General features: G+C 64.8%; 102 protein-coding genes, 1 tRNA gene and 2 pseudogenes. 63 read left to right on the top strand and 42 right to left on the bottom strand.

The genetic code is table 11. The features are described from left to right. Positions 1–1,083 precede the first annotated feature (1,083 nt). From QX121_RS20170 to QX121_RS20185, 4 genes and pseudogenes are all read right to left on the bottom strand, one after another. Positions 1,084–2,448: a protein NO VEIN domain-containing protein gene (locus QX121_RS20170; RefSeq protein WP_315812858.1), complete on the bottom strand. Its 1,365-nt coding sequence runs from the start codon at positions 2,446–2,448 to the stop codon at positions 1,084–1,086. A gap of 102 nt (positions 2,449–2,550) precedes the next feature. Then, positions 2,551–5,241, bottom strand: coding sequence for a DNA methyltransferase (locus tag QX121_RS20175; RefSeq protein WP_315812859.1), 2,691 nt, complete (start codon positions 5,239–5,241; stop codon positions 2,551–2,553). A gap of 455 nt (positions 5,242–5,696) precedes the next feature. Further along, positions 5,697–6,203: pseudogene (locus QX121_RS20180) on the bottom strand (cytochrome P450); the annotation flags it as partial. 60 nt (positions 6,204–6,263) lie between these two features. Next, positions 6,264–6,473, bottom strand: coding sequence for a hypothetical protein (locus QX121_RS20185; RefSeq protein ID WP_315756027.1), 210 nt, complete (start codon positions 6,471–6,473; stop codon positions 6,264–6,266). Positions 6,474–6,693: 220 nt separating this feature from the next. Between QX121_RS20185 and QX121_RS20190 the strand changes: the two genes are divergently transcribed. The 4 genes from QX121_RS20190 (at position 6,694) to QX121_RS20205 (ending at position 10,002) form a co-directional block, all read left to right on the top strand. After that, positions 6,694–7,173, top strand: a complete 480-nt coding sequence (locus QX121_RS20190) for an HPF/RaiA family ribosome-associated protein (protein ID WP_315812860.1) — start codon at positions 6,694–6,696, stop codon at positions 7,171–7,173. A gap of 183 nt (positions 7,174–7,356) precedes the next feature. Next, entirely contained in the window at positions 7,357–7,704 is a 348-nt protein-coding gene (locus QX121_RS20195; protein WP_315812861.1) for a cupin domain-containing protein, read from the top strand. A gap of 304 nt (positions 7,705–8,008) precedes the next feature. Then, the gene (locus QX121_RS20200; protein ID WP_315795744.1) at positions 8,009–8,695 is read left to right on the top strand and encodes a Crp/Fnr family transcriptional regulator; all 687 of its coding nucleotides are present in this window, start codon (positions 8,009–8,011) and stop codon (positions 8,693–8,695) included. A gap of 167 nt (positions 8,696–8,862) precedes the next feature. Then, complete coding sequence (locus QX121_RS20205) at positions 8,863–10,002, top strand: sensor histidine kinase (protein WP_315812862.1); 1,140 nt, start codon at positions 8,863–8,865, stop codon at positions 10,000–10,002. A gap of 82 nt (positions 10,003–10,084) precedes the next feature. Here the strand turns inward: QX121_RS20205 and QX121_RS20210 are convergent, their stop codons facing one another. The 3 genes from QX121_RS20210 to QX121_RS20220 form a co-directional block, all read right to left on the bottom strand. Then, a complete protein-coding gene (locus QX121_RS20210; RefSeq protein WP_315812863.1) occupies positions 10,085–11,269 on the bottom strand; it encodes a cytochrome P450 in 1,185 nt (394 codons plus the stop codon). Between the two features lie 173 nt (positions 11,270–11,442). Then, positions 11,443–16,263 carry a DUF3320 domain-containing protein gene (locus tag QX121_RS20215; protein WP_315812864.1) on the bottom strand — a complete coding sequence of 1,607 codons (4,821 nt, stop codon included), beginning with the start codon at positions 16,261–16,263 and terminating at the stop codon, positions 11,443–11,445. A 96-nt stretch (positions 16,264–16,359) separates the two neighbouring features. After that, a complete protein-coding gene (locus QX121_RS20220; RefSeq protein ID WP_315736298.1) occupies positions 16,360–17,004 on the bottom strand; it encodes a glutathione binding-like protein in 645 nt (214 codons plus the stop codon). A 90-nt stretch (positions 17,005–17,094) separates the two neighbouring features. Here QX121_RS20220 and QX121_RS20225 point away from each other — a divergent pair, with 90 nt between their 5' ends. Beyond that, positions 17,095–17,766, top strand: coding sequence for a TetR/AcrR family transcriptional regulator (locus QX121_RS20225; RefSeq protein WP_315812865.1), 672 nt, complete (start codon positions 17,095–17,097; stop codon positions 17,764–17,766). A 4-nt stretch (positions 17,767–17,770) separates the two neighbouring features. Here QX121_RS20225 and QX121_RS20230 read toward each other — a convergent pair whose 3' ends face one another. After that, positions 17,771–18,736 carry a glyoxylate/hydroxypyruvate reductase A gene (locus QX121_RS20230; RefSeq protein WP_315812866.1) on the bottom strand — a complete coding sequence of 322 codons (966 nt, stop codon included), beginning with the start codon at positions 18,734–18,736 and terminating at the stop codon, positions 17,771–17,773. Positions 18,737–18,825: 89 nt separating this feature from the next. Between QX121_RS20230 and QX121_RS20235 the strand changes: the two genes are divergently transcribed. The 5 genes from QX121_RS20235 (at position 18,826) to QX121_RS20255 (ending at position 21,822) form a co-directional block, all read left to right on the top strand. Further along, positions 18,826–19,131 (top strand): hypothetical protein, encoded by a 306-nt coding sequence (locus QX121_RS20235; protein WP_315812867.1) that lies wholly within the window; start codon positions 18,826–18,828, stop codon positions 19,129–19,131. A 100-nt stretch (positions 19,132–19,231) separates the two neighbouring features. Further along, positions 19,232–19,600 carry a YciI family protein gene (locus tag QX121_RS20240; RefSeq protein ID WP_315717600.1) on the top strand — a complete coding sequence of 123 codons (369 nt, stop codon included), beginning with the start codon at positions 19,232–19,234 and terminating at the stop codon, positions 19,598–19,600. After that, the gene (locus QX121_RS20245; protein ID WP_315812868.1) at positions 19,597–20,868 is read left to right on the top strand and encodes an RNA polymerase sigma factor; all 1,272 of its coding nucleotides are present in this window, start codon (positions 19,597–19,599) and stop codon (positions 20,866–20,868) included. Before QX121_RS20240 ends, QX121_RS20245 begins: the two co-directional genes overlap by 4 nt. A 132-nt stretch (positions 20,869–21,000) precedes the next feature. Continuing rightward, positions 21,001–21,372 carry a DoxX family protein gene (locus QX121_RS20250; protein ID WP_315812926.1) on the top strand — a complete coding sequence of 124 codons (372 nt, stop codon included), beginning with the start codon at positions 21,001–21,003 and terminating at the stop codon, positions 21,370–21,372. A 30-nt stretch (positions 21,373–21,402) separates the two neighbouring features. After that, positions 21,403–21,822: a VOC family protein gene (locus QX121_RS20255; protein WP_315736303.1), complete on the top strand. Its 420-nt coding sequence runs from the start codon at positions 21,403–21,405 to the stop codon at positions 21,820–21,822. Positions 21,823–21,827: 5 nt separating this feature from the next. On the opposite strand, the gene QX121_RS20260 is transcribed toward QX121_RS20255, so the two are convergent. Both QX121_RS20260 and QX121_RS20265 read right to left on the bottom strand, forming a co-directional pair. Beyond that, positions 21,828–22,274: a hypothetical protein gene (locus QX121_RS20260; protein ID WP_315736304.1), complete on the bottom strand. Its 447-nt coding sequence runs from the start codon at positions 22,272–22,274 to the stop codon at positions 21,828–21,830. A gap of 4 nt (positions 22,275–22,278) precedes the next feature. Continuing rightward, the gene (locus QX121_RS20265) at positions 22,279–23,079 is read right to left on the bottom strand and encodes an SDR family oxidoreductase (protein ID WP_315756042.1); all 801 of its coding nucleotides are present in this window, start codon (positions 23,077–23,079) and stop codon (positions 22,279–22,281) included. Between the two features lie 909 nt (positions 23,080–23,988). Here QX121_RS20265 and QX121_RS20270 point away from each other — a divergent pair. Next, positions 23,989–25,197 carry a hypothetical protein gene (locus QX121_RS20270; protein ID WP_315736306.1) on the top strand — a complete coding sequence of 403 codons (1,209 nt, stop codon included), beginning with the start codon at positions 23,989–23,991 and terminating at the stop codon, positions 25,195–25,197. 46 nt (positions 25,198–25,243) lie between these two features. Here QX121_RS20270 and QX121_RS20275 read toward each other — a convergent pair whose 3' ends face one another. Beyond that, a complete protein-coding gene (locus QX121_RS20275) occupies positions 25,244–25,762 on the bottom strand; it encodes a helix-turn-helix domain-containing protein (RefSeq protein ID WP_315772322.1) in 519 nt (172 codons plus the stop codon). A gap of 107 nt (positions 25,763–25,869) precedes the next feature. Between QX121_RS20275 and QX121_RS20280 the strand changes: the two genes are divergently transcribed. The 17 genes from QX121_RS20280 (at position 25,870) to ftsH (ending at position 43,259) form a co-directional block, all read left to right on the top strand. After that, positions 25,870–26,421, top strand: coding sequence for a dihydrofolate reductase family protein (locus QX121_RS20280; RefSeq protein ID WP_315812869.1), 552 nt, complete (start codon positions 25,870–25,872; stop codon positions 26,419–26,421). A gap of 186 nt (positions 26,422–26,607) precedes the next feature. After that, on the top strand, positions 26,608–27,258 hold the full coding sequence (locus QX121_RS20285) for a glutathione S-transferase family protein (RefSeq protein WP_315812870.1): 651 nt from the start codon (positions 26,608–26,610) through the stop codon (positions 27,256–27,258). A gap of 112 nt (positions 27,259–27,370) precedes the next feature. Then, positions 27,371–27,784 carry a YciI family protein gene (locus QX121_RS20290; RefSeq protein WP_315812871.1) on the top strand — a complete coding sequence of 138 codons (414 nt, stop codon included), beginning with the start codon at positions 27,371–27,373 and terminating at the stop codon, positions 27,782–27,784. A gap of 33 nt (positions 27,785–27,817) precedes the next feature. Next, complete coding sequence (locus QX121_RS20295; protein ID WP_315812872.1) at positions 27,818–28,234, top strand: YciI family protein; 417 nt, start codon at positions 27,818–27,820, stop codon at positions 28,232–28,234. A gap of 33 nt (positions 28,235–28,267) precedes the next feature. Next, a complete protein-coding gene (locus QX121_RS20300) occupies positions 28,268–28,636 on the top strand; it encodes a hypothetical protein (protein WP_315812873.1) in 369 nt (122 codons plus the stop codon). Between the two features lie 259 nt (positions 28,637–28,895). After that, a complete protein-coding gene (locus tag QX121_RS20305; RefSeq protein WP_315772334.1) occupies positions 28,896–29,621 on the top strand; it encodes a TetR/AcrR family transcriptional regulator in 726 nt (241 codons plus the stop codon). Positions 29,622–29,750: 129 nt separating this feature from the next. Continuing rightward, positions 29,751–30,236 carry a DUF2852 domain-containing protein gene (locus QX121_RS20310; RefSeq protein WP_315736314.1) on the top strand — a complete coding sequence of 162 codons (486 nt, stop codon included), beginning with the start codon at positions 29,751–29,753 and terminating at the stop codon, positions 30,234–30,236. Positions 30,237–30,693: 457 nt separating this feature from the next. Next, a complete protein-coding gene (gene tolQ / locus QX121_RS20315) occupies positions 30,694–31,377 on the top strand; it encodes a protein TolQ (protein ID WP_315717584.1) in 684 nt (227 codons plus the stop codon). Between the two features lie 39 nt (positions 31,378–31,416). Next, positions 31,417–31,896, top strand: coding sequence for a biopolymer transporter ExbD (locus QX121_RS20320; RefSeq protein ID WP_315736315.1), 480 nt, complete (start codon positions 31,417–31,419; stop codon positions 31,894–31,896). Beyond that, the gene (locus QX121_RS20325) at positions 31,893–32,927 is read left to right on the top strand and encodes a protein TolA (RefSeq protein WP_315812874.1); all 1,035 of its coding nucleotides are present in this window, start codon (positions 31,893–31,895) and stop codon (positions 32,925–32,927) included. The genes QX121_RS20320 and QX121_RS20325 overlap by 4 nt, the downstream gene beginning before the upstream one ends. A 68-nt stretch (positions 32,928–32,995) precedes the next feature. Continuing rightward, the gene (gene tolB / locus QX121_RS20330) at positions 32,996–34,276 is read left to right on the top strand and encodes a Tol-Pal system beta propeller repeat protein TolB (RefSeq protein WP_315812927.1); all 1,281 of its coding nucleotides are present in this window, start codon (positions 32,996–32,998) and stop codon (positions 34,274–34,276) included. A 248-nt stretch (positions 34,277–34,524) separates the two neighbouring features. Then, the gene (locus tag QX121_RS20335) at positions 34,525–36,864 is read left to right on the top strand and encodes a putative bifunctional diguanylate cyclase/phosphodiesterase (RefSeq protein WP_315736317.1); all 2,340 of its coding nucleotides are present in this window, start codon (positions 34,525–34,527) and stop codon (positions 36,862–36,864) included. A 362-nt stretch (positions 36,865–37,226) separates the two neighbouring features. Further along, positions 37,227–37,949 (top strand): N-acyl amino acid synthase FeeM domain-containing protein, encoded by a 723-nt coding sequence (locus QX121_RS20340; RefSeq protein ID WP_315736318.1) that lies wholly within the window; start codon positions 37,227–37,229, stop codon positions 37,947–37,949. A 279-nt stretch (positions 37,950–38,228) separates the two neighbouring features. Beyond that, a complete protein-coding gene (gene pal, locus QX121_RS20345; protein WP_315736319.1) occupies positions 38,229–38,723 on the top strand; it encodes a peptidoglycan-associated lipoprotein Pal in 495 nt (164 codons plus the stop codon). Between the two features lie 201 nt (positions 38,724–38,924). Further along, positions 38,925–39,971 (top strand): tol-pal system protein YbgF, encoded by a 1,047-nt coding sequence (gene ybgF, locus QX121_RS20350; RefSeq protein WP_315812875.1) that lies wholly within the window; start codon positions 38,925–38,927, stop codon positions 39,969–39,971. Positions 39,972–40,033: 62 nt separating this feature from the next. Beyond that, positions 40,034–41,107, top strand: a complete 1,074-nt coding sequence (tilS, locus tag QX121_RS20355; RefSeq protein WP_315812876.1) for a tRNA lysidine(34) synthetase TilS — start codon at positions 40,034–40,036, stop codon at positions 41,105–41,107. 235 nt (positions 41,108–41,342) lie between these two features. Beyond that, positions 41,343–43,259, top strand: a complete 1,917-nt coding sequence (gene ftsH, locus QX121_RS20360) for an ATP-dependent zinc metalloprotease FtsH (protein ID WP_315777758.1) — start codon at positions 41,343–41,345, stop codon at positions 43,257–43,259. Between the two features lie 214 nt (positions 43,260–43,473). Here the strand turns inward: ftsH and QX121_RS20365 are convergent, their stop codons facing one another. After that, complete coding sequence (locus QX121_RS20365; protein ID WP_315812877.1) at positions 43,474–44,679, bottom strand: alpha/beta hydrolase family protein; 1,206 nt, start codon at positions 44,677–44,679, stop codon at positions 43,474–43,476. A 178-nt stretch (positions 44,680–44,857) separates the two neighbouring features. Between QX121_RS20365 and QX121_RS20370 the strand changes: the two genes are divergently transcribed. From QX121_RS20370 to QX121_RS20380, 3 genes are all read left to right on the top strand, one after another. Then, on the top strand, positions 44,858–46,084 hold the full coding sequence (locus QX121_RS20370) for a glycosyltransferase family 87 protein (protein ID WP_315812878.1): 1,227 nt from the start codon (positions 44,858–44,860) through the stop codon (positions 46,082–46,084). Positions 46,085–46,242: 158 nt separating this feature from the next. Further along, positions 46,243–46,917, top strand: a complete 675-nt coding sequence (locus tag QX121_RS20375) for a helix-turn-helix domain-containing protein (protein ID WP_315717573.1) — start codon at positions 46,243–46,245, stop codon at positions 46,915–46,917. A gap of 130 nt (positions 46,918–47,047) precedes the next feature. Further along, on the top strand, positions 47,048–48,661 hold the full coding sequence (locus tag QX121_RS20380) for a glycosyltransferase family 87 protein (protein ID WP_315812879.1): 1,614 nt from the start codon (positions 47,048–47,050) through the stop codon (positions 48,659–48,661). A 6-nt stretch (positions 48,662–48,667) separates the two neighbouring features. Here QX121_RS20380 and pyk read toward each other — a convergent pair whose 3' ends face one another. Then, the gene (gene pyk / locus QX121_RS20385; protein ID WP_315736327.1) at positions 48,668–50,104 is read right to left on the bottom strand and encodes a pyruvate kinase; all 1,437 of its coding nucleotides are present in this window, start codon (positions 50,102–50,104) and stop codon (positions 48,668–48,670) included. After that, positions 50,101–50,697, bottom strand: a complete 597-nt coding sequence (locus QX121_RS20390; RefSeq protein WP_315736328.1) for a DUF1036 domain-containing protein — start codon at positions 50,695–50,697, stop codon at positions 50,101–50,103. The genes pyk and QX121_RS20390 overlap by 4 nt, the downstream gene beginning before the upstream one ends. Before the next feature lie 200 nt (positions 50,698–50,897). Here QX121_RS20390 and QX121_RS20395 point away from each other — a divergent pair, with 200 nt between their 5' ends. Beyond that, on the top strand, positions 50,898–51,194 hold the full coding sequence (locus QX121_RS20395; protein ID WP_315736329.1) for a DUF1244 domain-containing protein: 297 nt from the start codon (positions 50,898–50,900) through the stop codon (positions 51,192–51,194). Between the two features lie 290 nt (positions 51,195–51,484). Then, positions 51,485–51,760, top strand: coding sequence for a DUF2312 domain-containing protein (locus QX121_RS20400; protein ID WP_008961835.1), 276 nt, complete (start codon positions 51,485–51,487; stop codon positions 51,758–51,760). 148 nt (positions 51,761–51,908) lie between these two features. On the opposite strand, the gene QX121_RS20405 is transcribed toward QX121_RS20400, so the two are convergent. The 3 genes from QX121_RS20405 to QX121_RS20415 all read right to left on the bottom strand — a co-directional run bounded on the left by QX121_RS20405 (position 51,909) and on the right by QX121_RS20415 (position 57,772). Next, entirely contained in the window at positions 51,909–53,564 is a 1,656-nt protein-coding gene (locus QX121_RS20405; protein ID WP_315812880.1) for a DUF882 domain-containing protein, read from the bottom strand. A gap of 270 nt (positions 53,565–53,834) precedes the next feature. Beyond that, positions 53,835–55,892, bottom strand: a complete 2,058-nt coding sequence (locus QX121_RS20410) for a murein L,D-transpeptidase (RefSeq protein ID WP_315812928.1) — start codon at positions 55,890–55,892, stop codon at positions 53,835–53,837. A 386-nt stretch (positions 55,893–56,278) separates the two neighbouring features. Further along, positions 56,279–57,772 carry a sigma-54 dependent transcriptional regulator gene (locus tag QX121_RS20415; protein WP_315736331.1) on the bottom strand — a complete coding sequence of 498 codons (1,494 nt, stop codon included), beginning with the start codon at positions 57,770–57,772 and terminating at the stop codon, positions 56,279–56,281. Positions 57,773–57,892: 120 nt separating this feature from the next. Here QX121_RS20415 and QX121_RS20420 point away from each other — a divergent pair, with 120 nt between their 5' ends. From QX121_RS20420 to QX121_RS20475, 12 genes are all read left to right on the top strand, one after another. After that, positions 57,893–59,872, top strand: coding sequence for a M3 family oligoendopeptidase (locus QX121_RS20420; protein ID WP_315812881.1), 1,980 nt, complete (start codon positions 57,893–57,895; stop codon positions 59,870–59,872). Between the two features lie 81 nt (positions 59,873–59,953). Continuing rightward, positions 59,954–60,178 (top strand): MazE family transcriptional regulator, encoded by a 225-nt coding sequence (locus tag QX121_RS20425; RefSeq protein ID WP_015664446.1) that lies wholly within the window; start codon positions 59,954–59,956, stop codon positions 60,176–60,178. After that, complete coding sequence (locus tag QX121_RS20430; protein ID WP_315736333.1) at positions 60,175–60,570, top strand: type II toxin-antitoxin system death-on-curing family toxin; 396 nt, start codon at positions 60,175–60,177, stop codon at positions 60,568–60,570. Before QX121_RS20425 ends, QX121_RS20430 begins: the two co-directional genes overlap by 4 nt. Before the next feature lie 105 nt (positions 60,571–60,675). Beyond that, on the top strand, positions 60,676–60,828 hold the full coding sequence (locus QX121_RS20435; RefSeq protein ID WP_315736334.1) for an aa3-type cytochrome c oxidase subunit IV: 153 nt from the start codon (positions 60,676–60,678) through the stop codon (positions 60,826–60,828). 140 nt (positions 60,829–60,968) lie between these two features. Next, entirely contained in the window at positions 60,969–62,096 is a 1,128-nt protein-coding gene (locus QX121_RS20440) for a Re/Si-specific NAD(P)(+) transhydrogenase subunit alpha (protein ID WP_315812882.1), read from the top strand. An 11-nt stretch (positions 62,097–62,107) separates the two neighbouring features. Then, entirely contained in the window at positions 62,108–62,425 is a 318-nt protein-coding gene (locus QX121_RS20445) for a proton-translocating transhydrogenase family protein (protein WP_284420324.1), read from the top strand. A gap of 45 nt (positions 62,426–62,470) precedes the next feature. Beyond that, positions 62,471–63,868 carry an NAD(P)(+) transhydrogenase (Re/Si-specific) subunit beta gene (locus QX121_RS20450; RefSeq protein ID WP_315812883.1) on the top strand — a complete coding sequence of 466 codons (1,398 nt, stop codon included), beginning with the start codon at positions 62,471–62,473 and terminating at the stop codon, positions 63,866–63,868. Positions 63,869–63,886: 18 nt separating this feature from the next. Continuing rightward, complete coding sequence (locus QX121_RS20455; RefSeq protein ID WP_315812884.1) at positions 63,887–64,687, top strand: alpha/beta hydrolase; 801 nt, start codon at positions 63,887–63,889, stop codon at positions 64,685–64,687. Positions 64,688–64,781: 94 nt separating this feature from the next. Further along, positions 64,782–66,119, top strand: coding sequence for a sodium:proton antiporter (locus QX121_RS20460; RefSeq protein WP_315812885.1), 1,338 nt, complete (start codon positions 64,782–64,784; stop codon positions 66,117–66,119). A 115-nt stretch (positions 66,120–66,234) separates the two neighbouring features. After that, complete coding sequence (locus QX121_RS20465; RefSeq protein ID WP_315756068.1) at positions 66,235–67,332, top strand: ionic transporter y4hA; 1,098 nt, start codon at positions 66,235–66,237, stop codon at positions 67,330–67,332. A 15-nt stretch (positions 67,333–67,347) separates the two neighbouring features. Beyond that, a complete protein-coding gene (locus QX121_RS20470; RefSeq protein WP_315717559.1) occupies positions 67,348–67,632 on the top strand; it encodes a cupin domain-containing protein in 285 nt (94 codons plus the stop codon). A gap of 238 nt (positions 67,633–67,870) precedes the next feature. Next, on the top strand, positions 67,871–68,779 hold the full coding sequence (locus QX121_RS20475; RefSeq protein ID WP_315812886.1) for a hypothetical protein: 909 nt from the start codon (positions 67,871–67,873) through the stop codon (positions 68,777–68,779). Positions 68,780–69,004: 225 nt separating this feature from the next. On the opposite strand, the gene rpsU is transcribed toward QX121_RS20475, so the two are convergent. From rpsU to purE, 3 genes are all read right to left on the bottom strand, one after another. Beyond that, positions 69,005–69,307, bottom strand: a complete 303-nt coding sequence (gene rpsU, locus QX121_RS20480; protein WP_011924350.1) for a 30S ribosomal protein S21 — start codon at positions 69,305–69,307, stop codon at positions 69,005–69,007. Positions 69,308–69,473: 166 nt separating this feature from the next. Then, on the bottom strand, positions 69,474–70,583 hold the full coding sequence (locus QX121_RS20485) for a 5-(carboxyamino)imidazole ribonucleotide synthase (RefSeq protein ID WP_315756070.1): 1,110 nt from the start codon (positions 70,581–70,583) through the stop codon (positions 69,474–69,476). After that, positions 70,580–71,068, bottom strand: coding sequence for a 5-(carboxyamino)imidazole ribonucleotide mutase (purE, locus tag QX121_RS20490; protein ID WP_315812887.1), 489 nt, complete (start codon positions 71,066–71,068; stop codon positions 70,580–70,582). The genes QX121_RS20485 and purE overlap by 4 nt, the downstream gene beginning before the upstream one ends. A gap of 87 nt (positions 71,069–71,155) precedes the next feature. On the opposite strand from purE, the gene QX121_RS20495 reads away from it, so the two are divergent. Further along, the gene (locus tag QX121_RS20495) at positions 71,156–71,887 is read left to right on the top strand and encodes a GGDEF domain-containing protein (RefSeq protein ID WP_315812888.1); all 732 of its coding nucleotides are present in this window, start codon (positions 71,156–71,158) and stop codon (positions 71,885–71,887) included. 78 nt (positions 71,888–71,965) lie between these two features. On the opposite strand, the gene QX121_RS20500 is transcribed toward QX121_RS20495, so the two are convergent. The 3 genes from QX121_RS20500 to QX121_RS20510 form a co-directional block, all read right to left on the bottom strand. After that, the gene (locus QX121_RS20500) at positions 71,966–72,217 is read right to left on the bottom strand and encodes a hypothetical protein (protein WP_315736344.1); all 252 of its coding nucleotides are present in this window, start codon (positions 72,215–72,217) and stop codon (positions 71,966–71,968) included. An 81-nt stretch (positions 72,218–72,298) separates the two neighbouring features. Continuing rightward, a complete protein-coding gene (locus QX121_RS20505) occupies positions 72,299–72,511 on the bottom strand; it encodes a hypothetical protein (RefSeq protein WP_315736345.1) in 213 nt (70 codons plus the stop codon). Positions 72,512–72,653: 142 nt separating this feature from the next. After that, entirely contained in the window at positions 72,654–72,860 is a 207-nt protein-coding gene (locus tag QX121_RS20510) for a YdcH family protein (protein ID WP_009028242.1), read from the bottom strand. A gap of 290 nt (positions 72,861–73,150) precedes the next feature. On the opposite strand from QX121_RS20510, the gene QX121_RS20515 reads away from it, so the two are divergent. Continuing rightward, the gene (locus QX121_RS20515) at positions 73,151–73,336 is read left to right on the top strand and encodes a YdcH family protein (protein WP_315736346.1); all 186 of its coding nucleotides are present in this window, start codon (positions 73,151–73,153) and stop codon (positions 73,334–73,336) included. Between the two features lie 201 nt (positions 73,337–73,537). Here QX121_RS20515 and QX121_RS20520 read toward each other — a convergent pair whose 3' ends face one another. Further along, the gene (locus QX121_RS20520) at positions 73,538–74,641 is read right to left on the bottom strand and encodes an NAD(P)/FAD-dependent oxidoreductase (protein ID WP_315812889.1); all 1,104 of its coding nucleotides are present in this window, start codon (positions 74,639–74,641) and stop codon (positions 73,538–73,540) included. Positions 74,642–74,853: 212 nt separating this feature from the next. Between QX121_RS20520 and QX121_RS20525 the strand changes: the two genes are divergently transcribed. The 5 genes from QX121_RS20525 to QX121_RS20545 all read left to right on the top strand — a co-directional run bounded on the left by QX121_RS20525 (position 74,854) and on the right by QX121_RS20545 (position 82,359). Then, entirely contained in the window at positions 74,854–77,559 is a 2,706-nt protein-coding gene (locus QX121_RS20525) for an EAL domain-containing protein (protein ID WP_315812890.1), read from the top strand. Between the two features lie 131 nt (positions 77,560–77,690). Continuing rightward, complete coding sequence (locus tag QX121_RS20530) at positions 77,691–79,241, top strand: glycerol-3-phosphate dehydrogenase (RefSeq protein WP_315812891.1); 1,551 nt, start codon at positions 77,691–77,693, stop codon at positions 79,239–79,241. Between the two features lie 50 nt (positions 79,242–79,291). Continuing rightward, complete coding sequence (locus QX121_RS20535) at positions 79,292–80,464, top strand: ABC transporter ATP-binding protein (RefSeq protein WP_315812892.1); 1,173 nt, start codon at positions 79,292–79,294, stop codon at positions 80,462–80,464. Continuing rightward, positions 80,461–81,375: an ABC transporter permease gene (locus QX121_RS20540; RefSeq protein ID WP_315812893.1), complete on the top strand. Its 915-nt coding sequence runs from the start codon at positions 80,461–80,463 to the stop codon at positions 81,373–81,375. Before QX121_RS20535 ends, QX121_RS20540 begins: the two co-directional genes overlap by 4 nt. Before the next feature lie 171 nt (positions 81,376–81,546). Further along, positions 81,547–82,359 carry an ABC transporter permease gene (locus QX121_RS20545; protein ID WP_315812894.1) on the top strand — a complete coding sequence of 271 codons (813 nt, stop codon included), beginning with the start codon at positions 81,547–81,549 and terminating at the stop codon, positions 82,357–82,359. A gap of 27 nt (positions 82,360–82,386) precedes the next feature. On the opposite strand, the gene QX121_RS20550 is transcribed toward QX121_RS20545, so the two are convergent. The 5 genes from QX121_RS20550 to QX121_RS20570 form a co-directional block, all read right to left on the bottom strand. Further along, positions 82,387–83,376, bottom strand: coding sequence for an alpha/beta hydrolase family protein (locus tag QX121_RS20550; protein ID WP_315812895.1), 990 nt, complete (start codon positions 83,374–83,376; stop codon positions 82,387–82,389). Between the two features lie 7 nt (positions 83,377–83,383). After that, a complete protein-coding gene (locus QX121_RS20555) occupies positions 83,384–84,235 on the bottom strand; it encodes a carbohydrate ABC transporter permease (protein ID WP_315812896.1) in 852 nt (283 codons plus the stop codon). Further along, on the bottom strand, positions 84,232–85,107 hold the full coding sequence (locus QX121_RS20560) for a sugar ABC transporter permease (RefSeq protein WP_315736354.1): 876 nt from the start codon (positions 85,105–85,107) through the stop codon (positions 84,232–84,234). The genes QX121_RS20555 and QX121_RS20560 overlap by 4 nt, the downstream gene beginning before the upstream one ends. A gap of 102 nt (positions 85,108–85,209) precedes the next feature. Beyond that, positions 85,210–86,592: an ABC transporter substrate-binding protein gene (locus QX121_RS20565; protein ID WP_315717541.1), complete on the bottom strand. Its 1,383-nt coding sequence runs from the start codon at positions 86,590–86,592 to the stop codon at positions 85,210–85,212. A gap of 142 nt (positions 86,593–86,734) precedes the next feature. Continuing rightward, entirely contained in the window at positions 86,735–88,684 is a 1,950-nt protein-coding gene (locus QX121_RS20570; RefSeq protein WP_315812929.1) for an AsmA family protein, read from the bottom strand. A 310-nt stretch (positions 88,685–88,994) separates the two neighbouring features. Here QX121_RS20570 and QX121_RS20575 point away from each other — a divergent pair, with 310 nt between their 5' ends. Continuing rightward, on the top strand, positions 88,995–89,723 hold the full coding sequence (locus QX121_RS20575; protein ID WP_315812897.1) for a CoA transferase subunit A: 729 nt from the start codon (positions 88,995–88,997) through the stop codon (positions 89,721–89,723). After that, the gene (locus QX121_RS20580; protein WP_315736356.1) at positions 89,723–90,373 is read left to right on the top strand and encodes a CoA transferase subunit B; all 651 of its coding nucleotides are present in this window, start codon (positions 89,723–89,725) and stop codon (positions 90,371–90,373) included. The genes QX121_RS20575 and QX121_RS20580 overlap by 1 nt, the downstream gene beginning before the upstream one ends. A gap of 8 nt (positions 90,374–90,381) precedes the next feature. On the opposite strand, the gene QX121_RS20585 is transcribed toward QX121_RS20580, so the two are convergent. The 4 genes from QX121_RS20585 to QX121_RS20600 form a co-directional block, all read right to left on the bottom strand. Next, positions 90,382–92,103, bottom strand: a complete 1,722-nt coding sequence (locus tag QX121_RS20585; RefSeq protein WP_315812898.1) for a hypothetical protein — start codon at positions 92,101–92,103, stop codon at positions 90,382–90,384. Between the two features lie 200 nt (positions 92,104–92,303). Next, positions 92,304–93,185 (bottom strand): formylglycine-generating enzyme family protein, encoded by an 882-nt coding sequence (locus QX121_RS20590; protein ID WP_315812899.1) that lies wholly within the window; start codon positions 93,183–93,185, stop codon positions 92,304–92,306. A gap of 52 nt (positions 93,186–93,237) precedes the next feature. Further along, the gene (gene nirK / locus QX121_RS20595; protein ID WP_315736359.1) at positions 93,238–94,332 is read right to left on the bottom strand and encodes a copper-containing nitrite reductase; all 1,095 of its coding nucleotides are present in this window, start codon (positions 94,330–94,332) and stop codon (positions 93,238–93,240) included. A gap of 352 nt (positions 94,333–94,684) precedes the next feature. Next, positions 94,685–94,894 (bottom strand): hypothetical protein, encoded by a 210-nt coding sequence (locus QX121_RS20600; protein ID WP_315812900.1) that lies wholly within the window; start codon positions 94,892–94,894, stop codon positions 94,685–94,687. Positions 94,895–95,108: 214 nt separating this feature from the next. On the opposite strand from QX121_RS20600, the gene hemN reads away from it, so the two are divergent. Beyond that, positions 95,109–96,461 carry an oxygen-independent coproporphyrinogen III oxidase gene (hemN, locus tag QX121_RS20605; protein ID WP_315736361.1) on the top strand — a complete coding sequence of 451 codons (1,353 nt, stop codon included), beginning with the start codon at positions 95,109–95,111 and terminating at the stop codon, positions 96,459–96,461. A 72-nt stretch (positions 96,462–96,533) separates the two neighbouring features. Continuing rightward, positions 96,534–96,737, top strand: a complete 204-nt coding sequence (locus tag QX121_RS20610; protein ID WP_409997646.1) for a DUF1858 domain-containing protein — start codon at positions 96,534–96,536, stop codon at positions 96,735–96,737. Here QX121_RS20610 and QX121_RS20615 read toward each other — a convergent pair whose 3' ends face one another. Continuing rightward, positions 96,738–97,457 carry a Crp/Fnr family transcriptional regulator gene (locus QX121_RS20615; protein WP_315756082.1) on the bottom strand — a complete coding sequence of 240 codons (720 nt, stop codon included), beginning with the start codon at positions 97,455–97,457 and terminating at the stop codon, positions 96,738–96,740. 170 nt (positions 97,458–97,627) lie between these two features. Between QX121_RS20615 and QX121_RS20620 the strand changes: the two genes are divergently transcribed. Then, positions 97,628–98,839 (top strand): NnrS family protein, encoded by a 1,212-nt coding sequence (locus tag QX121_RS20620; protein ID WP_315812901.1) that lies wholly within the window; start codon positions 97,628–97,630, stop codon positions 98,837–98,839. Here the strand turns inward: QX121_RS20620 and QX121_RS20625 are convergent. Next, positions 98,824–102,171, bottom strand: coding sequence for a PAS domain-containing sensor histidine kinase (locus tag QX121_RS20625; protein WP_315812902.1), 3,348 nt, complete (start codon positions 102,169–102,171; stop codon positions 98,824–98,826). The genes QX121_RS20620 and QX121_RS20625 overlap by 16 nt on opposite strands. Positions 102,172–102,395: 224 nt before the next feature. Between QX121_RS20625 and QX121_RS20630 the strand changes: the two are divergent. The 5 genes and pseudogenes from QX121_RS20630 to QX121_RS20650 all read left to right on the top strand — a co-directional run. Further along, positions 102,396–102,670: pseudogene (locus tag QX121_RS20630) on the top strand (phasin family protein); the annotation flags it as partial. Positions 102,671–102,875: 205 nt separating this feature from the next. Then, complete coding sequence (locus QX121_RS20635; protein WP_315777729.1) at positions 102,876–103,310, top strand: phasin; 435 nt, start codon at positions 102,876–102,878, stop codon at positions 103,308–103,310. Positions 103,311–103,570: 260 nt separating this feature from the next. Next, positions 103,571–103,647: transfer RNA gene (locus tag QX121_RS20640), tRNA-His, on the top strand. 295 nt (positions 103,648–103,942) lie between these two features. After that, positions 103,943–104,293, top strand: coding sequence for a hypothetical protein (locus tag QX121_RS20645; RefSeq protein WP_315736366.1), 351 nt, complete (start codon positions 103,943–103,945; stop codon positions 104,291–104,293). A gap of 274 nt (positions 104,294–104,567) precedes the next feature. After that, the gene (locus QX121_RS20650; protein ID WP_315736367.1) at positions 104,568–105,245 is read left to right on the top strand and encodes a ParA family protein; all 678 of its coding nucleotides are present in this window, start codon (positions 104,568–104,570) and stop codon (positions 105,243–105,245) included. A 110-nt stretch (positions 105,246–105,355) separates the two neighbouring features. Here QX121_RS20650 and QX121_RS20655 read toward each other — a convergent pair whose 3' ends face one another. From QX121_RS20655 to trxB, 4 genes are all read right to left on the bottom strand, one after another. Next, positions 105,356–105,526, bottom strand: coding sequence for a hypothetical protein (locus tag QX121_RS20655; protein WP_315777727.1), 171 nt, complete (start codon positions 105,524–105,526; stop codon positions 105,356–105,358). 169 nt (positions 105,527–105,695) lie between these two features. Continuing rightward, positions 105,696–106,619: a 4-hydroxy-tetrahydrodipicolinate synthase gene (dapA, locus tag QX121_RS20660; RefSeq protein WP_315812903.1), complete on the bottom strand. Its 924-nt coding sequence runs from the start codon at positions 106,617–106,619 to the stop codon at positions 105,696–105,698. A 445-nt stretch (positions 106,620–107,064) separates the two neighbouring features. After that, entirely contained in the window at positions 107,065–107,988 is a 924-nt protein-coding gene (locus tag QX121_RS20665) for a LysR family transcriptional regulator (protein ID WP_315717522.1), read from the bottom strand. Between the two features lie 7 nt (positions 107,989–107,995). Next, a complete protein-coding gene (gene trxB / locus QX121_RS20670) occupies positions 107,996–108,961 on the bottom strand; it encodes a thioredoxin-disulfide reductase (protein WP_315779266.1) in 966 nt (321 codons plus the stop codon). Positions 108,962–109,250: 289 nt separating this feature from the next. On the opposite strand from trxB, the gene QX121_RS20675 reads away from it, so the two are divergent. Continuing rightward, positions 109,251–109,730 carry an Lrp/AsnC family transcriptional regulator gene (locus QX121_RS20675; protein ID WP_015664493.1) on the top strand — a complete coding sequence of 160 codons (480 nt, stop codon included), beginning with the start codon at positions 109,251–109,253 and terminating at the stop codon, positions 109,728–109,730. Between the two features lie 82 nt (positions 109,731–109,812). On the opposite strand, the gene QX121_RS20680 is transcribed toward QX121_RS20675, so the two are convergent. The 3 genes from QX121_RS20680 to carB all read right to left on the bottom strand — a co-directional run bounded on the left by QX121_RS20680 (position 109,813) and on the right by carB (position 114,616). Next, positions 109,813–110,211 (bottom strand): DoxX family protein, encoded by a 399-nt coding sequence (locus QX121_RS20680; RefSeq protein ID WP_315777725.1) that lies wholly within the window; start codon positions 110,209–110,211, stop codon positions 109,813–109,815. Between the two features lie 256 nt (positions 110,212–110,467). Beyond that, on the bottom strand, positions 110,468–110,944 hold the full coding sequence (greA, locus tag QX121_RS20685; RefSeq protein ID WP_315736372.1) for a transcription elongation factor GreA: 477 nt from the start codon (positions 110,942–110,944) through the stop codon (positions 110,468–110,470). A gap of 207 nt (positions 110,945–111,151) precedes the next feature. Beyond that, positions 111,152–114,616: a carbamoyl-phosphate synthase large subunit gene (carB, locus tag QX121_RS20690; RefSeq protein WP_315779264.1), complete on the bottom strand. Its 3,465-nt coding sequence runs from the start codon at positions 114,614–114,616 to the stop codon at positions 111,152–111,154. Between the last annotated feature and the right edge of the window lie 228 nt (positions 114,617–114,844).

Here is a 114,844-nt window from a genome sequence, read left to right on the forward strand (position 1 = left end):
ATCAGGCTGGATAGAGGACTTCCACCTCCAAGCTGTCGTTCATACTCGGCACACCACCCATGGCCCGCCTGCAGAAAGAAAAGCAGGCGGCAGTCACCACAGGATTGGCCGAACAACCGGCCTTCCCTGCGCGATGGGTTGAACGGCTGCTCCGTGCTCTCCCAGGGGACCGGGCTTGCTTGCCCCCGTCATCGGGATGTCGCCGACCAAGACACCAGCGTCGGGGTGTCGGGACCACACGGCTTGACCGTCCGCCTCGGGCTCGTTCGTCCGCACGCGAAACGCGCACTGCGAGCCCAAAGCGGCCACCGCATCCCACGCTCCACGGTCCGTGACGATCGCGAAACGCCCCTCCAGTGAGCGCGGGACGGCGGGGAGGATCGATCTGATTTGCCCGACGACACAAGGCCGGAGTTGCCCGACGGAACGCGACAAACTGGCACGACGGGCAGTTTGGGGGGCGGATGCATATCGAGCGTACAGGAGACACGGGATGAACGGCGCTTAGCATCCCGTGTAGTACGTAAGTGCACCGTTAGATAAGTGCCCTGGACTGCCCCCCTCAAGTGAGCCACGGATAATTTCCGTGACAGGCATTCGAGGATGACCTGTGGCAATACGAGGAAGGATCCGTCAGTTTCCGACGGCTTACAAGTTGAAGGCAATCAAACGGGCCGAGCGGGGCGAAGGTGTTCTGCCGGTCGCTCGCGATCTCGGCATCGCGCGCAAGCTCTACATGACTGGATCCAGGCATGGAAGATGCGGAGACCGGAGGGATTGAACCATAAGCGCGGTCCAAGCCTGGCCCCACAAACTGAAGCCCGTGACGAAGTGTGACGACAAGTGCTCGGAGCTTGCGCGGGCGAACGCCCCGCATCCGCGAGCGGGACCAGCTGGACGGTCGCTAGCAGATGGATCCGGATTTTTTTCGGCAAGCCTCGCGCGGGCTGAAGCGGCCGGCAGTGCAAGGCAACCCCATAATCGCGTCATCGAAGTTACCCAAGCCATGACGTACACGCGCTACAACGCACATCCCGGAATGGCTGGGTTTCCGTTTTGCGTAGCTGCCTATGAGGTACGGGCCTAGGCACTCGGCAGTGATTTTGAAGCCTTAGGCTCCCAATCAGAACGAGGCGCTGTAAACTGCGATGTATTTCGTGCTGTGAACTTGACCGCCGCAATCGGGTTCTGAACGACGTAAATCAGGGGCGTATCTTTGTCGGCATTCTCCACGATAACAAGCAGGAAATTGTCCTTATGATGAGTTGCCGCCTCGTGTTCCAGCTGCGTAATTGTGACAGTTGAGGCAGCATCAAGGAAGCTCTTGACCTCGATCACAAGTGCGGAGCTGCCCTTCTTTGCCCAAAGATCAAAGCCATATCCCCGTCGTTGATTGTAGTAGACGACCTGCCAACCGTCTGCCGCTAGGATCTTTCCGACAAGAAGCTCCGCGTCTGTACCAGAGTTAGCCTGATTTGCGTGGGGCGGCGTGAGAAGTTCTGGTGGCGCTTCGACCTCAGGGATGCGAAGGAGGGTTTTGGACCGCGTCGCCTTCGCGGCTGCCTTTGCTGGCGTCGCGGACGAGGGGGGCTGCTGTGTCGTGGATGCTGCCCCCGCCTTCGCCTCAGCCGCTGGAGCAGTTGCAGGTGCGGCAGCGGCAGAAGCCGCAAGTGTTTCAGCTAACAACAGCTCGTTGCCGTCGCGGTATGCGCTCTGACCCAGAGAAAACAGCGAAAACGTGTGGCGAGCCATGTCCCGCCAGTTGTTGTACGGCTTTCGTGGATCATTGCCCTTCCCCGCGGGCACGCGGTCTTCGACCTCCTTTCTCAGCTCAGCCTTCTGATTTTCGTTGAGACCTCTAAATTCCCTAATGTTGGCGATTACCTGGTTCACTTCACCGGCCGCCCTTATACGGGAAACAAACAGATCAAATTCATCGAGGTCTACATATCCCTCACTCTGTTCCATTACAGACAATATTGCCTCATAGGGGTGAATATCGAACTCCGAATATTCCCCAGCGCGATCCGCTGAAAACCACGGCTCCCGGCAGAACCTAATCTGCTTCAACACCTGTTCAAAGACCGCAACAGAGTTGCTACTGGTCGCGAGCTGTATTCCAGCCGACGTCAACACGATTTCATTCCAACTTGACGGGACCGTCCTCTCAATAAGCTGCAGCGGCGTTTGCATCGCCAAAAAGTAGTGGCGATTGATAGTCTGCCTTGGATTCTCGTTCTCTATGTCGAGAAGTTCGCCCAAAGCGTCGTAGTGGGCGCTCGTGAGCGTAAGCGGGTCAGCAGCTCCCGCGTCATACAGATAAGAGGCTATTGACTGAAGCCGTGATGCGCTCAGATGAACCCGAGTGATAAGAAACCATCCACGATCACCCCGATCCCCTTCATCAAGCCGCTTAATCAAACCGGCCTTCAGAGTCGCGAAGGACATGTCCTTCCCCCAATGCAAAGGATACCCGAATCGGTTCCGCACAGGGTAAGGATGCACCAAGAAGTAGTGGTTGGCGAATCTAGCGTCCTTTTGGATGTCGGCTTAGGGGCGGCGCAAGAGAAGATACTGGTGATGCGTTACGGTACCCTTATCTCTTAGGCCGTGGCTTTCACAGTGTTCAACACTCTCCGTGAATAGATCGACGTGCTCAAGATAGGATGCCGCAACGTTCTCTAATGCGGCTGCCATGTCACACTTCCTGCTCTTACCGAGGTGAATGAGGAAAAAACCGCCCGGTTTCAAGCGTTCACAGCTCTGCTGAAATACCGCACGATAGACGTCGAAGGTTTGCTTTTGTCTCTCGTCCACAAACAACGTCGGCTTCTCTTTAAAGTCCGCCGCCTCCCATCCTGCAAACCAAAGACGCATCCAATTTGCTGTATGAAAGCGGGTGCTGTCAAAAAAAGGAGGAGACGTAATGATGGCATCCAGGTTAGCAACATCCGACGGCCATGGCTGTGTCGCGTCTTGAAAGTAAGCCCTACCCGAACGTGATCGCTCCTGTGCGATGCTTAGAAGGCTTTTCTCGACCTTGGTGCGCAGGCGCTCCATAACCGGCCGATACTCTCTTGGACCCGTCGGCGCGAAGGGAGTGATCGGATGCGAACGCCTACTAAGCGCGTAGGGACGGTTGCCGTGGAGAATGTGTAGCATTGCAGCGAAGACGAGCGCCGTTGAGCCGTCGTTGGGAGCGTGCTCTTTGAAGAACGAACGTGCTGCAACAATCTGAGCGAGTGTTTTAGGATGAAAGTATTCTGATAGGGGACCGTTGAAGCGAATCTTGTCCAATTGCTCGCGGTTAACGTCAGTTGCGTCGGCGTGGTCAAGGCTGACTGCTAGCTTCCTCAGAATGCTTGACACCTTAGAAGGAATGATCGGCTCGATCTTTGCCCTACAAATCGCAATGGCCGCCGGACTGATATCGAAGGCTAATCCGGTGTGCCCCTTGAGCTGAGCTTCAAACGGGATTGTGCCAACCCCCGCAAAAGGATCCAAAATCCTTGCTCCCGTACCGGTAGGTATAAGAGCCTCCACAAGCCGATGGGCAATCGAGGGCTTTAGCTTGCCTTGGTACGAGCAAAGCGAGTGTAGCGGATCGCCCCAATTCCTGGACGCCATAGCACCTTGTTGGTGCAAGAGGTTGCTCCTGAACTGCTTCCATCCCTTCAATGCTGGAGAATTAACAGTATTGGATCGGACTACCTTTCTATCGGTAGGCAAGTGTTCTTTCTTTTTGAATATTTGAAGCGTTTGCCCGAGTTTCCGACCGTCCCGCGATTGACGCTCTCGCAATACGATCCGATCAACTTGCACAAACCCGCAAGCGGTCATGAGTTCCGACAGTATCTGGTCTGTAGGCACCCAGACTGAGCCATAACACGAATCCCCCAAATCGATTGCAGCAATCCCGTTGGGACGAAGAACATCGTGAAAGTTCTTAAGGACGCCAAGCATTTCGCCAAAGTAGGAGCGAACCATTAGCGGTATTCTTGGATCGTAGACATTACCCGAGAACGCAGCTAAGACCTTCACAAGAGTAGCGGAAGGCGCAACATTGAAGCTGCCGTTCGCCTTTTTGCCGGTTACATCATTGATACCTGACGTGATAGCAGCGTCACGAAGGGCTCTTAGACCCTCTTTGCTCGCAAGTTGCCTTAGAAACCAAAGCTCGATCTTGGTATTGCGGAAGTAATTGGTGCCGTTCAGGTAGGGCGGGCTTGTGACAATTGCGTCGACGGGCTCCCTGATATGCATCGCCAAAGCGCGCGCGTCATTACAAACAAGGTCGGCCGCTCTTTCACAATGAGGAGCATCGTGCAAATCGCTCGCAACCAAGCGCAAGCTAGCGCAGACCTCGTGAAGCAAGCGGGGTGGATTCCGCTTTAGCTCGGTAGCTGTCTTGAACCTAAGGTCGCCGCGACGCACCAGCAGTGAGCCTTGCACTAGACTTCGGAGAACAGCGACGACGAAGAATTGGGCGAGCGCTGCATCTTCTATCGCAAGCTGATCCGCAATGGTCCTAAGACGAAGCACGTTGCTGAAGGACTTTGCGTCAAAGAATTCGCTATCACCAAAAGCACAGCGAAACGCAGTCCGAAGCTGATCATCTTCGAGAGAAGACCGAAGCCCACGCTCGATCGTTTCCGCGAGGCTCTCCAATTCTCGGGCGATGCGAGCGCGCTCGGCGTAAGGCAAACGGAGGGCCGCGAACTTAGAAGTGATGATGAATCTGCAAACCGGGTTCACTTCGGAGTAGTACGCAGCGATCCCTCTCAGAGCGGATGTAATTGCCGTAGTGCCTGACCCGCAAAATGGATCGAGGATTCGTTCCGCAGCAGGGGCGTACTTGTCAATGATGGCGTTGACGAAATCGGGCGAGTATCCTTCGAGATAAGGGTACCAATCGTGCAAAGGGCTGCCCTTGCCACCCTGGAACGTTGCTTGGAGAGGAGCTCGATAGTCCCTGTCGTCAAATTCTCTGACAAGTTTGACGCTGTTGAGGAGCTTTTCTCGAAGAAATGTAGCGGTTGACGTATTGGCTGCTTGCGCGTCAATCTCGAGCCTGGCAAAGCTATCGTAGCCAGTCAGGTTCCTTATTGAATAGCTGCTCAGGTTCGCCACACGGTTGAACGCGCCGTTGCACCCTTCAGGGAACGGGACCGTGAGGCCCGATCTTCCACTGGCGGATTTGGGATAATCTGGAAAATAAACCGTCTTGGTGAGTGGCGACATTTGATTGTATCTACCATTTTTAGAAAGCGGTACACCGTCCAGCTGATTCGGTACAGAGCGCACCGTACACTTCCTGCCGTTTTGATAAGCGTGTGATCTCGATACACCATGGGTCACGAGGTCTGCTAACGATAGGCCCTGAAATCAGATGTTTGGGTGGGGAGGGTGAGCCACAATCATGCCGGCGCCTACAACGAGCATGCATTGGCTAAGTCGTTGGAAATGGGATGGGTCCTTGAGGTTTCTGCCATGCCTAACAAGAATTTCGAATACGTCCCATTCGTCACCGAAATGATGACTGCTCGCTGTCCGAAGCTCTCGGAGCCCGAAACGGAAGGAAAGTTATAGTGCACTAACTTTTGTGCGTCGTGGGGCGAGGTCGCGATTCTCATCAACCCGCGACCAGACCAAGTGGACTGAGAAAACGCGCAGTCGAACGGGCCCTCACCCCGATCCTACTGCAACCTCACCGCCAAATTCAGCGGCCTCCGAAACCCAAACCCATGCCACCGCACGCTCGCCGCATCCACCAGCTCCATCCTGGGAAACCGCTCGAACAGCATCGGCAGCAGGATGGCGCCGACGGTGCGGCGGGAGAGGTGGGCGCCGGCGCAGTGGGAGAGGTGGGCGCCGGCGCAGTGGTGGGGGCCGTTGCCGAAGGCCTGGTGGGGGTTGGGGTCGCGCAGGGCGTTGTAGGTCTCGCCGTCGGCGAAGAGGTCCTCGTCCCGGTTCGCCGACGCCTGGATCGTCATCACGGTGTCGCCCTTCGGGATCAGGCAGCCGCGAATCTCCGTGTCTTCCATCACGAGACGTGAGCTCGCCTGGATCGGCGCCACCCAGCGCACCCCTTCCTCGAAGGCGGAGCGCCATTTGTCCTGTTCGCGCACGGCGGCAAGCTGCTCCGGGTTGGTGAGCAGGCCGTAGAGGATCGTCAGCAGCGCGTCGCGCGGCTCGTTGATGCCGCGACAACGGCCCCCGCACAGGAATGTGCGAGACGGGACGTTCGCCTTTCGAGACCGCCGCTACGGCGTCCAGTTCGCCGGGCCCAACAGGGTCGGAGGAATGAGCGCGCCGGTCATGGCGTGGATGAAGTGAAATCTCGTGCAGGCCGGGCAGCTCACGGTCTCGAAGGTCACGGTCTCGAACCGACAGTCGTCCTTCGGCTGGTGCAGGATGGCATCGACCTCGGACCCGGTCTGGGGGCAGCGAAATGTGATCGGACAATCCATCATCCCATCTCCGGTGCAAACTCGAAAGTTGGGTCGCCGCAGGTTGCGCCTGATTCTCCGGGGTTGACTGAGCAATATTGATCAGCCGCTCGCGTTCGCCTCTGGCAGTCTGGTCGCGGGAGACATTGGGAGACGCGCTTGAACAGCCGCTTCGCCCCGCCCGAAAGGCCCCGAGGCGGATCAGGCGGCGCTTCAGACCCGCTGTATCACGGGGCGTTCAGTCGTGGCCGCCGCCCGCGAACGACGTGTCATGGCGTCGCGTGCCGTGCGGCGACGTCGAAGCCTGGATGACGACCATGCCGGGGAGCCGATCATGATCGCGAATTCCATCCTGCGACGTTTGACGCTTCACCTGATGGAGACACGGATGTTGATCGATGTCAGGGCCGATGGAAACGTCGAGGGCGGTGAGCAGTTGTCGCAGGACGTGAAGGCGTTACTTCATGCGGTGCTCCATCGCTATGAGGATCAGGTCAGGCGGATCGACGTGCAGCTCAGCGACGCGGTGAGCCACAAGCCCAGTCACGACGACAAGAGCTGCAAGATCGAGGTGCACCGTGACGGCGGCGAGCCGATCGTCGCGGCGCATCAGGACAGCTTCATGGAGCAGGCCGTGCGTGGCGCGGTCCACAAGCTGGAGCGCGCGCTCGACCACGCCTTCGGCAAGGAGGCGGTGTCCGATCAGCTTCGGGATCATCGCTAGACCCGTGGCGGGACGGTTTGTCGGCAATGCCGCCGGTTGGGAGATCCGTGATGGATGTGCTTGCTGATGAGATCACCGACATCGGGCCGCAGCCGCAGGCGTTCGACATCGAGCGGGCGACCCGGGACAATGCCAATTATCGGTCGGTCGCCTGGAGCGGGCGCTAGTCTGCATGTGACGCTGATGTCGATTCCGGTCGGCGGCGACATCGGCCTGGAGGCGCATCCGGAAACCGATCAGTTCCTGCGGCTCGATGCCGGCCGCGGCCGGGTGCAGATGGGGCCCGCGAAGGACAGGCTGACATTCGACCAGACGGTGTCGAACGGCTGGTGCGTGCTCGTTCCGGCCGGGACCTGGCACAACATCACCAACATCGGCCCGACGCCGATGCAGGTCCATGCGATCTATGCGCCGGCCCATCACGCGCCCGGCAAGGTGCAGGCGACGGCGGCTGCGGCCGCAGCCGACCGTGACGACGCGCCCGCGGCCTGGTCCGTGCAACCCAAACAGGTGGTCGATCACCACGGATGAACGACCGCGAGGATGCGGTGAGGCCTCATTCGCTCGGCCGGCTCGCGCTGAGGACATGATCGAACGCACGGGGTCTGGTGCACGTCGGTCTCTTGTTCGAGGCGGCTCCGCCGTGAGCATCCTCCATCATGTGAGTGGCGACATCGCATGGAAGGTCTCGCATCGATTGCAGGATGGCGCTCGCGGCGCCCCGGCCTCGCCGAGAGCTCAATCGGAGGATGATAAGCAGATTGATCTAGCGCAAAGAGAGAGGAGGTTTCCACCGTAAAGTTCGGCATGTCCATCAACATGTCCATCGAGCGGGATGGGGGCCGTGCCGAGTTCGAACCTCGCCAGATTTGATCCGAAGGCCTTTCTCGACAAGGTTTGCCCGGGCCAGAAGGTCCTGAAGGTTCCCAAGGGGGGAAGCGTGTTCGCCCAGGGCGATCCGGCCGACGCCCTGTTCTTTCTCCAACAGGGAAAGATCAAGCTGACCGTCGTCAACGACGTCGGCAAGGAAGCAGTCATCGGCATCGTCGATGCCGGGCAGTTTCTTGGCGAAGGCTGTCTGACGCGGCAGGCGGTGCATACCGGCTCGGCATTCGCCCTGCAGGATTGCGTGGTCACCGCCATCGCCAAGAAGACGATGATCGCAGCGCTTCGCCTCTACCCTGAGCTTGCGGAGATGTTCATCGCGTTTCTGCTGGCCAGGATCGACCGGTTCGAAGCGGACCTGATCGACCAGCTCTTCCATAGCAGCGAAAAGCGGCTGGCGCGGCTGCTTCTGACGATGGCCAATTACGGCCGTGACGAAACGCCGCTGCCGGTCATTCCAAGAATCAGCCAGGAAACGCTGGCCGAAATGATCGGCACGACGCGGTCGCGCGTCAGTCATTTCATGAACAAGTTCAGAAGGGCGGGCCTGATCGAATATGATGGCGAGATCGTCGTCTATCCGGCGCTGCTGCAAGCCGTCCTGAACGACAACCTGCAGGCGGAGCAGCAGAACTAGCTGCGGGTGTGCAGCGCGCGGGTGGTCTGTCTTGCACAGACGGCTCTGTCCGCGTCGCCAGCTGCCCATAACTCGCCGCCGGGCTCTGCGTTTCGTTTCGCCGCTTGAAGGCGGGACGCGCGAAGCGTTCGTGGACGGGGTGAAGTGTTGCGTAGGGAGGGGACCACATGTTCAAGCAGCAGTTTTCCGACGCGTCTGACGCGTGCGCACTTGCCGAAGCCATTGTGGACACGGTCCGGGAGCCGCTGCTCGTCCTCGACCACGATCTCCGCGTGATTGCGGCCAGCCGTTCGTTCTATCTCACCTTCTCCGCGGCGCCCGAGGATGTGCTGGGACAACTCTTCTATGAGCTGGATGATGGCGCCTGGAATATTCCGGCGCTGAAGTCGTGGCTGAGCCGGATCTTCTCCAACACCGGCGCGCTGCATGATTTCGAGGTGGAGCACGTTTTTCCCGCCGTCGGACCCCGGGCGATACGGCTGAACGCCCGGCAGGTGTCCTACACGGTCGGATCCCATACGACCATCCTGCTCGGCCTCGAGGACGTCACCAGCGAGCGCGCGATGGCGCGCCGGAACGAGGAGCTGCTGCGTCAGAAGGACATGCTGCTCGAGGAGTTTCAGCACCGGGTCGGCAACAGCCTGGCGATCATCGCCAGCATCATCTCGTTGAAGGCACGCTCCGTCGGCTCCGAGGAGGCGCGACGCCACCTGGACGACGCCCGCGACCGGGTCATCTCGTTCGCGAACATCCAGCAGAGTCTCCACACCTCCGCGCGCAGCGGCGTGATCGCGCTCGGACCGCATTTCGCGAGGCTCTGCCAGGCGATCTCGCAATCGATGATCGCCGACCAGCAGCGGACCAGGATCGAAACCCGCGGCGACGGCCAGGCGACGACGAGCGAAGCTGAAAGTCTCGGGCTGATCGTCACCGAGCTCGTCATCAACTCCCTCAAGCATGCCTTTCCCGAGGACACCGCGAATGGGCTGATCACCGTGATCTACGAGTCCTCCGGAGCCGGCTGGACCCTGTCCGTCTCGGATAATGGAACGGGGAAATTGCAGGTGAACGGCCGGCCGAAGGGGGGCCTGGGCACCGGCATCATCATGGCCCTGGCGAAGCAGCTCGGTGCCGAGGTCTCGACCGTGGCCGGCCGGCCCGGCATGACCGTTTCGGTGCGTCACGCCGCCGTGGCGACACGCGACGACTTGACCGGAGCAAGCGTGCCGTCCGCTCCCGCGATCCGATCCAGGGCCGAATCCAGGGCAGGATCCACGGCCGGATCGCGGACCGTCAGCCGATCGTGACGTCGTCGCCGATCAGTCCAGCATCGCCCGAACTCGTCTCCTCGCGCGACGCCGCTCCATCCGCAGGCCCCGCGGGCCGGTCCTATTGCAGCCGAACCGGCAGATTGAGCGGGCCGCGGAAGCCGAAACCGTGCCAGCGCACGCTCGCGGGATCGGGCAGCGTCATGTCGGGGAAGCGCTCGAACAGCATCGGCAGCAGGATGGCGCCGACGGTGCGCCGCGAGAGGCGCGCGCCGGCGCAATGATGCGGGCCGTTGCCGAAGGCCTGGTGGGGATTGGGGTCGCGCAGCGCGTTGTAGGTCTCGCCATCGTCGAACAGGTCCTCGTCGCGGTTGGCGGAGGCCTGGATCGTCATCACGGTGTCGCCCTTCGGGATCAGGCAGCCGCGAATCTCGGTGTCTTCCATCACGAGACGTGAGCTCGCCTGGATCGGCGCCACCCAGCGCACGCCTTCCTCGAAGGCGGAGCGCCATTTGTCCTGAGCGCGCACGGCGGCAAGCTGCTCCGGGTTGGTCAGCAGGCCATAGAGGATCGTCAGCAGGGCGTCGCGCGGCTCGTTGATGCCGCCGCCGATTGCGATCTTGATGTTGGCGATGATCTGGCTGTCCGGGATCGGGGTCTTCGCGTTCACCATGAAGGAGAGCGCGGACGAATCCGGCTCGGCGCGCACGCGCTCCATGTTGGCGCGGATGCAGCGGTCCATCTCCGCGTTGGCGATATCAGACGCGTCGAACGGCCCCGGCGTCCAGCCGAAATTGCCGGCGCCGTCGATCAGGGCCTGCGACCAGCGCTGCATGTCGGCATCGCCCGCGTCGGGAATGCCCATCACTTCAGCGAGAATGCGCGCGGCCAAGGGGCCGGCGAGGGCGGGGAAGAGGTCGACGACCTCGCCGCGCGGCAGGCGGTCGAGATAATCAGTGGCGAATTTGGCGTAGAGCGGCTCCCAGACGGCTTCGATCGTCTTCGGCATCAAGGCGGGCATCATCGCCATGCGCTCGGCCCGGTGCTCGTCGTGATCCTTGCGCATCAAGGTATGCGCGAGGAAGGCGCGCTTCATCGGCGTGTTCGGATCGTTGGACGAGAACAGCGCCGCATTGTCCTTCACATATCTGGTATCAGCCGCTTTGGTGAGGAACGTGCGGCCCACGGATTTGACCCGCAACACGGGGGCTTCGCGTCTCAGGCGCTGGTAGATCGGATAGGGATCGCGCGTCAGCTCCGCGATCGTGATGGTCTCGTCCAGGGGAGCCAGGGTCGCGGTCGGCATGGGGCGCTCCTATTGGATGCGGGCCAGCGCGTGTCCGTCCAAGGATAGTGGCAGGGACGGACCCGTGCAATCCTGGTCCGATGCATTGGCCGGGAGGGGCGCGGCCGGATCGCCGATTTCGGCGGCTGGCAAGCGGCGTTCGGGCTGTGAGTTCCTAGCACCAATTCAGCCGGTCAGTCCTGCGCAGCCGGCGAGACCTCCTGTGGCTTGATCAGCAGCTCTCCCTCGCGGCGCAGGTTTCCTGCGGCGAGAAGATCCTTGAGGCTGCCTTGCAACGCCTCGCGCAACTGGGCGCTGGTCGAACCGAAACCGAACAGCCGGGCGACCGCCTGGATCAACTGGTCTTCCTCGGCGCCGTAGTTTTGCTCCACGACCTGCACGATGGCCGCCTTGATCTCCTCCGGCGGCAGCATCTCGGGCTTGCGCAAAGACTGCGACTGCACGTCCTCGCGGCTTCGAACGACGATCGCCTGGCCCGGCACGGCGTAGAACGGGCCTCCAGCGATCTGTCCCTTCGCGACTGCCGATTTCAGCGCCGTTCGCACGGCATCGCGGATGCGATTGCCGGCGCGGGCAAGGCCCCAGGCCGATCTGATCCGGACGATGATTTCCGATTCATGCACCGGCCCTTCGATGGCGACGATCTCGACGACATGCCGCGTCATGTCGGCGAGCGGCGTCTCGTGCGGCTCGATCTCCCGACGGACGCGCAGCTTTGCCTCTTCATAGGAGGCCACCGTTGGTGCCTGCGCGAGGATCTCCAGAGGGCGCTGCTCGGTCTGCTCCGGCGCCGGCACATCGGGGTTTGCCGGAGGCTCGGGTTCAGCTCGAGCAGTCCCTTGGTCGATGTCCCGCCAATGCGCCTTCGCAGCGTCGATCGCGCGGAGGACCTTCTCGGTTTCCTCCTTGGGTCGGAGAAACCAGTCCGTCGACCAGATGCGATGCAGCACCCAGCCATGCGCTTCCAGCACGTTCTGTCGCAGGCGGTCGCGGTCCCGCGCCGAACGAGACGCATGGTACTGGGCGCCGTCGCATTCGATCCCCAGCAGGAAGCGGCCGGGCTTGTCGGGGTCGACGATAGCGAGATCGACGAAGAATCCGGCGGTGCCGATCTGGGTCTTCACGTCGTGACCAAGCGCCCGGAGCCTGTCGGCGACCTGCTCCTCGAACACCGAGTCGGGATCGCGCCCGGTCTCCTGCGCGATGCCGAGCTGCCCCGTCTGCGCGAAGGTCAGGAACGTCTTCAGCGCCGCGATGCCGCGGCCCTTGGCGCGCGACAGGTCGATGTCGTCGCCGGTGATCGAGGAGAAGACCTCGCAACGGAGCTTGGCGCGCGAGATCAGCACGTTCAGCCGGCGCTCGCCTCCGTCGGAGTTGAGGGGACCGAAGCTCATCGAGACGAAGCCTTCCTTCGTTCTCCCATAGCCTATGGAGATGAAGATGACGTCGCGTTCGTCGCCCTGGATGTTCTCGAGGTTCTTCACGAAGAACGGCTCGCTGGCACCGCGGACGAAGAACGTCTCCGTTTCCGGGTTCTCTTTACGCAAGATTTCGAGCTGATCCTGAATCGCCTGGCGCTGCGCCACCGAGAAGGTCGCGACGCCAAGGCTTCGGTCCGGCGTCTCGCGCGCATGGCGCATGACGGCCTCGGCGACGAGCCGCGCTTCCCTGGGGTTGGTCCGGCTGCTTCCACGTTCGTAGTGTGCATCGGGGTTGTAGTTGAACTTCAACCCCATTCCCGCGACGGCGTCGTACGGGCTCGGCACGATGAACAACCGGTTGTCGTAGAACTGCTTGTTGGACACGGCGATCAGCGACTGATGCTTGCTGCGATAGTGCCAGTTCAGCATCCGATGCGAGAGGCCCTTGGCAAGGCAGAGGTCGAGAATGCTTTCCGCATCCTTGACCTGGAATGTCGGCTGATCCTCGTCGTCGTTGTCCTCGTCATCATTGCCTGTCAGCTTCGCGAAGAAGCGCGTCGGCGGCAGTTGCCGCTCGTCGCCGACCACCACCATCTGCCGGCAGCGCGCGACGGCGCCGAGCGCATCGACCGGCTCGATCTGCGAGGCCTCGTCGACGACCAGCAGATCGAAGGCGATCGCGCCGGGCTTCAGGAACTGCGCCACCGACAGCGGACTCATCAGGAAGATCGGCTTGATCTGCTGGACGACCGGGCCGGCGCGCTCCAGGAGTTGACGGATCGGCAGATGGTTGCGCTTCTTGGCAAGTTCGCCGTTCAGCACGCCGAGCGGCCCGATGCCGCCGGCGTTGCGCGGCAGCGCCGCGGCATGCTCGTGGGCGATCTGATCGCGGGCCAGTTGCATCCGCGCGACGTCGAGCTTGCGGAAGCCGTCGACCAGCCGATCGTGCGATTCGCCGTCGAAACGTTTCAGTTCAGGATGGTCAGCGAAGATCACGCTGCGCATGGCATCGTAATAGGATCGGTCGAAAGCGGCTTCGAGCGCTTCGCCCGGCAAGGAGCCGTCGAGCGTGCGATCGACCAGCGCGGCGAGACCTTGCGCGCGCGCAAGGCGGACCCGGCCCATGAACGCGATCCAGCGGGTGAGGCGCTCGGTCGCGTTCTGCCACTCCGACAAAGTCTGCGACAGCTCGTCCAGCCGGATCTGGTCGCCGGCGTCGAGTGGGATGCGGGCGGGCTCCAACTGGAGAGAGTCGATCAGCCTGCGGAGGCCGGACATCAGACTTGCGAGGCTGTGGTTGAGCTGTTCGATCGATCGCCGATCATCGGCCGACAGCGTAAGCTGCGTCAGCCGCTGGCGCGTTTCATCGCTTGCCAACGGTTTGGGGAATGCAGTCCACCAGGTCGCCAATTTGGAAAGCGCATCCCAATCCGACCGTTCCTTCTGCCACGCGGTCCCGAAGGCGGTGCTGCCGGCGGCTTCGACCTCCTCGAAGGACCGGCGAGCGGCTTGCGCCGCGATCAGGCCGTCGATCAGCAGAAGCCGCTGCTCGAGCGTTTTCGGCATCGGCACCTTCAGGTACGAGGCCAGCAGCGCCACCTGTTGGCGATAACGCGGGCTGAGCAGGCGCAGCCAGGAGCGGCCCCTCTCGGCGATGACCTTGCGGCAATCGGCGATCGGTGCATCCCAGGCGGCCTCGACGAAGGCGCTCTCGAAGGCCGTCCTCAATTTCGCGTAGCGCAGTCCCTTGTCGACGATGTCCGTGATGAGTCCGGCCTGGCTCCAGACGGCCTCGCGGAAGGCAGTCCGATCGCACTCCGGCATCGCGGCCGCGGCCTCCGCAAAGGCGAGTATCTCCGCGGCATCGGCCAAGGTGGCCGGCGGCGGGAGATCGAGCAGCGTGCCGAGGCGGGCCGCGCCTGAGGATGCGTTGCTGACAACGTTCGAAATGTCGCCCAGCGATCTCCGCAGCTCGGTCATTTCGGCTGGATCGAGCGCGTCGCGGTCGACGCCGCGCCAGGGATGCAGGTGCGGCGCGCCGTCGGCCGCGATTCGTTCGGCGAGCTCGGCGATCAGCTCACGCCGCCGCTCCAGATCCAGGGGAGACCAGGAGGGCGCGCCCTGCAACGGGTAGGGCGGCTGCGCGGAGATGTCCCCGCAGCGCACGAGGTGACCGAGCAGCCTGAATGGCGTCAGCTCGCTCGGCTGGTGCGGCTGGTGCATCATGTCCGCATGCCGGTTGAGGCCATCACGGCTGTCGCTCAGGCGCTGCACCAGCGTGGCTTCGCCGCGCGGGACCGGGACCTCAGCCGATTTGCAGCGTTTCAGCTCTTCGAGCAGAACGCGCTTGTTGGCCTTGTTGGAGTGCAGCTCCAGCGCGAGCGCGCCGAGACCGACATGCTTCAGCCGCCGGTGCACGACCTCGAGCGCCGCCATCTTCTCGGCCACGAACAGCACCGTTTTCCCCTCGGCGGCCGCCGACGCGATGATGTTGGTGATGGTCTGCGATTTGCCGGTCCCAGGCGGTCCCTTGACGACGAGGTCGCGTCCACGGACCACTTCCTCGATCACCACGGCCTGCGATGAATCCGCGTCGACGACATGGTTCATCGCCACCGGCTGGATGACGGAATCGATCTTGCCGTCGTCGGCCACGATCGGCTCCGCGCCCTCGAAGCCGTCCTGAAGCAGCGCTGAGATCAGGGGATGACGATCAAGGCTGCCATCTGCGGGCCAGTTGTCAGGGTCCAGATCGCGATACATCAGGAACTTGGAGAACGAGAAGAAGCCGAGGACGATCGCGTCCGCCCTGACCTCCCACCTCTGCTTGTTGGCGACCGTCTCCGCGACGCCGGCGAGATAGGTCGCGATGTCGACGTCGTCCTCGTCGCCAAAATCCTCGATCTTGAGTCCGAACTCGGCGTCGAGCTTGGCCTGGAGCGAGAGGTTCGGCGACGGCGGCTCAGCGCGCGAGACCAGGTGAAACCGATCGGCGGCGCTGCTGCGTTCGAGGCGAACGGGCAGCAGGACGAGCGGCGCGAAGCGCTCGACGTCGGATTTGTCGTCCTCGAACCATTTCAGCAGCCCGAAGGCGAGATAAAGGATATTGACGCCCTGTTCTTCCTCGAGCGTTCGTGCGTCGTACCAGATATCCAGCAGGCGCTTCTGCAGCGCCTCCGATGACAGCCGGGTCTTGAGCCGGGTGTCGGGCTGCCGCGTCTGCGACTCCGAATCATCACCTCCCTGGTCCCCCTTGGTGGTCGGCGTGTCGGATCGCGGCGCCGGCTCGCTCAAGGGCAGGGTGCCGTCCGTCTCCGCAGTCTCAGCCTTCGTCGGAAGGAACGTGAAGCGTTTGCCTTCGCCGAGAAGCTCGAAGAGCGCAGCAGAGCGCGCGCCGATGATGTCAATGGTGCGGATGGTCTTGGTCTTGAGCGGGATGTGCACGAGCCGGTTGCGCGTGCCCAGATCGAGCAGCGCGCGCCGGTCCGCCAGCAATCGGTCTCGTACGGATGTGGTTGCCACGTGCAATCCTCCTGCGATTCGAGGATTGCAACCCGAAGTCATCTCGGTCAAGCGTTCGGCACGATGGAGATGTGCTCATTGAGCAATGTTTAATCTCCTCGCAGAATTTCATCTCCCCATAAGAGGGAGATGAAACTCGTATGCGGCCTACGCCGCCGCCTTATGCCGCGCCAGTTCCGCCTTGTAGAGCTCGAACTCCTCGGCGATGGCACGGGCGATCGACGGCCGCACGCGCAGGCGCTCGTAGTACGCCTTCACGGCCGGCCATTTCGCGAGCTGGACCGGCGGCGTTGCCATGGTCCAGTTGATCACGGTGACGAGATACGCGTCGGCGACCGTGAAATGATCGAGCAGATAGTCGCGATCCCGCAGGTGGTTCTCGAGATGATCGAGCCGCGACAGGTTCTTCTTCAGGACATGGGCCTTCATCTCCTCGGGCGCGGTCTTGTCGAGGATCGGGATGAACAATCCCTTGTGCAGCTCGGTGCCGATGAAGCAGAGCCATTGATGCAGCCGGCTGCGGTCCATGCCGGGGCCGGTGCCGAGCTTCGCCTCGGGGAAGCGATCGGCGACATATTGCAGGATCGCGGCATTCTCGGTCAGCAGGTCGCCGTCATCGGTGCGGAGCGTCGGGACGAGCCCGAGCGGATTGACGGCGCGGAAATCGGAGCCGTCGTTGAGGACGATCTTCGTCTTCGGATCGACCTCGAGATAATTCGCCGCAGCGCCAGCTTCATACAGCGCGATGCGGGTGGCAAGCGAGCAGGCGAGTGGCGAGAAATACAGGTCCATGGACGTCTCCCTCGGGCTCCGGATCGGAGCGTTGATTGATTTTTATACTATCTCGCATAATATAAGGTCGGTCAAGGAATTTATTGCGAAATGGTACAAAAAAAGAAAGGTCCGCCGCAGGGCGACCTTCCCCTAAAAAAGGCAACCGCCCCGGTCGAGCCGAAGCGGCGCGGGAGGCCGCGGGCGTATGAGCCGGATGTCGCGCTCGGCAAGGCGCTCGACCTGTTCCGGTCGACCGGATTCGCCGCGACCTCGCTCGACGATCTCAGCGCCGCCACCGGCATGAACCGGCCGAGCCTCTATGGCGCGTTCGGCGACAAGCGCGAGCTCTACATCAAGAGCTATCAGCGCTACCGCGACAACGCCCGCGCCGTGATGGGCGAGATCTTCCGTCACGACTGGCCGGTGCGCGAGCAGCTGCAGAAGATCTTCGCCGCCGCACTCGACATCTATCTCTCGGGCGAGGAGGGGCCGCGCGGCTGCTTCACGGTGATGACGGCGGGCTCGGAAGCGGTCGCCGATCCCGACATCCGCGCCATGGTGCAGAACGCCCTGACCGAGCTCGACATGGCGTTTGCGCGCTGCTTCCGCCGCGCCAAGGAGAAGGGCGAGCTGCCTGCGGACGCCGACCCCGCCGTGCTGGCGCGGCTGGCGTCGGCGACGATCCACTCGATCGCGGTCCGCGCTCGCGCGCGGGCGTCGCGTCAGGAGCTGGAGGCGATCGTCGCCGGCGCAATCGATGTGATGGTCGGCAAAGGATAGCGTTTCAATATCCCCTGACGCGATCGACCAGGTTGCGCAGCGCCCCGCCGGCCTCGAAGGTCGCGATCTGCTCGGCGACGTAGCGGGAGATCGCGTCGGCGTCGGTGTCGGCTGCATTGTGCGGCGTCAGCACCACCTTCGGGTGGGTCCAGAACGGGCTGTCGGCCGGCAGCGGCTCCTGGCCGAACACGTCGAGCGAGACCGAACCGAGCGTGCCGTCGTCGAGACAGGCGAGGATGTCGGCCTCGTTCTGCAGCCCGCCGCGGCCGGCATTGATCATGACGGGGGCGCCGAGCGGCGATGAGCGCCTGAGCTTGGCGAACATCTTGCGGTCGAGAATGCCGCGCGTGTCCGGCGTCAGCGGCAGCAGCGACACCAGGATGTCGGTCCGCGCCAGGAACGCGTCGAGCTGCCCCGCGCCATGGAAGCATTCGATGCCGTCGGCCTGCTTGACGCTGCGGCTCCAGCCGGCGACCTGGAAGCCCAGTCGCTTGAGCACCTCGGCTGCGTCGATCCCGAGCGTGCCCAGTCCGAGAACGCCGACGCCGATCGCGGCCGCCGGCCACTGGTATTTCGGCGCCCAGCGCTTCACGCGCTGCGACTCGCGCAGGTACAGCTCTTGGCGATGATGCATCAGCACGTGCAGCACGACATATTCGGTCATTCGCGCGGTGAGATCGTCCACCGCGACGCGGACCAGGGGCACGCTGGGCAGCGTCTTGTCGGCCATCAGCGCGTCGACGCCGGCGCCGAGGTTGAAGATCACGCGCAGGTTCGGAAAGCCGGCGAGCTCGCCGGGGACCGGCTTCCAGACCGCGGCGTAATGCACCTCGGCTGGATCGAGCCCGGGATCGGGCAGCAGCACCACAGGGCGGTCGCCGCAGACATCGTCGAAACGCGCCTTCCAGCGCTGTGGCGACCAGTTGTCGGTGCCGCCATGGATCAGGAGCGCCAGCGCGCCTTTGGTCATCGGAGGGTCCTCGAGCTTATGTGACGTGTTCCACATACCAGATCGCGCGGGCGCGCCAATCTCCGCCCATCAACACGGAGACAATCGTCATGCGCAAATTGCTTTTCGCCACTGCTTTCGTCGTCGCGTCTGCCTCGGTCCAGGCCCAGACCATCGATGTCGGGTCGATCCTGTCGGCCAACGGCATCTCGATCGGCAAGGGCAGTCAGCCGCAGGCCGGCGGCCAGACGCAGGACGGCATGTCCCCGAACGCGGGCAGCCAAGGTGGACCGAGCGCCGCGGGGCAAGGCCAAGGCAAGTCGCAGCGCCAGGCCGGCCGAGCCAAGCAGCCGCGCGAGAGCGCGCAGGAGACCCGGGCGCGCAACATCGCGGCCAAGTACGGCATCTCCTGGTAGGCGGCTTGTTCCTGCAGGCGGAACCCCGCGAAAATACTTCGTGGGACTGTCGGCCGGAGGCATACTCCGCCGTCTTGAAGACGAAGGGAGATGCCTGCCGATGTTGTACGCGCTGCTCTGCTATCATGACGAGGATGTCGTCTGCGCCTGGAGCAAGGACCAGGATGCCGCGGTCATGGCCAAGCTTGCCGTCATCCAGGAGAAGCTCGCCAAGCAGGGGCGGCTCGGGCCGGTGGCGCGGCTGCTGCCGACCACGGCTGCGACGACGCTCCGGAAGGAGGATCCGCCGCTCGTCATCGACGGCCCCTATGCCGAGACCAAGGAGCAACTGCTCGGCTTCTATCTCGTCGACTGTGCCAATCTCGATGAGGCGCTGGAGGTCGCGCGCGAGCTCGGTGAGGCCAATCCCGGCGGCTCCTACGAGATCCGTCCCGTCGGCACGTTCAGGCCGGGTGGAGCGCTGGCATGACCGATACGGCCTGGATCGATGCGGCCCTGACATCAGCGCGACCCCAGGCCGTCGGCGCGCTGCTGCGCTATTTCCGCGATCTCGACACGGCGGAGGAGGCGTTCCAGAACGCCTGCCTGCGCGCCCTGAAGAGCTGGCCGCAGAACGGTCCGCCGCGCGATCCGGCGGCCTGGCTGATCATGGTCGGACGCAACGCGGCCATCGACGATGTCCGCCGGGGCCGCCGCGAGCAGCCGCTGCCGGATGACGAGGCGATCTCCGATCTCGACGACGCCGAGAGCGCGCTCGCCGAGCGGCTCGACGGCTCGCACTACCGCGACGACATCCTCCGCCTGTTGTTCATCTGCTGTCACAAGGACCTGCCGGCGACGCAGCAGATCGCGCTGGCGCTGCGGGTGGTGTCCGGCCTGACGGTGAAGCAGATCGCCCGCGCCTTCCTGGTCAGCGAGGCGGCGATGGAGCAGCGCATCACCCGCGCCAAGGCGCGCGTCGCGCAGGCGGACGTGCCGTTCGAGACGCCGGGCGCGATCGAGCGCGCCGAGCGCCTGACCGCGGTCGCGGCCATGATCTACCTGATCTTCAACGAGGGCTATTCGGCCAGCGGCGAGACCGCGGCGCTGCGCCAGCCGCTGTCCGAGGAGGCCATCCGGCTGGCGCGGCTGCTGCTGCGGCTGTTTCCGAGCGAGCCCGAAATCATGGGGCTGACGGCGCTGCTGCTGCTGCAACACGCGCGCAGCGCCGCCCGCTTCGATGCGGAGGGGACGCTGATCCTTCTCGACGAACAGGATCGCTCGCTGTGGAACCAGCCGATGATCGCGGAAGGCGTGGCCCTGATCGACAAGGCGATCCGCCACCGCCACAGCGGCCCGTACCAGATCCAGGCGGCGATCGCGGCGCTGCATTCGCGCGCCGCGCGCCCGGAGGACACCGACTGGACGCAGATAGACCTTCTCTATGGCGCGCTGGAAGTGGTGCAGCCCTCGCCGGTGGTGACGCTCAATCGCGCCGTCGCCGTCTCCAAGGTGCGCGGGGCCGAGGCGGCGCTCGATTTGATTGCGCCGCTCGAAGGGCGGCTTGCCAATTATTTCTATTTCTTCGGCGTGCGCGGCGCGCTGCTGATGCAGCTCGGGCGCAATGACGAGGCGCGGACCGCCTTCGACCGCGCCATCGCGCTGGCGCACAGCTCGGCGGAGGCCGCGCATATCCGCATGCAGCTCGATCGCCTGATGCGCGACAGCGCGACGGCTCAGGCTCGGGTCGGCCAGTGAAATACTGCCGAGATTCGGTCTAAAATTCTGCACCGGGCTGTCGGCGGCACGATCCTTCATTCGTCCTGGGAGCAGCATCACGGAGAGGAGCTGCAGATGACGACGATGGAAGAGCCGGTCTCGCGCGCCGAATTGTGGAGCGGCCGCATCCTGAGCGGTCTGGTGACGCTGTTCCTGCTGTTCGACGGCGCGGTCAAGCTCATCCCTCTGCCCGTCGTCACCCAGACGCTGGATCAGATGGGCTATGGAGCAGGCGACGCCATGGCGCGGGCGCTCGGCCTCATCACGCTTCTCTGCACCGTGCTCTATATCCTGCCGCCGACATCGTTCGTCGGCGCGATCCTGCTCACCGGCTATCTCGGCGGCGCCATCGCCTCGCATGTCCGCATCGGCAGTCCGCTGTTCAGCCACGTCCTGTTCGGCCTCTATCTCGGACTCCTGCTGTGGGGCGGCTTGTGGCTGCGCGACCGCCGCCTGCGCTCGCTTCTGCCGCTGCTGCGCTGACAAATGATCTTTCAACCAAGGAGGATGACGATGATCTGTCCCTATCTGACGTTCAATGGCGATTGCGCGCAGGCGCTCAAGCACTACGGCGAGGTGCTCGGCGCCAAGGTCGACATGATGATGCGTTATGGCGAGGCGCCGCCGGAGATGCCTTCTGCACCGGAGCACAAGGACAGGATCATGCATGTCCGCTTCTCGATCGGCGGCGGCGTCCTGATGGCCTCGGATTCGCCGCCCGAATATTATCAAGGCAAGCCGCACGGAATCTCGGTCTCGCTCCAGATCGCAGACCCGGCCGAGGCGGAGCGCAAGTTCCATGCCCTGCTCGAAGGCGGTGCCGTCACCATGCCGTTCGGCAAGACCTTCTGGTCGAAGGGCTTCGGCATGGGCGTCGATCGCTTCGGCATTCCGTGGATGATCAATTCCCCGGCGGATGGCTACGAGGCGTGACGCCGCTAGCGGCACGAGGCGTACATCGCCTTGAGCTCGCGCCCGCGCAACAACAGAAGCCGCGACGTCAGGCCGCCGCGGCGCTCGATCCAGCCGCGCACCGGCGTGGGATAGGTCTGCAGCACCAGCTTGGAAGCCTCGGGTTCCGCATAAGCGCGGCCGCGCCGGTCGACCGAGCGTGCGGCGTGGAAGCCGAGGGTGGCTCGCCGCGTCACGCAGATGCGGTCCTCGGGCACGACGCTGAGCACCAGCGTGCAGGCCGACAGGCAGGGACCGTCGATGATGACACGCTCGCCGGAGGCGCGAACCTTCTCGAACAGATCGATGAACGGCCCCACCTCGCCGCCGGGCGAGGAGATGATGCGGACGTCGGCGCGCGCCAGCATCGTCGCGATTCCCCACAGGACGACCGCCAGCAGCAAGGTCAGGATGATGCGCATCCGGCTCGGCATCGTTTCACGTGTTCCTGCGTTGGCCGCGCAAGGTCGGCAATCCGATTCCCGCGGCGTCGAAGCCGCCATCGACGGCCAGGATCTGTCCGGTGATATAGCTGGAGCGTTCGGAGCTGAGAAACAAGATGGCCTCGGCGAGCTCGTCCTCGAGGCCGTAACGGTTGAGCGGAATGGCGTCGTGATAGTCGGCGCGGATCTCCGGCGTATGCACGTCCTTGGCCATCGCGGTCTCCACCGGGCCCGGCGCCACCGCGTTGACGCGGATGCCGGCGGATGCGAGCTCGACCGCGAGCTGCTTGGTCAGATGCGCCAGCGCCGCCTTGCTGGTGCCGTAGGCGGAGCGCAGCGTGGAGGCGCGGACGGCGGAAATCGAGGTGATGTTGACGATGGTGCCGCCGCGCTCGCGCATCAGCGGGACCGCGGCCCGCGTGCACAGAAACGGCCCGGTCAGATTGACGTCGAGGATGCGCTGCCAGTCGGCTTCGCTGGTTTCCATGATCGGAGCGAAGCGTGCGACACCGGCATTGTTGACCAGCGCATCGAGACGGCCGAACCGGTCGGCGAGGCGCGCCAACGCATCGGCGACCATCTCGGCTTCCGCGACGTCGCAATGCAGGGCGAGCGTTCGATCGGGAGATTCGAGTGCGGCCGTGGCGTCGTCGAGCAGCTTCTTCTCGATGTCGAGCAGGGCCACACGCCAGCCCTCGTGCAGAAATCTCTTTGCTGTCGCCAGCCCGATGCCGCGCGCCGCCCCGGTGATCAGGGCGACCTTGTCGGTCTGCGTCGTCGTCGATGTTTCCGTCACGGCGGTCGACTCCTCGGGCCGGCAGCCCGGCTTTTCTCTTCGTTGAGTCCTAACATGCGCTGCGCGGATCAGCTGTGAAGGCCGTCACATCTGTCAGTGTACGTTCAATCCAGCTCCGCGCGATGCGCATAGCCAGCGAAGTTCGTGGGCGTTGTCAAACAGCCAGCGGTGGTAGCGGTCGCATCAGCTCGCGTCCTCGCGGTGGAGAAGCATCCGAATCATGCTCGCCTTGGCCTCCCGCTCGATCGGAGGGAGCAGGGAAGACCGGGAGCTTGGCGCCCCATTGGCCCCCGTGCGGGAAAAATGCACGGGGCCGGAACCCCAGGTTCGGCTGAGACATCCCGGCCCTCCCTGCGCGATGGTCTGACGGCCTATGACACGCTCCCCGGGGACCGGCTGTCTTGCCCCGGTTTCCGCCACAATGCGCTCACGCATCGGACACGGCATCAGCATCGGGATGCCGGGACCACACGATTTCGCCGTACGCGCCGCGTTGTTCGTCTGCGTGTCCTCATATGAGCATGATCTTGTCGGAAAGCTGTGGCGCAATGCGCGTCAACATCCTCCGGTTCCGAATCATGCTCCACGCTGCAACATCGACGCTTCCACCGCGTCCTGCTCCCCACGTTCGTGACGACCGCGAAACGTCCCTCTCGATCGGGAACAGGAGGAGCATTCTTACGGGAAGGACTGGACAAGGGTAAGGGTGATCGACTTGAAAGTCTTCACGAAAAAGCTCCGTGGCGCCGGCGGTCTCGCGGCCGCGCCGCAGTCTCCAAAGGCGCATTCCCCCGTGGAATTGGACAGTCCCGCCGTCGGCTGATTTGCCCGTCGTCGGGTCGCTCTCGGACGTGTCTGGGACGAATCTGAACCGGTAGCGTAGAGTTTAAGAGTCTCGGTAGAATCGACATGGGCGATCAATTCATCAGCCGGCGAATCACTCTCGTCAGAACCACGGAGCTGCACGCTTCGTCGCGCGGGCCGAATGATCTGAGGCGCGTGTGCGGCGCGTTGCTGTTGTCGTGCATTGTCCTCGGGCTCGCGGCGTCCGGCGCCGCCGGAGCGGATGGCAGCGTTGCCGCGAAACCGGCAGAGACCGAGCAGGCTGCGCACGATGTCGCGCCGCCGCAGCAGCCGCAGACGGCGGAGCCCGAGACGGTGGGGCGGCCGTCGGACGTGCCGACGCCGGCTCCGAAGGTGGCCGTGCCATCGACCGAGCCCGCGAAGCCGGTCGCGGCCGAGCGCAAGGCCGACCCGCGGAGCGACACCAAGACGACGAAGAATCTGTCGGTGCCTCAACGTGCGCTCCCGGCCGACGTTGCGCAGATGATCGGCCGCAAGATCTGGCTCAACGAGGCCGGGGGACGGCGCGACGCGATCACGTCGTGGAATGCGGGTGAAGAATTCGCCTCGCTGGGAATCGGGCATTTCATCTGGTACCCGTCCACCGCGAAGCCGCCTTATGAGGAGGGCTTTCCGGGGCTGATCGCGTTTCTGCGCAAGGGCAGGACGCCGTTGCCTGCATGGCTCGACAAGACGCCGATTCCGGCATGCCCGTGGACCAGCCGGGCCGACTTCAAGCGGAATTTCAACTCGCCGCAAATGCGGCAATTGCGGCAGTTCCTGCTCGACACGATTGCGGAGCAGACGCAGTTCCTGGTGGCGCGTGCGCAAGGCGCGATGGACAAGATCCTCGCCAACACGCCCGACAGCGCCGAACGCGAGCACATCGTCGCGCAATATTCGCGGGTCGTGCGCGCCTCCAACGATCTCTATCCGTTGATCGACTACATCAACTTCAAGGGCGAGGGCACCAATCCGTCCGAGACGGCGGTGGACAAGGAGACGGGCCAGCGCCAGGGCTGGGGTCTCAAGCAGGTACTGCTCAAGATGAACGGCACTACCACCGAGTCCAAGGCTGTGCTCGCCGAATATTCCGACGCGGTGCAGGTCGTGCTGCAGCAGCGGGTTCGCAATCTGCCCTCGAACCGCGTGTGGGAGGCGGGCTGGCTGCGTCGCGCGGAGACCTATCGCCGCCCGATCGCGCAGCTCGAGCAGGCCCCCGAACGCGCCCCGCGCAAATCATCGCGCTACAGGGCCGACAACACGCGGTTCTGATGCGGGAAGCGGCGCGCACGATCCGTGCGCGTTGCGAGGCGCGCGATCACCTGCCGCCTGCCTCGGCCTTCTTGGCAGCGACGACCTTCTGGTAAGCCGCCTGCAGCCGCTCGCCGACGCTCGGTCCAGCCTTCCTGCGCCGTTTCGCGCCGAGATGGGTCTCGCGCAGCTCGTCCATGAATTCGGCCCACATTTTCGGGCCGCCTTCCATCAACAGCTTGGCGCGGATGCCGAGCTCCTCCGAGACGGGGAGATATTTGTAACCCCAGCCCGCCATCTGCGCGAGGATCGGCAACAGCTCGATGCCCTGCTCGGTCAGGGAATAGATGCCCTTCTGCTTGTGGCTCGGATCGTCCTCACGGCTGATGATGCCGGCCGCGAGCAGCGTCTTCAGCCGGTCGGCGAGAATGTTCGAGGAGATGCCTTCCTCCGAGCCGCCGAGCAGCTCGCGATAGTGCCGGCGATTTCCGAACATCATGTCGCGGATGATCAAGAGGCTCCATTTGTCTCCCACCACTTCGAGCGACAGGTTGATCGGGCAGCCGGAGCGCTGAGGGTCGGACATCGAAGTCTCGTGAGCAGGGATCGCGTATAAACCGCTTGCAATATTGCACCGGTCTGGGCATTCTCCAACTGCTTGCAAAATGAAAGCAGTCAGGGGAGAGGCAGTCGATGGCGAGACTGGTGATGTGGAACATGATGACGCTGGACGGCATGGTTGCGGGCCCGAACGGCGACATCTCCTGGCATGAGGATGTGTGGGGTCCGGAGCTGGAGCAGATCTCCGAGACGCAACTGCACGAGGCGGGCGGATTGCTGTTCGGCCGGGTGACCTACGATCTGATGGCCGGCTATTGGCCGACCGAGAAGGGCGTGATCGCCGACTTCATGAACAGCATCCCCAAATATGTCGCCTCCCGCACGCTGTCTCGCCTGGCATGGTCAAACGCGCATCTGCTGGGTCCGCAGCTCGCGGCCGATGTCGACAAGCTCAAGCAGGAGAATGCCAAAGACCTGTTCCTGTTCGGCAGCGCGGACCTCGCGTCGACGCTCGTCGCGCACGATCTGATCGATGAGTTTCGTATCGCGATCAATCCGCGCGTGCTCGGCGCCGGACGGCCGCTGTTCAAGCCGGGTCAGGCCGTGAAGCTCCGCCTGATCGACAGCCGGGCGCTGTCCAACGGCGTTGTCATCGCGCGCTATGCCCCCATTCGGGACGTGTGAGTCCAGCTCTCGCGGGCGCGCTCCGTGTCCCGGGGGAGTGCAGGTCTATAAACCACACCGCCGGTGCGTCTAGCCCTCGCCTCAACCCTCTCTCCGTGAAGAACGGGGCGAGGGAGCGCACCATCCCTGCGGCCGCGCGTTCGGGACCAAACAACTTGTTCTCACTCAACTCATCAGGAGCGTAGGATGTCGCTGACCCTCTACTATCATCCGCTGTCGTCGTTCTGCTGGAAGGTGCTGATCGCGCTGTATGAGAACGACGTTTCGTTCACGCCGAAGCTGATCAATCTCGGTGACGCGGATGAGCGCGCGGCGTTCTTGAAGCTTTGGCCGGTCGGTAAATTTCCCGTGCTGCGCGACGAGCAGCGCACGATTCCGGAATCGAGCATCATCATCGAATATCTCGACCAGCACTATGCGGGCAGGACGCGCTTCATTCCCGATGATCCCGATCTCGCTTTGCGGACACGTCTGCGCGATCGCTTTCTCGACCTCTATCTGCACATGCCGACGCAGACCGTCGTGTTCGACCGGCTGCGGCCGGCCGATGCCCGCGATCCGCTCGGCGTCGCCGACGCTCTAAGCCGGCTGCGCACGTCCTACGCCATGCTCGAGGCCGAGCTGCCGCCGCGTGGCTGGGCGATGGGAGACCCGTTCACCCTGGCGGATTGCGCGGCCGTGCCGGCGCTGTTCTACGCCGACAGAGTGGAGCCGCTGGGTGATGGGCTCCCCCGGGTCAAAGCCTATCTCGACCGGCTCAAGGCGAGGCCATCCGTGGCGCGGGTGCTCGCAGAGGCCGAGCCTTATTTCCACATGTTCCCGCAGGAGCCGGGCTGAATCGGGAACCCGGCCAAAATAATTGCGGGAGCGTGTCGGCGGCACCAGGGCCGGATCGTCCTACTGATGAGGGCAGGGCAGTCCTGCCGGACAGCATCAGGGGAGAGGCGCCATGCGGTTCATGGTGATCGTGAAGGCGACCAGGGACACCGAAGCCGGAATCCTGCCGACGACCGAGGAGTTCGCGGCGATGGGCCGGTTCAACGAGGCATTGGTCAAGGCCGGCATGATGGAAGCCGGCGAGGGCCTGCATCCGACCGCGAAGGGGGCGCGCATCGACTTCTCGAACGGGACGTCGAGCGTCGCGCGCGGTCCGTTCGATCTCTCCCGCGATCTCGCGGCGGGCTTCTGGATGATCAAGGCCGGCTCGCTCGATGAGGTGATCGAGCATATGAAGCGGGCGCCGTTCCCGAGCGGCCAGATCGAGATCCGCCAGGTCTATGCCGCGGAGGATTTCGGCGAGACGTTCACGCCCGAATTGCGTGAGCGGGTCGAACGGCTGCGTGCGCAGGCCGCCAGGAGCTGAACCGACCCTGATCAGGAGAGGAGGAGAAACGCGATGCGATTCATGATGCTGATGATCCCGCTCGGCTATGAGAGCGCGCCGCCGGACGTGCAGCTCGATCCCGAGCGCGTCGAAGCGATGATGCGCTACAACGAGGCCCTGAAGGACGCCGGCGTGCTGATCACGCTGGAGGGCCTGCATCCGCCGTCGATGGGGGCGCGGGTCTCGTTCGCGGGCGGCACGCCTGTGGTGACCGACGGCCCGTTCGCGGAGGCCAAGGAGGTGCTCGGCGGCTATTGGATGATCGAGGTCGCCTCGCGCGACGAGGCGATCGCCTGGGCCAAGCAGTGCCCGGCCTCGGACAACGAGATCATCGAGATTCGCCAGGTCCAGGAGATGGCCGACTTTTCCGAGGAGGTGCAGCAGGCCGCGGCCGGCTTCGCCGAGCTGCCGCATGCCGGCCGTGTCTGATCGATCCGTTTCACAGCAGGAGAGGGAAGTGCAATGAGCGACAACAGCAACACCTATCTCGCCGTCTTTCTCGGCAGCAAGACCAGTCCGGCCTGGAAAGCCTGGGAGGCGCTGTCCGAAACGGAGCGCAATGCCAGGGGGCAGCAGGGCATGGCGGCCTGGCATGCCTGGGCGGACCAACACAAGGACGAGATCGTCGCGATGGGCGGGCCGCTCGGCAAGACCAAGCGGGTCGACAAGGGCGGCGTCAACGACATCGCCAACGAGATGGGCGCGTTCACCGTGGTCCGCGCCGCGTCGCACGAGGATGCCGCGAAGATGTTCGTCAACCATCCGCATTTTGCGATCTTCCCGGGCGAGCGGGTCGAGATCATGCCGGTGCTGCCGATTCCGGGCGGTTAGTTGAGCGGCCTGCAGGGCGGAACGTCGGCTGAGGTGTGAACATCGCGCTTGCTGCGGCGCCCGGCGTTTGTGCCGGGCGCGCTGATCTCGCGGTGACTTCGGTGCCATCCTGCTCCTTGCGCGACCCTCCAGGCGAGGGTGGCGCCTGTTCGCTGGGGGCTTAACGGGACGACGGGACGGCCCCCCGCGCACATCGGCGGCTGACCCCGCCCAAAAGTCGCTGGCTTCCTTTGACCCGGCTCATGTAAAAGCCTTTTACATGAGCTGGCGCAAGGAAGAGCGCCGCGCCGAGCGCGGCTATCATCACGGTAACCTCAAGGAGGCGCTGCTGCAGGCGGCGCTCGACCTGATCGCGCAGAAGGGGGCTGCCGGCTTCACCTTTGCCGATGCGGCCCGCATGGCCGGCGTCAGCCCGGCCGCGCCCTATCGCCACTTCCGCGACCGCGACGAACTGCTGTCGAGCATCGCCCAGCGCGGCTTCGAGCAGTTCGAGGCGCAGCTCTCGGCGGCGTGGGACGACGGCCGGCCCGACACCGTCACGGCGTTCGAGCGCGTCGGCAAGGCGTATCTCGCATTTGCCCGTTCGGAGCCTGCGTTCTATTCGGCGATGTTCGAATCCGGTGTGCCGGCCGACTCCACCGCGGGTCTGCTGGCGGCGGGCGAGCGCGCTTTCGGCGTCATCCGGGCTGCCGCCGAGCGGCTGGCCGCGCTGGCGCCGCCCGGCGTGCCGCGGCCGCCGGCGCTGATGATGGCGCTGCACATCTGGTCGATGGCGCATGGCATCGCCTCGCTGTTCGCGCGTGGCGACGCCGCCCGCCGCAAGCTGCCGATGTCGCCGGAAGAGCTGCTGGAGGCCGAGGTGCTGATCTATCTGCGCGGGCTCGGCTTCCCGACCGACCGCCGGCCTGCGCCGTCCTCCGCTGCCGAGCCGTCGCCGCTGCCGGACGATGACAAGCCGGCAGGGCCCTGGGGCCGCCCGAAATAAGGTTCAAAGAACGCCGAAAAATAATTCGAGCGACGCGTCAGGCGGTCGCCTTGACAAAATCCCGGGTTGAGCTAGCTATGTAAATGTTATTTACATTCACACGGCATGGCGCCGCGAATGGAGAGGGAGATGGCCTACACCGCAGATGTCAATCGTTGGCGCGGTTCGGAGGAGGAGCAGAGGTACCGGCCCCGCATGATGGAGTCGCCCTGGCATCCCGGCTGGATCGCCGTGACCGTGCTCGGCTTCATCATCTGGTGGCCGATCGGACTTGCCCTTCTCTTTTTCACACTCGGGAGCAGAAAGATGGCGTGCTGGAACGGCGGTGATCGCTGGTCGAACAAGATGGAGCGGATGCAGTGGAAGATGGACCGCATGCGCGACAAGATGGAGCGCCGCGGCTTCGGCTTCGGGTTCTCGCAGCCGGCTTCGAGCGGCAACCGCGCCTTCGATGAGTACCGCATGGAGACCCTGCGGCGGCTCGAGGAGGAGCAGCAGGAGTTCCGCGACTTCCTGACCCGGCTGCGCCACGCCAAGGACAAGGAGGAGTTCGACGCGTTCATGGCCCAGCACAAGCCGCGTCCGACCCCGCCGAACGACCAGCCGCAGAGCTGATCGCCTCGCACCTGACGGCGCAGGGCTTTCAGCCCCCGCCCTGACGGCATAAGACGCCCGCTTGCGGTTTCCCCCGCCGGCGGGCGTTTTGCGTTCTCCGATACCGCCCGCCTGCGGCGGCTGGCCGCTGCCCGCTGGCGGCCAAAATGGTCAAGCTGCTGATCACAAAGGCTCTATCTGGCTGGTCCGGCTGGACCTTTGACCTCGGCAATACTCCGCGGTAACCCCGCCTTAACCCCGGAGGGGGTTTGGTTAAGGGGCGCTTACGCGCGCCAAGAGCCCTTGTTTTGACACGTTGGCAGAGGAAGCAGGCCGCTTATGGCTTCGGCGGGCCTCTTAAAGCGATCAGTTCAGGGTTTTCTCGCGCAGGCGCTTTCCGCCGCGACGGCATCCGGCATGGAACGGCGGCTGCATGGTCCCGGGCGTCCCGGGATGATTGGTTGAGAGGATACTGCAGATGTCTGTCGATAGCGGCGGCCTGTCCCTGATCGATCTATTCGGCAATGCCGGCTGGGTGGTTCGGATCATCATGCTCGGCCTGATCTCCTGCTCGATCTGGGTCTGGGCGATCGCGATCGACAAGATGTTCCTGTTCTCGCGGACCCGCCGCTCGATGGATCGGTTCGAGCAGGCCTTCTGGTCCGGGGAATCGATCGAGGAATTGTATCGGGTGCTGTCGGCGAAGCCGACGCAGTCGATGGCGGCGTGTTTCGTGGCGGCGATGCGGGAATGGAAACGCTCGTTCGAGGGCCATGCGCGCTCCTTCGCCGGGCTGCAGATGCGCATCGAGAAGGTGATGAACGTGTCGATCGCGCGCGAGGTCGAGCGGCTGGAACGCCGTCTCCTGGTGCTCGCCACGGTCGGCTCCGCCGGCCCGTTCGTCGGCCTGTTCGGCACGGTCTGGGGCATCATGACCAGCTTCCAGGCGATCGCGGCTTCGAAGAACACCTCTCTGGCGGTGGTCGCGCCGGGCATCGCGGAGGCGCTGTTCGCTACCGCCATCGGCCTGATAGCGGCCATCCCGGCGACGATTTTCTACAACAAGTTCTCTTCGGAGGTGAACCGGCAGGCGCAGCGGTTGGAAGGCTTCGCAGATGAATTTTCAGCCATCTTGTCCCGTCAGATCGACGAGCGGGGATGAGGGCAGGTATAGTGGCATTCGGATCGTGAGTACCACAGCATGGGCATGAGCATGGGCAGCGCGTCCGGTGGCGGTGGTCGCCGCGGTCGGCGCAAGGCGGCCGTGATGGCGGAGATCAACGTCACGCCGATGGTCGACGTCATGCTGGTGCTGCTGATCATCTTCATGGTCGCGGCGCCGCTGCTCACCGTCAACATCCAGGTCGACCTGCCCCAGGCGCAAGGCGGCTCGGCCTCGACGGCCGACGCCAAGCCGCCGCTCGAGGTCACCGTCAAGAAGACCGGCGGCGGCTGCGCGTCGAAGGTGGACGTGTATCTCGGCGACTCGCCGATCGCGATCAACGAGCTTGGGCCGAAGATCAAGGCGATGAAGGAAGCGGGCGCCGGTGGCGCCGACAACGTCGTCAAGATCCGCGGCGACCGCGACGCCTGCTACTCCGACATGATGAAGGTGCTGGGCCTGGCGCGCGACGCCGGCTATCGCGCCAGCATCGTCGTGCTGCCGGATCAGGGCTCATGACGTCAGCAGACCTCATCCGGTTCGTTCGCACGCGCAAGGGGACGGTGCTGTCCGTCGCCCTGCACGTGCTCGTGCTGTGCTGGGGTCTGTTCAGCTTCTCCGCGCGCTCGATGGTGGTGCCGGCGGAGGACCTGGTGCCCGTCGACGTGATCTCGGAGGACAACTCGTCCAAGGCCAAGGCCGGCGCGCTGACGGGCAAGAAGGAATCCCAGAAGCTGCTGGCCGACAAGATCGGCGAGAAGAAGCCGACCGAGGACATCGTCGGCAAGGTTGACACCAAGCAGGTCACCGAGACCGACGCCGCGCCGACGCCGCAGCCCAAGCCGGAGAAGCCGGTCGAGAAGAAGCCCGACCCGCCGAAGCCGGTCGAGAAGCAGCCGGATACGCCCAAGCCCGTGGCCGAAAAGAAGCCGGAGCCGTCGAAGCCCGCGCCGGCCGAGAAGCCGAAGCCGGAAGAGAAGAAGCCCGATCCCTTCAATCCGGACCAGATCGCCAGCGTGCTCAACAAGGACAAGGCGAAGCAGCCGCCGAAGCCGCAGCAGGCCGCCGCCGCGCCTCCGGAGCCGCCGAAGCACAAGAGCGAGCGCAAATACGACTCTGAGAAGATCGCGAGCCTGATCAATCAGAAGGACCCGACGCGGCAGGCGGCGACGGGGGCGGAGCTCAATGCCAATGCGGCGCTCGGCGCAACGCAGGGAACGGCCGAAGCCAACGTTGCGAGCTGGCAGATCGCATTTCAACAAGCGGTCGGTCGCTGCTTCAATCTTCCCTATACCGGCGTCGATGAGGACAAGATCGAGGTCGATATCGACATCCAGCTGCGTCCGGATGGATCGCTGGCCGCCGTGCCGGCCGTCGTTGGGACGCGAGGACCGTCGCGGGTCAGCGTAGCCATGGCGGAGAATGCCAAGCGCGCGGTGGAGAATTGCCAGCCCTATTCGTTCCTGCCGAAGAACCGGTACAATGAGTGGAAGCTCGTACCGACGACATTCAATCTCAAAATGATGAATTCGATGCGAGGCCGAACTTGACGACACCTCCGAAGCGCACGACCGGATTTTTCACGCGGCGCCAGCTGTTGCTGACCGGAGGCGCCGCGATGGCAGCGCTGGGCGCTGGGCCCGCGCTCGCCCAGCAAAAACGCCTGGAGATCATCCCGAGCGGCGAGTTCAAGCCGATCCCGATCGCCGTTCCGCCCTTCGTGCCCGGCGGGGCAGGGGATGCCGATGTCGGCAATGGCGTTGCGCAGGTGATCACCAACAATCTGAAGCGCAGCGGGCTGTTCGTGCCGGTCGACCCGGCTGCGTTTCCCGAGCGCATCAGCAATTTCGAGGCGCCGCCGCAATTCGCGAGCTGGCGTCCGCTCGACCTGCGCGGGCTGGTGACGGGCCGCGCGACGCGGCAGCCGGACGGGCGCCTGAAGGCGGAGTTTCGGCTGTGGGACCCGAACTCGGGCCAGCAGCTCACCGGCCAGCAATATGTGACGGCGCCGGAATATTGGCGGCGCATCGCCCACATCATCTCGGACCAGATCTACACGCAGATGACCGGCGAGAAGGGCTATTTCGACAGCCGCGTCGTGTTCGTCGACGAGAGCGGCCCGTCGGACCGCCGCGTCAAGCGGCTCGCGCTGATGGACCAGGACGGCGCCAACGTCCGCTATCTCACCCGCGGCGCCGACCTCGTGCTGACGCCGCGGTTTTCGCCGTCGAGCCAGGAAATCACGTACATGGAGTTCGGGCAGGGCGACCCGAAGGTCTATCTGTTCAACATCGAGACCGGCCAGCGCGAGATCGTCGGCAACTTCCCCGGCATGTCGTTCTCGCCGCGCTTCTCGCCGGACGGCCAGCGCATCATCCTGAGCCTGCAGCAGGGCGGCAACTCCAACCTGTTCGTGATGGACCTGCGCTCGCGCACGACCACGCGGCTCACCGACACGCCGGCGATCGATACCTCGCCGTGCTACTCGCCGGACGGCAGCCAGATCTGCTTCGAGTCCGATCGCGGCGGCAAGCCGCAGATCTACGTGATGTCCTCCAGTGGCGGGGCAGCGCAGCGCATCTCGTTCGGCGAGGGCAGCTACTCGACGCCGGTGTGGTCGCCGCGCGGCGACTTCATCGCCTTCACCAAGCAGGGCGGCGGCCAGTTCGCGATCGGCATCATGAAGACGGACGGCTCGGGCGAGCGCATCCTCACCGCCGGCTTCCACAACGAAGGGCCGACCTTCTCGCCCAACGGCCGCGTGCTGATGTTCTTCCGTGACCCCGGCGGCACCGCCGGTCCGTCGCTGTACTCGATCGACGTCTCCGGCCGCTTCGAGCAGAAGGTGCCGACGCCGGGCTTCGCCTCGGATCCGGCCTGGTCGCCGCTGTTGTCGTGACGGTGAGCGAGGCTCTGGGCCCGCTCACGTCGTGGTGGACGCGATTTTTCGAGTCGCGCGAGGCGTGTTCTGTGGAAAGGTGGAACTATTAGTTGTAGTAGCCGGGTAGTGTTTGCCTAGTTCTCTGAATTTTCGAGCGAATTCGTGCATTTCGCGAGCGCGGAAACGCTCCGCTAACGATGTTCCCTCAGAAAGACTTCACCTGCGAGCGGTAATGTTTGTGCACCGAACAGGACGCGTGCGCACGAATGCAGCTTGCCACTCAGAATGGAGAAGACGATCGAAAGTTGTCGCCTGCGATCCAGGCGGCTCTCGTCGACTCCCTCTTCCAGGATCCCGGCCCGATGTTCGCCGGCGCACTCTGCGCCGCCGTCGCCGCCGTCATGACCGCGATCAAGAGCGGCGACGTCAATCTGTGGCCGTGTGCCGCGATGCTGATCATCGCAGGGGCGTTCCGTTCGCTCGACATGCGCTACTATCGGAGCCTCTGCGACAACGGTCGCCTCACGCAGGAGGCGGTCGAGCGCTGGGAGGTTCGCTACCAGATCGGCGCCATGATCTATGCGCTGGTGCTCGGCGTGTGGTGCGTAGTCGCCCTTGTCGACAACAGCGACCCGGTGGTGCACCTGATCGCGATCACGGTGACGCTCTGCTACATGTCGGCGGGCGCCGGCCGGACCTACGGGCGGCCTTGGATATTCCATGTCCAGATCCTGCTCGCCTGCGGACCGCTTGCAGTGGCTCTCGCGATCCACGGCAGCCCTTATTACCTGGGCATGGCGGCGTTCTGCGTCCTGTTCTTCGTGTCGCTGAAACATATCTCGACCAATCTGCAGAGGATCTTCGTCCAGGCCTTCGTGGCGCGCGAAAGCGAGGCTGCGCTGGCCAAGCAGTTCGATACGGCCCTGAACAACATGCCGCACGGCCTGTGCATGTTCCGCTCCGACGGGCGTCTGGCCGTGATGAACCACCGCTTCGGCCACATGATGAGCCTGCCGGATGACATCCTGCAGCGTGGCGGCAAGGCGGCCGACATCATCAACGCCTGCGTGATCGCAGGCTCGATCTCCGCTTCGAGCGGCCGGCTGATTCTGGCCGAGATCGAGCACACCAAGACCCATAACGTCATTACCAGCGATCCCGACGTCGCGCGCGACCGGTCGCTGTCCTGGACCTTCCAGCCGATGGCCGACGGCGGCGCCGTGGTCCTGCTCGAGGACATCACCGAGCGCCGGCATGCGGAGGCGCGCATCTCGCATCTGGCGCGCTATGACGAACTCACGACCTTGCCGAACCGCGTCAGCTTCCGCGACGAGATCGAACGGCTGCTCAGGATTCCGCAGCGGCACGGCGAATTGTCCGCGCTGCTGTTCGTCGATCTCGACCGCTTCAAGCAGGTCAACGACACGCTCGGCCACCCCTGCGGCGATCAACTGCTCTGCGCGGTCTCCGAGCGCCTGCGCGACATGCTGCGTCCGGAAGACTTCGTCGCGCGCTTCGGCGGCGACGAGTTCGTGGTGTTCCAGCGCAACATCCGCTCCAACGATGACGCGGCCATGCTGGCGCGCCGGATCGTCGACCAGCTCAGCGAGCGCTACAAGATCGACAATCATCTGGTCGAGATCGGCGCCAGCGTCGGCATCGCCATGACTGGGCCGGGGATCAGCGCCGACACGCTATTGAAGAACGCCGACATGGCGCTGTACCGCGCCAAGGCCGAGGGACGGGGCACCTTCTGCTTCTTCCGCGACGAACTCGCCCAGACGGTGGAAGCGCGCCGCATCCTCGAGCTCGATCTGCGCAAGGCGCTGGCGAACGAGGAGTTCGAGCTGTTCTATCAGCCGCTGGTCAATCTGAAGTCCGGCAAGATCTCGACCTGCGAGGCGCTGCTGCGCTGGAATCACCCGGTGCGCGGCACGGTCTCGCCGGTCGACATCATTCCCGTCGCCGAGGACATGGGCCTGATCGTCGATCTCGGCCGCTGGATCCTGCGCAAGGCCTGCCTCGAATGCATGAAATGGCCGGATGCGGTCAGCGTCGCCGTCAACTTCTCGCCGCAGCAGTTCCATCAGCGCGATGTGCTCAGTGAGGTCCGCTACGCGCTCGAAGTGTCCGGGCTGCCGCCGCATCGGCTCGAGATCGAGATCACCGAATCCTCGCTGTTGCGCAACACCCAGCTCACGCACGATGTGCTGTCGCAATTGCATATGCTCGGGGTTCGTATTTCGCTCGACGATTTCGGCACCGGCTATTCGAGCCTCAGCTATTTGCACAACTTCCCGTTGGAGAAGGTCAAGATCGATCGCTCTTTCCTCGAAGGCATCGACAGCGATCGGCCGCTGACCCTGTTGCGCGGTGTCGCAAGATTGTCCGCCGATCTCGGCATGTCGGTGGTGGTGGAGGGCATCGAGACCAACGAGCAGCTCGAACTGGTCAGCGCCGACGGCACGGTCACCGAGGCGCAGGGCTATCTGTTCAGCCGGCCTGTCCCCGCAATCCGCATCCGACAGCTCCTGAATGCCTCGCATGGGCGCCGTTCCAGCGACGGGGCGATCGCGGCCGCCGGCGGGACACGTTCGATCGCTTGATCGCCCGACCTCCGCCTTGATGCGGACGTGCCGCGAAGATCGACCGGTGCTGGAGGCGAGCTCTGTGCGTAGCATCCCGCCGGCCCTCTCTACGAGCGTGGCTCGCACGTGAATGGCGATGTGACAACCCCACGTCGCACCATTCGGAAACATTGCACGCGTCTACCAAGCGAATCCGTTTCGATTTGACACGCAAGTGATCCGAAGCAATCCGTCCGGTGCAGCGTCCAATCCCGTAAGTCACGGTTGCTCCTCCGGGATTCTGCGAGCCGTTAACTTTGTACCGCCGAAAGCTTTGCGTCGGCATTAACCCGCTGTTAAGCTCATACTGCTCGTAGGAGTTGTGTGAGAAGGGGTTGCGGATGAAGTCGGCGGCTAGAGTAAGTGCCGTTGCTGAACAGAAGTCGGATGTGCTGGAGAACGTGGACTATCGACTGGCGCTGACTGTTGAGGACAAGGACGAGATCTATCGGCTGCGCTACCGCGCCTATCTGCGCGAAGGCGCCATCCTCCCGTCGCCCAGCGAACGCGTCACCGACGAATATGACGATCTTCCCAACAGCTTCATCTTCGGCGTCTACGTCAATGGCGAGCTCTACAGCTCGATCCGCATCAGCGTCGTGAACTCGCAATGGCGCCGATCGTTGTCCTCGGACATGTTCGCCGACTTGCTGCATCCCGAGCTTGATCGCGGGAAGGTCATCATCGACCCGACACGGTTCGTCGCCGACCATGAGAAGGCGCGGCTGTTTCCGGCGCTTCCCTATGTGACGGTCCGGCTCGGCTACGTCGCCTGCGCCCACTTCAATGCGGACATCGGTCTCGCCAACGTCCGCCCCGAGCATCGCGCCTTCTACAAGAAGGTGTTCCTGCAGGAACCATGGGGTGAGCCGCGGCTCTACTCCGGCCTCACCAAGCCGGTCGGCCTGGTGGCGGCGCATTACCCTTCGATCCGCGATCGCGTGTTCCAGCGCTTTCCGTTCATGCGCTCGAGCGCGTTCGAACGGCGGATGCTGTTCGATCGTCCCGCGCCGGACGCCTTCACTGATTCGTTCAGGATTCAGGCGGTCGCGAAGGCCGGCTGATCATCGGCCGATATCGGGGCCAGTTCGGCCGTCTGGCCGGTTCACACCGTGGCCCTGATGCAAAATTCAGCGAAAAAGCGCCCTGCTGCAGGCGTCGCGCCGCTTGCCTTCACCCTGGCGCCACATTTACAACCCATTAACCATCGCGGTCGCTTTTCGGGTTTCGTTAGCATTTGACGGGGTTCGGCAAGACCCCATCAAGGTTGACGGAACGTTCGCTTAACCATCGCCCTGTAGACCGGATGGCAGTCTAAGAACGTGAGCGTGGAGGCTCCGGGAATGAAATATCAGATGCGTATCCTCCAGGGATTGAAGTTGGCCGCCGTGCTGGCCGTGGCGCTGTCGATGGGCGCCTGCGCCAACAAGAATCTCACCGGGGCCGACGGGGCGATGGCCAGCGCTGCGACTCCAGGCAGCCAGCAGGACTTCGTCGTGAATGTCGGCGATCGCGTCTTCTTCGAGAGCGATCAGACCGATCTCACGCCGCAGGCGATCGCGACCTTGGAGAAGCAGGCGCAGTGGCTGCAGAGCTATCCGCGCTACTCCTTCACGATCGAGGGCCATGCCGACGAGCGCGGCACCCGCGAGTACAACATCGCGCTGGGCGCGCGGCGCGCGCAGTCGGTCCGCAACTTCCTGGTGTCGCGCGGCATCGACCAGGGCCGCATGCGCACGATCTCCTACGGCAAGGAGCGGCCGGTGGCGGTTTGTAACGATATCTCGTGCTGGTCGCAGAACCGCCGTGCGGTGACGGTCCTGAACGCCAGTTCATAAAGCTGAACGAATCCGTTGCTGATGAAGCCGGCGTCGCCCATCGACGCCGGCTTCATTGTATGTGATCGGCGGGTCTTGTCGGGCTTGGTCTTGTCTTCGCTTGAACGTCATTTGTCTCTATCGCATTTCTGCTTTACAGCCTCGCTCACAGGCCTGTTTTCAATGTCTCGCCGATCCGGTCGTCAGGGCAGCATGTCATTCATGTTTCTTCCACGGAGCGCCGCCGCGATCCTCGCAGCGCTCGTCGTTTTCTCGTGTCAGGCACTTTCGTCGCGGGCGCTCGCCCAGACCGACGATGATCCCGAGATCCGGATCCAGCGGCTCGAAAACCAGCTCCGGCAACTGACCGGTCAGAACGAGGAGCTGCAATATCGCAATCGCCAGCTCGAGGAGCGGCTGCGGCAACTGCAGAGCGCAGCGCCGGGCGGCGCCGCCGCGGCACAGCCGGGCGCGGCCGCGCCGGCGCAGGCCAATCCCGCCTACGGCCAGCCTCCACAGCCGGCCTACGGGCAGCAGCAATATGGCCAGCAGCAGTACGGCCAGCCGCAACAGGCCTCTCCCCAGCAGCAGCCGGGCTATGCGCAGCCGCAGGCCGGCGCGCCGGTGCAAATCGTCCAGGAGCCCGCGGCCCCTGGCCGGGGCCGCCGCGGCGATGCGTTCGATCCGAGCCAGAATCCGACGGCTCCCGGCGCCCCGCAAGCGCTCGGCGGCGGCCAGTTGCCGATCCAGCCGGGTGGCGGCCAGGCCGCCGGCCGTCCCGCCGGCGATCCCACGACTCTCGCCAACACGGGCGGTCGCTATCCCCAGGGCGCGCCGCCGGCCGCTGCTCCCGGCGCTGGCGGACTGGAGACCGCGCCGCCGCGGCAGACGCCGCGCGACGAATACGACCTCGGCATTGGCTACATGCAGCGCCGCGACTACGCGCTGGCCGAGCAGACGATGCGCAACTTCACCCAGAAATATCCGAACGATCCGATGGTCGGCGACGCGCAATATTGGCTCGGCGAGAGCTTCTACCAGCGTCAGCAATATCGCGATGCAGCCGAGGTCTTCCTCGCCGTGACGACGAAATACGAGAAGTCGGGCAAGGCGGCGGATGCGCTGCTCCGGCTCGGCCAGTCGCTGGCCGCGCTGAAGGAGAAGGAGGCGGCCTGCGCCGCGTTCGGCGAAGTGACGCGCAAATATCCGCGCGCGTCGGCGGGCGTGAAGGCGACGGTCGATCGCGAGCAGAAGCGGGTGAAGTGCTGAACGCCCCCGGGCGAGGGTAGGCCTCTCGCCTACGACCGACGGGGCGGGTAGGCTGCGGCGCCATGTCGAAGGCCGGTTCCGAAGATGATCTTGCGATCTCCGCCGCCGAAGCGGAGCGCCTGTTCGCGCCGCTTTCGGCGGCGCCCGTGCTGGTGCTCGCCGTATCGGGCGGTCCGGATTCGATGGCTCTGATGTGGCTCGCGGCGCGGTGGCGCGCGGGGCTTGCGCAGGGGCCGCGCCTTGTGGCTGTGACGGTCGACCATGCTCTGCGGCGCGACTCCGCCCGTGAAGCCCGCATGGTGAAGGAGACCGCGCGGCGGCTCGCAATTCCACATCGGACCTTGCGTTGGAACGATGAGAAGCCGGACACCGGGATTCCCGAAGCGGCGCGCCTGGCAAGATACCGCCTGCTGGCGCGCGCGGCGCGGCAGGCGGGCGCCGGACACGTCGTCACCGCCCACACCCGTGACGACCAGGCCGAGACCGTGCTGATGCGGCTCCTGCGTGGCAGCGGCATTGCGGGGCTCGCGGCGATGGCACCGCTCAGCGAGCGTGAAGGGCTGTTGCTGGCGCGGCCTCTGCTCGACGTTGCCAAGGTCAGGCTGGTGGCGACGCTGCGCTCGGCCGGGATCCCCTTCGCAGATGATCCGACCAATCAAGATCCCGCCTTCACCCGGCCGCGGCTGCGCGCCCTGATGCCGGCTCTGGCCGCCGAGGGCGGCGATGCCCGGACGCTGGCGACGCTGGCCGACCGGCTCGGACGGGCCAATGCCGCGATCGAATTGATGGCGGATGGCGCCGAACGCTATCTCGCATTGCGAGCGGCCGGCACCGGGCCCGGACAGGCGGATCACGGCGAGACCTTCGAGGCGCGCGCCTTTGTCGCACTCCCGGCAGAAATCAGACTGAGGCTGCTGATGCGCGCCATCAATCGCATTGGCACTGAAGGTCCCGTGGAACTCGGCAAGGCCGAGGCGCTGCTGGCGCGACTAGACCGGACTCTTGCGGGGAACTCAGATGGTGGTACGTCTGCTCCGGGCAGGCTAAAACAGACCCTGGCTGGTGCACTGGTAAGCATGACGCGAGGCGCGATCCGCATCACGCCCGCGCCGCCGCGGCGGTCGGGCGCGACTTGAAGCGGCTCGTCGCTTTCGCGGACCCTTAACCACCGGCCCTGGCAGCGGTTTCCCGCGCCATTTTTTGAGCGGGAATCGGGCTAGGATGCGATAAATAGTCCTTTCTAGTTCCCTTGGCATTGCCGCGAGTGGTACCTAGATTACGAGACGGTCGACCGGGGGATTCCCTCGTGGCTACCCAGGGATGAGTCCGAGGACGAACGGCCGCGATCCGCGCGACCACGAAGGAAAATCGATGAACGCCAATCTGCGCAATTTCGCCCTTTGGGTCATTATTGTCCTGTTGCTGTTGGCGCTGTTCACACTCTTCCAGAACCCGGGGCAACGCGCGTCGTCGACCGACATCAACTTCTCGCAGTTGTTGACCGAGGTCGATCAGGGCAATGTGCGCGACGTCGTGATCCAGGGGCCGGAGATTCACGGCACCTTCAAGAACGGCTCGTCGTTCCAGACCTACGCGCCGAGCGATCCGAACCTCGTGAAGCGCCTGTACGACGCCAAGGTCAACATCCAGGCCAAGCCGCCCGGCGACAACGTGCCGTGGTTCGTGTCGCTGCTGGTGTCGTGGCTGCCCTTCATCGCGCTGATCGGCGTCTGGATCTTCCTCTCCCGGCAGATGCAGGGCGGCGCCGGCAAGGCGATGGGCTTCGGCAAGTCGCGCGCCAAGATGCTGACCGAGGCGCACGGCCGGGTGACGTTCGAGGACGTCGCCGGCGTCGACGAGGCCAAGCAGGACCTGCAGGAGATCGTCGAATTCCTGCGCGATCCCGGCAAATTCCAGCGGCTCGGCGGCCGCATTCCGCGCGGCGTGCTGCTGGTCGGCCCTCCCGGCACCGGCAAGACGCTGATCGCGCGTGCGGTGGCCGGCGAAGCCAACGTGCCGTTCTTCACCATTTCGGGTTCTGACTTCGTCGAGATGTTCGTCGGCGTCGGCGCCAGCCGCGTCCGCGACATGTTCGAGCAGGCCAAGAAGAACGCGCCCTGCATCATCTTCATCGACGAAATCGACGCCGTCGGTCGCCATCGCGGCGCCGGTCTCGGCGGCGGCAATGACGAGCGTGAGCAGACCCTCAATCAGTTGCTGGTCGAGATGGACGGCTTCGAGGCCAACGAGGGCGTGATCCTGATCGCAGCCACCAACCGGCCCGACGTGCTCGATCCTGCCCTGATGCGTCCCGGCCGCTTCGACCGCCAGGTCGTGGTCTCGAACCCGGACATCATCGGCCGCGAGCAGATCCTCAAGGTTCATGTCCGCAAGGTGCCGCTGGCGCCGGACGTCAACCTCAAGACCATCGCCCGCGGCACGCCCGGCTTCTCCGGCGCCGACCTGATGAACCTCGTCAACGAGGCTGCTCTGACCGCCGCTCGTCGCAACAAGCGGATGGTAACGCAGTCCGAGTTCGAGGAGGCCAAGGACAAGGTGCTGATGGGCGCCGAGCGCCGCTCGATGGTGATGACCGAGGAAGAGAAGATGCTGACCGCCTATCACGAGGCGGGACATGCGATCGTCGGCCTCAACGTCCCGAGCCACGACCCGATCCACAAGGCCACCATCATTCCGCGCGGCCGCGCGCTCGGCATGGTGCAGTCGCTGCCCGAGGCCGACCGTCACTCGCATACGCGTGAGTGGTGCGTCTCGAAGCTCGCGATGATGTTCGGCGGCCGCGAGGCCGAGGTGCAGAAGTTCGGTGCGGAGAAGGTGACCAATGGCGCCACCGGCGACATCCAGCAGGCCACCAACCTCGCCCGCGCGATGGTCATGGAATGGGGCATGTCGGACAAGCTCGGCCGCGTGCGCTACCAGAGCAATGAGCAGGAGGTCTTCCTGGGTCATTCGGTGGCGCGCTCGACCAACATCTCCGACGATACCGCCCGCCTGATCGACTCCGAAATTCGCGGCCTGATCGAGGCCGGCGAGCAGGAGGCGCGCCGCATCATCACCGAGAAGCGCGACGACTGGGAAGCGATCGCCCAGGCGCTGCTCGAATACGAGACGCTGACCGGCGAGGAGATCAACGACCTCCTGAAGGGCAAGAAGCCGAACCGCGAATCGGCGGTCGAGCCGTCGACGCCGCGCGCGTCGGCCGTGCCGCCGGCCGGCAAGCCGCGGCCGCGGCCCGATCCGGGCCTCGAGCCGCAGCCCCAGGCGTGAGTCAGGGTTGATATGCAACGGACTTCCGACGGTCAGCCTATCTGATCCGGAAGATCGAGAGAGACGACAGGCCCGGCTTACAGCCGGGCTTTTCGTTTGTTTGGAGTCGGGCCGGCGGCAGTCCGATTCGCGCGCGGTGGGCGCGCGTTCTGTTTGTCACGTCTTTCGTTGACGGGGTGCTGCGCCGCCGACCGCGCCGGAGGCGCCGCGCGTATCACGGCTTGTCGAACCAGGCCTTCCACTGCGGGACGGCGGTGGCGAACGTGCCGCGATGGCTGGTTGGTCCCGTCGACACCGCCTCGACCTTGCTGTTGCCGGCCCCGATCGCCTGCTGATAGGTCATCGCCAGCCGGCCGAGACCGGTCGAGATTGCCTCGTCGGTCTCGCCGTAATAGTTGCGCACCGGCGTCTTGATGATCCAGCGATAGGCTTGCGTCTGCGCGACCAGGCGGCCGTAGGCCGACGCAGCGAAATACTGCGCATCGAAATAATCGGGCTTGAGCAGCTTGTGCAGATCGGTTGGGACGTCGGCGACGTTGAAGGGGGCGCGCTCATAGGCCTTGCGGGCGACGTCGTAATAGGTGTCGCTGATCACCGAGCGCGCCAGCCCCGGCACCGCATAGTAGTTCTCGAACGCGAACGCCGACAGGATGAACAGCGAATTGACCCAGGCGGCGTCGTTCTTGCGCGGGAAGTTCAGGAAGCCGTTCAGCGCGACGAACACATCGACCGGCGCGCTCGCCGTCGCCGCTGCCGCGACCTGCACGCCGGCGCTTTCGAGCTTCTCGAGAAAGGCCATGGTCACGAAGCCGCCTTGCGACCAGCCGGCGATGTCGAGCCTGGCGCTCGTCAGCTTCATCTGGTCGAGCACGGCGCGGCTCGCCCGCAGCATGTCGTAAGTGGCCTGCTGATGGCTGGCCTTCACCATGTAGCCTTCTGGCTCGGTCGAGATGCCCATCCCGAAATAGTCGGCGCCGATCAGCAGATAGCCTTGTCCTGCGAACTGCGCGATCATCAGCTGCGTCTCGGGCGACTGCTCCGGAAACGATGGCACCTCCTGCTTTCCGTACACCGTGCCGTGCTGATAGGACACCATCGGCAGGCTGGTCTCGCCGGTCTCGGGCACCGCGAGCAGGCCGCTCGCCGTGATCGGCTTGTTGCCGCGCTCGGGCACGACTGAGGCATAGGTTACGCGATAGAGCCGCACGGCGTTGCGGGCCGGGGTGTAGGTCACCGGGACGCCGGCGAATTTCGGCGTATCGACGGTGAGGATGGTGTTCAGCCGGGCGACGTCCCAGCGGGCCAGATACTCATAGCTCACGTCGGAGGAGACGCGGACCGGACCCTTGTCCTGGGCGCGGCTTGCGGCCGGCCAAATGGTGCAGACGAGCAGCGCGATGAGGGCGCGATAAACGAACATGGGATCTCCCCGGCCTGCCGCCGTTGGTTGCATTCGGACCCCTGCGATACAGATCGCGCGTAAACAATCGGTGCGGCGCCGGCGGTCGCGCGCCGTCGCCCACGCTTAAGCCTTCTTCAAGCGTCCCCGCCTATGTCTCGATCGGGAGGCGCCCATGCAGGCGCGGGGCGAGGTCCAGATGGCTGACAATCCTGATGCCGCCGCGATCCCATCGCAGCGTCGTGACGTTCCGCTCGGCCTGTTCGCGGCCTGCTTCGCGCTCGCCTGCATCAACGCCTCGTTCTTCCCGGCCGGGCTGTGGTCGGGCACCTGGATCTGGGACCAGGCGGGTCTCGGCATTCCCACCGATTTCGTTAATGTCTGGGCGGCCGGCAAGCTGGCGCTGCAGGGACATCCGGCGCTGGCCTGGGACTGGGACGTGCAGCGCCAGGTCGAACTCGACCTGCTGCGGCAGGATTTCCCGGGCTACTTTGCCTGGCACTATCCGCCGCCGTTCCTGTTCGTCGCAGCGTTCCTGGCGCAGTTTCCCTACACGCTCGCCTTCGTCGGCTGGGTCTATGCCAGCTTTGTTCCCTATGCGCTCGCGATGCGCGCGATCGTCGGCCGCGGCTTCGGCCTGCTGCTCGCAGCCGGCTTTCCGGCCCTGTTCTCGAACGCGCTGGTCGGGCAGAACGGATGCCTCACTGCCGCGCTCGTCGGCGGCACGCTCTATCTGCTGCCGGTGCGGCCGGTGCTGGCGGGGATCTGTCTCGGGCTCCTGACCTACAAGCCGCAATATGGCCTGCTCTTCCCGATCGTGCTGATCGCCACCCAGCGCTGGACAGCCTTCGTCTCTGCGAGCGTCACCGGCATCGTTCTGGCGCTGCTGTCATGGCTCGCCTTCGGGCCGGAGAGCTGGCAGGCCTTCTTGCATTGGCTGCCGATGTTCTCGCAGGCGTTCCTGACCGAGGGCAAGGCGACCTGGTGGAAGCTGCAGAGCCTGTTTTCGCTCGTGCGCTATTTCGGCGGCTCGGAAGCGCTCGGCTGGACCTTCCAATGGGTGCTGACCGCAGCCGTTGCGGTCGTGCTGGTGACGCTGTGGCGCAGCCCGGTGCGCTACGCGCTGAAGGCGGCGGCGCTGGCCGTCGGGCTGCTGCTGACGACACCCTATTTGTTCATGTACGACATGATGGTTCAGGCCATCGCGGTGGCATGGCTGGTGCGGATCGGCCTCGCCGAGGGCTTTCGCCGCTACGAGCTGCCCGCGCTCGGCGGCATCGCGGCGCTTCAGATCACGTTCATGCTGTCCGGGATTCCGCTCGGGCTTGCGGCCAATCTGATCCTGGCCGGCCTGGTGCTGGCGCGCGCCGGCTCGTGGTGGCGTCGGCAGCCGACGCCCGCCGCGGCGGCGCTCGCGAGCGCCTGACACACTGGTTGGGGCCGGGCAGGGTCATGATTTCCCTTGTCTTCCTTCGTGAACAAGTGTTCAGTTCTTCCCAGCCATTTGTGAGGTCGATCCTCCAAAAACACTGAACCAGCGTTCGCCGGGTGCCCTGGACGAGCGCGTCCGGGACGAGAAACGCCATGGTCTATCGGCGAACCCATCAGGTCGTGAAGCGGCTCGCGGCTCGCCGCAGCGCGATCCTGGCTGCCGCCCGCGAAACCGCCGCGGAAGGCGGCATGTCTGCCGTCCAGATCGCCCCGGTGGCGATCCGGGCCAATGTCGCAGCCGGCACCGTCTATCGCTACTTTCCCTCCAAGGCGGATCTGATCTCGGAGCTGATCGCGGAAGTCTCGCGCGATGAGCTGGCCGCCGTCCGGCGCGCCGCCGATGCCGCGCCAGGTCCATCCTCGGCGCTGGCTGCCGCGGTGTCCACGGTCGCAGTGCACATCCTGTCGCAGCGCAAGCTCGCCTGGGGCATCCTGGCCGAGCCGGTCGACGTCGACGTGACGGCGTCACGGATCGCGAGCCGCCGCGAGATCGTCGGCGAGATCGCCTCGCGGATCGACGCGGCCGTCCGTGCCGGCCATCTTCCGGCGCAGGACACCCAGTTGGCCGCGACCGCGCTGCTCGGCGCGCTGCACGAGGCGCTGGTGGGGCCGCTGGCGACCGAGAATCCCGACGACCCCGCCAAGCTCCGCGACACCGTTCAGGCGGTCACCCTGCTGGCGCTGCGCGCGGTCGGCGTCATGGATGCGCGTGCGCGCGGTCTCGTCGTGCAGGCCGTGCTGCCGGTCAGGAGCCTGGTCGGCGCGTAGTCAGCGCCACCATGCCTTACCCTTCGGACGCAAGGCCGCGCTTAAGCAAGGATTCACCCGTCGCGGCGATGGTGAGGCGGGCGTGCCGCGAGAGCACCGCCTTGCCCCACTCCAGGTGCCTCCTCAGACGATGTCGATTGCACGCAACCCTCTGGCGACGCGCCTCGTCATCGCCGGATCGGCCGCCGCCGGCGCTGTCTATGCATCTCTCGCCGGCGAGGACATCAACTGGGACTGGCAGAACTATCACGACTATGCCGGCTTCGCGCTGCTGCATGGCCGCTTCGACATCGACGTCGCGCCTGGCGGCTTTCAGAGCTTCCTCAATCCGCTGATCTACCTGCTGCCTTACGCGGTCCGCCACGGGCTCGATGCGCCGTGGTGGGGCGTCGCGCTGGGCGCGCTGCACGGCCTCAATCTCGCGCTGGTCTATTGGGTTGCGCGCGTGCTGCTCCGGCGCGCGGCTGACGCGTTCACGCTCAGCGCCGCGCTCATCATCGCCGCCCTCAGTCCGATGGCGCTGTCCGAGGTCGGCACCAGCTTCGCCGACATTCTCACGACCATTCCGATCCTCGCCGGCATCGCGCTGATCTTCGGGGAGGACGATGAGCGCGGCCGACGTTTCGTCGCCGCTGGCCTGCTGATCGGCGCGGCCACGGGACTGAAGCTCACCAATGCGACGTTTCTGGTCGGAGCCGGCGTGTCGCTGCTGCTGGTGGCGCGGCCGTGGCGCGCGATCGTCGCATTCGGCGCGGGCAGTTCGGCCGGCGTGATCGTGACCGCGGGGCCGTGGGCATTGAAGATGGCGCGCGACTACGGCAGCCCGCTGTTTCCATTCTACAACACGATCTTCCGCTCGCCCGAAGCGCCGCAGGCCTCGATCGTCGATACGCGCTTCATGCCGCAGGGACTGCTCGACGCGCTCGCCTATCCGTTCTACTGGGTGATCGGCAAGCATCCCTCGTCGGAATGGCCGTTCCGCGATCCGCGTTTCGCCGTCGTGATCGTGCTGCTCATCGCGCTGATCGTCACCGGCCTGTGGCAGCGGCGCGAGGTGCTGCCGCTGCGCGACCGGCGCCTCCTGATCTTCTTCTGGCTCAGCTACGTCCTGTGGATGCTGGCCTTCTCGATCCAGCGCTATCTGATGCCGCTCGAGCTGTTGTCGGCGCCGCTGATCGTGCTGCTGCTCATCCGCCTGGTCGATGCTTGGCGTGCAGACGCTGGGCCGGTCGCGTCACCATCGCGGCGGATGACGCAGGCCGTCACGGTGATGGCCGCGCTCGGCATCGCGCTGGCGTCGCAGCCGACCGACTGGATGCGGCGGCCATGGTCAGATCCCTACCGGCCGCAGCTCGCGGCGGACCTGCAACGTCCCGCGACGTTCCTGCTGCTGCAGAAGCCGCTCGGCTACGTCACGTCGTTCCTGCCACAGGGCTCGCGCGTTTATCAGTTGTCGGAGCTCGTGGTGCCGATCGTGCCCGGCGGCGTGCTGGACCACCGGGTTCGCAACGGCCTGGCCAATCCGCTGCCGGGAGGCGTGTGGGCGCTGTATTTCTCCAAGAGCCCGGCCGACAACCCGCCGCGGCTCGAGGTGCTTGCGGACTATGATCTCCAGATCGATGCGTCGCGTGGCTGCGAGCGCATCCCCGGCGCCGCCGGCATTGCCATCGAGGCCTGTCCGGTGATCGCGCGGGCCAAGCCCCCGTCCACGGCCGGACTGGGCGCGATCGATAGGACCCAATAGGTCGTCTCAGATATGGGCGTCGCTCGACGGCCCGACATAGGCGATGCGCACCATGTTCGTGGTGCCGGGTGTGCCGAGCGGCACGCCGGCGACGATGATGACTCGCTGTCCGGCGCGGACGAAGCCGTCGCGGAACGCGATCGAGCCGGCGCGCTCGACCATGTCGTCCTGGTCGCGCGCGTCCTCGGCCACCACGCAGTGCACGCCCCACACGACCGACAAGCGGCGTCCGGTCGCCAGGTTCGGGGTGATCGCGACCACCGGCGGCTTCGGCCGCTCGCGCGCGACGCGGATCGCGGTGGAGCCGGACGAGGTCCAGCAGATGATCGTAGGAAGATCGAGATTTTCGGCGATCCGCCGTGCGGCTTCGGCGATCGCATCGCCCGCGGTCGATTCCGGCTCGGGACGCTGCGCCGCGATCACCGAGCGATAGACCACGTCGCGCTCGACCTCCTCGCCAATGCGGTTCATGGTCGAGACCGCCTCGACCGGGTATTTGCCGGCGGCCGACTCGGCCGACAGCATGATCGCGTCGGCGCCTTCATAGACCGCAGTGGCGACGTCGGAGACCTCGGCGCGCGTCGGCACCGGCGACTGGATCATCGATTCCAGCATCTGTGTCGCGACCACCACCGGCTTGCCGGCGCGGCGTGCCAGCCGCGTCATCTGCTTCTGCAGGCCGGGCACGCGCTCCAGCGGCAGCTCGACGCCAAGGTCGCCGCGCGCCACCATCAAAGCATCGGAGACGTCGACGATGTCGTTGAGCCGGTCGATCGCCTGCGGCTTCTCGATCTTCGACATCACGGCGGCGCGGCCGCGGATGATCTTCTTGGCTTCCAGCACGTCGTCGGCGCGCTGCACGAAGGACAGCGCGATCCAGTCGATGCCGATGTTCAAGGCTGCATCGAGGTCGGCCCGGTCCTTCGGCGTCATCGCCGAGACCGGCAGGTCGGTGTCCGGCAGGCTCACGCCCTTGCGGTCGGACATCTTGCCGCCGATCACGACCCGGGTGACGGCGCGGGTTGGCGAGGTCTCCTCGGCGATCAGCCGCACCTTGCCGTCATCCAGCAGCAGCGCATGTCCCGGCTGCAGGGCGGCCAGGATTTCCGGATGCGGCAGATGGACCCGCGTCGCATCGCCCGGTGTCTTGTCGGAATCGAGCACGAAGCTCTGGCCGTTGTTGAGCTGAACCGGGCCGTCGGCGAAGGTGCCGAGCCTGAGCTTCGGACCCTGGAGATCGACCAGAATGCCGATCGGGCGGCCGTAGCTCGCTTCGACGCTGCGGATCGTCGTCACCAGCTCCCGCAGCTTGTCGTGCGGGGTGTGGCTCATGTTGATCCTGAATATGTCGGCCCCGGCCTCGAACAGCTTGCGAATCATCGCGCTGTCCGAGGAGGCGGGGCCGAGCGTGGCGAGGATCTTGATGCGTCGCAGCCGCCTCATGGCTTGGGTGCTTGCCCTGGCGGCAGGGCCGGTGCGGCTGCCGGCGGCGCACCCTGCGGCCCATTGGGCAGACCTGGAACGTTGCCTCCGGGTCCCAACGTGCCGGGAATTCCGGGCACGCGCTGCTGCGCCGGCTGCTCATTGGCCTCCGTGAGCTGCACCGTCCAGGCGCGCTGGTCCCCGGTGTCGACCTCGAAGAAGCCGGTGCGGTCGAAGCCACGCGCCAGGCAATTGTCGGTGCCCTTGATGGTGAATTCCTTGTCGCGCGAGCACATGAAGGCCTGTCCCGACCATTCACCGCCGCGGTCATAGTCGAGCGCGTAGATGTAATAATAGCGCGCCACCAGCGTGCCCTTGAGAAGGGTCTCGCAGCTGCGTGACGACACGTTCCACCAGCCTTCCGTGGTCCAGCCTTCGGCGTCCTTGTAGCCGAGGGCGATCCCGACCCGGCTGGAGGTGTTGTTGCAGAGCCGGAAATCGGCGGCCGCCGGAGTGGACGACAGACAGAGCGCGGCCAGCCCAAGCAGCGAAAGCAGTCCGTAGCCAGGGCGGAAGGGATTGCGATGCAGGAGAGAGGAGATTTTGGGGATCATTGCGCGACGCTATATCAACCGTTGAACGATGTCGCTGGGCTTGGCTGCGGCTGTCAACGCCATGACGATCTCGTGCGAAGCCGCTGCGATCCAGCGCCTCGCTCCTCCTGACGGCGCTGCGATATGGCCAAATCTGCGACGAAGCCTCATTATATAGCAGACATCCGTCATGGCGCGGAACAGGGAACAAAGAGATGACGATGGACAGCACCACCCGGACCGAACTCGAAGCCGCCGCCTTTCGCCGGCTCGTCGAGCATCTGCGGACCAGAACCGACGTTCAGAACATCGATCTGATGAATCTGGCGGGGTTCTGCCGCAACTGCCTCTCCAACTGGCTGAAGGACGCCGCCGACGCCCAGGGGGCGCCAATGACCAAGGACGAGAGCCGCGAGGCGGTCTATGGCATGCCTTACGAGGAATGGAAGGCGAAGTACCAGCGCGAGGCCAGCGCCGAGCAGCGCGAAGCCTTCAAGAAGGCGCATCCGGGCCACTGATTCCGAAACGAGCGCGCAGGAGACGCGCTTTACTGCCTTTCGCGCGCGAGCCCAGACTTGGCAGGGGCTTCGAAGGCGAATCGGGTCCTGCGCAGGATGGTGACGAAACACAAGTGGCGCGGCCGGCTTGCGTGGGCTTCACGCTGCGCAGGCCAACAAGATGTGGGCCGCTCTGTGGATGAGGGCGATGTCGCCTTGACGCGGGGCACGCCAGATTTGAGGGTCGCGGCGAACATGTAGCGCCCTTTGGCGCCTTCCTTGGACACACGAGTTCCACTCAGGAGTATCAGATGGCCACCTCCGCCGCCGCGAAGGACGACGACTCGCCCGCGACCCGCTTTGCCGTAGACCAGCTCAAGTCGATCATCGAGCGGATCGAGCGTCTCGAGGAGGAGAAGAAGGCGATCTCCGAAGACATCAAGGACGTCTACGCCGAGAGCAAGGGCAATGGCTTCGACGTCAAGGCGCTGCGCACGATCATCCGGCTGCGCAAGCAGGACCCGAACGAGCGCCAGGAAGAGGAAAGCATCCTCGAGACGTATATGCAGGCGCTCGGAATGATCTGAGCAGCCGGCCTCGCTCACCCGGAGGAGACCTCGGCTGCCCCTGACGGGGGATTCGCTTTCTCCCGGTTCGCGCCGGCGGCATGCGGCCATCGACGCTGCACTCCAGCTCGTCAATGCTGAGGAGAACGACGAACCGGCTGCCGCGGCGTCAGCGCAAGGCTGCCGCGCGCATGGCGAAGGATTTGGTTTCGAGCTTGACGATTGCCGGCCCTGTGAACTGATCGTAGCTTAGTCCCGGCGTCGGCTCGGCGGTGAAGCTCATCGCCAGCGCGACCTGCGGCTTGACGAAATAGCTGCGCATCACGGTGAGGTCCACGTCGCCCATTTTCGTCACGGACATCGATGACGACGCGCTCGGCGTCAGCATGATGGCCCGCATCCAGGTCGAATCGGGACCCTTGGCCGCCGAGATTCGCGTCGCCATCGTGATGGCGCCGTCCTGACCTTGGCCGTTCTTCGCGGCCGCGGGGGCGGCCTCAGGCACCGGCGCGACGCTGCGGGTCGCCGGGCGGGAGTTTCGCACCGGGATGGGGGCCGTGGAGGCGACATTGGCGCGATCGAGCGGAGAGGAGGCCGGGGGTGCGAAGGCCATGGCCTGCATCAGGCTTGCGGTCTGCTGCTGATCGATCGATGACAGCGCACGGCGCGCCGTGATCGCGGCAACCTGCTCGGGGGTGGCCTGCTTCGGCGTGCCGGGATTGTCACCCCAGAAGCCGCGCGAATTGATGATGTCGGCGACGCTCTGCGGCGCGCCGTCCCTGGATTTGCTGCCGACGGCGCTTGTCGTTTCGGACTTCGTCTCGGGCTTGGTCGCCGCGGGCTGAGCGGCAGATTGCGCATCCGCGGAGGCCAATTGCAGGGCATTGGCGATCTTGCCGCGCGTGGTGGCGGCTTTGCTGTCCAGCGATCGCTCGACGGTCCGGCCGTCCTTGTCGGAGCTCTTGTCAGCCGGCTTCGCGGCGAGTGCCGCGGTCTGGACCGGCTTGGCGTCGGCCTTGCCCTCGCTCTCGCCAGACTCCTCGTCATCCTCGCTCGGACGACCGCGGAACAGCCGTGCAAACAGGTTGGGGCGGCTGGACGACGCGTCATCGCCATTGCCGCGTTTCTCGATCTCGGCCTTGGCCAGCTCATAGCCCTTGAGAGGAACGCCGTTGCTCGGCACGTGAACGGTCTTGCCGTCCGGGAACACGCGGGCGAGCTGGTCAGCCGTCATCCGCGGCCAGTGCCGGATGTTGCCGGTGTCGAGGTGCACGAAGGGCGAGCCGGAAGTCGGGTAGAAGCCGACGCCGCCGCGCTGCAGGCGCAGGCCAGCGAAGCGGATCTGCTCCAGCGGCACGTTGGGAATGTAGAAATCCATCGCGTGGCCCAGCATGTGCTGGCTGTGCCGCGCCACCCCGGAATGCGCCGAGCGACGGCGCAGCATCGAGTTGGTGGCGGGCGACCGGTACGACGAGATGATCTGGATCGGCTGCTTGGCGTCGACGTCGCGATAGACCTCCCAGAGGATGTCGAACAGGCGGCGGTCCATGACCGTCTCGTCCTGGGTACGCCAGTCGCGGAGGAAGTGATTGAGCTTCTTCAGCGCGTCTTCGTCATAGCGGCCCTCGCGCTTGAAGGTGACCGTCAGGTCCTCGCCGGAATGGGTGTGGTGGAAGGAGAGGGTGTGGGTTTCATTCAGCGCCGCCGCGTCATGCACCGAGCCGGCGCCGATGAGCAGCAGCAGCGCCGCCAGCCCGCATTGGCATCCAGCCTTCCAACCCGCCCTCGTGAGCGAAACAGATTGGCGCGCGAAAACAGACAGCAAGATGCAGCCACCCCGTCGACGAGCGTTTACTCGATGACCCTCTTGCGGCCCGTCCGGCGGAAGAGAGAGGAAACGCTTACCTAAGGCGGGATGGTTAAGGGATACTGACCGACCCGCCCCCCAATTACCCTTAACATATACTCTTGAGTGTGGCGAAAAAGAGCCATCGAATCTTGGTTGATCATTGTGGTTAACCTAAAGCAAAGGCCCCGCCGATCGGCGAGGCCTTTGATCTCAAAATGGAAATTTTGACCGTGATCGGCGGCCTGATCAGCGGGTGAAGACCCGCCGGGCAGGGCGGCCGACCGGCGCCGGCGGCGTCGGCAGGCCACCGCCGCCGAACAGGCGCTCGAAGAAGTTCGGGCCGGAGGAGAAGCTGTTGTCGCTGATGTTGACCGAGTTCGGCAGCGGCCCCTTCGGACGCGCGTAGCTCGGTTGGGCGTGGGCGACGACGTTCTCGAGATCCTTGCCGCGGTTGTTCTTCAGGATCGAGATCATGGTCGCGTCGCGGCCATAGATGTCCTTGCGGAATTGCAGCTTGCCGGCTTCGTCGACGAAGGCGGTCTGGTAGGTGATGTTGACCGGGATCGGCGTCGGGAATTTCAGGTCGATCTCGCTGCGGCCGTACATGCTGCGGATGCGCTCGGGCGTGTAGCGCTCGTTCGGCATGGTGATGTTGAGCAGGACCGACGCGTACTGATCCGGATACTGCACGCGCATGCAGCCATGGCTGAAGGCGCGCTCGTCTCGGGCGAACAGGTTCTTGTCCGGCGTGTCGTGCTGATAGACCAGGAACTTGTTCGGGAAGTTGAAGCGGATGCGGCCGAGCGCGTTGGCCTCGCCCGGCGGCTGCGAGATGTGGATCGAGCCGTCGCGCGCTCGCTCCAGCCGCAGGCCCATGCGGTCGAGCACGGTCGGATCCTGCTGCAACGCCGGCAGATACTCGTTGTAGATGATCGACGGCGGCACGTTCCAGGTCGGATTGACCGTGATGAACTTCATCGTCTCGCTGAGCAACGGCGTCGCATGCTGCCCCGGCTTGCCGGTCACCACGCGGGTGGTCCACACCTGCGCGCCGTGCTGCATCACCTTCAGCGTGTAGTCGGGGATGTTGAGGATCACATAAGCGTCGCCGATCGCGGGCGCTCCGAGGTCGCGCGGCAGCCAGCGCCAGCGCTCCATGTTGACGAGGACCGTATCGATCTGCTTGTCGCGCTTGGGCGTGTTGAGCGCCTTCACGGTGCGGTCGTCGAGCACTCCGGTCGGCTTGAGGTCGACGCTTTCCTGGAACTTGCGGACGGCGGCGGCGACCTTGGCGTCATAGCGGATGTCGTCGGCGTTCTCGGTGATGCCGAGCTTGGCGCGCAGCTTGGGCACGCGCGGGTCGGACATCTGCGCCTCGGCCTCCGGCGCATTCTTGCCGCGGGCAGGAATGTATTTCAGCGGCTGGCCGTCGTCGATGATAACAGGCGCGCCGTCGCTGACGCCGCGCAGCTCGGCGAGCTTGGCCTTCAGCAGCTTGTAGAGCTTGTGCGGCGGGTTGTAGCTCTCCAGCGCCGCGGAGGCATCCTTTGCGCCGGCGACGTTGGCCAGCACCTCGTTCGGATCGACCGGATGCTCGGGATATTGGATATCCGCTGAGACCTGCGACCAGTGCATGCGGCCGCTCTGCGCCTGGCGCGCGTAGTCCATCATGCTCTCGGTGAGTCTGAGATCCGCCTCCGCCAGCGCGTCCGGTGCGGAGGCTGCGGCTGCGAAATCCGGCACCGGATAGTCGCCGGGATTGAGGCCATCGGCTGCTGCATCCCTGAGACGGGCGATGACGCCCTTCGCGGCGGCTGTCAGATTGCCGCCCTGGGTCCAGATCGGCGCGTAGTCGCGGCCGGTGTAGAATTTCTCGACGGCGGCGCGTTCGGCCTTGCGGTCGAAATACCTTGTCGCCTTGCTCGCCATCAGGTCGCGCAGACGGTCGGCAACGGGCTGGTCGGCGGCGGGAACGGTGCTGGCGGCCTTGACCGGGTCTGGGACCGTCGCGGTCGCAGGGGCCGCTGCCGGCGGCGTGGCGACGGTTTTGGCGGGATCGGCCGCAGGCGCCGCGGCAGAGTCGAGCGGCTTGGTCGTCGTCTCGGGCGACTTGGCCTGGTCGGGCGACACGGTGGCGGTGGTGTCGAGTTTGAAGTCACTGGCGGTCGGCGGCGGCACGTTGGCCGGCTCGGGGAACGGGATCGCCGCATCGATGGCGAGCTCGGCCGCGCTGTTGCGGGGCGGACCGCTCTGGGCGAAAGCAGAGGTCGAGGACACCGCGAGGAAGGTCGCCGCGACAGCCATGAGCACGCGGTCATATCCGCCACGGGTGGTCACACAATCTCGCATCATCAATCCCTCGGATGATCTGTCCCGGCTGGAACAGGGGTAACAAGGTCGATCCGCCAGCTTCGGCGCGGGTACCGCCTGTGAGGATGGTTCACATCTGCACGCAATGATTCACGCCCAAACGATACTCAAGCCCCATTTCTGCGGCCAGCGCCACACGGGACAACTCACGACAAACTGACTCTTGGGAAACCCCGGCCAAACCGATCGTGCGTTTGTGCCACGCGTTATTTCCTTTGTCTGTCACCGCAAGGCAACGGTTCAGATGTTCCAGTGTTGCCAAGACTTGCGGCCTTTTTCGGACGACAGCCAAGCGCAACCATGGTGCGGATCCGAGCGGCTCAGCCGAGCGGCGGGCTTTCCGTCGTGGGGGTCTCGTCATTGGCTTCGTCGAGCTTGCGGTAGAGCGTCGAGCGTCCGATTTTGAGGCGGCGCGCCACCTCCGACATCTGGCCGCGGTAATGGGCGATGGCGAAGCGGATGATCTCATGCTCCATCTCCTCGAGCGGCCGCACCTCGCCGCTTGCGGTGAGCAGCGGCAGGAACCCGTGCGAGGGCAGAGGGGCAATGGGGACTTCACTTCCCGGCACCATCGCAGGCAGCGCCGGAACAGGCCGCTCCACGGTGAGGGCCGGCGCAGGCTCCACCGGCGGTGCGTGGGTGGGAATCAGCGGAAAATCGGCCACGCCGAGCTGGTCACTCTCGCCCATGACGACGGCGCGGTAGACCGCGTTTTCCAACTGGCGGATATTGCCGGGCCAGTCGAGCTTGGTCAGATAGGCGACGGCCTCGCCGGCGATGCCCGAAATGGCGCGGTTCTCCTCAGCCGCAAACCGCGCGAGGAAATGCCGCAACAGATGCGGGATGTCCTCGCGGCGGGTGCGCAGCGGCGGAACGGTGAGCGGTAGCACATGCAGCCGGTAGAACAGATCCTCGCGGAAGTGGCCCTCCTTGACGCGGTCAAGCAGCCTGCGATTGGTCGCCGAGATGATGCGGACGTCGACCTTGACCGGCTTGCGGCCGCCGACGGCTTCCACGGCGCCCTCCTGCAGGGCGCGCAGCAGCTTGACCTGGGCGGTAAGCGGCAGCTCCGAGACCTCATCGAGGAACAGCGTGCCGCCATGGGCTTCGACGAACTTGCCCATGTGACGCTCGGTCGCGCCGGTGAATGCGCCCTTCTCGTGACCGAACAGGATCGATTCCACCAGATTGTCCGGGATCGCGCCGCAATTGACGGCAACGAACGGTTTCGTCTTGCGCTCGCTGGTGCCGTGGATGGCGCGGGCGAACAGCTCCTTGCCGACGCCTGATTCGCCTTCGATCAGCACCGGGATCGACGAGGCCGCGGCCTTCTCGGCGATGCGCAGGATCGGCGCCATCGCCTCCGCGCGGGTGATGATGTCGGCGAAGGTCAGGCGCCCTTCGCGGCTGTGCCGGATGCGCTGCAACTCGCCCTTCAAGGCCGAGGTATTGAGCGCATTACGCAACGAGACCTGGAGCCGCTCGATGCCGACCGGCTTGACGACGAAGTCCTGCGCGCCGGCGCGCATTGCGGAGACGACGTTGTCGATGCCGCCATGCGCGGTCTGCACGATCACGGGTATCGAGATCCCCATCTCGCGCATCTTGGAGAGGACACCCATGCCGTCGAGGCCGGGCATCACGAGATCGAGCACGATGGCGTCGATGGGGCCGGCGTCAGGATTCGTCAGCTTCTCGATGACGGCATCGCCGGTCTCGACGACGACCGCCTCGTAGCCGCATTTCTGCACCATGTTCTCCACCAGCCGGCGCTGGACCGGATCATCATCGGCAATCAAAATGCTGGCAGCCATGGCTTTCCTTGCACGCTACGACTATCTGTCTCGAATCGGGGCACTCTCGCCGACGCCGATTAACGCAACCTTAAACCTCGCTGATCGGGATACACGTTCGAACAACAGGTTACCCATCCGATGACCTCGCGCGCTTCTTCTGCCCTTCGCAAGCCGACCAGATCCGCCCCCCAGACCAAATCCGCCAAGACCAAATCCAACAAGGCCAAGCCGGCCAAGAAGCCCGCGTCAAAGCCGAAGCCGGTAGAGGTCAAGGCTGCGCGCGGTGCGACGGCCAAATCATCGGCCAAACCGGCAAAGAAGGCCGTCGCGGCAAAAGCCGGCATCGGCGTGCTGCCCGAATGGAATCTCGGCGACCTTTATATGGGCATCGACGCCCCTGAGATCGCTCACGATCTCGCGAAGATGGATTCCGAATGCGTCGCGTTTGAGACCGACTACAAGGGCAAGCTCGCCGAGCATGTCGCGCGCGAGGATGGCGGCGAATGGCTCGCAGAAGCCGTGCGGCGCTACGAGGCGATCGACGATCTCGCCGGGAGGCTCGGTTCGTTCGCCGGTCTTGCGCATGCCGGCGACAGCGTCGATCCGGCGATCTCCAAATTCTACGGCGACATCTCGGAGCGGCTGACGGCGGCGTCGACGCATCTGCTGTTCTTCCCGCTCGAGCTCAACCGCATCGACGACGCCGTGATCGAGCGCGCGATGGAGACGCCCGCGCTCGGCCATTACCGGCCGTGGATCGAGGACCTGCGCAAGGACAAGCCGTATCAGCTCGAGGACCGCGTCGAGCAGCTGTTCCACGAAAAGTCGCAGACCGGATACTCGGCCTGGAACAGGTTGTTCGACCAGACCATCGCTGGCCTGCGGTTTCAGGTCGGAGGTAAGGAGCTCGCGATCGAGCCGACGCTGAATTTCCTGCAGGACCGTGACGGCGCCAAGCGCAAGGCGGCCGCCGAGGCGCTGGCAAAAGCCTTCAAGGCCAATGAGCGCACCTTCGCGCTGATCACCAACACGCTCGCCAAGGACAAGGACATCTCGGACCGCTGGCGCGGTTTCCAGGATGTCGCCGACTCCCGCCACTTGAACAATCGCGTCGAGCGCGAGGTGGTCGATGCACTGGTGGCCTCGGTGCGCGCGGCCTATCCGAAGCTGTCGCATCGCTACTACCAGCTCAAGGCGCGCTGGTTCAAAAAGAAGAAGCTGGCGCATTGGGACCGCAATGCGCCGCTGCCCTTCGCCGCCAATGCCACCATTGCGTGGCCGGAGGCCAAGAGCATGGTGCTGACGGCCTATCGCGGCTTCTCGCCCGAGATGGCGGACATCGCCCAGCGCTTCTTCGACCAGAGCTGGATCGACGCGCCGGTGCGGCCGGGCAAGGCGCCGGGCGCGTTCTCGCATCCGACCACGCCCTCGGCGCATCCCTATGTGCTGATGAACTATCAGGGCAAGCCGCGTGACGTCATGACGCTCGCGCATGAGCTCGGCCACGGCGTGCACCAGGTGCTGGCGGCGAGGCAAGGCGCGCTGATGGCGCCGACGCCGCTGACCTTGGCGGAGACCGCGAGCGTGTTCGGCGAGATGCTGACGTTCAAGCGGCTGCTATCCGAGACCAAGGACGCCAGGCAGCGCCAGGCGCTGCTCGCCGGCAAGGTCGAGGACATGATCAACACCGTGGTGCGGCAGATCGCGTTCTATTCGTTCGAGCGCGCCGTGCATACCGAGCGCAAGAACGGCGAGCTGACCGCGGAGCGACTCGGACAGCTCTGGCTGTCGGTGCAGACCGAGAGCCTCGGCGAGGCGATCGAGATCAAGCCGGGCTACGAAAACTTCTGGATGTACATCCCGCACTTCATCCATTCGCCGTTCTACGTCTACGCCTATGCGTTCGGCGACTGCCTCGTGAACTCGCTCTATGCGGTCTACGAGCACGCCGCCGAGGGGTTTGCCGAGCGCTATCTGGCGATGCTCGCGGCCGGCGGCACCAAGCATTATTCCGAACTGCTCAAGCCGTTCGGCCTGGACGCCAAGGACCCCAAATTCTGGGACGGCGGTCTCTCAGTCATCGCCGGCATGATCGACGAGCTGGAGGCGATGGGGTAGGGGCGTAAAACATTTGTTGAACGGATTGAAGAGGTGCGTTATACATTTGTATAATGCGCCTCTTTTTCGGAGCGGCCTGCTATGAAGATCGAAATCAAGAAGATCGGCAATTCCGACGGCCTGCTGTTGCCGCGCGAACTGATGCAGCGGCTCGATCTCAAACGCGGTCAGCAACTGCACATCGTCGAATTGCCCGGCGGCGGCTTCCAGGCGCTGCCCTATGATCCGGATTTCGAGCGGACGATGGAGATCGCGGACGAGATCATGGATGAGTATCGCGACACCCTGGCCGCGCTCGCCAAATGAGCGAGCAGCAGGGGCCGCTTTGGATCACCTACGAGCAGGCCGTCGCGATCCACGCCCGACAGTTGCGCCGCTTCGGCGGCGCGCCCGGGCCGCGCGACGAGGGCATGCTCCGCTCGGCCCTGGAGCGGCCCATTAACAAATGGAGCTATGAGCAGGCGACGCTTCCCGAGCTTGCCGCAGCCTATGCATTCGGACTGGCCAAGAACCACGCTTTCGTAGACGGCAATAGGCGGATCGCCTTCATGGCGATGATGACGTTTCTGCGGAGAAACGAAATCGCGTTCGCGCCCGAGCCGGCTCAGGCCACCGCCATGATCCTCGCCCTCGCTGCCGGCGAGGTCAGCGAGGCCAGCCTGACGCGCTGGATCCGTGACAATTGGCCTCGCCAATAGGGCGATCGGAAAACGCGATAAAACTGCCTTGCATGCCAGCCGTTGCCCTTGCATCGGCTTTGGGGTATGCGACCTTAACAAAGCATATTTCTCTGGGGGACCCCGATGGCAAACCATGGCGAGATCGCCTACTCGACGGCTGACGGCAACGACTATGTGGCGCATGAGGCCACCTACGAGGGCTTCATCAAGCTGGTGAAGTACGGCACGATCAGCGTCGCTCTCATCGTCATCTTGATGGCTATTTTCCTCGCTTAATGTCGCTCTCGGCCCGCCGGCATCCCCGCCGGCGGGCCTTCAGCTGACTGCCGAAGCCAAGTGCTAACTTGGCGTCATGCTGTAGCCCATGGACGTCCCGCCCTCTTAAAGCTCGCGCGCGCATTCGCGCCGGAGGCCTCATGAAGATTGCCGTCGCCAAGGAAATCGACCCGTTGGAGCCGCGGGTTGCCGCCTCTCCCGACACGGTGAAGAAGTTCAAGGCGTTGGGTGCCGAGATCGCGGTCGAGCCCGGCGCCGGCATCAAATCCGGCCTGCCGGACTCGGAATTCACGGCGGCGGGCGCAACCGTGAGCGCGGACGCGCTCAAGGATGCCGACATCATCATCAAGGTGAAGCGGCCGGAAGCGTCCGAACTCGCCAACTACCGGCGCGGCGCCTTGGTGTTCGCGATCATGGATCCTTACGGCAATGACGCGGCGCTCAAGGCCATGGCCGATGCCGGCATTGCCTCCTTCGCGATGGAGCTGATGCCGCGCATCACCCGCGCCCAGGTGATGGACGTGCTGTCGAGCCAGGCCAACCTTGCCGGCTACCGCGCCGTGATCGAGGGCGCCGAGGCCTTCGGCCGCGCCTTCCCGATGATGATGACCGCGGCCGGCACCGTGCCGGCGACCAAGGTGTTCGTGATGGGCGTCGGCGTCGCCGGCCTGCAGGCGATCGCGACCGCGCGCCGGCTCGGCGCCATGGTCTCTGCGACCGACGTGCGGCCGGCCACCAAGGAGCAGGTGGAGAGCCTCGGCGCCAAGTTCCTGGCGGTCGAGGACGAGGAGTTCAAGAACGCCCAGACGGCCGGCGGCTACGCCAAGGAGATGTCCAAGGAGTACCAGGCCAAGCAGGCGGCGCTGACGGCGGAACACATCAAGAAGCAGGACGTCATCATCACCACGGCGCTGATTCCCGGCCGTCCGGCGCCGCGCCTCGTCACCATGGAGATGGTGAAGTCGATGCGCCCGGGCTCGGTGCTGGTCGACCTCGCGGTCGAGCGTGGCGGCAATGTCGAGGGCGTCAAGCTCGGCGAGACCGTCGAGATCGACGGCGTCAAGATCATCGGCTACCCCAATCTCGCCGGCCGGGTCGCAGCTTCCGCCTCCAGCCTCTACGCCCGCAACCTGTTCTCCTTCATCGAGACCATGATCGACAAGAAGGAGAAGGCGCTCGCGGTCAACTGGGACGACGAGCTGGTCAAGGCCACGGCTTTGACAAAGGATGGCGCCATCGTCCACCCGAACTTCCAGCCGAAGGCCTAAGGAGCAGAGCCATGGAACATGTCGTCCAAGCCGTCGACCCCTTCGTTTTCCGGCTGTCGATCTTCGTGCTGGCGGTGTTCGTCGGCTATTTCGTGGTGTGGTCGGTGACGCCGGCCCTGCACACGCCGCTGATGTCGGTGACCAACGCGATCTCCTCGGTGATCGTGGTCGGCGCGCTGCTGGCGGTCGGCGTTCCCATGCTGTCGAGCGGCAGCGGTCTGGCGCGGGCGTTCGGCTTCATCGCGCTGATCTTCGCCTGCGTGAACATCTTCGGCGGCTTCCTCGTCACCCAGCGCATGCTGGCGATGTACAAGAAGAAGTCCAAGTAACAACGCCGCACGACGCGGGATGACAGGCACAACGGGGCATCTGCAATGAACGCCAATCTGTCGGCACTCCTTTATCTCGTGGCAGGTGTGCTGTTCATCCTGTCTCTTCGCGGGCTGTCGAGTCCGGCCTCCAGCCGGCAAGGCAACTTCTTCGGCATGGCCGGCATGGCGATTGCGGTCGCGACCACGCTGGCCGGGCATCCACCGGCAGATGCGATCGCCTGGATCCTCGTGATCCTCGGCGTTGCGATCGGCGGCGGCATCGGTGCGGTGATCGCGCGCCGGGTGCCGATGACGTCGATGCCCGAGCTCGTGGCGGCGTTCCACTCGCTGGTCGGCATGGCCGCGGTGCTGGTCGCCGCCGGCGCGTTCTTTGCGCCCGAAGCCTTCGACATCGGTACGCCCGGCAACATCCATCCGCAGAGCCTGGTCGAAATGTCGCTCGGCGTCGCCATCGGCGCGCTGACCTTCACCGGCTCGGTCATCGCCTTCCTGAAGCTCTCGGCACGGATGAGCGGCGCGCCGATCATCCTGCCGGCGCGCCACATGATCAACATTGCGCTCGCCGTTGCGCTCGTCTTCTTCGTGGTCCGTCTGGTGATGACGGGCGGCGGGTTCGACTTCCTGATGGTGACGCTGCTGGCGCTGGCGCTCGGCGTGCTCATGATCATCCCGATCGGCGGCGCCGACATGCCGGTCGTGATCTCGATGCTGAACTCCTATTCGGGCTGGGCCGCGGCGGGTATCGGCTTCACGCTCGGCAATTCGGCGCTGATCATCACCGGCGCGCTGGTCGGCTCGTCCGGTGCGATCCTGTCCTACATCATGTGCCATGCGATGAACCGCTCCTTCATCTCGGTCATCCTCGGCGGCTTCGGCGGCGAGACCGCAGCGGCCGGCGGTGGTACTGGTGAGCAGAAGCCGGCCAAGCTCGGCTCGGCCGACGACGCGGCCTTCATCATGAAGAACGCCTCGAAGGTGATCATCGTGCCCGGCTACGGCATGGCGGTGGCCCAGGCCCAGCACGCGCTGCGCGAGATGGCCGACACGCTGAAGAAGGAAGGCGTCGAGGTGAAGTACGCCATTCATCCGGTCGCGGGCCGCATGCCCGGCCACATGAACGTGCTGCTCGCCGAGGCCAACGTCCCCTACGACGAGGTGTTCGAGCTCGAGGACATCAACTCGGAATTCGCCCAGGCCGACGTCGCCTTCGTGATCGGCGCCAACGATGTCACCAACCCGGCGGCTGAGGAGGACAAGTCCTCGCCGATCTACGGCATGCCGGTGCTGCAGGTCTGGAAGGCCGGCACCGTGATGTTCATCAAGCGCTCGCTCGCCTCGGGCTATGCCGGCATCGACAATCCGCTGTTTTACCGCGACAACACGATGATGCTGCTCGGCGACGCCAAGAAGATGACCGAGAACATCGTCAAGGGCATGTAGCTGGCATTATTGGGAGCCATGGCGGTCCTGAAATGGCTCCTGATCGTCGTGGTGGCGATCTACGCCACCGTGCTTGCTGTGCTGTTCATGCGCCAGCGCGCGATGCTGTTTCCGATCCCGCCGGTCGGTCGCACCGCGCCGGACGCGGCCGGATTTCCGCAGGCTGAAGAGCACGTGCTGACCTCGGCCGACGGCGAGAAGGTCATCGCCTGGCATGTACCGGCGCAGCCCGGCCGCAAGGTCGTGCTGTATTTCCCAGGCAATGGCGACTTCCTCGCCGGCGTGGTCTCGCGCTTCAAGGCGCTGACCTCCGACGGGACCGGCCTCGTCGCGCTGTCCTATCGCGGTTATGCAGGCTCGAGCGGCAACCCCAGTGAGCAGGGGCTGCTTCAGGATGCCGCAGCCGCCTATGCCTTCACGCGCGAGCGCTACGCGGCGGAGCGCATCGTGGCTTGGGGCTTTTCACTGGGCAGCGGCGTGGCCGCCGGGATCGCCGCTGAGCGTCCCATCGCCAGGCTGATCCTGGAGGCGCCCTATACGTCCACGGTCGACGTCGCCTCCGACATGCTCAAAGTGGTTCCCGTCAGCCTGCTGATGCGCGACCGCTTCCAATCCGATCAGCGCATCGCCAAGGTGCATGTGCCGCTGCTGATCATGCATGGCGCCAAAGATCCGGGGATTCCGATCCGCTTCGGGGAACGATTGTTCGCGCTTGCGCATGACCCCAAGCGCTTCGTACGGTTTCCCGACGGCGGACATAATGATCTGGATTTCTATGGTGCGACAGGTACGGCCAAGAGTTTCATCGACAGCCCGTAATGTCCTCGGTCGGTGGCCAGCTCTGCTTGTAGTCGGGATCGTCGCAGGTCTGCCGATCCCCGCGTATGCAGCCGCCGGCCTCGATGGCGCTGCGATGACCTGGCCGTTCGCGCTGCCGTTTGCGGGATTGCTGCTATCGATCGCGCTCGGCCCGCTGCTGTTTGCCCGCCTCTGGCATCACCATTACGGCAACATCGCCTTGGCATGGGCCGTGGTGACGCTGGCGGCGCTGACCTGGCAGGCGGGACTGGCGGTCTCGCTCGCGTCCTTCATCCACGCGCTGCTCGCGGAGTATCTCAGCTTCATCGTGCTGCTGTTTGCGCTCTACACCGTCGCCGGCGGCATCCTGGTGACCGGCGACATCAGAGGTACGCCGGCGACCAATACGGCCATCCTGGCTCTCGGCACGATCATCGCGAGCGTGGTCGGCACGACGGGCGCCGCGATGATCCTGGTGCGTCCGCTGATCCGCGCCAATCTGACGCGGCCGCACAACGTGCACGTGCTGGTCTTCTTCATCATCCTGGCTGCCAATGTCGGTGGCGCGCTCAGCCCTCTGGGCGATCCGCCGCTGTTCGTCGGCTTTCTGCGCGGCGTCGATTTCTTCTGGACGACGCAACACCTCTGGCTGCAGACCGCGATCGTCGCCGGATTGCTGCTCATCGTCTTTGCCGCTATCGACTGGTGGCGCTTCCGAGCGGAGAAGCTTGCGTCGCAAGCGTTCGTAGCGAAGGAGCCGGTGCGCATTCGCGGCCTCATCAATATCGTTCTGATCGCCGCGATCGTTGCCAATACGCTGCTCTCGGCGACCTGGAAGCCAGGCATCTCCTTCGACGTCTTCGGCACGCATGTCGAGCTTCAGAACCTCGTGCGCGATGCCATCCTCGTGGCGATCGCCGGCCTGTCGCTCTGGCTCACGCCGGACGAGCACCGCGAGGCGAACGGGTTCAACTGGGAGCCGATCCGAGAGGTCGCCAAGCTGTTCGCGGCGATCTTCACCGCGATCGTCCCGGTCATCGCCATGCTGAACGCGGGGCGCAGTGGCTCGTTCGGCTGGCTCTTGGATGCCGTGACGACACCCGCCGGCGCGCCGAGAGAGGTCGCCTATTTCTGGTTCACGGGGCTGATGTCGGCCTTCCTCGACAATGCCCCGACCTATCTCTTGTTCTTCGAATTGGCGGGCGGCGATCCCAAGGTGCTGATGGGCGAACTCTCGGGCACGCTGGCGGCGATCTCGATGGGCGCCGTCTACATGGGTGCGCTGACCTACATTGGAAACGCGCCGAACTTCATGGTCGCAGCGATCGCCAATGAGCGCGGCATCAAGATGCCGAGTTTCTTCGGCTACATGCTGCGGGCAGGTGCCGTCCTCATTCCGCTGTTCGTGCTGCTGACCGTGCTTCCGATCCATCCGCTGCTCAGCCCGCATTGACCTGATCGACGGCACTTTCAGAGACCGCCCTGGTTGACCCTGTCACGGCCGGACCGCGTGACGATCGCCTCGCTGTCGCGCATAGTCGGACAGAACGGATCGAAGGACGCGAATCATGAGCGTGAAGGGCGCAACGCCCGCATCATCGGTGATCTTTCCCGGCCTGGCGGTCGCGCTTGTCGCGATCGTCACGGCGACGCATTATGACTTCACGCCTTCGGCCGCCGGCGTGGTCTTCGCCGCGGTGCTGCTGGTGATCCTGTTCGGCACGGTGTTCGCGGCCGTGCACCATGCCGAGGTGATCGCGCATGAGATCGGCGAGCCGTTCGGCACGCTGCTCCTGACCCTGGCGGTGACGGTGATCGAGGTGGCGCTGATCGCCACCATCATGCTCGGCGACAAGGCTGCGCCCGCGCTGGCCCGCGACACCGTGTTCGCGGTCGTCATGATCGTGTGCAACGGCCTGGCCGGCATCTGCATCTTCATCGGCGGCCTGCGCTATCGCGAGCAGGACGTGCTGGTCTCCGGTGCCAATCTGTATCTCAGCGTACTGTTCACGATGGCAACCATCACACTGGTGCTGCCGAATTATACCTTGACGTCGCCTGGTCCGGTGTATTCTGCCGTGCAGATCGCCTTCGTCAGCGTCGTGACGATCCTGCTCTACGCGGTGTTCCTGTATACGCAGACCACCCGCCATCGGGATTATTTCGTCGGCGGCTCGGCTGGGTTCGCCGATGACGATGTCCGGCTGCCGCGTGCGAAGCTGTTGCTCAGTGTCGGGCTGCTGCTGGTCGCACTGCTCGCTGTGGTCCTGCTTGCCAAGAAGTTCTCGCTGGTGGTCGACGCCGGCGTTGCCGCAACGGGTGCGCCGCAGGCGGTCGCAGGCGTGCTCGTGGCGCTGTTGATCCTGCTGCCGGAGAGTATCGCCGCCCTCTCGGCCGCCCGCGCCAACGACCTTCAGAAGAGCATCAATCTCGCGCTTGGCTCCTCGCTCGCCACCATAGGGCTGACCATCCCGGCAGTGGCGGTCGCCGCCCATGTGCTCGACAAGCAGCTCGTCCTCGGGCTGGACCCGCAGGGAATAGTGCTGCTGGTCCTGACCTTCGTCCTAAGCATGCTGACCTTCGGCACGGGACGGACGAACATCCTGTTCGGGCTGGTGCACATGGTGGTGTTCGCGATATTCCTGTTCCTGCTCTTCGTCCCCTGATTCAAGAGATCCCCCATGCTCAGCGCCCAGTCCGACGTCCAGGTCGATACGCCCGAAGTCCGCGTCACGGAGTGGCGGCTATTGCCCGGCAGTGCCACGGGGCGCCACGTTCATGAGATGGATTACGTGATCGTGCCGGTCACCGCGGGCGAGATGACGATCGTGGCGCCGTCCGGCGAGCGCTCGAAGGCGCAGCTCGCGGTCGGCAAATCCTATTTCCGCAAAGCCGGTGTCGAACACGATGTACTGAATGAGACTGGTTCCGAGATCGTTTTCCTCGAAGTTGAATTGAAGCCGTAACCATTTGTTTACCGGGATGCCGCTGATTGTGGTATCTTGAGCCGGCGATCCGGAAGCAGTTGGCAGCGCCCATACGATCTTGGATTGCAGCACGGCTTCGGTCTCAAAGGGCTTCAGGAGAACAACTTTTCGGCGGTTGCGCCTGCAGGGATCGCAGGTTGCGGGCTCCGGAAGGTACTGGGATGGTCCCTTAATTGTGCCTCAAAGTTCCCGCAAATACCGCGCGGGAGTGGTCAGCATGCTGAAATATCTCACAAAGTTCGCCATGGAGATCGTCCCGTCGGTGGTTGCCACCATCATCGGGGCCTACATCGTCAACCACTACATCAATACCAAGCCCGACTCGCCGCCATCGACCGTGGCGGCGGTGGCGTCGGCTGCCTACGCCAAGCTCACCGGCTCAAAGAGCGACGCTCCGAAATCCACGGGCAAGGGGATCGACCCCGCCAAGCTGGAAGCGAAGGCCGATCCCAAGTCCGACGCCAAGCCGGCGGAAACGTCGACGGAGGTCTCCAGCATTCCCGCTCCTGGCATCAAGGCCAAGGGGGTCTCGGAGAAGTCGCTCGCCGACAAGGCTGCGGAGAAGGCCGTCGAAGTGAAGCCGACCGAAACAGCGAGCCTCCCGACCGATGTGCAGGCCGCGCGCCATCCCGGGTCGCCGCGGGAAAAGCTGATTGCGCGCGGTACTCCGGCCGAGGCCCCAGCGGCCCAGCAGGACGATCGCCGGGATGCTGCTGATCTCGCCCGCGCGGCGATCGAGCGGTTGCGCGCGAGCGAAGGTGCCGGCAGGGCGGCTGTCGAGAAGCCGTCGAGCGACGCAGCCCGGGGCGCTGGCGAGACCCCGCGCATCGCGACCGTCGCGCCACAGGTGTCGCCGGTCCGTCCGCTGCCGCCTCCCGTGACGGTCTCTGCGCCACCGGCCGAGCAGGGCTTTGCCTTGCCGTCGGCCTCGAGCCCGACCTACACGGGATCATTGCAGCCGGACGGGCGCCCGACCCCGCCGGCGGAGATCCCTGTCCAGCAGTTGCGTCCGCTCGACCTGCGCGCCGACAAGACTGATCCATCGATCAAGGACCAGATGTCCAGCGTGGCGCAGGACATGATGTCGGCGGCGAAATCGGTGTTCCACTCAGTGCTGCCGAAATAGCCGGTCGAATCGTTCGCGGACGTGATCGAGGCGGTGGGCCTGGCCGGTCTGCCGCCTTTTTCTTTGGAGTGGCGAGCTCTGCAGCGATGCGAGGGGCGGGCGCAGCAACCCGGATTCAATCCGGTCGCCGGATGGCCAGAGGCGCAAAATCAAAAAGGAGCGCCCAAAACAAAAACGCGAGCCAAAGGCCCGCGCTTCAGACGACGTCAAATTGAAGTGGCCAGATCAGCGCGGCGCGCCGGGACGGGCACCTGCGCCCGGACCACGACCAGCACCACGGTCACCGCCGGGGCCAGCGCCGAACACCGGCTTCGGCTTCATCGGCAGCAGGCCTTCACGCTGCAACTTCTTGCGGGCCAGCTTGCGCGCACGGCGCACGGCTTCGGCCTTCTCGCGGGCTTTCTTCTCGGACGGCTTCTCGTAATGGCCGCGAAGCTTCATCTCGCGGAAAATGCCCTCACGCTGCATCTTCTTCTTGAGCGCCTTGAGGGCTTGATCGACATTGTTATCGCGAACGAGAACCTGCACGCGGCATCCTCTTTCTCAGTCTATCGGTTTGAAATCTGGTGAAGCCAGGGCTGGCAAATGCCCGCGCCCTTAACCTTGAGCGCGCCCGTGTATCAGAGGACACCGTCGCTGTCCACCCGCTGACGGGCTCTTGACCGCAAGTTTAACCTCGCCGGAGCGGTTTATTTCAGCCCTGCCTCGGCGGCAGTGGCGAGACCTGGGTCACATGCCCCATTTTGCGGCCCGGACGAGCGGCGCCCTTGCCGTAGAGATGCACGGTCGCGCCGGGAACCGTGAGCCACTGCTCGTAGCTGTCGATCTCGTCCCCGATCAGGTTCGTCATCGTGACGTGGCCGTGGCGCAGCGGCTTGCCGAGCGGCCAACCGGCGATCGCCCGGATGTGCTGTTCGAACTGGGAAATCGAGGCGCCATCGAGGGTCCAGTGGCCGGAATTGTGCACCCGCGGTGCAATCTCGTTGACCAGGACGCCTGGAGTGGGACCATCCGATACCACGAACATCTCCACGGCCAGCACCCCGACGTAATCGAGGGCCGTGGCGATCCGGCTCGCAATGTCCCTGGCCTCGTCGGCGAGCGCATCCGGGATGCGCGCCGGCGCCCGCGACACCTTCAGGATGTGATCGCGATGCTCGTTCTCGGTGACGTCGAAGCACTCGACCTGTCCATCGGCCGCTCGGGCCGCCACGACCGATATCTCGCGCTCGAACGGAACGAACGCCTCAAGGATCGCCGACTTGGTGCCGAGCTCGGCCCAGATCCGCTCGAGATCGTCACCCGGCCGGATCTTGATCTGGCCCTTGCCGTCATAGCCGAACCGACGCGTCTTCAGCACGGCCGGCAAGCCGATCCGGAACGCGGCTTCGCGCAAGGTGGCGACCGAGGACACGTCGGCATAGGTCGCGGTGCTGATGCCCAGCGAGGTGACGAAATCCTTCTCGGTGAGGCGATCCTGGGTCGTCTCGAGCGCCGAGCGGCGCGGCAGCACCGGGCGCCTCGCCGCCAGCACCATGGCCGCGGCCGAGGGGACGTTTTCGAACTCGTAGGTGACGACGTCGACGTCATTGGCGAACAGCTCGAGCGCCTCGACGTCGGCATATTCGGCGCAGGTTGCGTTCAGCACCACGTCGAAGGCGGGGGAGTCCGGGTCCGGCGAGAACACCTGGCAGCGCAGCCCGAGCCGCGCCGCAGCAAGCGCCAGCATACGGCCGAGCTGGCCGCCGCCGAGAATACCGATGGTGTCGCCGGGCTTGAGCTTCACCCGATTGGAGTCGGTCACGCCGTGCCCTCCGGACGTTCGGCGATCGCATTGGTCTGCGCCTGGCGCCAGGCCGACAGACGGCCGGCGAGCGCGGGATCGGAGAGAGCGAGCACGCTCGCCGCCAGCAGCGCCGCGTTGATGGCGCCGGATTTGCCGATGGCGAGCGTTCCCACCGGAATTCCGGCCGGCATCTGGACGATGGAATATAGCGAATCGATCCCCGACAGCGCCTTCGACTCGACGGGAACGCCGAACACGGGCAGCTCTGTCAGCGAGGCCGTCATGCCCGGCAGATGGGCGGCGCCGCCTGCACCGGCGATGACGACCTTGTAGCCGGCCGCCTTGGCGCCCTTGGCAAAGGCATACAGTCGGTCCGGGGTGCGGTGCGCCGAGATGATACGGGCGTCGTAGCTCACGCCCAACGCTCCGAGTGTGTCGGCGGCATGGCGCATGGTATCCCAGTCCGACTGGCTTCCCATGATAATGGCGATCGGGGCGGTCATAACCTCAAATCTTCTCGGGAATCCATCAGCATGGGCCGGAGTATAGGATCGGTCCCGACAGCGGCAAGCCATGGCATGGAGGCCCGAATGGACTATCCTGTCTTGGTTAAGCCCGGCAAGCCCAAACGACGGCGCGGCAGGTGTCCGATGAAAAAGAAGCGCATGGCGGCCGCGTGGCGGGCCGGGAAGCGAAGAACCCGGTACCGTCATCGGGTTCTTCGGGGCGCGCGCTCACCTGAACCTGGTTCCGCACCGGCGGGCACGCGGCAGACGATCCGACGCCTGAAGGCCGAGCTGAGGGCAGCGCAGGCGCGGATCGCCGAGCTCACGGCCTCCGCCGAGCGCGATTTCCTGCTCGACATCTTCAATCGTCGCGGCTTCGCCCGCGAGCTCCATCGCTCCATCGCGTTCATCAAGCGCTACGATGCGACCGGTGCCCTGGTCGTGCTCGACGTCGATCGGTTGAAACCCATCAATGACACCTTCGGCCATGCGGCCGGTGACGAGGTCCTGAAGGCGGTTGCGCGTGTCCTCGGCGAGCGGGTCCGATCCTCCGACGTGATCGGTCGGCTCGGCGGCGACGAGTTCGGCGTGCTGCTTTGGCACCTCAGCCCGACGGAGGCGCATGCCAAGGCGGCGGAGCTGGAGCAGGCCATCGACAGCCTGACCTTCACCTTCGGCGATCAGACCGTGCGTGCCGGCGCGTCGGCCGGGGTTGCCCTTCTCGACAAGCGCGTCAACCCAGTACGTGCGTTGGAGGAAGCCGACCGCGCGATGTACATGCGCAAGGCCCAGCGAAGGTACGAGAGCCCCGCGTAACGAACGACCCTGCCGGGCGACAAGCGGTGACGCTCACCGGCCATCCGCGCCGATGACCGAGCTGGCGGAACACGGCGCTCACAGCTCGCCGAGATCGTCAGGCAACTCGCCGAACTTGTGCAGCAGCCGGGCGTCGCTGAATTCCCCCTTCAATGGATCGCCGCTGCGGCTGAAGGCAATGGCGCCGATATTGTCTGATAAGCGCGACATGGCCTCCGCGCGACGCAGCGCGGCCGACGAGCTCTGGCATTCCTCAGCCGTTCCCGCGACCAGCATGCCACCCTCGTCCCGCCTGAACGGCATCGCGACGTAGTAGGTGATATCGGGCATTGCACGCTCCTCCTGACCTCTCGCCGAAGCTCCGAGCGAGTGCATGGGTCATCGCCTGGAGAGCCTCAAAGGCCGTCGGGCTCAGGCCGCATCGCTCTGCGCGGCGTCCGAGGCGGTGTTGGGCATGCAGCCGCAGGAGATCGCGGCCCGCAGCTCCTGCAGCTCCAGCTCGAGATACTCGTTCGCCATGATCAGCGCCTTGATCGTGGAGCGCAGATTGCCGTCGCACATCGCGATGGCTTGGTCACATGCCTGTTCGTAGAGGCGATCCTGTGGGGAGAAGGAGGCGGGCATCACAACCATCCTTGTTGTTGTCCGGGGACTACGAGGGATGGTCCAATTGTTCCCTTTTTGTTCCGTTTGTCAAGGCGCTTCGGCAAATCCTGCATCGCCGTATTGCCTGTGGGCATACGGTCAGCCGTGCTGACGCTTCGCCTCAGGCGATGATGTCGGGCGTGATCTGGTCTTCGATGAAGGCGATCCGATCGCGTAGCAGAAGCTTCCGCTTCTTCAGTCGTTGCAGCCGCAACAAATCGGGGGCGGGCGATTGATGCAAAGCGTCGATCGCCGCGTCGAGGTCGCGGTGCTCCTGCTGCAGGCGCGCGAGTTCGGCCTGCAGTTCGCGCTCGTCTTGGTCAGCCATGATCTATGATAGCAAAAAAGCGGAAGGAAGTGGAAAGCCTTGCGAAGGCGGGCGCAAATATTGCGCCTGCGAAGCTGATAAGCAAGTCGCCCCCCTCAAGATCCGTGCAGCTGTCCCGTGAATTTCAGGTTGGCGCCGGCGTTAGATTCGCCCGGATCAGCTCACGCTTCGTTACACACGGCGCTCAAATTTGCATGTGCGGTCTTTTGGCCCCATCGACAGGTCAAGCGACTAGTGTACACTCATTAGCCCTGGTCGAATCTCAGGTTCACCTACCGAGGAGGTTTCGAATGGCTATTCAGGCGCATCTCGTTGAACTGGAGCGTAAGCATAAAGTTCTTGAAAACGAATTGCATCAAGCTCTCCTGCATCCATCGACGGACGACCTGCGAATTGCCGAACTGAAGCGACGCAAACTGATGGTGAAGGATGAGATCGAGCGCTTGAGACAGGTAACCAGCGAAACACTTCACTGACATGTGACCATCATCCGCCGTATCATCTGATCGCAAGACCGTGCGCCTGGGATGGCGACGAGTCCATCCCAGACGCAACTTCAATCGAATTAGTTACGATACACGACTTAGTTTCGATACGCGACGACGCGAACGCATCTGCCTGCGTTGTCTCCCAGCGTGTCTATCGCGACAGGCTGTTCATCGCGATATCGAGGGTCTTCAGCTCGAGGCGAGATCGCCGACGTGAGCCGCGATCGCGAGCGATGACGTCAATCCAGGCGATTCGATTCCGAACAGATTGATGAGTCCGGGCACGCCGTGATCGCGCGGGCCCTGAATGACGAAATCCTGCGACGCCACGGCCGGCGGTACGATCTTCGGCCTGATGCCGGAATAGCTCGGCATCAGCGCCCCATCCGGCAGCGACGGCCAGTATTTGCGGATCGCCGGGTAGAAGCGCTCGGCGCGCGCCGGATCGACCGTGTAGTCGATGCGGTCGATCCACTCGACGTCGGGGCCGAATCTGGCCTGGCCTGCCATGTCGAGCGTGAGGTGAACGCCGAGCCCGCCCGGTTCCGGCACCGGGTAGATGAGCCGACTGAACGGTGCCCGGGCGCTGCAGCTGAAATAGTTGCCCTTGGCGAGATAGGTCGTCGGCACCAGCGGCGACGGCATGCCGTCGATCCGCCGGGCCACCGCGGGCGCGTCGAGGCCGGCAGCGTTCACCAGCAGCCGGCAGCTCAGCGTCATCGGCTGCGCGCCGCCCGCGTCGACCTCGATTGATTCTCCGGCTGCCTTGGCCCGCAGCAGCGGCGTGTGGAAGGCGAAGGCGCCGCCGGCGTCCTCGATCTCGCCGCGCAGCGACAGCATGAAGGCATGGCTGTCGATGATGCCGGTCGACGGCGACAGCAGGGCCGCCTCGCAGGCCAGGGCCGGCTCCAGCGCCAGCGCTTCGGATCCAGCCAGCAGCCGCATTCCTTCGACGCCGTTGGCTTCGGCGTGCGCGCGGATGCCCTGCAGCTTCTCGGTCTCGGCCGGATTGGTTGCAACGATCAGTTTGCCGCAATTGCGGTAGGGCACGCCATGCTCGTCGCAATAGCGGTAAAGCATGCGCTTGCCGGCCACGCAGAAGCGGGCCATCAGGCTCCCGGCCTTGTAGTAGATGCCGGCGTGGATCACTTCGCTGTTGCGAGACGAAGTGACGGTCCCGATGCCCTCGGCCGCCTCGAGAACGATGACCTCGCGCCCGGCGCGGGCCAGCTGTCGTGCGACGGCAAGTCCGACGACGCCGGCGCCCACGACGACGCAATCCACTCTATCCATGCGCGGTCCTGAGACGATTCGGAGAAATCATGGTTTGCTGCAACCCCTGGTGGGTGGAGCCTCGGTCCGGAGTGCGCACGCCCTTAGCAAACCGTTCATCATAGGGAGGCCATTGACCAAATTTGCTTCGTCTTTTTCGAAGTTTGCCGAACCCGTTTACCCGATCCCAATAGGTGAAGCCAGATACTGTCGCCGAATACCGCGGGTGATTGATGGCTGGCAAGAATTGGCAGGCGAGCGACCGAAACGCGTTTTCTGCGTGCGTCGTTGCGGCCTCGATGGCCGCCATGGCAGCGTGGGCGGCTGCGCCGACGCGCGCCTGGGCTGCGTCGTCCGATTTCTCGCCCTCCGGCTACCTGGGCACCATCGAGCCGGACGTGCTCTGGGAAGTGTTGATCGCCGGGGTCGTCGTCTGCGCCTTCCTCGCCTCGGTCGTGATCTGGATCCATTCGGCCTTGCGGCGCGCCAAGCGGGCACAACTGCGGCGTAATGTTTTCATCAGCTCCGCGCTCAACAATCTGAGCCAGGGATTGATGCTGACGGACGCCGCCAACCGCGTCGTCTTCTACAACCATCGCTTCCTCGAAATCTACGGCATGAGCCGGGCCGACATTCCGCCCGGTTGCACCGGCCGGGATCTGGTCGAGTTGCGGCGGCAGCGCGGCCTGCTCAATCTGACGGTCGAAGACTATGCGCGCCAGGCGCGAGAGCCGGACGGGTGCCTGACCGAGCTGCCCGGCGGACGTGTGGTGCGAGCCCAGATATTCCGTCTTCCGACCGGCGGATCGATCGGCATCCACGAAGACTGCACGGTGCAGCGCCGGCTGGAGCGCGAGCTCGCCTCGACCAAGCAGTTCCTGGAATCGGTGGTCGATCAGGTTCCCGTCTGCGTCGCCGTCAAGAACATCGACGACGGCCGCTACATCTTCGCCAACCGAGCATTCGAGCAGTTCTCTCGGATGCCGCGAGATCAGATCATCGGACGGCGCCCAAGCGACCTCTTCGGCGACGCGACCGCGGCCGACATCGCGGCTGCCGACCGCGAAGCGATGCTGGCGCCCGGCACCACCTATTGCAGCGAGCTGGTCGTTCAACGCGGCAACGACAAGCGCATCCTCGAAGCCCATCGGGTCGTTGCACGCAACGACAAGAACGAGCCGCAGTTCCTCATCGCGCTGTTCGACGATGCCACGGAGCGGCGATCGCTGAGCCGCGAGCTGGAGAACAGCAAGAAGTTCCTGGAGCTGGTCGTCGACAACATTCCGGTCTCGCTCATCGTCGAGAGCGTCAGCGACGGCCGCTATCTGCTCGCCAACCGCAGCGCTGAGATCATCCTCAACCGCAAGCGCGAGGATGCCACGGGCCTGACCGCCGCCGACATTTTCAATCCGCGCGAGGCCAGACTGATCATGGCGCGCGACGAAGCCGCTATCAAGAAGCGCAGCCTTCTGACCGAGGAACATCCGATCTCGACCAAAGACGGTCTGCGGCTGTTCCTGACCCGACGGGCAACCGTGCTGGGCGAGACCGGCGAGCCGCAATATCTGATCAAGACCTATGAGGACGTCACCGACCGGCGCCAGACCGAATCGCGGATGGCGCACATGGCCTATCACGACGGCCTGACCGATCTGCCGAACCGCGCCGCGTTCCTGCAGGCCTTGAGCCAGATGATCGAGGCCTGCGCGGACACGGACGAGGAGTTCGCGGTCCTGAACGTCGATCTCAAGGGCCTGAAGGACGTCAACGACGTCTTCGGCCACGCCATCGGCGACAAGCTGTTGATCGAGGTCGCCCGCCGCGTCCATGCCGTTGCCCGGGGCGGGGTGGTCGCGCGTCTCTCCGGCGATGAGTTCGGGCTGATCATCGACGGCAAGCAACCGGAGACGGGCAGGGCGCTGGCCGAGCAGTTGGCGGCGGCGATCGCGGTGGACTTCCAGATCGACGGCAAGTCGATTCGCACAGCGCTGACCACGGGCATCTCGGTGTTCCCGCACAATGGTTCGGATCCGGCGTCGCTGCTCGCCAATGCGGGTGCCGCTCTGTTCCGCGCCAAGGCCAAATCGCGCGGCAGCATCACCTTCTACGAGCCTGAAATGGATCAGCAGATTCGCGACCGCCGCGTTCTGCATCAGGAGCTGTCTGTCGCGATCAAGCATGGCGAACTTTCGCTGTACTTCCAGCCGCAGGCCGCCTCCGGCCGCACGGTCGACGCCAGCGAGATCATCGGCTTCGAGGCGCTGGCGCGCTGGCAGCACCCGGTCCGCGGCTTCGTGCCGCCGAGCGACTTCATTCCGCTCGCGGAAGAGAGCGGCCTCATCGTCGAGATGGGCGAGTGGATTCTGCGCGAGGCCTGCCGCGAGGCGGCGTCGTGGCCGAAGCCGCTGCAGGTCGCGGTCAACCTGTCTCCGGCCCAGTTCGTTCATGGTGACCTTGTCGCACTGGTCCATTCGATCCTGCTCGAGACGGGGCTCGCACCTGGCAGGCTCGAGCTCGAAATTACCGAGGGTGTGCTGATCGAGGATTTCGATCGTGGTGTCGCGCTGCTGCGCCGGCTGAAGGCGCTCGGCGTTCGCGTCTCGATGGACGATTTCGGCAGCGGCTACTCGTCGCTGAGCTACCTGCAGGCCTTCCCGTTCGACAAGATCAAGATCGACCGCGCCTTCGTCATGAATATCGGCCGCAACCCGCAATCGGCGGCGATCATTCGTGCGGTCATCGGTCTGGGTCACGGCATGAACATGTCGATCGTGGCGGAAGGCGTCGAGACGCCCGAGCAGCTCGGCTTCCTCGCCGAGCAGGGCTGCGACTCGGTTCAGGGCTATCTGCTTGGCAAGCCCCTGCCGATCGACAAATACGACGGCATCGTCGGTCGCGCTCACGACGACGACGACGCGTCCGTTCGCAAGACCGGCTGACCGGGCACTCGTGGTCAGAGGCCGTTGCGCAACAGCGCGAATTTATCCGCGCGCATGACAGCTAAGCCGCTACGAGAATCATCTCCGCCGGTCTACGATCGTTCGTCCTGGCACGCTCGAAGACCTTGCGTATGGCGGACTACGATCTTGCGATCATCGGTGGAGGTCTGAACGGCGTCAGCCTGGCGCGTGATGCGGCTGGCCGCGGTCTGCGCGTGCTCCTTGTCGAGCAGGGCGATCTCGGCGGCGCCGCCTCGTCGGCCACGTCGCGGCTGGTGCATGGGGATCTCGCAGCGCTGGAGCGCCGCAGCTTTCTGCGCGTGCGCCGCGCGCTTGCCGAGCGCGACGTCTGGCTCACGGTCGCGCCGCATCTGGTCCGACCGATCCGCTTTGCTATTCCAGCTCACGCCAATGAGCGGCCGCCATGGCAACTGCGCGCAGGACTCTGGCTCTACGACCGCCTCGCTGCGCGCAACCGGCTGCCGGCAGCGTCGGCGCTCGACGTCACGCATCATCCGATCGGAGATGCCCTGAAGCGTCCGATCGGGACGGCATTCGACTATTCCGATTGCGTGGTCGACGATTCCCGCCTGGTGGTCCTGACCGCGATGGATGCTGCCGAGCGCGGCGCGGCGATCCGCACCGGCGCCCGCTGCGTGCGGGCCGACCGCGACCATATATGGCGTCTCGCCATCATCGACCGCGGCCATCGACGCATCGTCACCTCGCGCGCGCTCGCCAACGCCACCGGCGCGTGGAGCGTCTCGACGGCGGAGACCGTGCTGCGTCAGCCGCCGCCGCGGGTCACCGCGCGGCAGGTCAGCCAGATCATCGTGCCGCGGCTGTTCGATGTCGAAGCGGTCTACGTGTTTCAGAATTCGGATGGACGGCTGATCTTTGCCCAGCCCTACGAGCAGGATTTCACCCTGATCGGCACGGTGGTCCACGGCTTCAAGGGCGACCCAGCCGTGGTGGCGGTGCCGGCGGCAGACGTGGCCTATCTCTGCAAGGCGGCGAACCGCTATTTCCGCTCGGACATCCAGCCTGCAGACGTGGTCCGGAGCGTGGCCGGCGCCAACATGATGGTGCTGCGCGCCGCCGACAGCGGGCGGCTGGAAACGGTCGTGAGCCTCGATGCTGGCCGCGCCAAGGCGCCGCTCCTGACCATGTGCGGCGGCGACGTCACGACAGCCCGGCACCGGGCCGAGCAGGCGGTCTCCCGCCTCGCGCGCTTTTATCCGATGTCGCCACGCTGGACTGCGAGAGCGCCGCTTCCGGGTGGCGACTTCGCCTGGGACCGGTTCGAGGATCTCGTCGATGACGCACGGGAGCGCTGGCGCTTTCTCAGCGAAGCCGAGGCCCGGCGGCTGCTCGGCGCCTACGGCACCCGGCTGGCGGAGATCCTTGGCGAGGCGAGGTGCCGGGCCGATCTCGGGCAGGCGTTCGGGCCGCAGCTGACCGAGGCGGAGGTCCGCTACCTCATGGCGCGCGAATGGGCGCGGTTTCCCGACGACGTGCTGTGGCGGCGGACCAAGCTGGGTCTGACGCTTCCCGCTGCCGAACGCGATGCGCTCGCTGCGTTCATGACCACTGCGGCCTGTGGCCGGGGCACGCCGCAGGCCGTTGACGCGAGCGGGGATAGTCCGGCCCGCGCGGTTGAGCTGCAATCCGTGGGCGGCTAGCTTGCCGACCGGTCGGCCGTTGTGGCCGGGCAGGGTGATTTGATCGGGACATGGCTGACGACATCGCAAACCCAGCGCCTGCCGGAGAGCCGGCAGCATCACCAGCGCCGGAACCGCGTCCCGATGCTCAGCCGCCGATCCTGCGGATCGAGAACCTCGTCAAGACATTCGGCAGCTTCCGCGCCGTCGACGGCGTCTCGCTCGACATCCGCGCCGGCGAGTTCTTCGCGCTGCTCGGCCCCAGCGGCTGCGGCAAGACGACCTTGCTGCGCATGCTGGCCGGCTTCGAGACGCCGGATGAAGGGCGCATCCTGCTTTCGGGCGAGGACATCGCGCAGGTGCTGCCGCATCAGCGGCCCGTCAACATGATGTTCCAGAACTACGCGCTGTTCCCGCATCTGAACGTGCGCGACAACATCGTCTTCGGCCTGAAGCGCGCCGGCATGCCGCGCGCCGAGATCGCCACGCGCGTTGCCGAGATGGTGGCGCTGGTGCGGCTCGAAGGGCTGGAGAAGCGCAAGCCGGATCAGCTCTCGGGCGGGCAGAAGCAGCGCGTCGCCCTGGCGCGCTCACTGGCGCGCCGGCCGCAGGTGCTGCTGCTCGACGAGCCGATGGCTGCGCTCGACAAGAAGCTGCGCGAGAGCACGCAGGTCGAGCTGATGGAGCTGCAGCGCAAGCTCGGCATGACCTTCATCATCGTCACCCACGACCAGGAGGAGGCGATGACGGTGGCGAGCCGGATCGGGGTGATGAACGCGGGAAGGCTCGAGCAGGTCGCGGTCCCCCGACGTCTGTATGAGGAGCCCGCGTCGCGGTGGGTCGCGGAGTTCGTCGGCGACATCAATCTGTTCGAGGGCGAGGTGACCGCGCGGGAGCCGCTCCGGCTCAGGGTCGTGACCCACACTGCGGGTGAGCTGGTCGTGGCGCAGCCGATGGCTCCGATCAGCGAGAGCAAGGTCGCGGTCGCGATCCGTCCGGAGAAGATCCGCCTCGCGCTCCGTCGACCGGCCGGCGATGCTGCTGCGATCAATTGTGTCGAGGGCGCCATCACCGATGCGAGCTATCTCGGCGGCAAGACCATATACAAGATCAAGCTCGACGGCGGCGCCGTGCTTCACGCCGCGCAGGCCAACACCGCCCGGCTCGATGCCGACGGCTATGGCCTGAACCAGCGGGTGGTCGCCTGGTTCACGCCCGACGATTGCCTGGTGCTGGAGCGATGAGCGCGCGCCGCATCTTCTCGCGTCCGGCCCGCTTTGCGGCGATCGCGCCCTATGTCTGGATGGTGCTGTTTTTCCTGGTGCCGTTCGCCTTCGTCGCCAAGATCAGCCTGTCGCAGACCGCGATCGCGCAGCCCCCCTATACGCCGGTGTTCTCGCTGGCTGATGGTTTGTCGTCGCTCCGGGATGCATTTGCGGCGCTGTCGCTCGACAATTTCCGTCTGCTGCTGTCGGACGATCTGTATCTCGCGTCCTATCTGCGCAGCGTCGTCGTCGCGGCGACGTCGACCGCGATCCTGCTCCTGATCGGCTACCCGATCGCCTATGGCATGGCGCGCCTGCCGAAGCGTTGGCAGGGCATCGCGATGATGCTGGTTATCGTGCCGTTCTGGACCTCGTTCCTGATCCGCATCTACGCCTGGGTCAACATCCTGCAGCATGACGGCCTCCTGAACCAGATCCTGCTCGCGCTGCATCTGGTGTCCACGCCGGTGGTGTGGCTGTCGACCGACAGCGCGATGTATGTCGGCATCGTCTATTCCTATCTGCCGTTCATGATCCTGCCGCTGTTCGCGACGCTGACCAAGCTGGAGCCGGCATTGGAGGAGGCCGCCGCCGATCTCGGCGCCTCGCCGCGTGAGATCTTCTGGCTGGTGACGTTTCCGCTGTCGCTGCCCGGCGTCGGCGCGGGCGCGCTGCTGTGCTTCATCCCGGTGGTCGGCGAGTTCGTCATTCCCGATCTGCTCGCCGGGTCGAAATCGCTGATGATCGGCCAGACGCTCTGGCTCGAATTCTTCACCAACAAGGATTGGCCGGTGGCCTCCAGCATCGCCGTGGTCCTCTTGGTCGTGCTGCTGCTGCCGCTTCTGCTCTACGACCGGCTGCAGCGCCGGCAGTTGGAGGAGAGCAGGTGATGGATGGCGCACAGCAAGGCACGCTCTCTCGCTCCCCTCCCCCTTGCGGAGAGGGGTTGGGGGTGGGGGTCCGCATTGGCGGTCTTTGCTGGGTGCCCCCCTTCCTGACCCTCCCCCACAAGGGGGGAGGGAACGGAGAAGGTTTCACTGGGATTGAGGGAGGAGGAGATCGTGCCTAATCCCTCCCGCCTGTCGCGCTTCAACGTCGCGTCGCTGACGCTTGGGCTCGCCTTTCTTTACCTCCCGATCCTGATCCTGGTGATCTACTCGTTCAACGCCTCGCGCCTGGTCACTGTGTGGGGCGGCTGGTCGCTGCGCTGGTATCACGAGTTCTTCAGCGATCGCGCCATGATCGATGCGGCCTGGATGAGCCTGCGCGTCGGCGCCACCTCGGCCACCGCGGCGACGGTGCTCGGGACGCTGGCTTCGGTGGCGCTGTCGCGTGGCCAGGGATTTCGCGGCCGCATGCTGTTCTCCGGCATGTTGTATGCGCCGCTGGTGATGCCCGAGGTGATCACCGGCCTGTCGCTGCTGCTGCTGTTCGTGGCGCTGGACGCCGAGCGAGGCTTCTGGACGGTGACGATCGCCCACACCACCCTGACGATGTGTTTCGTTGCCGTGGTCGTGCAGTCGCGGCTGGTCTCGCTCGACCGCAGCCTGGAGGAAGCCGCGATGGATCTCGGCTGCGATCCGCTGCACGCGTTCGTGATGGTGACATTGCCGCTGATCGCGCCTGCGGTGGTCGCGGGCTGGATGTTGGCCTTCACGCTGTCGCTCGACGATCTCGTGATCGCGAGCTTTACCACCGGCCCCGGTTCGGCGACGCTGCCGATTCGGATCTATTCCGAGGTTCGGCTCGGGGTGAAGCCGGAGATCAATGCGATCTGCACGCTGGTGATCGGGCTGATTGCCGTGGTGATCATCATCGCGTCGCTGGCCTCGAAGCTGTCGAGTGATCGCGGCGAGAGCGCAGCTCCGCTATAATGACGGAGAATGCTGAGACAGCATTGATCAACGCGAGAACAGCCGCAAGGCGGCGGTGACGACCGCGCGATGGATCGTGCCGCGGTCGACGGATGGCGGGTCGACGCAGCAAGCCGGATCGCTCTGTTTGCCGAGCTCGGTACTCTCCGGCAGGAAGACGTAGTGCCCGGCGTCGTCGGCGACGATCTCGAATGCGCTACCGCTCAGTCGCTCATGCAGCCAGCGTGAGGCCGGCAGCAGCGCATCGGCGCCGCCGACCATGATGCGCGTCGGGACGTTGATCGCGGCGATGCTGTCCTCGGAGAAGCCCTGCACCGAGCGCCCCGGCGCCTGCAGCAGCGCCGCCTTGATGCGGGGATCGCGATAGGATGCGGACATGCGCGCCCAGGAGTCGCGGAAGATTGGGCTCTTCTCCATCAGCCGCGGCAGATGATCGACGAGATCGGGAAACTCGCGAGGGCCGCGGCCGAGATTGGCGCCTGGCTCGAACGGCGAGCGGATCATGATGGCGCCGAGCAGGGCGGCGGCCGTGACGCCGCCGAGCGAATAGCCGACGGCGTAGATGCGGTCGAGGTTGATGCGGCCTTCGAAATCGGGATGAGCCACGATGTGGTCGATCAGCAAGGACACGTCGCGTGGGCGTTCCCATGAGCAGAGGAAGCCCTCTGCTCGGTACGGCTCGGCATTGCTGTTGCCATGATGATTGACGGCGACCGCGACAAAGCCGCGGCTTGCCAGCTCGCGCGCCAGCCATTCGAACTGCAGGCCGTTGCAGCCGGTGCCGTGAGAGTACACGACGAGAGGACAGGCGCCCGCGCTTGCAGCGAGCGGCGCATTCAAAGCCGCTGGTCCCGCTTTGAACCAACCCTCCGGCCAAGGTGCGATAGCGAGCGCCGTTTCCACGGCGCCATTGGCGGCTGGATACCAAGTGAACCAGTCGATCGGGCGCGGCCCGTCGCCATCCCAGTTCGGCCGCGAAGCGTCCTCGAACCGTCCCTGACGAAATCCGACCCTCATCGCTCCGTCACGACTTCACGGCGCCGGCGGTGAGGCCGCCCACCATGTAGCGCTTGAAGGCGTAATAGACCGCCGCGGGCGGCAACGCGTAGATGAAGCCGGTGGTCATCAGGAGCTCCCACGGCGAATCGTCGGCGGCCAGGAAGTTGCCGAGCGCCACGGGCAGCGTGATATCCTTGTCGTTCGACAGCAGCAGGAACGCGTAGAGGTATTCGTTCCAGGCCAGCAGCACCGCATACGTTCCGATCGCGACCAGCGAGGGCATCATCAGCGGTACATAGACGAGGCGGAAGATCTGCAGCGGGCTGGCGCCGTCCATGACGGCAGCCTCGTCCAGCTCGACCGGCAGCTTGTCGGAGGCCTGCTTCAGCACCCAGATCGCGTAGGGCGAGGCAATCGTCACCATCGCCAGGATCAGCGACCAGTCGTTGTTGAGCAGGCCGTATTTGCCCATGGTGCGATACATCGGTACCGCGAGGAACGCGGCGGGGATGAAATAGGTGAACAGCGCGAGGTTCATCACCACCCGGCTGCCAGGCACGCGCAGGCGCGAGATGGCATAGGCCGCACAGGTCGCAATGATCAGTGTCAGCGCGCCCACGGCCATGGCGATCACGACCGAGTTGCCGAACTGGACCCAGAAATCGCGCAGGAAGTAATGCTGCTGGTGGAACACGATCGAGAAATTGTGCAGCGTCGGATGGCCCGGCCACAGCTTGCCCGAGAACGCGTCCTCCTTCGGCGAGATCGCGAACAGGAACATGTGGTAGATCGGGATCATCGTCCAGATGAAGACGGGAATGCCGATCAGCAGCAGCCGGGCCTCGGTGCCGACTTCGCGGAGGGTGGGGAGCTTCATCGCGACAACCGCTTCATCATGAAATAGACCAGGGGCAGCACCAGCGGCATCGCGCAGACGATCGAGGCCATGGCGAGGCTGAGCTGATCGAGCCGGAGATAGCGGATGCCGAGCGTCGCCAGCACGTGGGTGAGATCGGCCGGACCGCCGCCGGTCAGGAGATAGACGCTGTTGAAGTCTCCGAGCGTCCAGATCATCGAGAGCAGCGTGCAGGTGATGTAGAGCGTCTGCATCGACGGCCAGGTGATGTAGCGGAACTTCTGCCACCAGGTGGCGCCGTCGACCTCGGCCGCCTCGAACAAATCGTGCGAAATCGCCAGCCGCCCGGTCATCAGGATCAAGGTCCAGAACGGCAGCGACTTCCAGATGTGCATGCCGATCGCCATCGACAGCGCGACCGTCGGGTCGTTCAGCCAGTTCGGGCCATCTTCGCCGGTGAACTTGAAGATCAGCTGGTTCACCACGCCCCATTCGGGATTGAGCATGAAGCGCACCGACAGGATGGTCGGGATCGAAGGCACCGCCCAGGGCAGGATGAAGATGACCGACAGCCATTTGATCCAGCCGCGCTGCTGCACGAAGAAGCCGGACAGGAACAGCGCGATCACCATCTTCAGATTGATGCCGACCAGGAGGAAGATCAGCGTGTTGACGGCGGCGCGCGCGAAGATGGGGTCGTTGTACAGCGCGACGTAGCTGGCCGGCTCGCGGGCGAGCCACAGGCCGTAGCCGACGGGATAGACGACGAAGGCAAGGAAGACGAGCAAGTAGGGGGCAAGCATGACGATGCCCCATACCTGTGACGGTGTCAGCAGCACCGGGCGCGGCGCTTCCGCGAGCGCGGAATCGGAAGCTGAGAGCGTGATCGCCATGGTCGTCTGTTCCAAGCCTATTGCCGAACCGGCCGCATACACTGCGGCCGGCACTTGTTGTCGTTGTCAGGAGCTCAAGCTAGTGCCTCGCGAGGCGAGAGACTAGCCGGCGACCTCCTTCAGCCGCGCGATCAGCTCGTCGACGGCCTTCTCGACCGGCACCTTCTCGCTGACCACGCGGTTCATCGCCTTGGCCCAGACGTTCTCATTGTTGAGGATCGTGAACTTGTAGTTCTTGGTGAAGTCGAACGGCGTGGTGCCGCCGGTGAACTGGGTGTACACGGCCTTGCGATGGCGGTCGGCCTGCCAGAACGGGCTCTTCTGGCCTGCGGTCGTCACCGGGAACCAGCGGCCCAGCGCGCCCTCGATGTAGGGGCCGAGGTTCTCCTCCTGCATCAGGAACTTGATGAATTCCTTGGCCTGCGCCTTGTGAGGAGCATTGGCGAAGATCAGGCCGGTCTTGACGTCGGAGCGGTACTTGATCGGCGTGCCGTCCGGCTTGTTGGGGAAGGACGCGGTGATGATGTCCTCCTCATAGGCCTTCTTGCCGGCCGCGCGCTGCTCGGGCGTCAGCGCCGGGTTGGTGGAGTCCTCGAACCACTTGGCCGCGATCGAGATCGTGAAATTGTGGGTCATCACGATCGTCTTGTTGTGGAACGCGACGTTGTTGTCCGGATCCTTCCAGGTCGTGGACGAGGGCGGCGTGCAGCCCTTGATGTAGGTGTCGGTATAATCCTTCATCGCCTTGACGAGGCCGTCGCGCACCTTGGGGTCGTCGACCAGCAGCTTGCCGTCGTCGTCGACCAGCTTGACGTTGTAGGCGTCCATGAAGGTGTAGAACGACTGGAACGAGTCGGTGGATTCCACGCCCATGGGCTGACCGACGCCATACATGCGCTGGCCGGTGGCCTTGCGGACCGCCGGCTGCACCTTGTCGCACCAGAACGTCCAGTAGTCTTCCCACTTGGTGGGGATGTCGCTCTGCTTGAAGCCGGCCTTGCTCAGCAGGTCGCCCCAGATCTGGACGTGCATGCTCTGCTGCTTCAGCGGGAAGCCGTAATAGGCCTTCTTCTTGGTGACGTTGTTGTAGAGGTAGGCGGTCTCGAGCGTGTTCGGAGCGAACGCCGACTTCATCGGCTCCAGGATGTCGGTGAGATCCTCGAGCTTGCCTTCGTAGGCCCACTTGCCCTGGGCCTGAACGTCGTAGGTGTCGGCGTAGGCCACGTCGGGCACGGTACCCGAATCGAGCGCGGCGACCGTCTTCGGAATCATGTCCTGGATCGCGTATTGCGACAGCTCGACCTTGATGCCGGTCTTGGCCTCGAACTTCTTGACGACGTTGAGCAGCGCATCGTCCTCGGACTTGTAGAAGCCCTTGCTCCACCAGATCGTGATGGTGTCCTGCGCGATGGCTGGTGCTGCAGCGCAAAAAAGCCCGGCGGCTGCGACTGCGATCGAAAGCGCACCCATTCCCCTGGATTTCACGTGTCTCTCCCTGATCCGCCGATCTTGCTTGATCGGTTGTGGCGGGACACTAGCCCAGGGACCCGACGCGATCCAGAAGTAATATATCAGACATGGGTCGTGGCGGCGGCCGTGTATCGGCACGCGAAGCAAGCCGCGTTGGTCAGTTCTGCTTGGTGGGAGTGTCGCCTGTCGGAGCGTCAGCCTGCGGCACGTTGTCCGGCTGGGCCGGGCGCAATCCGCCGCCGGTGAATCGTTCCAGCACCGAGCGCACCGCATCCCTCGTCTTGCGGTCCTTGACCGCATCGAGCAGCGGGGCGGCGGCCGGGGCGCGGCGGATCAGGCTTTCCGGATCGGGAAAGATCAGCGGATCTTCCCAGGGGCCCTGGACGACGAAAGGCAGTTCGAAGCCGTTGCTGCCATTGCCTGACGACAGCAGGCTCGCGACGCCCTTGAAATCGTATTCCCGTGTCGGCACCGAGGCCGTACCGGTCATGGTGATGCGCGCGGTCGGGCTCTCGACGCGGATGTCCTCGGCGGTCGCGATGCCCTCGGAGAATTTGACCGCGATCGTCAGCGAGTCGTAAGGCGTCGAACCGGAGCGGAAATTGCCGCCGCGCGACAGCGGGCTGCGCTCGAGGCGCTTCAGGAGCTGCTCGACGTTGAAGCCGGAGATCGCGCCATCGCGGCCCTGCAGGTTGGCGCTGCCATCGAGCGACTGGGCGAGCCCGAACGGGCTCGAGCCCGAAGCCGTCAGCGAGACGTTGAGATTGCCGCGTCCCGACAGCGACGACACGCCGAACATCTCGTTGGCGCAGGCCTGCAGATCGACGTCGTTGAATTGCAGCTCGGCCTTCACGTCGGCCACGGTGTCGGCACGGGCGATCCCAAACGAGCCGCGCACGATGCCGCCATACATCTGCGCCTCGCCGACCGAGAGGGCGAGCACGCCGTTGCGCAGGTTGGCGCCGAACGCCGTGCGTCCGATTTTCGAGGAGCCGACCGTGACCTTTGCGGCCGATAGCCGCATGTCGAGGTCGGTGGTGGACAAGGCCTTGAGGTCGAAGAGCTGCCGATTCCAGTCGCGGGCCCCATTGGCCAGCAGCCGGATCGTCGAGATGTAGGGGGTGAAGTCGAGCGCGTCGGCCGCCAGCGTCGCCTGCAGCGTCTGCCGGCCGTTATTGGCGTAGGTCATGACGCCCTCGGCGGTGTTGCCGTCGAGCTCGACATTGACATTGGTGAGGGCGATCGAGGCGCCGACCACGTTGGCGCGCGCACGCAAGGCGAAGCGCCCGAAGCCGCCGCCGCCGAGCGGCGTCTGCCCCGTCCAGCGCAGCGCGTCGCGGAGCGACGGGCTGTCCACCGTCAGCGTACCTTCCATCAGCGCGCTGGTGCGATTCGCGACCGTGCCGTCGAACGCCAGCTTCAAGGGCGGGCTGGCAAGCCGCATCTTGAGGCCGGACCGGTCTCCCGACAACGCGGCGAGGAAGTCGCTGACGCTGATCGAGCCCTCGATGCGCTGGCCGCGCCAATCGAATTGCCCTGTCGCTGCGAACGAGCGCGAGATCGACGGCCAGGCGAGTGACAGGTCGATATCGTCGAGCCGCTCGGAAGCATGATGGCCGGTGTCCTCGTAGACCAGGATGCCGTCCTGGATGCGGATCTCGGAGAACGACATCTGGCTGTCGGGCCCCGGGCGCATGGTGCGCGCGATGGTCTCGATGAAGGGGGTCCAGTTGCTGTTGCCGTCGGCCTCGCGGCTGACGTTGATCTGCGGCCGCAGCATCATGACGTCGGCGATTTCGAACCGCTGCAACAGTAGCGGCAGCAATTGCAGATTGGCGGTCAGCACGTCGACGCGCAGGGCCGGATCCTCGGTACCGCTGCCCTTCAGACCGACATCGTGGAACGAGACATAGCTGCCCGGAAACAAGGAGACGTCGATATGTCCCTTGACAACGAGCTCGAGCCCGGTCACGGCGCGGATCTGGCTCTCCACCGCCTGCCGCAATGCCTCGCGATTGACCAGCCAGGAGCTCGCCAGCAGGCCCACGAACGCGATGCCCAGCAGCACCGCGATCGGTGTGCCGAGGCGCCTCATTCCTTGGGCCATGGTCACGGACATGTCCTGGGATCGTCGGATCGCTGGTTACTCGGGATGGGCAGGGTGCGCCGAAAACCCCTGCCAACATCAACAACTTGATGCGCTTTCTTGACGCTTTCAAGGCCATGCCGCCGGTGTGGCCGGATTGCGGCGGAGCCCTGATATCCCGGACTCCGGATCGCCTCGGAGGCGCAGGCTGGTGCGACAGCTAAAGCAGGATGTGCGCGTTGGGAAGGCATCATTGACGCATTGCGAAGATTTCGCCTAATAATCCGGTCGATATCCGCGCGATCGCCGCTCTGCAGCAGGTCATTCCCGTATGAACAAGGTCTATCCGGACGCCAAATCCGCCCTTGCTGGCCTCCTCAAGGACGGCATGACCATCATGTCGGGTGGGTTTGGTCTTTGTGGCATCGCAGAAGCCCTGTCCGACGCCATTCGCGAGTCCGGGGTGAAGGACCTCACCGTCATCTCCAACAATGCCGGGGTCGATGGCATCGGCCTCAGCCGGCTGCTGGAGACGCGGCAGATCAAGAAGATGATCTCGTCCTATGTCGGCGAGAATAAGCTGTTTGCCCAGCAATATCTGGCCGGCGAGCTGGAGCTCGAATTCTGCCCGCAGGGCACCCTGGCCGAGCGCATCCGCGCCGGCGGCGCCGGCATTCCGGCCTTCTTCACCAAGACCGGCGTCGGCACGCTGGTCGCGGAGGGCAAGGAGGTGCGGGAGTTCGACGGCGAGAAATATCTGATGGAGCGCGGTCTGTTTGCCGATCTGGCGATCGTGCACGCCTGGAAGGGCGACACCGCCGGCAACCTCGTCTACCGCAAGACTGCGCGCAACTTCAATCCGATGATGGCAACTGCGGCCAAGGTGACGGTCGCGGAGGTCGAGCACCTGCTGCCGGCCGGCCAGATCGATCCCGACCACATCCATACGCCCGGCATCTTCGTCAAACGCATCATCCAGGTCGGAACCGAACTGAAGCGCATCGAGCAGCGCACCGTGCGCAAACGTGAAGCCGCCGCTGCAGCCGGGGAGGAAGTCTGATGGCCTGGACGCGAGAGCAGATGGCGGCGCGCGCCGCCAAGGAGCTGCGGGACGGCTACTACGTCAATCTCGGCATCGGCATTCCGACGCTCGTCTCGAACTACATCCCGCCGGGCGTCGACGTGGCGCTGCAGAGCGAGAACGGCATGCTCGGCATGGGTCCGTTCCCCTATGAGGGCGAGGAGGATCCCGACCTCATCAATGCCGGCAAGCAGACCGTCACCGAGCTGCCGATCACCAGCTATTTCTCGTCAGCCGATTCCTTCGCCATGGTCCGCGGCGGCCACATCGACCTGTCGATCCTCGGCGCCATGCAAGTCGCCCAGAACGGTGACCTCGCCAACTGGATGATCCCCGGCAAGATGGTCAAGGGCATGGGCGGCGCGATGGATCTCGTCGCCGGCGTCAAGCGCGTCGTCGTGGTCATGGAGCATAGCGCCAAGGACGGTCCGAAGCTGCTCAAGCAGTGCACGCTGCCGCTGACCGGCGAGCGCGTCGTGGACATGGTGGTGACCGATCTGGCGGTGTTCACGATCGACAAGCACGGCAATGACGGCATGGCCCTGATCGAGCTCGCCGATGGCGTGACGCTCGACGAGGTCAAGGCCAAGACCGAAGCCGAGTTCCGGGTCGCGCTGAAGAATGCCTGAGGGCGCGACTACCAGCGCCGGCAGAGCATCTCCGCGACCTTGACGGCGAGCCGGCATGCCGCATGCCGCGCCCGGCTCGCAGCAGCGGGGGGCGCCGTCTCCGCCAACCCCTGAATGATCAGGCACGGCACACTGCGGCTGAGGCAGATCAGTCCCATCGCATAGGCCGTGTCATCCGTCGCAAGCGCGCCTGGAAACGCCGCCGAGATTTCGGCGTCGGTGCCGTCGCCATCGCACGTCACTGTCATTCCTTCGAAGAACACGTCGATGTCGTCCAGCATGCCATTTGCGGCCTCGTGCGCGAGGCGGCAAAGCTCGGGATCGGCCGGAATGATCATTCCGCTGTCATCGACCGAGGGCGGCTCGGCCATGCTGAGCGCGTCGCGCAGCTTGATCTGAATCCGGAATGGCGCGACCGAGGTGGCGATGACGAGATCGCCGGGGCCGGCGCCGATGAATCGCGGGCCGCGGGCCACTTGCGGGAGATTCGCTCCAAGGGCATCGGCCCGTCCCGGCATGATCAGCCACTGCGCCCCATGCTCTTCGATCGCCACTGCGGCCGCGTTCGCCACCTCGGCGATCGATCGCCCGAGGCACACGACCGCATGGAAGCAGGAATGCCTGATGATGGCGCGCGCCGCGTTGCGCTGTTCGATCAGCGTGCCCGGGCCCATCGCCTGGACCAGGGCTTCGATATCCTCCGGCGTTTCGACCACGAAACCGATCGTGTTGGCTTTGGCATGGAGAAATCGCAGCGCGTCGAGCATCGCGTTGATGCTGGCCTTCTCACGACCGTCGAGCTGCTGCCACAGCGCTTCGAGTACGTCCAGGGAGGCCTCGATGTCGGCGCCGATCACGCCTTGGCCGAGCGGGCGGCCGGGTGTCTCGCAGCGATAGAGCTCTTCGAAGGCCTGCAGGACGGTCCTGCGGTCCTTCACCGCGCAGGCGCCTTGCAGGATGCGCGCGAGAACCTGGGCGCGCTTGCTGAGTTCGAGGGGAACGGCGAGCCAGGCAAAATCAGCCAGCTCGGCCGCCTGCTCGCTTGCGGCGCGCTGGAATTCGCCGACGACCTGACCGTAGTGCCAGCTCAATTGCCACGGCGTCACATGCCGTCCGCGATACCTGCCGCCCTCGATGCGTTCGAGCGATTGCGCCTGCAACTCGTTGCGCAGGTCGGGATCTATTCCCGATGCGCGGGAATCCAGCAGACGATAGGCGCGTGTTGCGATCGCCGGTCCGAACCATTCGTGCTCGAGGTCGCCGACCGAGAGACCGCTCGGCATGCGGATGTGGACGGTCCTACGAAACTGGTCGAGCTCGCGTCTTGCGACCTGGGCCGCGGTCACCGAAACCTGCTGTACCTCGCACAAACCGTCGACCACACTGGCCCAGTCCCAGAAGTCGTCGCCATAGAACGGAATGCGATATTGGCGGCTCGCGACGATCCGTGCGCAAACCCGTTCGATGGCGGGAGCCACGCGATCGAGAATATCGCTGCGCGCCAGCGCGCCGTCCGTGAGACATTGGTGCACGAGACGCGCCGCGCCCGCATTCACCACGTGCCAGTCCTTGGCGGCGAATTTAGGCGACGTCCGCAGATATTCGAGCGCGTCGATGAGGCAGCGTCCAGCCAGTGCGCTCGGCGAATCGTCGTCGAACCAGCTGGTGTTGCCGATCCCGTAACCATGCAGGTCGGACGTGAAGAAGACCGGCGGATGTCGAGAAATCACACTCGCCTCCTGGTCCGCTCATCGCGTCGCTCAACGGCAATTGTCTAACGTTTGCAACTCAGATTTCGCAACCTAAAGTTGTTTTTGCGTGACTGTCATTTGTGCCAGTGTCAGGGCACCGTCGATCCAGCGCCGGCGTAGGTTGCAGGCAAGCGTGCTTCGAGCGCACTTTTCGAGCGGACTTATGGAGGCCGAGCATGTCAGGCGCGGATGGCGCCGAGTAGCCGGCCGAGGCGCCGCGTCATGCTGCGGCTCCATGAGGGTTGATCGCGGACAAGCCGGAAACCGAGATTGGCAGGTGGCGTGCCGGAGGCGCAGCCGCCGGCGCGCGCATCGCGGATGAAGTCGGTCACGTAGGCTCGATGCGCGCCTTCGGCCAGACGGACGCCGCAATTGCTGGCGGTCTTGATGACGCGACCGGCACTATCCTGCAGCTTGCGTGTGAAGCAGGTCGAGGTCCATTCCCAGACATTGCCCGCGAGGTCGGCAATGCCGTGCTCGTTGATGCCGAAGCCGCCAAAGCCGCGCGTCTTGGGATCGTCTTGCAGGGCGGCTTCCCGTTCGTAGCGGGCGATCCAGCGCCGCGAGGGATCGGCGTCGTCGATTGAGATGCCATCGTCCTTGAATCGGCTCCCGGCCGCATAGGCCCACTCGGTATCGGTCGGCAGCCGATAGCTCTCGCCGGTCTTGTGCGAGAGCCACGCGGCGTAGGCAACGGCGTCGTGCCAGCTCACCTGCACCGCCGGACGATCGATGGCGATGGGGACGTCGCGATCGAGCGCGCGGCATGCATGGGCTTCGACGCAGGCGTGGTAGTCGGCGGCGCTGACCTGGTTCGTCATCATGGTCAGCGGATGATCAAAGCGGACCGTCGTGATGGGAGCTTCGGCCTGGCGGCCGTTGCGGAGATGGTCGCCGGAGTCGCGGTAGCTGATCGTCCCAGGTGCGATCTCGGTGAGGGCGGGGCCGTCGAGACCGGCGGCGCGGTCTGGCAGCCCTGCAAGGATCGGGGCCATTGTGGTCGGGCCAGCCAATCCGACGACGCAGGCGAGGGTGAGCTTGATCTTGAAAGCGAGCAGCATGGCAGCACACTGAGAAGAGTGGGGGGCCGGACATGCCGGCCCCCTGGGCCGATCAGTTCGTCGTGCCGGTCGGAATGTCGGCCGGGGCCTTCACCTGCATCATCAGGTCGTCATTCCACTTGCCTTCGACCTTGAAATGGGCCGTTGCGCCGAGATTGGCCGCCTCGATCAGGTTGTGGGTGACGTAAGCGTAGATGCCGGGCTGCAGGAATTTGTAGAGCGCGGCACCCGCGGAGCCGCCGCGGATGAACCAGGTCTCGAGCCCGGTCTCCGGCGCGTTGGAGAACTTGCCGGTCTCCCAGACATAATCGCCGTGGCCGCCGATCAGATGCGGACGACTGTCGCGGTTCGCCTGCGAGTGCACGATCAGCACGTTCTCGCCGACATTGGCCGTGAGCGCATTCTTTCCGGTGAGCGCGCCGGCCTTGCCGTTGAACACCACATGGGTCGGCGTGAGCTTGCGCATGACCTCCTCGGTGTCGCTATAGGCCTCGCCGGGCGAGTCATAGGATTTGAAGTTGCCCTTGTCGTCGCGCGGGACGTAGAGGTCCTGCTCGCCGATGTAGTAGACGCGATCGTAGCGCAACGCGTGTCCGCGGCCGTCATTGAGACCGTCGCGCGGCAGCACCATCACGGCGCCGTTCATGCCCGAGACGACATGCCAGGGGATCATCGGTCCGCCTGGGGCGCAATGATAGACGAACACGCCGGTCCGCGTCGCCTTCCAGCGCAGCACGACCTGCTCGCCGGGATTGACCAGGGTCAGCGCGCCGCCACCCAGCGCTCCGGTCGCGGAGTGGAAATCGATGTTATGCGGCATGCTGTTGGTCGCGGGATTGACGAGGGTCACCTCGACATAGTCACCCTCATGGACCACCATCAGCGGGCCCGGCATCGAGCCGTTGAACGTCATGGCCTGGAAGGTGGTGCCCTTCTCGTCGATCACCATCTTCTTCTCCTGGACCACGAGCTTGAACTCCATGATCTTGGGCCCCTGCTTCGTCGCCTGCTCGTGCGCATGCACGAACGGCGGAGCCACCAGATCGACCTTCTGGCGCGGCAGCTTGAGGTCCTCGGCCATCGCGGGAGCCGCAAGCATCATCGCGGCGATGGCTGCACTGAACATGGCGGTGCGGCGGGTCAACATGGATCGCTCCTTCATTGGATCTGTTGTAGTGCCGCAATCATCATGCTCCCGTTGGAACCCGGCTTGTTTGTGCTGCAACAAGCAACTTCGCATTTGCGGAATGCGATGGCGGGTTCGGAGCGAAATTGGCGCGGCTGCGCCAGCGCGCGAATGAGTTGCATCGGCGAGTAGTTCTTGGGGAGTCCGGACGGGGCGCGGAGGAAAAGGGGGCTGGACTGTCCTCGCGCAACTACGCGCCGAGAAATGATCCATCCGTTTGCCGAGACCGCAGGACAGTCACGAGCACTAGGATGCGAGGTTCAAGGCCGAGGTTCAAGGCATTGCACCGATCGACGATGGGCTACCAAACTCGTCAGCTCAGCCAGCGCAGCGCCAGCAACGCGGCGAAGGCCACTGCCGCCGCGAGGCAAAACATCGTGGTCATGAACATGGCGATATTGCCGAGCAGGCCTGTCGGCCCCGACTCGTCGCGGAACGATTCGAATCCGTCGGACTGGGGGATATGGCCGCGGATGCCAGCGAGGAGAGCAAATGAACGGATCAGAAATTGCAGAGCTTCCATTGCGGTTTCCTCGAATCGTCAATGGATCAATGATGATGTGAAATGAGCCGGCCACTTTGAGGAAGCGCAAAGTCCGAGGCGATAACCGGCGTTCTACTGGTTATCCAACGGGGCATCTGCCGGCCGCGCCTTGAGAAAGCTCAAGGCCGCCGCTCTTGCCTTATGTCAAGGACCTCCGAACCCCAGGTCGACACGCTCAGGTGACAGGCAGGACATGAGACCAGATCTTGCGGCATGCTACGGACAGGAGCGCCTTCCGCGCTACACCAGCTATCCCACGGCGCCTCATTTCTCCGCCGCGGTCGGCCCGTCCACCTACGCAGAATGGCTGCGCGCGATACCGGCGAGCGCGACGGCATCACTTTACCTGCATGTGCCCTTCTGCCGCTCGATGTGCTGGTATTGCGGCTGCAACACTATGGTCGCCAAGCGCGACGAGCCGATTGCGGTCTACGAATCGGCACTGCGCTGCGAGATCGACATGGTGGCGCGCCAGATTGGCCGGCGGCTGCAGGTCGGGCACATTCATTTCGGCGGCGGCACGCCCACCATCATGGCGCCGGAGTCCTTTGTGGATCTCGTCGGATCGCTGCGTCATTCATTTTTCGTGCTGCCATCGGCGGAGATCGCCATCGAGATAGATCCCCGCACGCTGACGCCGGAGATGATCGCCGCGCTGGGGGTGAGCGGGGTCAATCGCGCCAGCCTGGGCGTGCAGAGCTTCGATCCGCGGGTGCAGCAGGCCATCAACCGGGTACAGAGCTTCGAGCAGACTGCGGCGGCCACGAATGGATTGCGCCAGGCCGGCGTTGCCGGCATCAATTTCGACCTGATCTACGGGCTGCCGCATCAGAGCGTGGCGTCCTGTCTCGACACCGTCCGGCGCGCCATCGACCTGCGCCCCGACCGGCTCTCCGTGTTCGGCTACGCTCATGTGCCATCGTTCAAGACGCACCAACGCAAGATTCAGGACTCGGCGCTGCCGGACAGTCTGGAACGCTACGATCAGGCCTGTGCGATCGCTGATGCGCTGAAGAACGCAGGCTACGTCCAGATCGGGCTCGATCATTTCGCCTTGCCCACCGACCCGATGACCATCGCGTTCCGCGAAGGCCGGCTGCATCGCAATTTCCAGGGCTACACGACCGATGCCAACGATCTGCTGCTCGGGTTCGGCGCCTCGGCGATCGGGCAACTGCCGCAAGGTTATGTCCAGAACGCGCCGCAGGTCCGGGCCTATGAGCAGAAGATCGCGTCCGGCAGCCTCGCGACCGTGAAAGGCTATGGACTGACGGATGACGACCGCCTACGGGCCGACATCATCGAGCGCATCATGTGCGACTACGGCGTGGACCTCGACGTCATCTGCACCCGCCATGGCACGGACACCGACGACATGCTGAGATCGGCGCCGCGGCTGCAATCGCTGATCTCCGACGGTGTGGTCGAGCTCAACGGCGGTGCGCTCGCGGTGACCGAGCATTCCCGGTTCCTGGTGCGCAGCGTCGCTGCGGCGTTCGATGCGCATCTCGACGCGTCGAAGCAGCTGCACAGCCGGGCGGTCTGACCGGCCAGCTGCCGCGGTGCTTGTGCCGCGACAAAGACTGCCAAGGGCATGCCCGCTACCATTCGAGCTGGAATGGAGGCGCGCATGCCAATCTCCTTCGATGAACTGGTCGACGACGTCATGCGGCGAAGGCCGGAGACGATCCGCGTCTTTCTTGCTTTCCAGATGCGTTGCGTCGGTTGCCCGATCGCCTGTTTTCACAACGTCGCGGATGCCTGCCACGAGCACGGCGTCGATCCCGACGCGTTCCTCGCGGCCCTGTGTGCCTGCGCCTGATCAGGTCCGCGACGCGGCCGCGTCACCGGCGTTCTGCTGCGCCAGGAGCACGATCTTGTGCGGCTCGCGCAGCACGATCTTCTGACGTCCGCTTTCGACGAGGCCGAGCTGCTCCCAGCCCGAGAGGATGCGGCTTACCGTATGCAGGGTCGTTCCGGTCATCTGGGCGATATCCTGCCGGCTGATCGGGAAGTCGATCTGAACGCCGTGATCGAGCTTGCGGCCGGCCTGGTTGGCGAGCCGAAGTAGGGCATGCGCGATGCGCTGCTCCACCTGCTGCGTCGACATTTCGATCACGCGCGCATGGGTTTCCTGCAGCCGCTGGCCGACCGTCTGCAGCGTGTTCGCCGCCAGCGACGGGAACTTTGCGACCAGCCGCGGCCATGAGGCGGACGGCCAGGCCAGCACGATGCTGTCGTCGACGGCTGTCGCTGTCGCCGGATAATGTTGGAGACCGATGGCCGGGGCGACGCCGAACGTGTCCCCTGGCACCACATAGCGCACCACGATCTGGTCGCCGGTGGGCGTCGTCTTGCTGGCGCGGACATGACCGTGGAGCAGCAGGAAGAACGAGGTCGCATCGGCGCCCTGCTCGAACACTGCGCCGTTGCGGGGGACGCGAAGGGAGCGGGCTTCCCGCAGCACGTCCGTGAGATCCTCCGCGGACAGCCCCGCAAACAGCGGCAGATGCGCGACCAGCGAACGGTCGATGGAAGCCATGGTGTTCTCCGGGGCCGGATTCGGCCTAATTTTGCGGCGCTCAATAGCACGTTTTTGCGATCTGTCGGAAGTTTGTGCTGGCGCAAGTCATAGTGGGCGACGCGCAACTACATGTTAAGCACAACGCCGCGATCGGTGCGGTTCCCGTCCTTCATCGAGCGAGCATGCACATGGCCATTCCACGCAACTATCAGGGCTGGACCGTTCTCGCCAACGGGTTCAGGCCGTTCTTTCTGCTGGGCGCGCTCCAGGCCGCGCTGGCGATCCTGATCTGGGTCCCGGCTTTCTACGGCGAGCTGAAGCTGAGCTCCGGCTTCGCTCCCCGCGACTGGCATGTGCACGAAATGCTCTACGGCTATTTGCCGGCCGTCGTCACTGGCTTCCTGTTCACGGCGATCCCGAACTGGACCGGACGTCTGCCGATCCGGGGCCTGCCGCTGCTCACCCTCGTGATCGTGTGGACGGCCGGACGACTGGCCGTCACGATGTCCGCGCTGGGCCCCTGGTGGGCCGCGCTGCTGATCGATGCGAGCTTCCTCATGCTTGTCGTTCTGGCCGCGGCGCGCGAGATCGTCGCCGGGCGCAATTGGCGGAATTTGCCGGTGGTCGCAATCGTCGCGGTGCTGTGCGCCGGCAACATCGCGTTCCATGTCGAGGCTCATCTGCGTGGCTCGGCCGACTACGCCATTCGCGTCGGTGTTGCCGTGATCGTGCTGCTGCTCGCACTGATCGGCGGCCGCATCACGCCGAGCTTCACCCGCAACTGGCTGGTCAAGCACAATCCCGGCCGGCTGCCGGCGCCGTTCGGCCGCTTCGACATCGCCGTCGTGCTGTTCAGTGCGCTGAGCCTGCTCGGCTGGATTCTCGTTCCTGAGAGCGCGCCGACCGCGCTTGCGCTCACGGCGGCCGGATTGTTGCATGTGGTGAGGCTCGCGCGCTGGGCCGGCGATCGCACCTTGCGCGAACGGCTGCTGGTCATCCTGCATGTCGGCTACGTGTTCGTCCCGCTCGGCTTCCTGCTCACGGCGGCCGCTAGCCTCGGATGGATTCTGCCAAGCGCCGGGCTGCACGCCTGGATGGTCGGGGCCGCCGGCATCACGACGCTTGCAGTGATGACGCGGGCCACGCTCGGCCACACCGGCCAGGCGCTGACGGCCGCGCCCGCGACCCAGGTGATCTATCTGGCGATCATCGTCGCAGCGGTCACGCGGGTCTGCGCCGTGTTGGCGCCGGCGCATACCGAGGTGCTGCTACACGTCGCGGCGCTTGCCTGGGTGGTCGCATTCGCCGGCTTCGTTCTGGCGTTCGGTCCGCTGCTGCTCGGTCTCAAGCGGCGTGCGCTGGCCGTACGCCGGGCAGGATCGGTTCAGCCGGTGCTCTGATTGCGCGCCATGGCGCGCGAGAACACCACCTCGATCAGCGTGCCGGATTTCGGCGCGGCCTTGATATGGAACTGCGCCCGGTTGGCTTCGACAAGCGCCTTGGTGAGCGACAGGCTGAGACCGGCGCCATCGGAGCCTTGCTCGGAAGCCGAGGGCGCACGGAACGGTTCGAGCGCCGCAGCCACCTCCTGATCGTTCAGGCCATGACCGGTGTCGCGGACGCGCAGCGCGACCTCGCCGAAATCGGTCTGCGCGGTCGAGACGATGACCTGGCCGCCGGGATTGGCCAGCGAGATCGAAGCCGAGATCACGTTCATCGCGATCTGGCGCAGCGCCCTGGCGTCGGCGATGACCGGCGGCAGCAGTTGCGACAGCGAGGTGCGGATGATGATGCGGGCGCGGTTGGCCTGCGGCTGCATCGCTGCGACGCAGCTCTCCACCAGTTCGTTGAGATTCTGGCTGGTGAAAGCGAGCTCGAGCTTGCCGGTCTCGATGCGCGACAGCTCCAGCAGATCGTCGATCAGGGAGACGACGCGCTCGCCCGAGGTGCGGATGTCCTTCATGTATTCGGCGTAGCGGGTGTTGCCGATCGTGCCGAACCGTTCGCCGATCATCACCTCGGCAAAGCCGATGATCGCGTTCAGCGGCGCGCGTACTTCGTGGCTGATCCGGGCCAGCATGTCGGCCTTGGCGTTGGCGGCCCGATCGGCCACGCGGCGAGCCTGCAGCAACTCGCTTTCGCCGCGGTGGAGCTGCGACAGATCGCGGAACACGGCAAAGAAGTTCGGACCGTCGGGCCTGGTCCGGCCAATTGCCATCGACAACGGAATGAGGCCGCCCTGGGCGATCTTCCCGAGCACCTCGCGGCCCTGATCGAACCCGCTCGACGCGCCGGCCTGCTGCACGCTGTCGAGGTAATCGAGCACCAGGCGGGCGCTTTCCGGCGCGAACAGCTCGATCAGGTTACGGCGCACCAGCGCCGCGCCATCGTGACCGAACAGCACCTCGGCGCTGCGGTTGCAGGCGTGGATGTTGCCGCCGGCGTCGAACATCAGGATGCCCTCGGCTGTGACGTCGAGGATCGCCGCAAGGTCTTCGGCTTCGGCGTGGCCGGCGGCCGGAGGCGGGGCCACGACCAGGGGGGCTGGTGCAGCCGAGGCCGGCACCGGCATCGGTGCAGCGTCGGTCGCCGTCGGAACCGCGGCCGCGGTTCCGGGCACCGGAGCGAAGATCAGGGCATGGGCGGTATCGCCGTCCCAGGTGATCGTGAACAGGCGGGCTTCCGCCTTCACCTCCTCGCTGGAGGAGCCGTCGGCGGCCGAGATCGTGACGGGGGTGCCGGCCTCGGATTTGTTCGACGCTGACGACACGCCCGGCTCGACATAGAGCGCATCGAGCCCGCCCGCCTGCTCCAGGGCCGCAAGGTCGGCGTAGCCCATCTGCCTGAAGAAGGCCGGATTGCCATAGAGCAGGCGATCGAGCCGGTAGATCAGCATGCCCGTTGGCAGCAGGTCGAGCAGGATGCGGTCGCGCTGGCTGTCGCCCTGGGCCGGCGGCTCCTCGGGGATGAGCCATTCGGTCTGCAGCCCCGCGCCATGATCGGTCGCCGTCTCCGTCGCCGATGGGGTCTGCTGCTGCGGCGGGACCAACGGATCGCTCACGCGCGATCCCGGCTCGAACGCCGCACTCGCGACGTCCGCGGCTGAGTTGCGGATCTCGCCTTCGAGCCGGGCCGACAGCTGACGCGCGAGTTCATGAAACGCACTGTTCTCCACCGGCGTGAGCACCGGATGCTTGGACTCGCCCGGAGCGCGGAACGGGACCACGTTCCCGGTCGTTTCGAGCCCGATGCCGTCGATGTGGTGTACGTCCGGCGCAATGGAAGCCTCACGCGATGACGCAGTGACGCTCTCCTGCTGCGGCGGCACATCTGCGGCCTGCACATGGTCGGATTGGGCAGGATCGGTTTCGTCGGCGTCCGGAGCATCGGCCGCGTCTGCATCGGCCAATGCGGGGCGACGCAGTGCGGCCAGCCGGTCCAGAGCGTCGAGGTCGCGACAGACGCCGAAGCCGCGATAGCCGGCATGGGTCCTGTCCTCCGTCAGGACAGGCAGTCCCGACAATTCGACCGCAAGCCGCTCGCCGTCCGCGGGCCAACTGACGACGAGCCCGCTCCAGGTCTCTTTCGTTTCGATCGCCGCACTGACCCGCCCGTCTGGATCGAGGCCTAGCGATGCAGTGAGCTCATGCCAGGGACGGCCGAGCTTGGCGGCGCTGTGTCGCCCGATCAGGCGGGTGAATTCGTCGGAGCCGATCGAGAACCGTCCCTCGGCATCCATCTGCCAGGAAAATCGGAGTGGGTGGCGGCGGCCGACTGAAGGGTCCGCCGCGACGGACTCGGCAGGATGCGTCTCATCCGTCGTTTGCGGCACCGGCACCGGCGCCTCGAACAGGTCGGCCTTGGCCGGATCGTCGATCAGCAGGAACTCGGCCGGCGCTTCGTTCGACAGCGCGGGGGATTCGTAATCGGTTCGGCGTTCAGTCATTGCATCCACCGGAAGAGGAGGCGAAGTCACGACCACGGGCCCAGCGGCAACGTGCACGGGGGCTGGTGATGCGGGGGCGGCATCTGCGGTTGGCTCTGATGTCTGCGCCGAGCCTGGCGCCTCCATCCCGTCGGCTAGGGCCGGCATCGGGACGGCCACCAGCCCGACCTGGTTGCCGCTGCCGATGCGGTAGAGCGCTGCGCGCTCGGTGCCGAACGTCACCTTGGCCATGCCGTCGATAAGCGCCGCTCTGCGGATCTCGGCGAAATCCGGCTCGCTCAGGTCGCGCGTGCCAAACAGGCGCCGTCCGGCTGCACTGATGCCGGCGAACTGGCCATCCTGGGTGAATGCGATCAGCGCGTGTCCGCTGGCTTCCACGAGCCGCTTCAGGCGTTCCGCCAGCGGGACGCTGCGTCCGCCCCCGTCGGTGCTGGTGATCAGCACCGCGCGCGTGCCATCCGGCAGATCGATCCTGGTGCAGCCGCAGGTCGCGAGCGTGCCGAGCGGCGCGCCGAAGCCACGGAGGCGTTCGAGTCGCAAGTTGCCGTTCTCGGGCAGACGCCGTCCCAATTGAGCGACCTGGCGGCGATGCGCGTCGGCGGGGCCGAGCGCCTTCGCGATCAGCGCCGTTGCGCTCGCCGCGCCGAGGGCGCGTGCACCGGCCGCATTGGCCCACAGCACACGGCTGCCATCGGCCGACCATAGCCAAGCCGGCAGACTGCCGGCGGCGTGGACAGCCAGCCGGGGGTCGCTGAGGGCCTGCAATTCGAGATCGGCGTAGGTCATGGGCGACGACGGCGAACGGCTCTTGTGATGTTGATCGGCGGCCGGAACTGGTGGCGTTAAGAATTCGTTACTATCGCGCGTTTTGAGGGCCAAGGTCCACGGCGGGGCCGTACCCCTGTCCTGCTAAAGCTTGGATAACCTTAATGTGTTCCTCGTGAGCGCAGCGCACGGAATTGCGGCGAACCCGGGCATGGCCCGTTGCAATCCCCCCGTTGGGGACCACGGCGGAGGCGACGGCAGGCTCGCTCGAACAGCGCAGCGCGAGGGTGCGGGCCGGGACCAAGGACATCGGGCCAAGGTCTTGTCCTATGCCGAAAAGAACTTCCAATCATCGCTCGACTACGCCCAATCGCTGGTGCACGCCAAGGACCTGCCCGAGGTGCTGCGGCTTCACAGCGAATTTGTTCAGGGCCAGATGCGGTCGCTCGCCGAACAGGCAAGCGAAATGGGTCAAGCCATCGGCAAGGCTGCGATCGACACTACCAAGCCCAAGGCCTGAGGGGACGTTCTCTGCTCCCGTAAATTCTGGAGGCGGGCGCGACAAAGAGTTCCTGATAATGGAATTTCCATTGCGTTGCACAAAAACGACACGATATAGCTCTACGCGAGGTTGTTACCTCCCAGGGGCGGTTCCTCTGCGTGATCCGAAGTGACTTCCCGATTGCCGGGACGGTCCAGTCTCAATGTTTCGAAGGATACATGCCATGACCAATGCCACCGATCCGTTCTCCGCGTCCATCATCCCGTTTGAGGTTCCCGAGCAGGTGCGCGCGCTCGCCGAAAAAGGCGTGTCGCAGGCCCGTGAGAACTACGCCAAGTTCAAGGACGCTGCGGAAACGCACAATTCGGCCATCGAGGCCTTCTTCGCCAACGCCAGCAAGGGCGCCGGCGTCTACTCGTCCAAGGTCATGGAATTCACGAAGGCCAATACGACGGCTTCGCTCGACTTCGCCCAGGAGCTGTTCGGCGTGAAGTCGCCGTCGGAGGCGATGGAGCTGTGGACCGGTTTCGCGCGCAGGCAGTTCGAGACCTTCACGTCCCAGGCCAAGGAGCTCGGCGAGCTCGGCCAGAAGGTTGCGGCCGAGACGGTCGAGCCGATCAAGGAAAGCGCCAGCAAGCTGTTCAAGACGGCGGCCTGAGGCCGGCCTGATTCGAGCCAGGTGCGCGATACGGTTGTGCGCCGGTGAGGCCAGCGGAAGATCCAGGACCCGGACGCGTTGCGGCCGGGTTCGATGCTTTCTGGGCTCCCGCTTGAACGGGGGCTCACTCGGGCCGAAACGGCGTCAAAAAACGCCGGCATGGCCGGGGACTTTATCCGTTCTCGGCCTTGCCAAATTGGCCCGTTGCACCTAGTTTCCGGCCCGTTCGGACGCCCCCTCGCGGGCAGTCCATGGCGGATGCAGTTGTAGCTCAGTTGGTTAGAGCGCCTGTCTGTGGAACAGGAGGTCGGTGGTTCGAGCCCACCCAACTGTACCATGGCCAGGACCATCGCTGTGCCGTTCGCTAGCTCACCTCTATACGTGCTCCGCGCCCCATTGATCGTGCGCCGTGACTTGTAGCCCTGTCGCGACCTCTCGCGTATGGCTGTAGGCTGGGCGTGTGCGCAGAGCTGTGCGGAAGCCTGAGCCCGGTCTCCGTATTTCGACGGATATATCGCCGGGGCGTGCGCTCGCTTGCGGTTTGCTGCGCCGGATCAGAAGCACGGCGTGGCGCTTGCTTGCGAATCCTGTCTCCTTCAATCACACTTTGCGGCAACGAGGGGGAGGGGACGATGAGAGGGATTGATCTCGATCCATGCATCTCTGCCGTACTGATCGTAGTAGCCGCGCTGTTAGTCCCCGTAACCGCACGGGCCTATACCCCCGAGCAGGAGCAGGCGTGCACGGGCGATGCGTTCCGGCTTTGTAGTTCCGACATTCCCGACGTCGATCGTGTCACCGCCTGCATGGTCCGCCGCAAGGCCGAGCTGTCGCCGCCATGCCGCGCCCAATTCGGGCCACCGCAGCGCCAGGCAGCGTCATCTGGCCGCGCGGAACGGCCGATGAGCATTCGTCCTGTCACCAAGCCGGTCACTGCGCGCGCCGGCAAAGCGAAGAAGTGGACGCGACCGGACGCGACTTGAGCGATGCCGATGGCCGCATTTGGCGGCACTCGGAATGACCGAGGTCCTTGGATGCGCACCTCGGTGCGCAGCCTCAACATGCAAATGCGATGGGGCATGACCGGATGTTGTCGAACATCGCGGCCGGATCTGCTGTTTTGCCTGCTTTGGTGTGACTCAAAAACCAATCCGTTTCGGCAATCAGGAGTTACGTCTTATTAATCGCTAAATTTTTCTTCCGCGAATCAGTCCGCTGATTCATTTTCGCTGCCGGGGTCAATCTGGAGGCCAAGGTATGAACGTCATTGTTTTCGCATCGCGTAAGGGCGGCTCAGGCAAGAGCACCCTGGCCGCCCATCTCGCTGCGCAGATCAAGTCGAGCAAGTCTAGTCTGCTCATCGATGCGGACCCTCAGGGGTCGCTGACGCTTTGGCACAAGCTGCGCGGCACCAACGAGCCGCCGATCAAGACGGCCGTGAACTCGGTGAGCGCGATCGTGTCCGCCGCCCGCCGTGACGGCGTCGAGTGGGTGCTGATCGATACGCCGCCGACCATCTCGGCCGTCGTCGAGGATGCGATCAAGAACGCGACCATGGTGATCATCCCGGCCCGCCCTGGCGTGTTCGACGTCAACGCGGTGCAGGAGACGATCCAGACCTGCCGCGCCGCGCGCAAGCCCTACGCGGTCGTTCTCAATGGCGCACCGGCGCGCCGCGACGATGCCGAAAGCCCGATCGTTACCATCGCCCGGGAGGCGCTGGCGAAGTTCAAGGCGCCGGTGTGGGGCGGCCAGATCACCAACCGCGCCGATCTGCTGATGGCGCTGGGCCAGGGCGAAGGCGTGCGTGAATATTATGCGGAAGGGCGCGCCGCAGCCGAGATCGCGCGCCTCTGGGCTGCGATCGAGCGCTCGGTGCGGGCGATTCGCGGGACCGTGTCGGCTAACGGCGCCATGCACAAGCAGGCGGCCTGATCGCGGCATCAGATGAGGCATCGACGCGCGGTCTTCCGCGCGTTTTTTGCGTCGGGTCAACGATCTCGCGTGGGTGCCGACTTCGCGCCGCGCGAGAGGGCGCGACGAGGTCAGGCGACCATCAGGAAATAGAAGGCGATCGCCGGCGTCAGGGTCAGGATCACGGACCAGATCCCGACCGCCCAGAGAATGTCTTCGACGCTGAATCCCTGATGCTCAGGGTATGGATGATCCTGCAAAGCCACGACGCCCCCGCGCTCTTTGACGTTTTCAACATCCATAGCGGAACATCTTTAAACACGAGGTTGCGGACTGCGCCGCTTTTGATCGCGTTTGTTAGCTCGGATTAACCACGGAGGTTCTGCTTCGCCTCCGCAGCGGTGGCGCGGCTCTGCTTGGCCCTCCTGATCGGGAAGGGAAGGCAGAGCCGGCGAATAGGTTGGAGCGTGCTCAGGCAACGCGGTTCTGCGTGGTCGTCGGCTGGCGCCGCTCGATCTGCTGATCCAGCCGTGCGGCGAGCTCGGCACCGATCTCCACCATTGGCAGCCGCACCTCGGGGCTCGCAATGACGCCGGTGCGCGCCAGCCAGTACTTGGCCGGTGCCGGGCTCGGCTCGGTGAACAGCAGCCGCGTGAGATCCTCGACCTGCGCCCAGCACGCTGCTGCCGCGTCGTGACGGCCGGCCTTCACGTGCTGCAGGATTGCGGCAAACGTCTCGGTCTCCAGATGCGCCGAGAGCAGGATGGCGCCGTCGGCACCGGCCTGCAGCGCATCGAAGCTCTGGGCGTCTTCGCCCGTCAGGATATGAAACCCTGCGGGCCGGCGCGTGATCAGCTCGCGCGTCTGCGTGCGGTTGGCGCAGCAATCCTTGAGGCCTGCGACGGCCGGATGTTGCGCGAGCCGTAGCAGCGTCTCGTTGTCGAGGCCGACCGCCGAGCGATAGGGAATGTTGTAGAGCACGATCGGACGGGCGGTACGGTCAGCCAACGCGGTGAAATGCGCCAGCAGGCCGCGCTGAGACGGACGCACGTAAGGCGGACTCGAGATCAGATAGAAATCGATCGGCCATGATGCGGTTCGGTCGAGCGATTCGCTCACCTCGGCCGTCGCCACGCCGCCGACACCGAGACAGATCGGCAGCGACCGGCCGGTGGCGTCGAGCTCGTCCCGGACCATGCTGATCAGACGGGAGCGCTCGTCCCATGACAGCGCCAGTCCTTCGCCTGACGTGGCACCGAGCACCAGTCCATCGATCGGCTTGGCGGCGTAGTGCCGAACCAGATTGCGCAAGGATGGCTCGTCGAGCGCGCCATCGCGGAATGGCGTGATCAGGGGCAGCCAGAGGCCCTGCAGTCGGGTCGTAATGTTGGTCATGGTCCATCTCCTTGGGTGGCAGGAGCCGGAGACGGGACACGCAAAAAAAGCCCCGTCCTCGCGGCGGGGCTGGTGATGCGGCGGTGAATTCGAGAGATTCTAGCGCGCGCGTCCACATGTCCCCGGAAGGGGAGCTTTTTTCGACGACAGCTTGGCGTGCGAAGACGTGGACATGCGATCTAGATGCGCGGTGCAGGCGACGCTGTCAACGCCGCATCGGGCACGACACGGAAACATTCGGCAAAAAAATAGCCGGGCCCAAATGAGCCCGGCTGGAGGTATTGGCCATTGAGGCCGACACAATCACCTTCCAAGAGGGATTACTGAACGCTTGCGCCGCTGGAGGAGGGGGGACAATGCGCAACGCCAACGCCCAGCACAACCTCAGTATGGGCTCTATGGCGTCGCAGCAACCATGCAAGCCGCATGTCAGACATGCACAATCTCACGCCGGCCAGCGCTGCGCTTTACTCACGACGAAATCACGGAACACTTGAACGCGTGCGACCGTTTTCAGTTCCTCAGGATAGACGAAGTAGGTGTCGAGTTGGATCGAATCCGACTCTCCGAACAATTGCACGAGACGGCTGTTTTCCTCGACGAGGTAGTCCGGCAGAGCCGCGATGCCGAGGCCTTGCTGGCAGGCGCGGACCAGGCCGAGAATGTTGTTGACCCTGAAATAGGCCTCGCGCGGACCGGACCCGTTGCGGCCAGCATCGACCAGCCAGCTGCGGTTCTGGAGATGCGGGGCGACTTGGCCGTCGGCCAGCATGATGATGCGATGATCATCGAGCTCGTCGAGTGTGCGCGGCGTGCCGAAGCGCTTGACATATTCCGGCGAGCAATAGGCGTGGAAGCTGATCGCGAATAGCTTGCGCTGGATCAGGTCCGGCTGTGTCGGCTTGCGGGTGCGGATCGCCACGTCGGCCTCGCGCATCGACAGATCAAGCTCCTCGTCGGTGACGATCAGCGAGATCCGGATCTCCGGATAGAGCGCGGTGAATTCGCCGAGTCGCGGGATCAGCCAGTTGATGCCGACGCCCGGCGTGGTCGTGATCTTCAGGTCGCCGCTCGGGCGCTCGCGGCTGTCGGTCAGCTTGGCGCGCGCCGCCTGCAGCTGCATGAAGACGTCATGCGCGGTTCGGAACAGAAGGTCGCCTTGCTCCGTCAGGATCAGCCCGCGGGCGTGGCGGTGGAATAGCGAGACTGCGAGCTCCTGCTCGAGCGCGCTGACCTGGCGCGACACCGCCGATTGCGACAGCCCGAGCTGCTCCCCGGCATGCGTGAAGCTGCCTGCTTCCGCCGCTGCGTGAAACACCTTCAGCTTGTCCCAATCCATATCCGTAAATCCATCCCGTGATCGTGGCATCGTCAGTTCATTCCGCCGCGGCGCGTTCGCTCGCGGCGTGGGCGAGGAAGCGTTCGGCCTCGAGGGCGGCCATGCAGCCCATGCCGGCTGCGGTGATCGCCTGCCGATAGGTTTCATCGGCAACGTCGCCGGCTGCAAACACGCCGGGAACGGAGGTCGCGGTCGAGCCCGGCATCACCTCGACATAACCGGACGGTTTCAGTTTCAGTTGCCCCGCGACCAGCTCGGTTGCCGGCGCGTGGCCGATCGCGACGAAGACGCCGTCGACGGGCAGCTCGGTGAGCGCGCCGGTCTTGACGTTCTTGAGTCGGACATGCGTGACCTTGGATGGCGAGCTGGCGCCGCAGATCTCATCGAGGGCGCTGTCCCAGACGACCTTGATCTTGGGATGCTTGAACAGCCGCTCCTGCAGGATGCGCTCCGCGCGGAAATGGTCGCGCCGGTGCACGACGGTGACGGTCGAGGCGAAATTGGTCAGGAACAGCGCTTCCTCGACCGCGGTGTTGCCGCCGCCGACGACGATGACTTCCTTGCCGCGATAGAAGAAGCCGTCACAGGTCGCGCAGGCCGAGACACCGAAGCCCTTGAAGGTCTCCTCCGACGGCAGCCCGAGCCAGCGCGCCTGCGCGCCGGTCGCCAGGATGACGGTCTCGGCGAGGTAGACGTCACCGGAATCGCAGGTCAGGCGGAACGGACGCTGTCCCAGCTCCAGCTTGGTCACGAGGTCGGTCTTGATCTGGGCCCCGACATGCGTCGCCTGCTGCTCCATCTGCTCCATCAGCCAGGGACCCTGGATGACGTCGGCAAATCCCGGATAGTTTTCCACGTCGGTGGTGATGGTGAGCTGGCCCCCGGGCTGGATGCCCTGGATCAGCACCGGCTCCAGCATAGCTCGTGCCGCGTAGATCGCCGCCGTATAGCCGGCAGGGCCGGAACCGATGATGACGACTTTGGCATGGATCGGAGCTTGCATGTGGCCGAAGACTCGCTGGAAAAGGGAGGATTGACGACGCAGCGAGCGGAATGCGCGGAAGAAACGCTCCGAAGCCCCATCGAAAATGTCAAATCCAAGTCTAAGCGATCTGGCAAGCTATGCAAGAATTGCAACGCATCTCGGCGAATTTTCCCTTCACGACCCGGTCAACAGGGGAAATCTAAAGTAATAAAATTGCGCAAATTGACCGGCTTGCGCTAAGAGAGTTGCCCATCGTCTCCCCGGCGCCCTGCGCCCCCCTCCTGTTCCGCCAGAGCCCACAATCCCCGTGTCCAAGAATCTTGATGAGATCGATCTCAAAATCCTGAGTGAAATTCAGGCCGACGGCAGGATCACCAATGTCGAGCTCGCCAAGCGGGTCGGCATCTCGCCGCCGCCTTGCTTGCGCCGGGTGCGGACCCTGGAGGAGGAAGGCTACATCACCGGCTACCGGGGCCTGCTCGACCCGCGCAAGCTCGGCTTCGACGTGACCGTGTTCGCCTCGGTCCACCTGTCGAGCCAGGCGGACGCCGACCTGAAGGCGTTCGAAGAGTTCGTGCGGTCCGAGCCGCTGGTGCGGGAATGTTGGATGCTGTCCGGCGAGGTGGACTTCATCCTGAAATGCGTGGCACCGGACATGGCGACGTTTCAGGAGTTCGTGACCCACCTGACGGCGGCACCTCACGTGCGCAACGTGCGAACGTCCCTGGTGCTGCACAACTCGAAATACGAGGCGGCGGTGCCGCTCGAGGTCAAGGGGCGCAGCTAGGCCCGGCTGTCCTTCCGGGCCAGCCTCGCCAAGGCTGAACCCGGAAGCTCGAGGTCGCGAAGCGAACAGGACGCGAGAGAGTTCAGTTCTTTTTGCGCAGCAGCGCGTCCAGGCTGATCGAACCCCCGCCCGAGGTCGTCAGATAGAGGCAGGCAAAGCAGAGCGCGATCGCCAGCGAGCCGTTGTTGACGACCGGGAAGAAACCTCTCGGGAAGTGGCCAATGAAATAGGCGAAGGCCATCTCGCCGGACAGGATAAAGGCGACCGGGCGCGTGAACAGCCCAAGGATCAGCAATCCGCCGAGCACCAGTTCGAGCGAACCGGCCGCACCGTACAGCGACAGCAGCTCAACTTTGGCAAACATGTCCACGGCCGGAAACTTGAAGATCTTCGCCACGCCGTATTGAAACAACAACAGGCCCGTGACGAAGCGAAACAGGCTGAGCACAGCCGGTTGCCATTTCGAGAACATCTGCTCCATGTCGATCATCCCCCAATCAAAGCCATCATGATGCGACGGACCGGACCCATCCTCCCGGCACGGCTCGTCGGTTCTGCACTAGCTCATTCCTGAAAGCCCGTCACCGGCGTGTGGCCTGCAGTCCGATGAATTGACCGTGTGCTGCCGAACGCCATTGCGCCGCAGTGCGGCCGGCCAAACGACGAAGGGCCGCGCCTTCGCGCAGCCCTTGGTTTCGTCCGAACGGTCACAGGCACCGCTCCGATGCCTCGGGTCCTCAGCGCCACTCGACCTTGGCGATCTCGTAGGACTTGGCGCCGCCGGGCGCCATGACCTCGACGGTGGTGCCCATCTTCTTGCCGATCAGCGCGCGCGCCAGCGGCGAGGTGATCGAGATCTTGCCCTTCTTGGCATCCGCCTCGACCTCGCCGACGATCTGCCAGACCGCCTTCTTCTCGGTGTCCTCGTCGATCAGGGTCACCGTCGCGCCGAACTTGATCGTGTCGCCGGAGAGCTTGGTCACATCGATGATGTCGGCGCGCGCGAGCTTGTCCTCGAGCTCGGCGATGCGGCCCTCGTTGTGAGACTGCTCTTCCTTGGCGGCGTGATATTCCGCGTTCTCGGACAGGTCGCCATGCGAACGCGCTTCCGCGATATGTTCGATGATGCGCGGACGGTCCACCGATTGGCGCTGCTTGAGCTCGTTCTCCAACGCGGCGTAGCCCATCGAAGTCATGGGAACCTTTTCCACCATCTCTTCTCGTCCTTCAGTCGTGCGGGCGGGGGCGCGCACGATCAGCAGCTTCAGAATAGGCCTTTGCGGCTCAAAGCAAAGCCTGAAGGCCCGGCAAGACCGTCCCGTCAAAGGCCGGTACAACATCGAACGGGGCAGCGGGTTCCTGAAAGCTTCTATTGCCGATTGTTGCCAACCGCTTAGCGGGCGTTCGCCCGCGCGCTGCGATTAGTTTTCGGAAAAGTAACTCTGCAGGGTGCGGACCTCAAGGTCTCCCCCGAGATAGGCACGGATGCCTTGCGCGGCCGCCACGGCACCCGAAAGAGTGGTGTAATACGGCACTTTATGCAAGAGGGCAGCGCGCCGCAGCGAACGGCTGTCGGCCAGCGCCTGCGGGCCTTCGGTGGTGTTGAAGACCAGCTGGATGTCACCGTTGGTGATGGCGTCCACGATGTGCGGCCGTCCCTCCAGCACCTTGTTGATCTTCTCGGTCGGCACGCCCTGGTCGGTCAGGAAGCGCTGGGTCCCGGATGTCGCCACCACCTTGAAGCCGAGCTCGTGCAGCATCCGCACCACCTCGGTGATGCGCGCCTTGTCGCTTTCACGTACTGACACGAACACCGTGCCTTTGCGCGGCACGCGTGTGCCGCCGCCGAGCTGGCTCTTGGCGAACGCCACGGCGAACGAGCGGTCGATGCCCATCACCTCGCCGGTCGAGCGCATCTCCGGGCCGAGCACGGTGTCGACGCCCGGGAAACGGGCGAACGGGAAGACCGATTCCTTGACGCCGACATGCCTGAGCGCGCGCTTCTTCAGGCCGAAATCGGCGAGCTTCTCGCCGGCCATGATTCGGGCGGCGATCTTGGCGACTGGCGTGCCGACCACCTTGGCGACGAAGGGCACCGTGCGCGAGGCGCGCGGATTGACCTCGAGCACGTAGATCGTGCCGTCCTTGATCGCATATTGCACGTTCATCAGGCCGACGACGTCGAGCCCGAGCGCCAGCTCGCGGGTCTGCCGCTCCAGCTCGGCGATGGTCGCCTCGTCGAGCGAATGCGGCGGCAGCGAGCAGGCCGAATCGCCGGAGTGGATGCCGGCCTCCTCGATGTGCTCCATGATGCCGACGATGAAGGTATCCTTGCCGTCGGAAAGGCAGTCCACGTCGATCTCGGTCGCGTCCGACAGATAGCGATCGAACAGCAGCGGGTTCTTGCCCAGCACCGTGTTGATCTGGCCGGTCTTGTCGTTCGGGTAGCGCGCCTTGACGTCGGCCGGTACCAGCTCGGGCAGGGTGCCGAGCAGGTAGTCGCTGAGCTGGTTGTCCTCGCGGATGATCTGCATCGCGCGGCCGCCGAGCACGTAGGACGGGCGCACCACCAGCGGCAGCCCGAGATCGGCAGCCACCAGGCGGGCCTGCTCGACCGAATAGGCGATGCCGTTCTTCGGCTGCTTCAGATGCAGCTTGTCGAGGACGCGCTTGAAGCGGTCGCGGTCCTCGGCGAGGTCGATGGCCTCCGGCGAGGTGCCGAGGATCGGCACGTCGGCCGCCTCCAGCGCACGCGCCAGCTTCAGCGGCGTCTGGCCGCCGAACTGCACGATGACGCCATGCACCGTGCCGTTCTTGCGCTCGGTCGCGATGATCTCCAGCACGTCCTCGGAGGTCAGCGGCTCGAAATAGAGCCTGTCGGCGGTGTCGTAGTCGGTCGAGACCGTCTCCGGATTGCAGTTGACCATGATGGTCTCAAAGCCGGCGTCGGACAGCGCGAAACAGGCGTGGCAGCAGCAATAGTCGAACTCGATGCCCTGGCCGATCCGGTTCGGACCGCCGCCGAGAATGATCACCTTCTTCTTGTCGGACGGCGCGCTCTCGTCGGCGAGTTGGCCTGCGAACAGCGTTTCGTAGCTCGAATACATGTAGGCGGTGGGCGAAGCGAACTCCGCCGCGCAGGTATCGATGCGCTTGAACGCCGGACGGACGCCCAGCGCCTGCCGCTTGGCCGCGACGTCGGCTTCGGTGGTGTTGGTCAGCACCGCGAGCCGTGCATCCGAGAAGCCCATCGCCTTCAGCGTGCGCATGCCGCTCGCGTTCGGCGGCAGGCCGTGCCGGCGGACCTTGTCCTCCATCTCGACGATGCCGCGCATCTGCGCCAGGAACCACGGGTCGATCTTGCAGGAGTTGAAGATGTCCTCGTTCGACCAGCCCAGCCGCATCGCCTGCGCGACCTGCAGGAGACGGTTCGGCGTGGGCGTGCCGAGCGCAGCCCGGATCGCGTTCTTGTCGTCGCCGCGCCCGAGACCTTCGATCTCGATCTCGTCGAGGCCGGTGAGACCGGTCTCCAGCCCGCGCAGCGCCTTCTGCAGGCTTTCCTGGAAGGTGCGGCCGATCGCCATGACCTCGCCGACGGACTTCATCGAGGTCGTCAGCGTGGTCGAAGCCCCCGGGAATTTCTCGAATGCGAAGCGCGGGATCTTGGTGACGACGTAGTCGATGGTTGGCTCGAACGAGGCCGGGGTCGCGCCGCCGGTGATGTCGTTGGCGATCTCGTCCAGCGTGTAGCCGACCGCGAGCTTGGCCGCGACCTTGGCGATCGGGAAGCCGGTCGCCTTGGAGGCCAGCGCCGAGGAGCGCGACACACGCGGATTCATCTCGATCACGACCATGCGGCCGTCGGTCGGGTTGACGCCGAACTGCACGTTGGAGCCGCCGGTCTCGACGCCGATCTCGCGCAGCACCGCCAGCGAGGCGTCGCGCATGATCTGGTATTCCTTGTCGGTCAGCGTCAGCGCCGGCGCGACGGTGATCGAGTCGCCGGTGTGCACGCCCATCGGATCGAGGTTCTCGATCGAGCAGATGATGATGCAGTTGTCCTTCTTGTCGCGGACCACCTCCATCTCGTACTCCTTCCACCCGAGCACCGATTCCTCGATCAGCACTTCGTTGGTGGGGGAGGCGTCGAGCCCGCGCTCGATGATGTCGAGATATTCTTCCTTGTTGTAGGCGATGCCGCCACCGGTGCCGCCCATCGTGAAGGAGGGACGGATGATCGCGGGCAGGCCGATCTCGGACAGCGCCATCAGCGCCTGGCCGAGCGCATGCTCCTGGTAGCGCTTGCGGCGCTCGTTCTCGCCAAGCGTCCATTGCCGGTCGAGCTCGTCGCGCTCGGCACCCGACAGCTTCTCGCGCTCGGCGAGATATTTGTCGCGGTACTGCTTCTTCAGCGCGGAGGCGTTGGCGAGCCGCGACTTCGGCGTCTGCAGCCCGATCTTCTCCATCGCGTTGCGGAATAGCTGGCGGTCCTCGGCCTTGTCGATCGCGTCAGCCGTCGCGCCGATCATCTCGACGTCGAACTTCTCCAGTGTCCCCTGCCGGCGCAACGACAGCGCGCAGTTCAGCGCGGTCTGCCCGCCCATGGTCGGCAGCAGTGCGAAGCCGCCGGGGATGACGTGGCGTTCCTTCTCGATGATCTTGGCGACGATCTCGGGCGTGATCGGCTCGATATAGGTCGCATCGGCCAGCTCCGGATCGGTCATGATCGTGGCCGGATTGGAGTTGACGAGGACGACGCGATAGCCCTCCTCCTTCAGCGCCTTCACCGCCTGCGTACCGGAATAGTCGAATTCGCAGGCCTGGCCGATCACGATCGGACCGGCGCCAATGATCAGGATGGTCGAGATGTCGGTTCGTTTCGGCATTCAAGCTCACGGGCAAGGAACGGGCAGGAATTGGGCACAAAAAAAGGGCGCGCGTATCGCGCGTCCCCGTAAGGCCCAGGCGCGACCAGTGCTCGCGCGCGAGCGGTCTTTAGACCAGTTTCCTCTGAGCGAAAAGGGTTTTGGGCCGAAATCAACGGCCAATTTGGCGGAGAGGGGCGGAGGGGCGCCCTGCCGTCGCTGGCTCGCCGAGCCGAAGCTGCGCAGCAG

The organism is Bradyrhizobium sp. SZCCHNR2028, assembly GCF_032380995.1.
Lineage (GTDB): Bacteria > Pseudomonadota > Alphaproteobacteria > Rhizobiales > Xanthobacteraceae > Bradyrhizobium.

Coding starts and splice junctions, on each gene's coding strand:
- QX121_RS20470 (WP_315717559.1), top strand. CDS start 67,348: ATGCTCAGCGCCCAGTCCGACGTCCAGGTCGATACGCCCGAAGTCCGC.
- QX121_RS20295 (WP_315812872.1), top strand. CDS start 27,818: ATGCGATTCATGATGCTGATGATCCCGCTCGGCTATGAGAGCGCGCCG.
- QX121_RS20445 (WP_284420324.1), top strand. CDS start 62,108: ATGGAACATGTCGTCCAAGCCGTCGACCCCTTCGTTTTCCGGCTGTCG.
- QX121_RS20200 (WP_315795744.1), top strand. CDS start 8,009: ATGGGGGCCGTGCCGAGTTCGAACCTCGCCAGATTTGATCCGAAGGCC.
- QX121_RS20395 (WP_315736329.1), top strand. CDS start 50,898: ATGGACAGCACCACCCGGACCGAACTCGAAGCCGCCGCCTTTCGCCGG.
- QX121_RS20550 (WP_315812895.1), bottom strand. CDS start 83,376: ATGAGGGTCGGATTTCGTCAGGGACGGTTCGAGGACGCTTCGCGGCCG.
- QX121_RS20500 (WP_315736344.1), bottom strand. CDS start 72,217: ATGCCCGATATCACCTACTACGTCGCGATGCCGTTCAGGCGGGACGAG.
- QX121_RS20560 (WP_315736354.1), bottom strand. CDS start 85,107: ATGGCGATCACGCTCTCAGCTTCCGATTCCGCGCTCGCGGAAGCGCCG.
- QX121_RS20260 (WP_315736304.1), bottom strand. CDS start 22,274: ATGCCGAGCCGGATGCGCATCATCCTGACCTTGCTGCTGGCGGTCGTC.
- QX121_RS20305 (WP_315772334.1), top strand. CDS start 28,896: ATGAGCTGGCGCAAGGAAGAGCGCCGCGCCGAGCGCGGCTATCATCAC.
- QX121_RS20680 (WP_315777725.1), bottom strand. CDS start 110,211: ATGGAGCAGATGTTCTCGAAATGGCAACCGGCTGTGCTCAGCCTGTTT.
- QX121_RS20465 (WP_315756068.1), top strand. CDS start 66,235: ATGAGCGTGAAGGGCGCAACGCCCGCATCATCGGTGATCTTTCCCGGC.
- QX121_RS20370 (WP_315812878.1), top strand. CDS start 44,858: ATGGCTGACAATCCTGATGCCGCCGCGATCCCATCGCAGCGTCGTGAC.
- QX121_RS20255 (WP_315736303.1), top strand. CDS start 21,403: ATGATCTGTCCCTATCTGACGTTCAATGGCGATTGCGCGCAGGCGCTC.
- QX121_RS20440 (WP_315812882.1), top strand. CDS start 60,969: ATGAAGATTGCCGTCGCCAAGGAAATCGACCCGTTGGAGCCGCGGGTT.
- QX121_RS20460 (WP_315812885.1), top strand. CDS start 64,782: ATGACCTGGCCGTTCGCGCTGCCGTTTGCGGGATTGCTGCTATCGATC.
- tilS (WP_315812876.1), top strand. CDS start 40,034: ATGTCGAAGGCCGGTTCCGAAGATGATCTTGCGATCTCCGCCGCCGAA.
- pal (WP_315736319.1), top strand. CDS start 38,229: ATGAAATATCAGATGCGTATCCTCCAGGGATTGAAGTTGGCCGCCGTG.
- QX121_RS20175 (WP_315812859.1), bottom strand. CDS start 5,241: ATGTCGCCACTCACCAAGACGGTTTATTTTCCAGATTATCCCAAATCC.
- QX121_RS20325 (WP_315812874.1), top strand. CDS start 31,893: ATGACGTCAGCAGACCTCATCCGGTTCGTTCGCACGCGCAAGGGGACG.
- QX121_RS20285 (WP_315812870.1), top strand. CDS start 26,608: ATGTCGCTGACCCTCTACTATCATCCGCTGTCGTCGTTCTGCTGGAAG.
- QX121_RS20505 (WP_315736345.1), bottom strand. CDS start 72,511: ATGCCCGCCTCCTTCTCCCCACAGGATCGCCTCTACGAACAGGCATGT.
- QX121_RS20570 (WP_315812929.1), bottom strand. CDS start 88,684: ATGGCCCAAGGAATGAGGCGCCTCGGCACACCGATCGCGGTGCTGCTG.
- QX121_RS20380 (WP_315812879.1), top strand. CDS start 47,048: ATGTCGATTGCACGCAACCCTCTGGCGACGCGCCTCGTCATCGCCGGA.
- QX121_RS20400 (WP_008961835.1), top strand. CDS start 51,485: ATGGCCACCTCCGCCGCCGCGAAGGACGACGACTCGCCCGCGACCCGC.
- QX121_RS20525 (WP_315812890.1), top strand. CDS start 74,854: ATGGCTGGCAAGAATTGGCAGGCGAGCGACCGAAACGCGTTTTCTGCG.
- QX121_RS20450 (WP_315812883.1), top strand. CDS start 62,471: ATGAACGCCAATCTGTCGGCACTCCTTTATCTCGTGGCAGGTGTGCTG.
- ftsH (WP_315777758.1), top strand. CDS start 41,343: ATGAACGCCAATCTGCGCAATTTCGCCCTTTGGGTCATTATTGTCCTG.
- QX121_RS20620 (WP_315812901.1), top strand. CDS start 97,628: ATGGCCATTCCACGCAACTATCAGGGCTGGACCGTTCTCGCCAACGGG.
- QX121_RS20365 (WP_315812877.1), bottom strand. CDS start 44,679: ATGTTCGTTTATCGCGCCCTCATCGCGCTGCTCGTCTGCACCATTTGG.
- hemN (WP_315736361.1), top strand. CDS start 95,109: ATGAGACCAGATCTTGCGGCATGCTACGGACAGGAGCGCCTTCCGCGC.
- QX121_RS20245 (WP_315812868.1), top strand. CDS start 19,597: ATGACCGATACGGCCTGGATCGATGCGGCCCTGACATCAGCGCGACCC.
- tolB (WP_315812927.1), top strand. CDS start 32,996: ATGGCAGCGCTGGGCGCTGGGCCCGCGCTCGCCCAGCAAAAACGCCTG.
- QX121_RS20290 (WP_315812871.1), top strand. CDS start 27,371: ATGCGGTTCATGGTGATCGTGAAGGCGACCAGGGACACCGAAGCCGGA.
- QX121_RS20645 (WP_315736366.1), top strand. CDS start 103,943: ATGAGAGGGATTGATCTCGATCCATGCATCTCTGCCGTACTGATCGTA.
- QX121_RS20205 (WP_315812862.1), top strand. CDS start 8,863: ATGTTCAAGCAGCAGTTTTCCGACGCGTCTGACGCGTGCGCACTTGCC.
- QX121_RS20310 (WP_315736314.1), top strand. CDS start 29,751: ATGGCCTACACCGCAGATGTCAATCGTTGGCGCGGTTCGGAGGAGGAG.
- QX121_RS20615 (WP_315756082.1), bottom strand. CDS start 97,457: ATGGCTTCCATCGACCGTTCGCTGGTCGCGCATCTGCCGCTGTTTGCG.
- QX121_RS20625 (WP_315812902.1), bottom strand. CDS start 102,171: ATGACCTACGCCGATCTCGAATTGCAGGCCCTCAGCGACCCCCGGCTG.
- QX121_RS20555 (WP_315812896.1), bottom strand. CDS start 84,235: ATGAAGCTCCCCACCCTCCGCGAAGTCGGCACCGAGGCCCGGCTGCTG.
- nirK (WP_315736359.1), bottom strand. CDS start 94,332: ATGTTGACCCGCCGCACCGCCATGTTCAGTGCAGCCATCGCCGCGATG.
- QX121_RS20520 (WP_315812889.1), bottom strand. CDS start 74,641: ATGGATAGAGTGGATTGCGTCGTCGTGGGCGCCGGCGTCGTCGGACTT.
- QX121_RS20300 (WP_315812873.1), top strand. CDS start 28,268: ATGAGCGACAACAGCAACACCTATCTCGCCGTCTTTCTCGGCAGCAAG.
- QX121_RS20580 (WP_315736356.1), top strand. CDS start 89,723: ATGGCCTGGACGCGAGAGCAGATGGCGGCGCGCGCCGCCAAGGAGCTG.
- carB (WP_315779264.1), bottom strand. CDS start 114,616: ATGCCGAAACGAACCGACATCTCGACCATCCTGATCATTGGCGCCGGT.
- ybgF (WP_315812875.1), top strand. CDS start 38,925: ATGTTTCTTCCACGGAGCGCCGCCGCGATCCTCGCAGCGCTCGTCGTT.
- QX121_RS20335 (WP_315736317.1), top strand. CDS start 34,525: ATGCAGCTTGCCACTCAGAATGGAGAAGACGATCGAAAGTTGTCGCCT.
- QX121_RS20535 (WP_315812892.1), top strand. CDS start 79,292: ATGGCTGACGACATCGCAAACCCAGCGCCTGCCGGAGAGCCGGCAGCA.
- QX121_RS20420 (WP_315812881.1), top strand. CDS start 57,893: ATGACCTCGCGCGCTTCTTCTGCCCTTCGCAAGCCGACCAGATCCGCC.
- QX121_RS20475 (WP_315812886.1), top strand. CDS start 67,871: ATGCTGAAATATCTCACAAAGTTCGCCATGGAGATCGTCCCGTCGGTG.
- greA (WP_315736372.1), bottom strand. CDS start 110,944: ATGGTGGAAAAGGTTCCCATGACTTCGATGGGCTACGCCGCGTTGGAG.
- QX121_RS20270 (WP_315736306.1), top strand. CDS start 23,989: ATGGGCGATCAATTCATCAGCCGGCGAATCACTCTCGTCAGAACCACG.
- QX121_RS20610 (WP_409997646.1), top strand. CDS start 96,534: ATGGAGGCGCGCATGCCAATCTCCTTCGATGAACTGGTCGACGACGTC.
- QX121_RS20275 (WP_315772322.1), bottom strand. CDS start 25,762: ATGTCCGACCCTCAGCGCTCCGGCTGCCCGATCAACCTGTCGCTCGAA.
- QX121_RS20375 (WP_315717573.1), top strand. CDS start 46,243: ATGGTCTATCGGCGAACCCATCAGGTCGTGAAGCGGCTCGCGGCTCGC.
- QX121_RS20170 (WP_315812858.1), bottom strand. CDS start 2,448: ATGTCCTTCGCGACTCTGAAGGCCGGTTTGATTAAGCGGCTTGATGAA.
- purE (WP_315812887.1), bottom strand. CDS start 71,068: ATGACCGCCCCGATCGCCATTATCATGGGAAGCCAGTCGGACTGGGAT.
- QX121_RS20600 (WP_315812900.1), bottom strand. CDS start 94,894: ATGGAAGCTCTGCAATTTCTGATCCGTTCATTTGCTCTCCTCGCTGGC.
- QX121_RS20415 (WP_315736331.1), bottom strand. CDS start 57,772: ATGGCTGCCAGCATTTTGATTGCCGATGATGATCCGGTCCAGCGCCGG.
- trxB (WP_315779266.1), bottom strand. CDS start 108,961: ATGCAAGCTCCGATCCATGCCAAAGTCGTCATCATCGGTTCCGGCCCT.
- QX121_RS20225 (WP_315812865.1), top strand. CDS start 17,095: ATGGTACAAAAAAAGAAAGGTCCGCCGCAGGGCGACCTTCCCCTAAAA.
- pyk (WP_315736327.1), bottom strand. CDS start 50,104: ATGAGGCGGCTGCGACGCATCAAGATCCTCGCCACGCTCGGCCCCGCC.
- tolQ (WP_315717584.1), top strand. CDS start 30,694: ATGTCTGTCGATAGCGGCGGCCTGTCCCTGATCGATCTATTCGGCAAT.
- QX121_RS20455 (WP_315812884.1), top strand. CDS start 63,887: ATGGCGGTCCTGAAATGGCTCCTGATCGTCGTGGTGGCGATCTACGCC.
- QX121_RS20280 (WP_315812869.1), top strand. CDS start 25,870: ATGGCGAGACTGGTGATGTGGAACATGATGACGCTGGACGGCATGGTT.
- QX121_RS20210 (WP_315812863.1), bottom strand. CDS start 11,269: ATGCCGACCGCGACCCTGGCTCCCCTGGACGAGACCATCACGATCGCG.
- QX121_RS20235 (WP_315812867.1), top strand. CDS start 18,826: ATGCGCAAATTGCTTTTCGCCACTGCTTTCGTCGTCGCGTCTGCCTCG.
- dapA (WP_315812903.1), bottom strand. CDS start 106,619: ATGACCAACATTACGACCCGACTGCAGGGCCTCTGGCTGCCCCTGATC.
- QX121_RS20230 (WP_315812866.1), bottom strand. CDS start 18,736: ATGACCAAAGGCGCGCTGGCGCTCCTGATCCATGGCGGCACCGACAAC.
- QX121_RS20665 (WP_315717522.1), bottom strand. CDS start 107,988: ATGCCACGATCACGGGATGGATTTACGGATATGGATTGGGACAAGCTG.
- QX121_RS20240 (WP_315717600.1), top strand. CDS start 19,232: ATGTTGTACGCGCTGCTCTGCTATCATGACGAGGATGTCGTCTGCGCC.
- QX121_RS20515 (WP_315736346.1), top strand. CDS start 73,151: ATGGCTATTCAGGCGCATCTCGTTGAACTGGAGCGTAAGCATAAAGTT.
- QX121_RS20430 (WP_315736333.1), top strand. CDS start 60,175: ATGAGCGAGCAGCAGGGGCCGCTTTGGATCACCTACGAGCAGGCCGTC.
- QX121_RS20185 (WP_315756027.1), bottom strand. CDS start 6,473: ATGATGGATTGTCCGATCACATTTCGCTGCCCCCAGACCGGGTCCGAG.
- QX121_RS20635 (WP_315777729.1), top strand. CDS start 102,876: ATGACCAATGCCACCGATCCGTTCTCCGCGTCCATCATCCCGTTTGAG.
- QX121_RS20540 (WP_315812893.1), top strand. CDS start 80,461: ATGAGCGCGCGCCGCATCTTCTCGCGTCCGGCCCGCTTTGCGGCGATC.
- QX121_RS20590 (WP_315812899.1), bottom strand. CDS start 93,185: ATGCTGCTCGCTTTCAAGATCAAGCTCACCCTCGCCTGCGTCGTCGGA.
- QX121_RS20410 (WP_315812928.1), bottom strand. CDS start 55,892: ATGGCTGTCGCGGCGACCTTCCTCGCGGTGTCCTCGACCTCTGCTTTC.
- QX121_RS20510 (WP_009028242.1), bottom strand. CDS start 72,860: ATGGCTGACCAAGACGAGCGCGAACTGCAGGCCGAACTCGCGCGCCTG.
- QX121_RS20650 (WP_315736367.1), top strand. CDS start 104,568: ATGAACGTCATTGTTTTCGCATCGCGTAAGGGCGGCTCAGGCAAGAGC.
- QX121_RS20435 (WP_315736334.1), top strand. CDS start 60,676: ATGGCAAACCATGGCGAGATCGCCTACTCGACGGCTGACGGCAACGAC.
- QX121_RS20575 (WP_315812897.1), top strand. CDS start 88,995: ATGAACAAGGTCTATCCGGACGCCAAATCCGCCCTTGCTGGCCTCCTC.
- QX121_RS20390 (WP_315736328.1), bottom strand. CDS start 50,697: ATGATCCCCAAAATCTCCTCTCTCCTGCATCGCAATCCCTTCCGCCCT.
- QX121_RS20495 (WP_315812888.1), top strand. CDS start 71,156: ATGGACTATCCTGTCTTGGTTAAGCCCGGCAAGCCCAAACGACGGCGC.
- QX121_RS20340 (WP_315736318.1), top strand. CDS start 37,227: ATGAAGTCGGCGGCTAGAGTAAGTGCCGTTGCTGAACAGAAGTCGGAT.
- QX121_RS20425 (WP_015664446.1), top strand. CDS start 59,954: ATGAAGATCGAAATCAAGAAGATCGGCAATTCCGACGGCCTGCTGTTG.
- QX121_RS20195 (WP_315812861.1), top strand. CDS start 7,357: ATGTCGATTCCGGTCGGCGGCGACATCGGCCTGGAGGCGCATCCGGAA.
- QX121_RS20655 (WP_315777727.1), bottom strand. CDS start 105,526: ATGGATGTTGAAAACGTCAAAGAGCGCGGGGGCGTCGTGGCTTTGCAG.
- QX121_RS20530 (WP_315812891.1), top strand. CDS start 77,691: ATGGCGGACTACGATCTTGCGATCATCGGTGGAGGTCTGAACGGCGTC.
- QX121_RS20320 (WP_315736315.1), top strand. CDS start 31,417: ATGGGCATGAGCATGGGCAGCGCGTCCGGTGGCGGTGGTCGCCGCGGT.
- QX121_RS20220 (WP_315736298.1), bottom strand. CDS start 17,004: ATGGACCTGTATTTCTCGCCACTCGCCTGCTCGCTTGCCACCCGCATC.